Annotated in this window: 105 protein-coding genes, 2 tRNA genes and 1 riboswitch (2 of these 108 only partly in view); of the genes, 48 read left to right on the top strand and 59 right to left on the bottom strand. The window is 67.3% G+C overall.

The annotated features are described in order from the left end of the window. The 5 genes from AC1DFE_RS01375 to AC1DFE_RS01355 form a co-directional block, all read left to right on the top strand. Window positions 1-586, top strand: the 3' portion of a protein-coding gene (locus tag AC1DFE_RS01375) for a DUF4129 domain-containing protein (RefSeq protein WP_476904131.1). 122 nt of this gene lie to the left of the window's left edge; only the last 586 of its 708 coding nucleotides appear in the window; its start codon lies off the left edge, out of view; it ends in the stop codon at window positions 584-586. A 158-nt stretch (window positions 587-744) separates the two neighbouring features. Beyond that, a complete protein-coding gene (locus AC1DFE_RS01370) occupies window positions 745-1,830 on the top strand; it encodes a DUF4350 domain-containing protein (RefSeq protein ID WP_476904130.1) in 1,086 nt (361 codons plus the stop codon). Between the two features lie 56 nt (window positions 1,831-1,886). Then, the gene (locus tag AC1DFE_RS01365; RefSeq protein ID WP_476904372.1) at window positions 1,887-2,870 is read left to right on the top strand and encodes an AAA family ATPase; all 984 of its coding nucleotides are present in this window, start codon (window positions 1,887-1,889) and stop codon (window positions 2,868-2,870) included. Window positions 2,871-2,874: 4 nt separating this feature from the next. Next, window positions 2,875-4,167, top strand: coding sequence for a DUF58 domain-containing protein (locus AC1DFE_RS01360; RefSeq protein ID WP_476904129.1), 1,293 nt, complete (start codon window positions 2,875-2,877; stop codon window positions 4,165-4,167). A gap of 47 nt (window positions 4,168-4,214) precedes the next feature. Beyond that, on the top strand, window positions 4,215-4,979 hold the full coding sequence (locus tag AC1DFE_RS01355) for a DUF4166 domain-containing protein (protein ID WP_476904128.1): 765 nt from the start codon (window positions 4,215-4,217) through the stop codon (window positions 4,977-4,979). Between the two features lie 43 nt (window positions 4,980-5,022). Here AC1DFE_RS01355 and AC1DFE_RS01350 read toward each other — a convergent pair whose 3' ends face one another. Continuing rightward, on the bottom strand, window positions 5,023-6,063 hold the full coding sequence (locus tag AC1DFE_RS01350; protein WP_476904127.1) for a uroporphyrinogen decarboxylase/cobalamine-independent methonine synthase family protein: 1,041 nt from the start codon (window positions 6,061-6,063) through the stop codon (window positions 5,023-5,025). A 2-nt stretch (window positions 6,064-6,065) separates the two neighbouring features. After that, on the bottom strand, window positions 6,066-6,488 hold the full coding sequence (locus AC1DFE_RS01345) for a chorismate mutase (protein WP_476904126.1): 423 nt from the start codon (window positions 6,486-6,488) through the stop codon (window positions 6,066-6,068). Between the two features lie 96 nt (window positions 6,489-6,584). On the opposite strand from AC1DFE_RS01345, the gene AC1DFE_RS01340 reads away from it, so the two are divergent. The 3 genes from AC1DFE_RS01340 to AC1DFE_RS01330 all read left to right on the top strand — a co-directional run bounded on the left by AC1DFE_RS01340 (window position 6,585) and on the right by AC1DFE_RS01330 (window position 8,126). Beyond that, on the top strand, window positions 6,585-7,241 hold the full coding sequence (locus AC1DFE_RS01340; RefSeq protein WP_476904125.1) for an NADPH-dependent F420 reductase: 657 nt from the start codon (window positions 6,585-6,587) through the stop codon (window positions 7,239-7,241). Window positions 7,242-7,376: 135 nt separating this feature from the next. Continuing rightward, window positions 7,377-7,700, top strand: a complete 324-nt coding sequence (locus AC1DFE_RS01335; RefSeq protein ID WP_476904124.1) for a carboxymuconolactone decarboxylase family protein — start codon at window positions 7,377-7,379, stop codon at window positions 7,698-7,700. 24 nt (window positions 7,701-7,724) lie between these two features. Continuing rightward, a complete protein-coding gene (locus tag AC1DFE_RS01330) occupies window positions 7,725-8,126 on the top strand; it encodes a (R)-mandelonitrile lyase (protein ID WP_476904123.1) in 402 nt (133 codons plus the stop codon). Window positions 8,127-8,263: 137 nt separating this feature from the next. Here the strand turns inward: AC1DFE_RS01330 and AC1DFE_RS01325 are convergent, their stop codons facing one another. The 5 genes from AC1DFE_RS01325 to mnmA form a co-directional block, all read right to left on the bottom strand. Next, window positions 8,264-9,979 (bottom strand): ABC transporter ATP-binding protein, encoded by a 1,716-nt coding sequence (locus tag AC1DFE_RS01325; RefSeq protein WP_476904122.1) that lies wholly within the window; start codon window positions 9,977-9,979, stop codon window positions 8,264-8,266. Further along, window positions 9,976-10,998, bottom strand: coding sequence for an ABC transporter permease (locus AC1DFE_RS01320; RefSeq protein ID WP_476904121.1), 1,023 nt, complete (start codon window positions 10,996-10,998; stop codon window positions 9,976-9,978). Before AC1DFE_RS01320 ends, AC1DFE_RS01325 begins: the two co-directional genes overlap by 4 nt. 1 nt (window position 10,999) lies before the next feature. Continuing rightward, on the bottom strand, window positions 11,000-12,091 hold the full coding sequence (locus AC1DFE_RS01315; protein ID WP_476904120.1) for an ABC transporter permease: 1,092 nt from the start codon (window positions 12,089-12,091) through the stop codon (window positions 11,000-11,002). A gap of 130 nt (window positions 12,092-12,221) precedes the next feature. Beyond that, window positions 12,222-13,856, bottom strand: a complete 1,635-nt coding sequence (locus AC1DFE_RS01310; protein WP_476904119.1) for an ABC transporter substrate-binding protein — start codon at window positions 13,854-13,856, stop codon at window positions 12,222-12,224. Between the two features lie 259 nt (window positions 13,857-14,115). Then, the gene (gene mnmA / locus AC1DFE_RS01305; protein ID WP_476904118.1) at window positions 14,116-15,255 is read right to left on the bottom strand and encodes a tRNA 2-thiouridine(34) synthase MnmA; all 1,140 of its coding nucleotides are present in this window, start codon (window positions 15,253-15,255) and stop codon (window positions 14,116-14,118) included. A 170-nt stretch (window positions 15,256-15,425) separates the two neighbouring features. Between mnmA and AC1DFE_RS01300 the strand changes: the two genes are divergently transcribed. Continuing rightward, entirely contained in the window at window positions 15,426-16,679 is a 1,254-nt protein-coding gene (locus AC1DFE_RS01300) for an NAD(P)/FAD-dependent oxidoreductase (RefSeq protein ID WP_476904117.1), read from the top strand. On the opposite strand, the gene AC1DFE_RS01295 is transcribed toward AC1DFE_RS01300, so the two are convergent. After that, a complete protein-coding gene (locus tag AC1DFE_RS01295; protein WP_476904116.1) occupies window positions 16,667-17,887 on the bottom strand; it encodes a cysteine desulfurase family protein in 1,221 nt (406 codons plus the stop codon). The genes AC1DFE_RS01300 and AC1DFE_RS01295 overlap by 13 nt on opposite strands. A gap of 53 nt (window positions 17,888-17,940) precedes the next feature. Continuing rightward, window positions 17,941-18,630 carry a helix-turn-helix transcriptional regulator gene (locus AC1DFE_RS01290; RefSeq protein ID WP_476904115.1) on the bottom strand — a complete coding sequence of 230 codons (690 nt, stop codon included), beginning with the start codon at window positions 18,628-18,630 and terminating at the stop codon, window positions 17,941-17,943. A gap of 93 nt (window positions 18,631-18,723) precedes the next feature. Between AC1DFE_RS01290 and AC1DFE_RS01285 the strand changes: the two genes are divergently transcribed. Then, a complete protein-coding gene (locus tag AC1DFE_RS01285; protein ID WP_476904114.1) occupies window positions 18,724-19,170 on the top strand; it encodes a DoxX family membrane protein in 447 nt (148 codons plus the stop codon). On the opposite strand, the gene AC1DFE_RS01280 is transcribed toward AC1DFE_RS01285, so the two are convergent. Continuing rightward, a complete protein-coding gene (locus tag AC1DFE_RS01280; RefSeq protein WP_476904113.1) occupies window positions 19,140-19,790 on the bottom strand; it encodes a hypothetical protein in 651 nt (216 codons plus the stop codon). The two genes, AC1DFE_RS01285 and AC1DFE_RS01280, sit on opposite strands and share 31 nt — an antisense overlap. A gap of 205 nt (window positions 19,791-19,995) precedes the next feature. Between AC1DFE_RS01280 and AC1DFE_RS01275 the strand changes: the two genes are divergently transcribed. The 5 genes from AC1DFE_RS01275 to AC1DFE_RS01255 all read left to right on the top strand — a co-directional run bounded on the left by AC1DFE_RS01275 (window position 19,996) and on the right by AC1DFE_RS01255 (window position 24,005). Continuing rightward, window positions 19,996-20,940, top strand: a complete 945-nt coding sequence (locus AC1DFE_RS01275) for a J domain-containing protein (protein WP_476904112.1) — start codon at window positions 19,996-19,998, stop codon at window positions 20,938-20,940. 68 nt (window positions 20,941-21,008) lie between these two features. After that, the gene (locus AC1DFE_RS01270; protein ID WP_476904111.1) at window positions 21,009-21,476 is read left to right on the top strand and encodes a tRNA (cytidine(34)-2'-O)-methyltransferase; all 468 of its coding nucleotides are present in this window, start codon (window positions 21,009-21,011) and stop codon (window positions 21,474-21,476) included. Window positions 21,477-21,689: 213 nt separating this feature from the next. Continuing rightward, window positions 21,690-22,295 carry a sigma-70 family RNA polymerase sigma factor gene (locus AC1DFE_RS01265; protein WP_476904110.1) on the top strand — a complete coding sequence of 202 codons (606 nt, stop codon included), beginning with the start codon at window positions 21,690-21,692 and terminating at the stop codon, window positions 22,293-22,295. A gap of 2 nt (window positions 22,296-22,297) precedes the next feature. Continuing rightward, window positions 22,298-23,155, top strand: a complete 858-nt coding sequence (locus AC1DFE_RS01260; protein ID WP_476904109.1) for an anti-sigma factor — start codon at window positions 22,298-22,300, stop codon at window positions 23,153-23,155. Between the two features lie 76 nt (window positions 23,156-23,231). Further along, a complete protein-coding gene (locus AC1DFE_RS01255; RefSeq protein WP_476904108.1) occupies window positions 23,232-24,005 on the top strand; it encodes a MerR family transcriptional regulator in 774 nt (257 codons plus the stop codon). A 38-nt stretch (window positions 24,006-24,043) separates the two neighbouring features. Here the strand turns inward: AC1DFE_RS01255 and AC1DFE_RS01250 are convergent, their stop codons facing one another. From AC1DFE_RS01250 to AC1DFE_RS01235, 4 genes are all read right to left on the bottom strand, one after another. Then, entirely contained in the window at window positions 24,044-24,823 is a 780-nt protein-coding gene (locus AC1DFE_RS01250) for a PIG-L deacetylase family protein (protein WP_476904107.1), read from the bottom strand. Between the two features lie 4 nt (window positions 24,824-24,827). After that, window positions 24,828-25,781, bottom strand: coding sequence for an electron transfer flavoprotein subunit alpha/FixB family protein (locus AC1DFE_RS01245; protein WP_476904106.1), 954 nt, complete (start codon window positions 25,779-25,781; stop codon window positions 24,828-24,830). Window positions 25,782-25,795: 14 nt separating this feature from the next. Further along, window positions 25,796-26,596, bottom strand: a complete 801-nt coding sequence (locus AC1DFE_RS01240; RefSeq protein WP_476904371.1) for an electron transfer flavoprotein subunit beta/FixA family protein — start codon at window positions 26,594-26,596, stop codon at window positions 25,796-25,798. Between the two features lie 243 nt (window positions 26,597-26,839). Next, a complete protein-coding gene (locus tag AC1DFE_RS01235; RefSeq protein WP_476904105.1) occupies window positions 26,840-28,477 on the bottom strand; it encodes a S1C family serine protease in 1,638 nt (545 codons plus the stop codon). 307 nt (window positions 28,478-28,784) lie between these two features. Between AC1DFE_RS01235 and AC1DFE_RS01230 the strand changes: the two genes are divergently transcribed. The 3 genes from AC1DFE_RS01230 (at window position 28,785) to AC1DFE_RS01220 (ending at window position 33,259) form a co-directional block, all read left to right on the top strand. Further along, window positions 28,785-30,854, top strand: coding sequence for a TPM domain-containing protein (locus AC1DFE_RS01230; protein WP_476904104.1), 2,070 nt, complete (start codon window positions 28,785-28,787; stop codon window positions 30,852-30,854). A gap of 109 nt (window positions 30,855-30,963) precedes the next feature. Next, entirely contained in the window at window positions 30,964-31,758 is a 795-nt protein-coding gene (locus AC1DFE_RS01225; protein WP_476904103.1) for a PspA/IM30 family protein, read from the top strand. 76 nt (window positions 31,759-31,834) lie between these two features. Continuing rightward, window positions 31,835-33,259: a cryptochrome/photolyase family protein gene (locus AC1DFE_RS01220; RefSeq protein WP_476904102.1), complete on the top strand. Its 1,425-nt coding sequence runs from the start codon at window positions 31,835-31,837 to the stop codon at window positions 33,257-33,259. A gap of 27 nt (window positions 33,260-33,286) precedes the next feature. On the opposite strand, the gene AC1DFE_RS01215 is transcribed toward AC1DFE_RS01220, so the two are convergent. The 5 genes from AC1DFE_RS01215 to AC1DFE_RS01195 all read right to left on the bottom strand — a co-directional run bounded on the left by AC1DFE_RS01215 (window position 33,287) and on the right by AC1DFE_RS01195 (window position 39,139). After that, entirely contained in the window at window positions 33,287-34,222 is a 936-nt protein-coding gene (locus AC1DFE_RS01215) for a cytochrome b/b6 domain-containing protein (RefSeq protein WP_476904101.1), read from the bottom strand. Between the two features lie 165 nt (window positions 34,223-34,387). Further along, window positions 34,388-34,464: transfer RNA gene (locus tag AC1DFE_RS01210), tRNA-Met, on the bottom strand. Between the two features lie 136 nt (window positions 34,465-34,600). Next, window positions 34,601-34,674 (bottom strand) — tRNA-Met (locus AC1DFE_RS01205). Window positions 34,675-34,828: 154 nt separating this feature from the next. Further along, window positions 34,829-37,813, bottom strand: coding sequence for a UPF0182 family membrane protein (locus AC1DFE_RS01200; RefSeq protein ID WP_476904370.1), 2,985 nt, complete (start codon window positions 37,811-37,813; stop codon window positions 34,829-34,831). A 129-nt stretch (window positions 37,814-37,942) separates the two neighbouring features. After that, window positions 37,943-39,139, bottom strand: coding sequence for a YlbL family protein (locus tag AC1DFE_RS01195; protein WP_476904100.1), 1,197 nt, complete (start codon window positions 39,137-39,139; stop codon window positions 37,943-37,945). Between the two features lie 222 nt (window positions 39,140-39,361). Here AC1DFE_RS01195 and AC1DFE_RS01190 point away from each other — a divergent pair, with 222 nt between their 5' ends. Next, complete coding sequence (locus tag AC1DFE_RS01190) at window positions 39,362-40,795, top strand: zinc-dependent metalloprotease (protein WP_476904099.1); 1,434 nt, start codon at window positions 39,362-39,364, stop codon at window positions 40,793-40,795. A 5-nt stretch (window positions 40,796-40,800) separates the two neighbouring features. On the opposite strand, the gene AC1DFE_RS01185 is transcribed toward AC1DFE_RS01190, so the two are convergent. The 3 genes from AC1DFE_RS01185 to nudC all read right to left on the bottom strand — a co-directional run bounded on the left by AC1DFE_RS01185 (window position 40,801) and on the right by nudC (window position 44,610). Further along, the gene (locus AC1DFE_RS01185; protein ID WP_476904098.1) at window positions 40,801-41,388 is read right to left on the bottom strand and encodes a M48 metallopeptidase family protein; all 588 of its coding nucleotides are present in this window, start codon (window positions 41,386-41,388) and stop codon (window positions 40,801-40,803) included. Continuing rightward, window positions 41,388-43,520: an ATP-dependent helicase gene (locus AC1DFE_RS01180; RefSeq protein ID WP_476904097.1), complete on the bottom strand. Its 2,133-nt coding sequence runs from the start codon at window positions 43,518-43,520 to the stop codon at window positions 41,388-41,390. Before AC1DFE_RS01180 ends, AC1DFE_RS01185 begins: the two co-directional genes overlap by 1 nt. A gap of 85 nt (window positions 43,521-43,605) precedes the next feature. After that, a complete protein-coding gene (gene nudC, locus AC1DFE_RS01175) occupies window positions 43,606-44,610 on the bottom strand; it encodes an NAD(+) diphosphatase (protein WP_476904096.1) in 1,005 nt (334 codons plus the stop codon). 210 nt (window positions 44,611-44,820) lie between these two features. On the opposite strand from nudC, the gene AC1DFE_RS01170 reads away from it, so the two are divergent. Next, window positions 44,821-46,236: a macrolide 2'-phosphotransferase gene (locus tag AC1DFE_RS01170; RefSeq protein ID WP_476904095.1), complete on the top strand. Its 1,416-nt coding sequence runs from the start codon at window positions 44,821-44,823 to the stop codon at window positions 46,234-46,236. Window positions 46,237-46,319: 83 nt separating this feature from the next. On the opposite strand, the gene AC1DFE_RS01165 is transcribed toward AC1DFE_RS01170, so the two are convergent. The 3 genes from AC1DFE_RS01165 to AC1DFE_RS01155 all read right to left on the bottom strand — a co-directional run bounded on the left by AC1DFE_RS01165 (window position 46,320) and on the right by AC1DFE_RS01155 (window position 53,736). Next, window positions 46,320-49,844 (bottom strand): ATP-dependent helicase, encoded by a 3,525-nt coding sequence (locus AC1DFE_RS01165; RefSeq protein ID WP_476904094.1) that lies wholly within the window; start codon window positions 49,842-49,844, stop codon window positions 46,320-46,322. Continuing rightward, window positions 49,841-53,179 carry an ATP-dependent helicase gene (locus AC1DFE_RS01160; protein WP_476904369.1) on the bottom strand — a complete coding sequence of 1,113 codons (3,339 nt, stop codon included), beginning with the start codon at window positions 53,177-53,179 and terminating at the stop codon, window positions 49,841-49,843. Before AC1DFE_RS01160 ends, AC1DFE_RS01165 begins: the two co-directional genes overlap by 4 nt. A 140-nt stretch (window positions 53,180-53,319) precedes the next feature. Further along, complete coding sequence (locus AC1DFE_RS01155; RefSeq protein ID WP_476904093.1) at window positions 53,320-53,736, bottom strand: MGMT family protein; 417 nt, start codon at window positions 53,734-53,736, stop codon at window positions 53,320-53,322. 144 nt (window positions 53,737-53,880) lie between these two features. Between AC1DFE_RS01155 and AC1DFE_RS01150 the strand changes: the two genes are divergently transcribed. The 4 genes from AC1DFE_RS01150 to AC1DFE_RS01135 all read left to right on the top strand — a co-directional run bounded on the left by AC1DFE_RS01150 (window position 53,881) and on the right by AC1DFE_RS01135 (window position 57,347). Continuing rightward, a complete protein-coding gene (locus tag AC1DFE_RS01150) occupies window positions 53,881-54,591 on the top strand; it encodes an exonuclease domain-containing protein (protein ID WP_476904092.1) in 711 nt (236 codons plus the stop codon). 288 nt (window positions 54,592-54,879) lie between these two features. Beyond that, window positions 54,880-55,830, top strand: a complete 951-nt coding sequence (locus AC1DFE_RS01145; RefSeq protein ID WP_476904368.1) for an ABC transporter substrate-binding protein — start codon at window positions 54,880-54,882, stop codon at window positions 55,828-55,830. 18 nt (window positions 55,831-55,848) lie between these two features. After that, the gene (locus AC1DFE_RS01140) at window positions 55,849-56,613 is read left to right on the top strand and encodes an amino acid ABC transporter permease (RefSeq protein ID WP_476904091.1); all 765 of its coding nucleotides are present in this window, start codon (window positions 55,849-55,851) and stop codon (window positions 56,611-56,613) included. Further along, the gene (locus AC1DFE_RS01135) at window positions 56,610-57,347 is read left to right on the top strand and encodes an amino acid ABC transporter ATP-binding protein (RefSeq protein ID WP_476904090.1); all 738 of its coding nucleotides are present in this window, start codon (window positions 56,610-56,612) and stop codon (window positions 57,345-57,347) included. The genes AC1DFE_RS01140 and AC1DFE_RS01135 overlap by 4 nt, the downstream gene beginning before the upstream one ends. Window positions 57,348-57,457: 110 nt before the next feature. Here the strand turns inward: AC1DFE_RS01135 and hemL are convergent, their stop codons facing one another. The 8 genes from hemL to mprA all read right to left on the bottom strand — a co-directional run bounded on the left by hemL (window position 57,458) and on the right by mprA (window position 65,082). Further along, window positions 57,458-58,789, bottom strand: a complete 1,332-nt coding sequence (gene hemL, locus AC1DFE_RS01130; protein WP_476904089.1) for a glutamate-1-semialdehyde 2,1-aminomutase — start codon at window positions 58,787-58,789, stop codon at window positions 57,458-57,460. A gap of 13 nt (window positions 58,790-58,802) precedes the next feature. Then, window positions 58,803-59,933: an LLM class flavin-dependent oxidoreductase gene (locus tag AC1DFE_RS01125; RefSeq protein WP_476904088.1), complete on the bottom strand. Its 1,131-nt coding sequence runs from the start codon at window positions 59,931-59,933 to the stop codon at window positions 58,803-58,805. Next, on the bottom strand, window positions 59,933-60,913 hold the full coding sequence (gene hemB, locus AC1DFE_RS01120) for a porphobilinogen synthase (protein WP_476904087.1): 981 nt from the start codon (window positions 60,911-60,913) through the stop codon (window positions 59,933-59,935). The genes AC1DFE_RS01125 and hemB overlap by 1 nt, the downstream gene beginning before the upstream one ends. Before the next feature lie 42 nt (window positions 60,914-60,955). Then, a complete protein-coding gene (locus tag AC1DFE_RS01115) occupies window positions 60,956-61,897 on the bottom strand; it encodes a uroporphyrinogen-III synthase (protein ID WP_476904086.1) in 942 nt (313 codons plus the stop codon). A 17-nt stretch (window positions 61,898-61,914) separates the two neighbouring features. Further along, window positions 61,915-62,913 carry a hydroxymethylbilane synthase gene (gene hemC / locus AC1DFE_RS01110; protein ID WP_476904085.1) on the bottom strand — a complete coding sequence of 333 codons (999 nt, stop codon included), beginning with the start codon at window positions 62,911-62,913 and terminating at the stop codon, window positions 61,915-61,917. Then, entirely contained in the window at window positions 62,910-64,145 is a 1,236-nt protein-coding gene (locus AC1DFE_RS01105; protein ID WP_476904084.1) for a ferrochelatase, read from the bottom strand. Before AC1DFE_RS01105 ends, hemC begins: the two co-directional genes overlap by 4 nt. Further along, complete coding sequence (gene hemQ, locus AC1DFE_RS01100; protein WP_476904083.1) at window positions 64,142-64,843, bottom strand: hydrogen peroxide-dependent heme synthase; 702 nt, start codon at window positions 64,841-64,843, stop codon at window positions 64,142-64,144. The genes AC1DFE_RS01105 and hemQ overlap by 4 nt, the downstream gene beginning before the upstream one ends. A gap of 74 nt (window positions 64,844-64,917) precedes the next feature. After that, the gene (gene mprA, locus AC1DFE_RS01095; RefSeq protein WP_476904082.1) at window positions 64,918-65,082 is read right to left on the bottom strand and encodes an MprA protease, GlyGly-CTERM protein-sorting domain-containing form; all 165 of its coding nucleotides are present in this window, start codon (window positions 65,080-65,082) and stop codon (window positions 64,918-64,920) included. A gap of 121 nt (window positions 65,083-65,203) precedes the next feature. On the opposite strand from mprA, the gene AC1DFE_RS01090 reads away from it, so the two are divergent. Then, entirely contained in the window at window positions 65,204-66,067 is an 864-nt protein-coding gene (locus AC1DFE_RS01090; protein ID WP_476904081.1) for a hypothetical protein, read from the top strand. A gap of 147 nt (window positions 66,068-66,214) precedes the next feature. Here AC1DFE_RS01090 and hemG read toward each other — a convergent pair whose 3' ends face one another. Together hemG and hemE are read right to left on the bottom strand one after the other, a co-directional pair. Beyond that, the gene (hemG, locus tag AC1DFE_RS01085; RefSeq protein ID WP_476904080.1) at window positions 66,215-67,684 is read right to left on the bottom strand and encodes a protoporphyrinogen oxidase; all 1,470 of its coding nucleotides are present in this window, start codon (window positions 67,682-67,684) and stop codon (window positions 66,215-66,217) included. 5 nt (window positions 67,685-67,689) lie between these two features. After that, window positions 67,690-68,784, bottom strand: a complete 1,095-nt coding sequence (hemE, locus tag AC1DFE_RS01080) for a uroporphyrinogen decarboxylase (RefSeq protein WP_476904079.1) — start codon at window positions 68,782-68,784, stop codon at window positions 67,690-67,692. Between the two features lie 157 nt (window positions 68,785-68,941). On the opposite strand from hemE, the gene AC1DFE_RS01075 reads away from it, so the two are divergent. Both AC1DFE_RS01075 and AC1DFE_RS01070 read left to right on the top strand, forming a co-directional pair. Continuing rightward, complete coding sequence (locus AC1DFE_RS01075; protein WP_476904078.1) at window positions 68,942-70,324, top strand: glutamyl-tRNA reductase; 1,383 nt, start codon at window positions 68,942-68,944, stop codon at window positions 70,322-70,324. Window positions 70,325-70,419: 95 nt separating this feature from the next. Then, entirely contained in the window at window positions 70,420-71,109 is a 690-nt protein-coding gene (locus AC1DFE_RS01070) for a hypothetical protein (RefSeq protein ID WP_476904077.1), read from the top strand. A 100-nt stretch (window positions 71,110-71,209) separates the two neighbouring features. Here the strand turns inward: AC1DFE_RS01070 and moeB are convergent, their stop codons facing one another. Further along, window positions 71,210-72,409, bottom strand: a complete 1,200-nt coding sequence (gene moeB, locus AC1DFE_RS01065; protein ID WP_476904076.1) for a molybdopterin-synthase adenylyltransferase MoeB — start codon at window positions 72,407-72,409, stop codon at window positions 71,210-71,212. 84 nt (window positions 72,410-72,493) lie between these two features. On the opposite strand from moeB, the gene AC1DFE_RS01060 reads away from it, so the two are divergent. The 3 genes from AC1DFE_RS01060 to AC1DFE_RS01050 are packed head-to-tail and all read left to right on the top strand — an operon-like array spanning window position 72,494 to window position 73,754. After that, complete coding sequence (locus AC1DFE_RS01060) at window positions 72,494-73,162, top strand: TetR/AcrR family transcriptional regulator (RefSeq protein WP_476904075.1); 669 nt, start codon at window positions 72,494-72,496, stop codon at window positions 73,160-73,162. A gap of 56 nt (window positions 73,163-73,218) precedes the next feature. Then, complete coding sequence (locus tag AC1DFE_RS01055) at window positions 73,219-73,443, top strand: DUF3107 domain-containing protein (RefSeq protein ID WP_476904074.1); 225 nt, start codon at window positions 73,219-73,221, stop codon at window positions 73,441-73,443. An 8-nt stretch (window positions 73,444-73,451) separates the two neighbouring features. Further along, the gene (locus tag AC1DFE_RS01050) at window positions 73,452-73,754 is read left to right on the top strand and encodes a hypothetical protein (RefSeq protein ID WP_476904073.1); all 303 of its coding nucleotides are present in this window, start codon (window positions 73,452-73,454) and stop codon (window positions 73,752-73,754) included. A 52-nt stretch (window positions 73,755-73,806) separates the two neighbouring features. Here the strand turns inward: AC1DFE_RS01050 and AC1DFE_RS01045 are convergent, their stop codons facing one another. The 4 genes from AC1DFE_RS01045 to thiO form a co-directional block, all read right to left on the bottom strand. Next, window positions 73,807-74,481, bottom strand: a complete 675-nt coding sequence (locus AC1DFE_RS01045; RefSeq protein ID WP_476904072.1) for a 4a-hydroxytetrahydrobiopterin dehydratase — start codon at window positions 74,479-74,481, stop codon at window positions 73,807-73,809. A 61-nt stretch (window positions 74,482-74,542) separates the two neighbouring features. Continuing rightward, window positions 74,543-75,334, bottom strand: coding sequence for a thiazole synthase (locus tag AC1DFE_RS01040; RefSeq protein ID WP_476904071.1), 792 nt, complete (start codon window positions 75,332-75,334; stop codon window positions 74,543-74,545). Between the two features lie 5 nt (window positions 75,335-75,339). Then, window positions 75,340-75,576, bottom strand: coding sequence for a sulfur carrier protein ThiS (gene thiS / locus AC1DFE_RS01035; RefSeq protein WP_476904070.1), 237 nt, complete (start codon window positions 75,574-75,576; stop codon window positions 75,340-75,342). A 90-nt stretch (window positions 75,577-75,666) separates the two neighbouring features. Beyond that, the gene (gene thiO, locus AC1DFE_RS01030) at window positions 75,667-76,908 is read right to left on the bottom strand and encodes a glycine oxidase ThiO (RefSeq protein WP_476904069.1); all 1,242 of its coding nucleotides are present in this window, start codon (window positions 76,906-76,908) and stop codon (window positions 75,667-75,669) included. Then, a riboswitch (TPP riboswitch) is annotated at window positions 76,901-77,021 on the bottom strand. Its footprint overlaps the gene before it by 8 nt. 27 nt (window positions 77,022-77,048) lie before the next feature. Between thiO and thiE the strand changes: the two genes are divergently transcribed. After that, entirely contained in the window at window positions 77,049-77,750 is a 702-nt protein-coding gene (thiE, locus tag AC1DFE_RS01025) for a thiamine phosphate synthase (RefSeq protein ID WP_476904068.1), read from the top strand. 33 nt (window positions 77,751-77,783) lie between these two features. On the opposite strand, the gene AC1DFE_RS01020 is transcribed toward thiE, so the two are convergent. Beyond that, window positions 77,784-78,470 carry a ferritin-like fold-containing protein gene (locus AC1DFE_RS01020; protein ID WP_476904067.1) on the bottom strand — a complete coding sequence of 229 codons (687 nt, stop codon included), beginning with the start codon at window positions 78,468-78,470 and terminating at the stop codon, window positions 77,784-77,786. A 41-nt stretch (window positions 78,471-78,511) separates the two neighbouring features. Here AC1DFE_RS01020 and AC1DFE_RS01015 point away from each other — a divergent pair, with 41 nt between their 5' ends. From AC1DFE_RS01015 to AC1DFE_RS01005, 3 genes are all read left to right on the top strand, one after another. Continuing rightward, the gene (locus AC1DFE_RS01015) at window positions 78,512-80,038 is read left to right on the top strand and encodes an RNB domain-containing ribonuclease (RefSeq protein ID WP_476904066.1); all 1,527 of its coding nucleotides are present in this window, start codon (window positions 78,512-78,514) and stop codon (window positions 80,036-80,038) included. A gap of 335 nt (window positions 80,039-80,373) precedes the next feature. Continuing rightward, window positions 80,374-82,062: a DEAD/DEAH box helicase gene (locus AC1DFE_RS01010; protein ID WP_476904065.1), complete on the top strand. Its 1,689-nt coding sequence runs from the start codon at window positions 80,374-80,376 to the stop codon at window positions 82,060-82,062. A 5-nt stretch (window positions 82,063-82,067) separates the two neighbouring features. Continuing rightward, on the top strand, window positions 82,068-82,940 hold the full coding sequence (locus AC1DFE_RS01005) for a DNA-methyltransferase (RefSeq protein WP_476904064.1): 873 nt from the start codon (window positions 82,068-82,070) through the stop codon (window positions 82,938-82,940). A gap of 25 nt (window positions 82,941-82,965) precedes the next feature. On the opposite strand, the gene AC1DFE_RS01000 is transcribed toward AC1DFE_RS01005, so the two are convergent. Beyond that, on the bottom strand, window positions 82,966-83,811 hold the full coding sequence (locus tag AC1DFE_RS01000; RefSeq protein ID WP_476904063.1) for a PHP domain-containing protein: 846 nt from the start codon (window positions 83,809-83,811) through the stop codon (window positions 82,966-82,968). Between the two features lie 139 nt (window positions 83,812-83,950). Between AC1DFE_RS01000 and AC1DFE_RS00995 the strand changes: the two genes are divergently transcribed. Then, window positions 83,951-85,540, top strand: a complete 1,590-nt coding sequence (locus AC1DFE_RS00995) for an aminopeptidase P family protein (protein WP_476904062.1) — start codon at window positions 83,951-83,953, stop codon at window positions 85,538-85,540. 70 nt (window positions 85,541-85,610) lie between these two features. Here AC1DFE_RS00995 and AC1DFE_RS00990 read toward each other — a convergent pair whose 3' ends face one another. Further along, the gene (locus tag AC1DFE_RS00990) at window positions 85,611-86,639 is read right to left on the bottom strand and encodes a YflT domain-containing protein (RefSeq protein WP_476904061.1); all 1,029 of its coding nucleotides are present in this window, start codon (window positions 86,637-86,639) and stop codon (window positions 85,611-85,613) included. Window positions 86,640-86,716: 77 nt separating this feature from the next. Between AC1DFE_RS00990 and AC1DFE_RS00985 the strand changes: the two genes are divergently transcribed. From AC1DFE_RS00985 to AC1DFE_RS00975, 3 genes are read left to right on the top strand one after another with little or no spacing between them, the layout of a single operon-like run. Next, the gene (locus tag AC1DFE_RS00985) at window positions 86,717-88,000 is read left to right on the top strand and encodes a magnesium transporter MgtE N-terminal domain-containing protein (protein ID WP_003805129.1); all 1,284 of its coding nucleotides are present in this window, start codon (window positions 86,717-86,719) and stop codon (window positions 87,998-88,000) included. Next, window positions 87,984-88,703 carry a DUF1003 domain-containing protein gene (locus AC1DFE_RS00980; RefSeq protein ID WP_476904060.1) on the top strand — a complete coding sequence of 240 codons (720 nt, stop codon included), beginning with the start codon at window positions 87,984-87,986 and terminating at the stop codon, window positions 88,701-88,703. Before AC1DFE_RS00985 ends, AC1DFE_RS00980 begins: the two co-directional genes overlap by 17 nt. A gap of 10 nt (window positions 88,704-88,713) precedes the next feature. Beyond that, a complete protein-coding gene (locus AC1DFE_RS00975) occupies window positions 88,714-89,841 on the top strand; it encodes an Mrp/NBP35 family ATP-binding protein (protein ID WP_476904059.1) in 1,128 nt (375 codons plus the stop codon). Window positions 89,842-89,932: 91 nt separating this feature from the next. Here the strand turns inward: AC1DFE_RS00975 and AC1DFE_RS00970 are convergent, their stop codons facing one another. From AC1DFE_RS00970 to sigE, 3 genes are all read right to left on the bottom strand, one after another. Then, complete coding sequence (locus AC1DFE_RS00970; RefSeq protein ID WP_476904058.1) at window positions 89,933-90,331, bottom strand: twin-arginine translocase TatA/TatE family subunit; 399 nt, start codon at window positions 90,329-90,331, stop codon at window positions 89,933-89,935. Between the two features lie 90 nt (window positions 90,332-90,421). Next, window positions 90,422-91,366, bottom strand: a complete 945-nt coding sequence (locus AC1DFE_RS00965; RefSeq protein WP_476904057.1) for an anti-sigma factor — start codon at window positions 91,364-91,366, stop codon at window positions 90,422-90,424. An 8-nt stretch (window positions 91,367-91,374) separates the two neighbouring features. Further along, window positions 91,375-91,992: an RNA polymerase sigma factor SigE gene (sigE, locus tag AC1DFE_RS00960; protein ID WP_476904056.1), complete on the bottom strand. Its 618-nt coding sequence runs from the start codon at window positions 91,990-91,992 to the stop codon at window positions 91,375-91,377. A 307-nt stretch (window positions 91,993-92,299) separates the two neighbouring features. On the opposite strand from sigE, the gene AC1DFE_RS00955 reads away from it, so the two are divergent. Further along, window positions 92,300-92,932 (top strand): O-methyltransferase, encoded by a 633-nt coding sequence (locus AC1DFE_RS00955; RefSeq protein ID WP_102973821.1) that lies wholly within the window; start codon window positions 92,300-92,302, stop codon window positions 92,930-92,932. 90 nt (window positions 92,933-93,022) lie between these two features. Here AC1DFE_RS00955 and AC1DFE_RS00950 read toward each other — a convergent pair whose 3' ends face one another. From AC1DFE_RS00950 to AC1DFE_RS00935, 4 genes are all read right to left on the bottom strand, one after another. Continuing rightward, window positions 93,023-93,190, bottom strand: a complete 168-nt coding sequence (locus tag AC1DFE_RS00950) for a DUF3117 domain-containing protein (RefSeq protein WP_003805139.1) — start codon at window positions 93,188-93,190, stop codon at window positions 93,023-93,025. Between the two features lie 245 nt (window positions 93,191-93,435). Next, a complete protein-coding gene (locus tag AC1DFE_RS00945) occupies window positions 93,436-94,677 on the bottom strand; it encodes a hypothetical protein (protein WP_476904367.1) in 1,242 nt (413 codons plus the stop codon). Window positions 94,678-94,736: 59 nt separating this feature from the next. After that, entirely contained in the window at window positions 94,737-95,123 is a 387-nt protein-coding gene (locus AC1DFE_RS00940) for a DivIVA domain-containing protein (RefSeq protein ID WP_476904055.1), read from the bottom strand. 66 nt (window positions 95,124-95,189) lie between these two features. Then, complete coding sequence (locus AC1DFE_RS00935) at window positions 95,190-95,975, bottom strand: LOG family protein (protein ID WP_476904054.1); 786 nt, start codon at window positions 95,973-95,975, stop codon at window positions 95,190-95,192. Window positions 95,976-96,081: 106 nt separating this feature from the next. On the opposite strand from AC1DFE_RS00935, the gene AC1DFE_RS00930 reads away from it, so the two are divergent. The 4 genes from AC1DFE_RS00930 (at window position 96,082) to AC1DFE_RS00915 (ending at window position 99,393) form a co-directional block, all read left to right on the top strand. Further along, window positions 96,082-96,837: an amino acid ABC transporter ATP-binding protein gene (locus tag AC1DFE_RS00930; RefSeq protein ID WP_476904053.1), complete on the top strand. Its 756-nt coding sequence runs from the start codon at window positions 96,082-96,084 to the stop codon at window positions 96,835-96,837. Window positions 96,838-96,917: 80 nt separating this feature from the next. Continuing rightward, window positions 96,918-97,805, top strand: a complete 888-nt coding sequence (locus tag AC1DFE_RS00925; protein WP_476904052.1) for a glutamate ABC transporter substrate-binding protein — start codon at window positions 96,918-96,920, stop codon at window positions 97,803-97,805. A 101-nt stretch (window positions 97,806-97,906) separates the two neighbouring features. Further along, window positions 97,907-98,557 carry an amino acid ABC transporter permease gene (locus tag AC1DFE_RS00920; RefSeq protein ID WP_476904051.1) on the top strand — a complete coding sequence of 217 codons (651 nt, stop codon included), beginning with the start codon at window positions 97,907-97,909 and terminating at the stop codon, window positions 98,555-98,557. After that, window positions 98,554-99,393 (top strand): amino acid ABC transporter permease, encoded by an 840-nt coding sequence (locus AC1DFE_RS00915; protein ID WP_476904050.1) that lies wholly within the window; start codon window positions 98,554-98,556, stop codon window positions 99,391-99,393. Before AC1DFE_RS00920 ends, AC1DFE_RS00915 begins: the two co-directional genes overlap by 4 nt. A 102-nt stretch (window positions 99,394-99,495) precedes the next feature. On the opposite strand, the gene dapE is transcribed toward AC1DFE_RS00915, so the two are convergent. Then, window positions 99,496-100,620, bottom strand: coding sequence for a succinyl-diaminopimelate desuccinylase (dapE, locus tag AC1DFE_RS00910; protein WP_476904049.1), 1,125 nt, complete (start codon window positions 100,618-100,620; stop codon window positions 99,496-99,498). A gap of 138 nt (window positions 100,621-100,758) precedes the next feature. On the opposite strand from dapE, the gene dapD reads away from it, so the two are divergent. Both dapD and AC1DFE_RS00900 read left to right on the top strand, forming a co-directional pair. Continuing rightward, a complete protein-coding gene (gene dapD, locus AC1DFE_RS00905; RefSeq protein WP_476904048.1) occupies window positions 100,759-101,787 on the top strand; it encodes a 2,3,4,5-tetrahydropyridine-2,6-dicarboxylate N-succinyltransferase in 1,029 nt (342 codons plus the stop codon). A 78-nt stretch (window positions 101,788-101,865) separates the two neighbouring features. Beyond that, window positions 101,866-102,717, top strand: coding sequence for a hypothetical protein (locus tag AC1DFE_RS00900; RefSeq protein ID WP_476904047.1), 852 nt, complete (start codon window positions 101,866-101,868; stop codon window positions 102,715-102,717). Window positions 102,718-102,727: 10 nt separating this feature from the next. Here the strand turns inward: AC1DFE_RS00900 and AC1DFE_RS00895 are convergent, their stop codons facing one another. The 5 genes from AC1DFE_RS00895 to fdxA all read right to left on the bottom strand — a co-directional run bounded on the left by AC1DFE_RS00895 (window position 102,728) and on the right by fdxA (window position 107,320). Beyond that, entirely contained in the window at window positions 102,728-103,339 is a 612-nt protein-coding gene (locus AC1DFE_RS00895) for a hypothetical protein (protein WP_476904046.1), read from the bottom strand. A gap of 89 nt (window positions 103,340-103,428) precedes the next feature. Next, entirely contained in the window at window positions 103,429-104,103 is a 675-nt protein-coding gene (locus AC1DFE_RS00890) for a TetR/AcrR family transcriptional regulator (RefSeq protein WP_476904045.1), read from the bottom strand. Between the two features lie 129 nt (window positions 104,104-104,232). Then, window positions 104,233-105,534, bottom strand: coding sequence for a citrate synthase (locus AC1DFE_RS00885; protein ID WP_476904044.1), 1,302 nt, complete (start codon window positions 105,532-105,534; stop codon window positions 104,233-104,235). A 306-nt stretch (window positions 105,535-105,840) separates the two neighbouring features. Further along, window positions 105,841-106,980 (bottom strand): succinyldiaminopimelate transaminase, encoded by a 1,140-nt coding sequence (gene dapC, locus AC1DFE_RS00880; RefSeq protein WP_476904043.1) that lies wholly within the window; start codon window positions 106,978-106,980, stop codon window positions 105,841-105,843. Window positions 106,981-106,993: 13 nt separating this feature from the next. Beyond that, window positions 106,994-107,320, bottom strand: coding sequence for a ferredoxin (gene fdxA, locus AC1DFE_RS00875; RefSeq protein ID WP_026265673.1), 327 nt, complete (start codon window positions 107,318-107,320; stop codon window positions 106,994-106,996). A 152-nt stretch (window positions 107,321-107,472) separates the two neighbouring features. Here fdxA and AC1DFE_RS00870 point away from each other — a divergent pair, with 152 nt between their 5' ends. Next, window positions 107,473-107,724 carry a putative acetyltransferase gene (locus AC1DFE_RS00870; RefSeq protein ID WP_476904042.1) on the top strand — a complete coding sequence of 84 codons (252 nt, stop codon included), beginning with the start codon at window positions 107,473-107,475 and terminating at the stop codon, window positions 107,722-107,724. Between the two features lie 13 nt (window positions 107,725-107,737). Here AC1DFE_RS00870 and AC1DFE_RS00865 read toward each other — a convergent pair whose 3' ends face one another. After that, window positions 107,738-109,039: an MFS transporter gene (locus AC1DFE_RS00865; RefSeq protein ID WP_476904041.1), complete on the bottom strand. Its 1,302-nt coding sequence runs from the start codon at window positions 109,037-109,039 to the stop codon at window positions 107,738-107,740. Between the two features lie 63 nt (window positions 109,040-109,102). Between AC1DFE_RS00865 and AC1DFE_RS00860 the strand changes: the two genes are divergently transcribed. Next, window positions 109,103-109,612, top strand: coding sequence for a helix-turn-helix domain-containing protein (locus tag AC1DFE_RS00860; RefSeq protein WP_476904040.1), 510 nt, complete (start codon window positions 109,103-109,105; stop codon window positions 109,610-109,612). On the opposite strand, the gene AC1DFE_RS00855 is transcribed toward AC1DFE_RS00860, so the two are convergent. Then, a complete protein-coding gene (locus tag AC1DFE_RS00855) occupies window positions 109,609-110,019 on the bottom strand; it encodes a hypothetical protein (protein WP_476904039.1) in 411 nt (136 codons plus the stop codon). The genes AC1DFE_RS00860 and AC1DFE_RS00855 overlap by 4 nt on opposite strands. Before the next feature lie 28 nt (window positions 110,020-110,047). Then, window positions 110,048-111,976 (bottom strand): translational GTPase TypA, encoded by a 1,929-nt coding sequence (gene typA / locus AC1DFE_RS00850; RefSeq protein WP_476904038.1) that lies wholly within the window; start codon window positions 111,974-111,976, stop codon window positions 110,048-110,050. A gap of 273 nt (window positions 111,977-112,249) precedes the next feature. Here typA and AC1DFE_RS00845 point away from each other — a divergent pair, with 273 nt between their 5' ends. Further along, a protein-coding gene (locus tag AC1DFE_RS00845) for an SGNH/GDSL hydrolase family protein (RefSeq protein WP_476904037.1) crosses the window boundary here: on the top strand, window positions 112,250-112,515 show its 5' portion. Its footprint extends 586 nt past the window's final position; only the first 266 of its 852 coding nucleotides appear in the window; its start codon is at window positions 112,250-112,252; the stop codon falls past the right edge of the window.

Below are 112,515 nucleotides of genomic sequence, written 5' to 3'. Positions count from 1 at the left end.
CAAGCGCGAGTACCGGGAGGCGGCGCCCGGATGGCTGGAAACACTGTGGCAGCAGTTCCTCGACTGGCTGCAGTCTGTGACGGACGGCCTGTCCCCGGCCGGGGGACCTCCGGTGGCGCCCTTCATCGGCCTGGGCATCGCCATCCTCGTGGGCGTCGCCATCATCCTGGCACGGCCCCGGCTGAATGCCCGCCGCCGCGCACCCAGGGAGATCTTCGACGCCGATGCCGCCGCCACGGCGGCCGACTACCGGGAACGAGCAAAGGCCGCGGCTGCCCGCGGCGACTGGCCGGCCGCCGTCGTCGAACAGTTCCGCGGGCTGGTGGGTGCGGCCGAAGACAGGGCCGTTCTGGACCCCCGGCCCGGCCGGACCGCCGACGAGGCTGCCGGGCAGCTCTCTGGCGCCTTCCCGGCGGCAGGAGACAAACTCGCCGCCGCCGCCCGCCTGTTCGACGCCGTCCGCTACGGCGGCGCGGGCGCCCAGCCAACCGACTACACCGCCCTGGTGGAACTGGACTCAAGCCTGGAAAAACTAACGCCTACCTACGGAGAGGCCGCGCCGGGCGGACTGGCGGTGCCCAGATGACGCATCTCCCCCGCACGGAACCGGCCGCCACGGAGGGGATGGGCGAGGAGACTCCGACCGTCGGCGGTTTGCCCGCGGGCAGTGTGAGAGTCGCGGTCCGGCACAGAAGGACCGGCTGGATCCGCCGGCACCGTGCGGGCCTGTTGTTCGGTTTGGCCATGGCATTGGCCCTTGCGGTGATCCTGGCACTTCATCCGGCGCAGCAGGGTGACACCCGGGAGCTGTCCATCCGCAACCCCGGGCCGCAGGGTGCCAGGGCAGCAGCCCAGATCCTGGCCGGACAAGGTGTCATCGTTGAACAGACGGAGTCGTTCGAGGAAACGCTGGCAGCGGCCCGCGCAGCCGGCCGCATCGGGTCCGGATCAACCGTTCTGCTCTATGACCAGCGCGGGTTCCTTGCCCCCGAAAAGCTCCGCCGGCTGCTCACCGCAGCGGACCGGCTGGTCGTCGTGTCGCCGCGGCTGGCCACACTGACCGGCCTCGGCAGCACGATCCGGCAGGCCGGGGTGGTTCCCGGCTCGGAGCAGACCCTGCAGCCCGGGTGCGCTGTTGCCGATGCCCAGGCGTCCGGTGACATCAGCGCGGACGGAGGTTTCCTCTACACGGGCGGCACCGTGTGTTATGGCGCCGGCGGCGGTCGGGGCCTTTACGCCACGGCCGAGGACGGGAAGCTGCTGGTCATCGGCAGCACGGCCGTGATCAGCAACCAGCTCCTGGCCGCCAACGGCAACGCCGCACTCACGCTGCGGACCCTGGGCAGCCAGGGGCACCTCCTCTGGTACTTGCCGGGTCCCGCGGACCTTGGGGGCAGTCCGTCACCGAAAACCCTCGCCGAGCTGGCGCCTGCGTGGTCGGCGTTCGTGGCCCCATGGCTCATTGTGGTGGCCCTGCTCGCCGTGCTGTGGCGCGGACGCCGGCTGGGCCCGCTGGTCTTCGAACCCCTGCCGGTGGTGGTGAAGTCCGCGGAAACCGCTGAGGGAAGGGCCCGCCTCTACCACGAGGCCCACGACGTCGCCCGGGCCGCCGACACTCTGCGGGCAGGGACGCTGGTCCGCCTTGCCTCGGCACTCCGGCTGGGTGCCGGGGCGGACGCAGTGGACGTCGCGGCCGGCGCCGCCCGGCTGCTGGACAGCACCCTCCCGGAGATGCTCAGGGTCCTGCAGCACCGTCCCCGAACCGAAGCCGAGCTTGTCCGCTGGGCGCAGGACCTTGTCCGACTAGAGAAAGAGGTAAAGGCCAGATGAGCCAGCAGCCAAACGGCCACCTGCACGGAACCTACGGCGAGGCGCCTGTGGGCACCATGGCCGCCGCTCCGCACGTCCCGGATTACGCCCCGGACCCTGTCCGGCAGGCGCTGCTTGACGTCCGGCACGAGGTGGCCAAGGCAGTCGTGGGCCAGGATTCCACCGTCACCGGAATGCTGATCGCCTTGCTGTCGCGCGGACACGTGCTGCTCGAAGGCGTGCCGGGCGTGGCCAAGACGCTCCTGGTCCGAGCCCTGTCCGCAGCCCTGAGCCTGGACACCAAACGCGTGCAGTTCACGCCCGACCTCATGCCCGGCGATGTCACGGGTTCCCTCGTGTACGATGCCGCAAATTCCGAGTTCAGCTTCCGTGCGGGCCCGGTCTTCACCAACATCCTCCTGGCGGACGAAATCAACAGGACGCCGCCCAAGACCCAGGCTTCACTGCTGGAGGCCATGGAGGAACGCCAGGTGTCCGTGGACGGCGTGTCGCGCCGGCTGCCCGTGCCTTTCATCGTCGCGGCCACGCAGAACCCCGTGGAGTACGAGGGTACCTACCCGCTGCCCGAGGCCCAGCTGGACCGCTTCCTCCTCAAGCTGACCATGCCCCTGCCGGACCGGGCCGCCGAAATCGAGGTGGTCCGCAGGCACGCCGCCGGCTTCAATCCCCGCGACCTCGCCGCCGCCGGCATCCGCCCGGTGGCGGGCGCCGAGGAGCTGGAACGGGCACGGCATGCCGTGGCCGCCGTCGAGGTGGCGCCCGAGGTACTGGGCTACATCGTGGACGTGGTCAGGGCCACGCGGGCCGCCCCGTCCTTCCAGCTTGGCGTCTCGCCGCGAGGCGCCACCGCCCTGCTGAACACCTCACGGGCGTGGGCCTGGCTGTCCGGCCGTAACTTTGTCACCCCCGACGACGTCAAGGCGCTGGCCCAGCCGTGCCTTCGGCACCGGGTGGCGCTCCGGCCCGAAGCACTGATGGACGGCGTCCAGGTGGACAACGTCCTGGGCAGCATCCTGGCCTCCGTGCCTGTCCCCCGCTGATCCCGTGGCCATTTCCGGGCGGTTGGTACTCCTGGCGGCGGCCGGGCTGGCTCCGGTGCTCCTCTTTCCCGGCTGGTCCACCGTGTTTGCCGTACTCCTGGTCCTTGGCGCCTTGATCCTGCTGGATCTGCTGCTGGCAGCATCGCTCCAGCAGGTTTCCGTGCAAAGGTCAGCCCCGGCCAATGTCACGCTGGGCGGCACGGCGGACGCTGCGGTGACCGTGCATAACAGTGGCACACGCCGGCTCCGGGCAGTGCTGCGCGACGCGTGGCAGCCGTCCGCCGGTGCGGAAAACCCGGTCCATGAGACGGACGTACCGGCCGGTGAACGGCGCCGCCTGATTGTCAGGCTCCGGCCTGTCCGGAGAGGCGACCTCACGGCCCCGCACATCACCGTCCGGTCCTTCGGGCCACTCCGGCTGGCCGCCCGGCAGAGAACGGTGCAGGCACCCGGATCCGTGCGGGTATTGCCGCCCTTCAAGTCCCGCCGCCACATACCGTCAAAACTGCGCCGGCTGCGGGAGCTCGACGGCAAGGCAGCGGTGCAGATCCGCGGCGCCGGCACCGAGTTCGATTCCCTACGGGACTATGTCCGCGGCGACGACGTCCGCTCCATCGACTGGCGGGCGACGGCAAGACGGTCCGCGGTCATGGTCCGCACGTGGCGTCCCGAGCGTGACCGGCGCGTGGTGATCATGCTGGACACATCGCGGACCGCTGCTGCCCGGGTGAACGACGAACCCCGGCTGGACAGCGGCATCGAAGCCGCACTGCTGCTGGGTGTCCTTGCCGAACGCGGCGGTGACCGCGTCGATTTCTTCGCCTTCGACCGGCGAATGCGTTCCCGGGCTGGCACGACGGCGGGGGGCAACCTGCTGGGGCAGCTGGTCCAGGCGATGGCGCCGTTGCAGGCAGAGCTGATCGAGCTGGACTGGGCACAGGTGCCCGCCCAGGTCCGCGCGGTTTCGGCACACCGTTCCCTCGTGGTCCTGCTGACCTCGCTGGACAGCGGCGCCCCCGAGGAAGGGCTCATTCCGATGGCGGCGCGCCTGGCCCAGCAGCATGTGGTGGTGGTGGCGTCGGTCCGTGACCCCCTGCTTGGCGAGATGCTGCAGGACAGGACGACGGCGGCCCAGGTGTTCCGCGCCGCAGCCGCGGAACGCGCCCTGCTCGAGCGCGAAGCGGTGAGCATCCAGCTCCGCCAGCTCGGCGTCGAAGTGGTGGACGCGGAACCTCACGAGCTGCCGCCGCAGCTGGCCGACGCGTACATCCGACTCAAGGCGGCCGGACGGCTGTGAGTTCCCGCCGGAATGCCGAACCATCAGACCACAAGCCAGGAGCCGCCGTGAACGACCCGATCTACCGCCGGGCCCTGGGTGCCGGCTTTTACCGTCTGCAGCCCGAACTGCAGGAGTACTTTTCGCTTGCCCCGGGAACGGGCAGCTACGGTGTGGGCGAGGGCATTTTCGAGGTGGTGGGCTGCCGGCAGCGGTGGCTGCGGCCGGTCCTTCGGCTGACCGCCGGGGAGCAGGCCTTCTTTCCGGAGTACGGCGAGGGCGTGCCATTCCGGATCGAAAACCATGCGCATCTCGATCCCTTCGGCCGCTCCAGCCTGACGGCCCGGCGGGAGATATTCTTCCCCGGCAGGACCCGGATCTTCCAGGACACCACCAGCGCGGAAGCGGGGGGTGCCCGGGATCGGACCACAGGGGGCCACGCCCCTGGGGATAGGGCCCACGGGGCCAACGCCCGCCTCGTGGACTATGTGGGCCGGTACCGCCGGCTGGTCACGGACCTGAACCTCGAGGTGACGGCGGAGGGCAGGCTGCGGGGAGTCTCCGAAGTATCGCGGCTGTTCCTCGGTCCCCTCCGGCTGCCCCTCCCCGCCGCCCTCGACGCGAAGGCTTATGCGGAGCAGTGGTGGGACCCGACTTCGGGGGAAACCGGGCGGCACAGGATCCAGGTGAAGGTGATCCAACCACAGCTCGGCCTCGTCCTGGTGTATGCGGGGCACTTCGACTACCGGCTGGAACCCTATCCGCCCGGAGGTTCGTCCGCGGGCTTCCTTCCGGCCCATGCCAGGCCGGACCGCTGGGAGTACCGAAGCTGAGCCGGCGCGGGCTGATTGAGCCGCGCCGGCTGGTTCACTCGGTTCAGCCCAGCGCCAGCTGGTTTAGGCCGTCGGCAGCCTGGGTGAGGCGGGTGAGGACCTCCCTCGCGACGGCAGGCGCCAGCTCCTCAAGCCCGCCCGACGGCGTGATCCGCACCGTGCCGAGCGCCGCCAGCGGCAGTCCCAGCTGCTGCCAGGGCCGCCGGACGCATTCGACAACGTCGGATGCCTTCGGCACGCCGGCCCGCCCGTCAGCCTGCAGGGCTCCGGCCCAGAGCCGCTTGCCGGCCTCGACTGCCTCCGCGAGCTGCTCCCACTGCCGGGTAGTCAGGGCCCGCAGCGGAACGGCGATGGCGTCGGCCCCGGCAAACACGATCCTTTCGAACGGCGCCTCGATTTCCGGCACCGCGATGGCGACCTCCGCCGCCCCGGCCTCCCGGAGGGCATCAATCACGACGCGCCAAAGCTCCGTCACCTCCTGTCCCGCGACAGAGCGGAGGGTCCGGTAGCCGCTGGATGTGGGGATGGTGCCCGCGAGGACCGAGGCGATGTCCGGCTCGTCGACCTGCACCACGAGCCTGGCCCCGGGAACGGCGGCAGCCACCTTGGCCAAATGTGCGCCAACCCCTGCGGCGAGGGAAGCAGCGATGTCGCGGCGGGCGCCATAGTCGATCAGGGCACGCTCGCCGTTATGGAGGTGGAGCCCGGCGGCCAGGCTGAGGGGACCCCGAAGCTGGACCTTGAGCTCATGGGCCGAGCTGTCCTCCTCACCGGCGATGTCGGCCAGCACGTTGATGTCCGTGGACAGGGCCGATCTCGCGCGCACCAGGTCACGTCCGGGCCGGTCAACGATGCGCCAGCCGTGCGGCTGGACATCCACGGCCAGATCCACGAGGAGTGAGGCGGTGCGTCCTATGGCGTCGGCGCCCACGCCGCGGTCAGGCAGTTCAGCGAGGAAGGGCAGGTGCGGGCTGCCCAGCTCACCGCGGATGATGCGGGTTGCCTCCACGGGGTCCTGGCCCGGCCAGGGCCCCAGCGCGGTGGCCGTCACCTGGTGCGGAAGCTGAAGGTCTTCGTCCGGCACGGCTAGGCGGTGAGTGGTGCGGAGGGGCTGGCCGTCACGTTGGCGGTTCCACCGGCGGCGTTGTGATCCTCGGCGATCGCCTCGTGGTGCCGGATCACCTCGCCGATGATGAAGTTCAGGAACTTTTCCGCAAATGCCGGGTCCAGCTGCGCGTCCTCGGCGAGGCGGCGAAGCCGGGCGATCTGGGCAGTTTCACGTCCGGGATCCCCCGCGGGAAGCCGGTGGGCGGCCTTGAGGAAACCCACCTTCTGCGTCGCCTTGAACCGCTCCGCCAGGAGATAGACCAGGGTTGCATCGATGTTGTCGATGCTCGACCGGATCGACAGCAGCTCCGCCATCACCGCAGGATCCACATGCCCGGCCAGGGAGCTGGCGGCGGGATTGTAGGAGTCAGTGTCAGGCAGATCATGGTTTAGCTCGGTCATGGTTCCAGTCTATGGGCACCGCCGGACTCTCTGCCCGTGTTAAGGAGTCAGGCAGAGAATGTAAGTGTTCGTACGTTCCGATAAGGGAGATGGCATATGAGGATTGCAGTTCTAGGTACTGGCGTTGTGGGCAGGACCCTGGCAGGAAAACTCGTGCAGTGCGGGCACGATGTCATTTTGGGATCCCGGAGTGCCACCAACGAGGCCGCCGTGGGATGGGCGGCGGAAGCCGGGGCACGGGCCAAGGCCGCAACATTCGCCGATGCCGCGGCGGAGGGCGAGATTGTCATCAACGCGACGCCCGGCGCGGTGTCCTTAGACGTGCTGGCCGCAGCCAGCACGAAGAACCTCGCCGGCAAGGTGCTGGTCGATGTGGCCAATCCGCTGGATCATTCGGCCGGCTTCCCGCCGCCGCTCGCCATCTCCAACACCGACAGCCTGGCCGAGACCATCCAACGGGCGTTCCCGACGGCCCGGGTGGTGAAGGCCCTGAACACCATGCGTGCCGATGTCATGGTGGCGCCGGACAAGCTGGCGGGCGGGGATCACGATGTGTTCATGGCCGGGGACGATGCCGACGCCAAGGAAGTGGTGGCCGGGCTGCTGCGGGAATTGGGCTGGCAGACCGAACACATCAGGGACCTGGGGCCGCTCGAGGCGGCACGGGGCATGGAGATGTGGCTGCCGCTGTGGCTGCGGATTTTCCTCAAGCAGGGAGAGAGGGTGTTCAACATCAAGGTGGTCTCCGACTAACTGGGTCGCTGGCAAAGGGGTACTGCCGGGGCTGGTACTGGCAGGGTCTGGTTACCGGTTACGGGCCGCCGTTGAATTGGTAGAGCGGCGCCGGTCCGGACCGGCTCTTCCACTCACCATTCCAGGAGGCACCCCATGTCTGAGCACCCTGAACAGACTCCCATGCAGCGGATGATGGGCGATTTCGCGCCAACGTTCGTTTCCCTGACCGACGACGTATTGTTCGGGCAGGTGTGGTCCCGGCCGGAGCTGTCCCGGCGGGACCGCAGCCTGATTACCATCAGCAGCCTCGTCTCGGCCGGCAACATCGACCAGCTCGAGGCGCACATCCCCATGGGGATCGCCAACGGGCTGACTGAGGACGAAGTCAAGGAGGCGATCACCCATGTCGCCTTCTACGCGGGCTGGCCGCGCGCCGTATCCGCTCTCACCCTCGCCAAGCGCGTCCTTGCGGACTAAGGCCACCTACCGAAAGGAACAACCTTGAACATTGAACCAACCCGCGAGACCTTCAAGAACCCGCCGGAGCAGTTCGCCGGGGACGTATGGGTCGACATGATCGCTGTCCCCCACGTCCCTGAGCAGCGCGCGGTCGTCGCGCAGGTGCGCTTCGCCCCGGGCGCCCGCACCGCCTGGCACTCGCACGCGCGCGGCCAGTACCTGCACGTCACGGCCGGCGTGGCGCGTTTCGGCACCCGCGACGGCACCATCATCGAAGTCCACCCCGGACAGACGCTTTACACCCCTCCCGGCGAGGAGCACTGGCACGCCTCCGCGCCGGGCACCTTCATGGAACACATCGCCATCCTCGAAGGCGACGACGGCGCAGAAATCGCCAGCGCCTGGGCTGAGCACATCACCGACGACGAGTACGAAGGCCGCTAAGCCGGGCAGCCCAGCACAATGGCCCCAGCACGACCGCGGCGGTTCAACAGGGAACCGCCGCGGTCGTGCTGCTGGATGCCGAACAACCAGATGCCCGGCAATCAGATACCCAGCAGGGCTTAGATCCCCAGCAGGGCTCAGATTCCCAGCAGGGTCCGGTGGTCCTCCCGGCGTTTGGCCTGCTCAGCGGGGTCCGGGACAGGCAGCGAGGCGATCAGGCGCTTCGTGTAGTCATGCTGCGGAGCGCCCATGACCTGGTGGCCGATCCCCTGCTCGACGAGTTTGCCCTTGTACAGCACCCCGACCCAGTGCGAGAGCATGTCCACCACTGCGAGGTCGTGGCTGATGAACAGCGCCGCGAACCCGAACTCCTGCTGGATCTCCCGGAAGAGCTCCAGGACTTTCGCCTGCACCGAAACGTCCAGTGCCGACGTCGGCTCATCCGCGATGAGCAGTTTCGGGTTCAGGATCAGCGCCCGCGCCAGTGATGCGCGCTGGCGCTGCCCGCCGCTGAGCTCGTGCGGGAAACGGTCAGCGTACGACGCCGGCAGCTGGACTGACTCCAGCAGCTCACCGACGCGCTTGCGCGCCTGTGCCGGTGACGGGTTGGTGTGGATGACCAGCGGTTCGGCGACGCAGTCGCCGATGGTCAGCTGGGGGTTGAAGGACGCTGCCGGGTCCTGGAAGACGAACCCGATCTCCTTCCGGAGCGGCTTGAAGGTCCGTTCCTTGTAGTTCAGCATCTCGTAGCCCAGCACGTTAAGGCTTCCGCCGGTGGTCCGGTTGAGGCCCGCGATGGCCCGGCCGATGGTGGTCTTGCCCGAGCCTGATTCGCCGACGAGTCCAAACACCTCGCCCTCGGAAACGGTGAAGCTCACGCCGTCCACCGCCTTGAAGGCGTGGCTGCCGAGCCGTCCGGGATACTCGATGGTGAGGCCCTTCGCCTCCACCAGGACCTTGCCGCCCTGATGCGCCCGTTCGGTCAGCCCTTCCGACGCCGAATGCCGGCCCAGGTGCGGCACGGCGGCCAGCAGCTTCCGGGTGTAGTCCTGCCGCGGCTCCGCGAAAAGGGATTTTGCCGATGCCTCCTCGACGACGTCGCCCCGGTACATCACCACCACGCGGTCGGCGAGGTCTGCCACGACGCCCATGTTGTGCGTGATCAGCACAATGGACGTCCCGTATTTGTCCCTCAAATCCCGCAGGAGTTCCAGGATCTCCGCCTGCACGGTGACGTCCAGTGCGGTGGTGGGTTCGTCGGCCACGATCAGCCCGGGGTTCAGCGCGAGCGCTGCCGCGATGACCACGCGCTGCTTCTGTCCGCCGGAGAACTGATGCGGGTAGTAGTTGACGCGCGTTTCAGGGTCCGGGATGCCCACTTTCCGCAGGGCTTCGATGGCCCGGGCTTTTGCTTCCTTCGCGGTGACCCGCTTGCCGCCGTCCCGGCCTGCGTGGGCGAGGATGCCTTCGGCGATCTGCCAACCGACGGTGAACACGGGGTTCAGTGCCGTGGACGGCTCCTGGAAGACCATGGCCACGTCCCGTCCGCGGATCTGGCGCAGCTTCCCGGGGCTGACGCTGATGACGTTGTTGCCGTTGATCAGCACCGCGCCCGAGCTGATGGCAGTTTCCGGCAGCAGGCCCAGGATGGTCTTGGCCGTGACGGTCTTGCCGGAGCCGGACTCGCCGACAATGGCGAGCACCTCCCCTGCCTTCACCTCAAGGCTCACGTCCTTGACCGCGTGGACGTCCCCGGCGTCTGTGGCGAACGTGACCTTGAGGTGGTCGATGTCCAGCACGGGTCCGGTGCCGGCCGGGTGCCGGTCTGAAACCGATCCTATGTTGATGGTCATGAGCTTCTCACATCTGCTGAAGTGGCTGCCTGGGCCGCCGCGGTGGAGTCCGGTCCGCCCTTGTTCCCGGCGCGCTTGCGGCCGCGGAGGCGGGGATCGTTGAGGTCGTTGATGCTCTCCCCCACCAGCGTGAGGCCAAGGACCGTCCAGACGATGGCAAGGCCGGGGAACACGCCGGTCCACCAAATGCCGGAGGTGGTGTCTGCTAGCGCCTTGTTGAGGTCGAAGCCCCATTCGGCGGCGGACGAGGGTTCGATGCCGAATCCCAGGAAACCCAGGCCCGCGAGGGTCAGGATTGCCTCTGAGGCATTCAGGGTGAATATCAAGGGAAGGGTGCGGGTGGCATTGCGGTAGATGTGCCTGCCCATGATGCGGACGCTGGACGCGCCCACCACCTTCGCCGATTCGACGAAGGGTTCCGCCTTGAGTCTGATGGTCTCCGCCCTGATGACCCGGAAGTACTGCGGAATGAACACCACGGTGATGGAGATCGCCGCGGCGAGCACGCCGCCGAAGAGGCTGGACTCGCCGCCGCTGATGACGATGGCCATGACGATGGCCACCAGCAGGGACGGGAATGCGTAGATGGCGTCTGCCACCACCACGAGGACCCGGTCGAGCCAGCCGCCGAGGTATCCGCTCACCAGGCCGAGGATGACGCCGGCGAAGATGGACAGCACCACGGCCACTACGATCACGAGGATGGCGGTCTGGGAGCCCCAAATGACCCGGGACAGGACATCGTAGCCGCCCACGGTGGTGCCCAGCGGATGTTTTCCGCCGGGAGGCTGCTGCGTGGGGAAGCTGCCCTCGGCGTCGGAAAGCTGGGCAAATCCGTACGGGGCAAGGAGCGGCGCGAAAAGGGCGGTCAGGAGAAAGACGCCGGTCAGGACAAGGCCAACGACGAGCATGCCGCGCTGGAGTCCGACGCTCTTGTTGAAGTGGGAGATCACGGGCAGCCGCTTGAACAGCGGGGCCCTGCGGTCTACGGTGGCTTCCACTGGAGTGGTGGTGCTCATGTCAGTACCTCACACGGGGGTCGATCAGCGCGGCCACAATGTCCACGATGAAATTGGTGACGGCGACAATGACGGCAAGGAGCACCACGATGCCCTGGACCGCCACGAAGTCGCGGGCCGTCAGGTAGTTGGCCAGCTGGAAGCCAAGCCCCTTCCACTCGAAGGTCGTCTCGGTGAGGACGGCGCCGCCCAGCATCACGGCGATCTGCAGGCCCATCACGGTGATGATGGGGATCAGGGCCGGCTTGTAGGCGTGTTTGGTGACCAGCCGGAATTCGCTGACGCCCCGGGAACGGCCGGCCTCGATGTAGTCCCGGCCCAGGGTGCCGATGACGTTGGTGCGCACCAGCCGGAGGAAGATGCCTGCCGTCAGCAGGCCCAGGGCAAGGGCGGGCAGGACGGCATGCGCCATCACGTCACCCAGAGCGGCCATGTTGCCGCTTCTGAGCGCATCGAGCCAATAGATCCCTGTTGGCGCCTGGAGTCCGGTGAGGGCAAGTTCGCTGGAGGTTTTGGCCCGTCCTGCCACGGGAAGCCAGCCCAGCCACACGGCAAAGGTCAGCTTCAGCAGCATGCCGGCAAAGAACACGGGCGTGGCGTAGCAAAGGATGGCAAAGACGCGCAGCACGGCGTCGGGAAGGTGGTCACGCCGGTGCGCTGCGATCATCCCGAACGGGATGCCCACCAGCAGGGCTACGATCAGCGCATTGATGGTCAGTTCAAGGGTTGCCGAGCCGTAGGTGACCAGCATCTCGCTGACCTTGCGGTTGTCGGACAGTGTGGTTCCGAAGTTGCCCGTGACAAGCTGCCCCAGGTATTCGAAGTACTGCACGGGAAGCGGGCGGTCATAGCCGGCCGCATGGATCCGTTCCTGCAGCTGCTCCGGGGGCAGCCGGCCGCCCAGCGCGGCTGTGATGGGATCGCCGGTGATCCTCATGAGGAAAAACACCATGGTGACCAGGATGAAGATCGTCGGAAAGATCAGGAGGAACCTGATCAGAAGGTATTGGCCCAGTCCCCCGCCGGACTTCTTTTTCTTTGTCGGCAAAAGGCCGTCGGCGTCGCTTGGCGGCGCCTCAATAAGAGTTGTCATTACTGCCTGATTCTGTGTTTCCGGGTCCGTTGCGGAACCTGGAATCGGCTGTTCACTGGCCAGCAGGAAGGCGGGACGCCAGGAAGGCGTCCCGCCTCCTTGGCTGGTCAGGACCTGATGGGGTGGAGTCCTACTTGGAGATCACTCCGAGGCGGGTCTTGAACGAAGCATCGAGGGTGTTGTCCACGCCCTTGACGTCTGCCCCCGCAACCATGAGCTGCGCGCCCTGCAGCAGCGGCAGGGTGGAGAGGTCCTTGGCGACGGCGGTCTGGGCCTCGCCCAGCACCTTCTCGCGTTCGGCCTTGTCAGCAGTGGTGAGCTGCTTGGTCACGAGCTCGGTGACGGCGGAGTTCTCGTAGTGGTTCTTCAGGAAGTTGCCGGGGATGAAGAACGGCGTGAGGTAATTGTCGGCGTCGGAATAGTCCGGGAACCAGCCGAGCTGGTAGACCGGGTAGGCGTCCGCCGTCCGGGCCTTCGAGTAGGTAACCCATTCGGTGGACTGCAGGTCAACCTTGAACAGGCCCGACTTTTCCAGCTGCTCCTTGATCATGGCGTATTCGTCGCCTGAGGACTTGCCGTAGTGGTCAGGGTTGTACTGCAGCTTGATGTTAACGGTGCCGGTGATGCCGGCGTCGGCGAAGGCCTTCTTTGCCTTATCCAGGCTGGGCTTGCCGGTGCCGTCGCCGTACATTTCCTTGAGCGGTTGGATGGCGCCGTTGAAGCCGTCCGGAACAACGGAGTACGCCGGCAGGTAGGTGCCCTTGTAGACCTGGGTGGCGATGGCCTCGCGGTCCACGACGTCCGCCATCGCCTGGCGGACGGCGAGTGCCTTCTTGGCGTCGGCGTCGGCGGTCTTGGCACCGAACGGCATGGTGTCGAAGTTGAAGACGATGTAGCGCAGTTCGCCGCCGGGGCCCTTGTGCACCTTGACCTTTGAGTCCTTTTCAAGGTCCGCGGCGTCGGTGGCCGTCAGGCTACGGCCGGCGACGTCGATGTTGCCCTGCTGGACGTCCAGCTTCAGGTTGTTGGAGTCGGCGTAGTACTTGATGTTGGCGCCGTCGTTGGCGGGCTTGCCCAGGAGTCCCTGGTAGTCCGGGTTGGCCTTGAGGCTGACGAGCTCATTCTTCTTGTAGCTCTCGATGGTGTACGGCCCGGCAAACGGCTTGCCCTTGACGATCTCGTCATCGCTGAGGACCTTGTCCGCCGGGAAGACCTCTTCGTCGACGATCGGCCCGGAGTTGGAGGCCAGAACGCCCGGGAAAACCTGGTCGTTGCCGGCCTTCAGGGTGAAGACCACGGTTGAGTCGTCCTTGGCCGTCACGGATTTCAGGTTCGACAGCAGGGCAGCCGGACCGTTGGGGTCGGCGATCTTGACCACCCGGTCGATCGAGAACTTGACGTCGGAGGACGTCAGCGCGTGGCCGTTCGCGAACTTGAGGCCAGGCTTCAGCTTGACGGTGTACTCAGTGGGGGTGGTGAAGGATGCCGATTCCGCGATGTCCGGAACAGCGTCCGCGCTGCCCGGCTTGGAGTTCAGAAGGAACGGGTAGATCTGGTTCATCACCATGAACGAGCCGGCATCGTAGGAACCGGCAGGGTCCAGAGTGACAACTTTGTCCGTGGTCCCGTACGTGATGGTGCCTCCGCCGGCGCCGCCGGTGGATGTGCCGCCGCCTCCGGACGGGCCGGTGCAGGCTGTGAGTGCGAAAGCGGAAACGCCTGCCAGCGCGATAGCGCTCCGCAAGGCCCTCTGATTCATTGCCATCTGTGAACTTTCTGTTCGATGAGTACGCGCGGGGTGCCCGATCTGACTCGTTTGCGGGCAGCCCGCTGATGCCTCTGATTCAACCAGAAGGTTGCCCGGTGAAACATTGCATCGTGTGAGTTGAGACACAAAATTTACCAGAAGGAAGTGCCATCCGCTGACCGAACGGTCGGGAACCGGGAAATGGCAACAAAAACGGCCGGCGGAAAACCCGCCGGCCGCTGTCACTCCGGTAACCGGAGCAGTATCCGGGGCACGGTCAAAGTTGGGCCCGCTGCAGGGACCGCGCAGCGTCGATGGTCGCCTGGCCGAGGACCCTGCTTCCCTGGTACAGCACCACGGTCTGGCCGGGCGAAACGCCGCGCAGCGGATCCTTCAGGGCCACTACGAGGCTGTCCCGTACAATCCCCGCGTCGTCGGCAACCCGCTCCATGCGGGCACCGGCAGGTACGGGGTCGCCGTGTGCGCGGACCTGGGCGTGGCAGTCAAAGTCGGCACCGGAGCCGACCTCGTCGATGGGCAGTCCGGCCCAGGAAACCTTGATGCCGCGGATCTCGTCGATGGCCAGGAGGGCTTCGGGCCCCACGACCACCTTGTTTTCCTTGGGCCGGATCTGCAGCACGAACCGCGGCTTGCCGTCCGCCGCCGGCCGGCCCAGCTTGAGCCCGCGCCGCTGTCCGACGGTGAACGCGTTCGCCCCGGGGTGTTCGCCCACCTTGGCGCCGGTCTCATCCACGATGTCGCCCGTGGTCATGTCGATCTTTTCCGCGAGCCAGCCGGCGGTGTCGCCGTCCGGGATAAAGCAGATGTCGTGGCTGTCTGGCTTGTTGGCCACAGACAGCCCTCGCCGTTCGGCTTCGGCGCGCACCTCCGCCTTGGACGGGGTGTCCGCGAGCGGGAACATGGAATGCTTGAGCTGCTCGTGGGTGAGCACGCCCAGGACGTAGCTCTGGTCCTTGGCCCAGTCGGCGGCGCGGTGCAGCTCGCGGTTCCCGTCGGCGTCCTCAATGACCTTGGCGTAGTGGCCCGTGCACACAGCATCGAACCCGAGGGCGATCGCCTTTTCGAGCAGGGCGGCAAACTTGATGCGTTCGTTGCAGCGCATGCAGGGGTTGGGGGTGCGGCCGGCGGCGTACTCGTCGATGAAGTCCTGGACCACATCCTCCTTGAACCTCTCGGAAAAATCCCATACGTAGTAGGGAATCCCCAGCACGTCGCAGGCCCGCCAGGCGTCGCGCGAATCTTCAATGGTGCAGCAGCCCCTGCTGCCGGTGCGCAGGGTACCCGGCATCCGCGACAGCGCAAGGTGAACGCCGACGACGTCGTGCCCCGCCTCGACGGCGCGGGCGGCTGCGACGGCGGAGTCAACTCCGCCGCTCATGGCTGCTAGAACTCGCATTATGGCTTTCTGTTGGATTGGCCCCATGACGCACGGGTTGCCGAACTATTCTACTTGCCGCCGGAATCAGGGCCTAAATTTCCTTGACAGCTCCCGCAGGTCCTTCTAAAGTCACGTATACCGTTTTTAGAATGCGGGCCACTGGCCTGCCGTGCGAATCGAGTAGCGCCATGACCCCTGACAGCATCATCATCGCCGGCGCCGGGCTGGCCGGAGCGACGGCGGCCCGCACCCTGCGCGCCGAAGGGTACACCGGGACCGTCACCATCGCCGGGACCGAGCTGCACCACCCCTATCTCCGGCCGCCGCTCTCTAAGGAATACCTGCTCGGCAAAGCCGGCGAGGACGCCGTCGAGGTTGCGCCGGAGGCCTGGTATGCCGAGAACAATGTCAGCCTCCGGCTCGGCGCCCCGGTGGCGTCGGTTGATCCGGCAGCCCACACTGTCCGCTTCGCGGACGGGTCAGTCCAGGGCTACGGCGCCCTGCTGCTGGCACCCGGAGCAACACCCAGGGCGCTGCCGATAGACGGGGCGGGGCTGGATGGCGTCAGCACCTTCCGCACGCTCGATGACAGCCGCCGCCTGCGGGACCAGCTGGCGTCCGGCGGCAAGAACGTAGTGCTCATCGGTTCCGGCTGGATCGGCATGGAACTGGCGGCGGCGGCAAGCACCTACGGCAACCAGGTCACCCTGCTCGGGCTTGAGGACATCCCGCTCGCCGCCGCCATCGGCCCGGACCTAGGCAGCTTCTTCCGCTCCCTGCACGAGGACAACGGAGTCCACTTCCGGCTGCCCGCCTCGGCCAAGGAGATCACCGGACAAGATGGAAAAGTGACAGGCGTGATGACCGACGACGGCGAACTCCTGTCCGCGGACATCGTGGTCATCGCGGTGGGAGTGGTTCCGGAGACGGCGCTTGCCGCCGCCGCCGGGCTGGAAGTCCGTAACGGTATCCTCACGGACTCCTCGCTGCGCACCAGCGCCCCCGACATTTTCGCCGCCGGGGACGCCGCAAATGCCCTGCATCCGTTCACGGGCGAGCACCACCGCAGCGAACACTGGTCCAATGCCCTCAACGGCGGCAAGGTGGCAGCGAAAGCCATGCTCGGTCAGGACGTTGCCCTGGACACGATCCCCTACTTCTACACCGACCAGTTCGACGTCAGCATGGAATACTCTGGCTTTCCCTCCCTCGCCGCAAAGGCGTCTCCAGTCATCCGCGGATCACTGGAGAGCAAGGAGTTCGTGGCGCTCTGGCAGCAGGACGGGCGGGTTGTGGCAGGCATGAGCGTCAACTGGCCGAGGTCCCTCAAGCCGAGCGCCCAGAAGTCCATCAAGGCGCTCATCTCCGCCCGGGTGGAGGTGCCTGCCGAGAGGCTGGCCGACGAAACCGTTCCGCTCGACCAGCTGATTCAGAAACCCTGACGGGCAACGGTGGCAGCAGTCTGAATGGAGGATTCGTGGCCGGCCATGCCGGCCTGACGCGCCCGGGCATAGGCGGCGGGCAGGGCGGCGAGGAGTGCGTCCACGTCCGCTTCCGTCGACGGATGCCCCAGGGTGAAGCGCTGCGCGCCACGCGCCGTCTCCTCGTCCAGTCCCATGGCCAGGAGGACGTGGGACGGGCGCGGGACACCCGCAGTGCAGGCGGAGCCGGTGGACGATTCGACGCCGGCAAGGTCCAGGAGGAACAGCAGGGAGTCGCCCTCGCATCCGGAGAATGTGAAATGGGCATTGCCGGGCAGGCGCCCCTCGCCCTCCGGGCCCCGAAGCACGGCTGCCGGAACCGCGCCACGGACTCCCGCGATCAGCCGGTCGCGGAGCCGGGAAATCCTCGCCGCCTCGGCCTGGAGGTTCCTGGCAGCCGTGTCAGCTGCGGCGGCGAAGGCGGCTATGGATGCCGTGTCCAGCGTCCCGGAGCGGACGTCGCGTTCCTGCCCGCCGCCATGCTGCACCGGCGTGAGCTTCACTGCCCGCCCCAGGATGAGCGCACCGACGCCGACGGGACCGCCGATCTTGTGGCCGGAAATGGACATGGCATCCAGCCCGGAGGCCCTGAAATCCACCGCGAGCGAGCCGAAGGCCTGCACCGCGTCGGAATGGACCGGGACGCCGGCGGCGTGGGCGATCTCCACCACGCGGTGGACGGGCTGGATGCTCCCCACCTCGTTGTTGGCCCACATGACCGTCACCAGGGCAATGGACTCCGGGTCCCGCAGCAGTTCGGCCTGCAGCGCTTCGAGGTCCAGCACGCCGTCCTGGTCAACCGGCAGCCAGCAAACCTCGGCACCTTCGTGGCGTTCCAGCCACTCAACGGTGTCCAGCACGGCATGATGCTCGACGGCGGAGCACAGGATCCGTCGCCGGCGCGGGTCTTCCGCCAGCCGGGCCCAATACAGGCCCTTGACAGCCAGGTTGTCCGCTTCGGTGCCGCCCGAGGTGAAGATGACCTCCGACGGATGGGCGCCCGCCGCGGCGCCCAGGGTTTCCCGCGCATCCTCGACGGAGCGCCGCGCCCGGCGGCCTGAGCCGTGAAGGGACGAGGGGTTTCCGGTCCGGGACAGCTCGCGCGTCAGCGCAGCCAATGCTTCGGCGGCGATGGGCGTGGTGGCGGCATGGTCCAGGTAAACAGGCACGCTTAAATTCTAGACGCCGCCGGATTTCCGGAGCGGCACGGTGTCAGTTGTGGTCATGGCCGGATCCTGGCGCAGCAGCGCCCGGCCGTCCGGTCCTCCACCACTTTCTCCTCTGACACTCCGCAGGCAGCGGCAGCACCACTCAAAAATGCTCCGTTCATGGCGCACACCACGTCCGTGTGCCCGTCAGCGAGCCGGTGGAAGGGACAGTTCATCAGGACGGTTCCCCCATCGCCGTCCTTTTCAGGCATGTAGCCGATGCTGCCGAGCACTTCATCCAGAGATGCTCCCTTTCCGCCCAAGGCACGGCCCCGGGAGTAAGAGGCATCCGCCAACGCCTCGCGCACCCCTCCGCCGTCGGCTATGGAGGATTCAATGGCGGTTGCCATCAACTCTCCGGCCAGGTCGTAACTCCGTTCCGGAACCGACGCGCCAACCTCTTCCAGCGCCGGGCGGTACAGCTTCGCCGGGCGGCCCGACCCCGGGCCGGCTTTTCCGCCGAGCTTGCGAAACTCGACGGCGAGCAGCCCGTCACGGACCAGCCTGTCGAGGTGGAAGGATGCCGTACTCCGCGGCATGCCCAGGGCAGCCGCAGCATCATCCCGCCCCACAGCCGACGGCGAGCCAGCTACATATTCGAAAAGGCGCCGCCTGCTGGCGTCGCCCAGTGAGGCCAGGGCGGCCAGGCGGCCGGTCCACGGAAGAGTGGTCTTCGATTCGCGGTTCTCAGCTGGGCGGCTCATAGATCCAGCGTAACTCTAAAAACAAGATCCGTTGCTTAAGAAGGCCATGTGGTTCTAAAATCAAACTATCTACTTTTAGAAGGGAGCTTTACCATGAAAACAGCATCACTAAAGGAGTCCGCGAACCCGCACACGCTCGCGACGGACACGGTGCGGCAGGCGTTCCTGCTCCTGCGCACCGTCTTCACCGTGGCGCCCATCCTGTTCGGACTGGACAAATTCACCAACCTCCTGACCGACTGGACCGGCTATCTCGCACCGATGGTTCCGGATACGCTGCACTTGCCTGCGCAGACGGTGATGTATGCCGTGGGCGTCGTTGAGATCCTTGCCGGACTCCTGGTGGCCCTCCGGCCTCGGATAGGTTCGCTGGTGGTGGCCGCCTGGCTCCTGGGGATCATCGTGAACCTGCTCATCCTCGGCAGCTTCTACGACGTTGCCCTGCGCGACTTCGGACTGTTCGTGGGCGCGCTGGCCCTTAACCGGCTGGCCACCGCCGCAGCCGCCCGTCAGCCTGGCGGAACCACCGTGAGCCACTGAGCAATATCTGCCCGGGCGGCGGCTAGCGCCGCCGCCCGCGGGCACGACGCCGTCACGTAGACGGACGAGCCCGCGGTACCGAAAACCCGGGCGAGGACAGCGGTGGCCCTCCCCGGTTTCTGGCCTGCGGCATTGGCAGTACGTTCCAGGACCAGCACATCCAAGACCCGCCCGGATTTTCCGCGCTCACTGCCCCAGCGCAGCGATGCCGGCTTCAAGTATGCCGGAAGAATGGTGGGGTCCAGGTAGGCAAACAGCGCGGCTGTCGACTCCCTGTCATCACCCGCCACCAGGGGCCACTGGTTCTGGCGCACCCCGGCTGAAACCTGGCAGCCGTCGGATTTCTGATAGCGGCTGGCACCGCCGGCGTTACTGATCAGCTGTTTCCACTGCGGCGCTTCGGCAAGGTCCTCCGACAGCCCGACGGGAACACCGCGGGCCAGCGTGGCGCCAGCCGAGAAGGGCATGTCGCGGGCGGCCACCGCGCCGGCGTCGTGGCCTGGGGTAATGGTCGGCGTGGCCAACCCCTTGGTGGCAGGTGAACTGCTTGGAGCGGCCGGATCGGGGACACCGATGCTGCAGCCGCCGAGCAGGCCAGCGACTGCAGCAGCTGCCGCCATCGCGTATGCATGGCGGGCACCACCGCGACCCGTACGAACTCTCATTCCGAAAAGTCTAGACGTCCTAGGTTTCCACCGGGGTTTCCGCCGGCGGGAACCGGCGCACGTGCCGCGGTCGTTGTCCCAGAAGACCGTCAACACCGGCTTATATGCTTGGCACACCGGCCGCGCATGCACGCCGGCAACAACGACCTAAGGACCATGCTTGACCAAGGGCAGCAGTTCCCACTACGAAGTGCTCCGCGTGGCGGTGACCGCAACGGAGAGGGAGATCAAGGTGGCCTACCGCAAGGCTGCCCGCGCTTCGCATCCCGATCACGGAGGCGACGCCGCGACGTTCCGCCAAGTCACCCTTGCCTATGAAACGCTCATCGACCCCCAGCGTAGGGCCGCCTATGACCGTTCGTACGCGACCAGCCCGCGCAGGGGCCGCCCGGACGGCGGCGAAGCGCACTTCGACGCCCCGGCTGCCGGCAGCCACGCCTCGGCGACGATCCACAAGCCGGGAATGCCGCGTAACACGTCCGGCGATGCGCCCGTCTACGTACCGCCCTTTGACACGCCCGGCGCTGTCCCGCTCCTCCCCCCGGAGCTGGCCGGCCTGCAGGTCCACGGCACGCCGAGAAAACGTGGCATCTTCGGCGCAGAAGCCAGGATCCAGCGCGAGCTGCGCACGGTACAGCTGATCAGCAGGCAGGTCCTGCCGGCGATCCCGGCGGCACGCCTGATCAATGGCCTGCAGTCGCCGGCAGACAACAGCCACATTGACCACGCGCTTCTCTCAGGCTACCGGCTTGCGCTGATCGGCTCCATGCTGCTGCCCAAGGGGGCCTACGCATGGGATGGAAGCACACTGAACCACGGCGGCAGGTCCATTGCCCCGCCGCAGCTGGCCGAGGTGGTCCGGCGGATGCAGGATATTTTTCCCGAGCTCAACGTGACCGGGTGGACCGTTGTCCACAGTCCGGACGGCAACCTCCACGAGCCCGTTATCGACCGCCACCGCCGCTCCCGCGGCGGTTCCGACATTGTGCAGGTGGTCAATGCCGCCGGCCTTGCCCGCGGGCTCAAGGATTTCCTGTCCTCCGGTCCAGCACCCAACACGGTGAACGTCCCGGTGCTCGCCAGGCTGCTCAGGGGCATGCACTGAGCCCTGCGTTGGACACGCACTGAGTCTGGCCCGGATTGCGCCGGGTTTCCCGACGCTAGGATGGAAGCGTGTTCCGCATCCTCTTCCATACGCCTGAAATTCCCGGCAATACAGGCAACGCCATCCGACTCGCCGCCATCACCGGCGCCGAACTCCATCTCGTGGAGCCCCTTGGTTTCGACTTCTCCGATGCCAAGCTCCGCCGCGCCGGCCTGGACTATCACGACCTTGCCGTGGTCACCGTCCACCCCAGCATCGAGGCGGCCTGGGAGGCACTACAGCCAGAGCGTGTCTTCGCCTTCACCTCTGATGGCGAGGTGTCCTACACCGACATCGCCTACCGGCCGGGTGATGTCCTGATGTTCGGCCCTGAGTCGGTGGGCCTGCCGGACGACGTCAAGCGCGATCCCCACGTCACGTCCCGGGTCCGCCTGCCCATGCTGCCCTCGCTGCGGTCACTGAACCTCGCGAACGCGGCATCCATCGCCGTTTATGAGGCCTGGCGCCAGCAGGGTTTTACCGGCGCACAGCTTTGAGAGCCTTGCTGCACAGCCACCCATCCGAGGCCATCTCCGCACCGAATCACTCCTGAGCACAGCCATTGGGCGTGCAGGTCAACAGGGCGTAAGGAGCGGCAGGTGAAAGCACTTAAACCGGGTAACACGGAATTTCGTTTTGCCCGGCACGATGCTGCCCTCGCCGGAAACGGTGTGCAGCACCGGCCAGCAGTCCACCTATGCTTGAGAGTGATGGAAACTCCCAACGCGCCGAACTTTGACGCCCCCGCGCCGCCCGGCACCGCCGTCGACCTTAACCAGCAGCTGGCACAGCTGCTGGAGAGGATTGCCGACGGCGACCAGGCATCCTTCGCGGAGTTCTACCGGCTGACATCGCGGCGGGTGTTCGGCATGGCGCGCCGGGTGCTGATCGACCCGGAGCTCAGCGAGGATACCACCCAGGAGGTCTTCCTGCAGGTCTGGCAAAACGCCGCCAGGTTCGATCCGGCGAGCGGAAGCGCGCTGGCCTGGCTCATGACCATCTCGCACCGGCGCGCCGTGGACAAGGTCCGTTCCTCGCAGTCCGCGAGCGACCGTGAGGCCAAGTACGGCGCCAACAGCCAGGACATCGACCACGACTCGGTGTCGGACGAGGTGGACACCCGGCTCGAGGCCGAAGCCGTGGTCCGGTGCCTGGACACCCTGACCGAGACGCAGCAGGAATCAGTGCGGCTCGCCTACTATGGCGGCCTGACCTACCGCGAAGTGGCTGAAAAGCTGAACGCGGCCATTCCCACCATCAAGTCCCGCATCCGCGACGGACTGATCCGACTCAAGACCTGCCTGGGGGTGAGCTGACAATGACCGATACGAATGATTCCCGCGGGCGCCAGCTGCCCAGGGCATTTGCTGCCGACATTTCCACCGACCTCGCGGCCGGCCGGGCGGTTGAGCTCGCCGAGATCTACGCCCTGAACGCCGTCAGCGACGCGGAGCGGGAAGCCATAGACGCCTACGTCAGCGGTGCTCCCGAGGCGGAACGCGCATCGTTCAACGAACGTGTCCGCCAGGCCAGGGAGACCCTGGCAGTCTCCTTCACAGCCGAGGAGGAGCCGCCCGCGGACCTGTTCGCCCGGATTGTCGGGCAGATTCCCGCTGCTGCACCGGCGCCGGAGCCCGCCAAGGCAAACATTGCGTTGGATGGCACGGCGGAGCCGGCCCCCGCTGCAGACGAACTTTCCGCTGCCCGCCAGCGCCGTGAGGCACGACGCCGGCCGGCCGGACTCCGGAACTGGCTGATCGGCGTTGCGGCTGCTGCCGTGATTGCGCTCGGCGGCGTGGGGATCGGGGCGTATGTGGCAAACCAGAACGATCCCTTCAACCAGGTCATCGAGGCGCAGGACGCGCGGCAGGCGACTGTCAACGTCAACGGCGGAGGGACGGCAACGGTGTCCATCTCGCCATCGCATGACGCGCTGGTGGTGCGGATGAAGGATGTACCGCCGCCGCCCGCGGGCAAGGTCTACCAGATGTGGCTGATTCCGAAGGATGGCTCCACCCCCGTCTCGCAGGGTTTGATGGATGCGGAGGCCCTGTCGAAACCTGCCCTGGTCAAGGGCATCGGCTCCGCGGCCGCACTCGGCATCACCGTTGAGCCTGCCGGCGGATCGGCTACCCCGACTCTGCCGACCGTGGCTGCCGCCCCGCTGAACGCCTGATCCCGCGGCAGTACCTCAGGCTTGACGCCGAAATCAGGCTTGACGTTGACGCTGCGTCAACTTCTACGCTGGAAGCATGAAGCAGGAAGAACTCCGGAGCTGGTCCATCGCCGAGCTGGCGAAGCTGAGCAGGATCTCGTCCCGAACCCTTCGGCATTACGACCAGCTGGGATTACTGCCGCCTGCCTACACCGGGCACAACGGCTACCGCTACTACACGCAGCCTGAACTGCTGCGTCTTCAGCGGATCCGGCTTCTCCGCGAACTTGGCCTTGGGCTGGACACCATTGGCCAGGTTCTGGACGGCCAGGCAGACCAGGTGGATGCGCTGGGCGTGCACCAGAAATGGCTGCTGGCCGAGCGCGACCGCCTGGACCGGATGGCCAGGACCGTGGCGGCAACCATATCGGCACTGCAGCAAGGAGACGCCATGTCAGGCGAGGCAATTTTCAAGGATTTTGACACCAACCCCTACGAGGAGGAGGCCCGCCAGCGGTGGGGCGATAAGGCGGTTGAGAACAGCAAGGCGCGGCATGCCGCGCTGAGCGCTGCCGACAAACAGGCCTTTCTGGCGGAGGCCGGGGCGATCAACGAGGAGCTCGCCCGGTGCCTGGACGCCGGCCTGCCGGCGGACGACGCCAGGGTGCAGGACGCCGTCGGCCGCCACTACCGCTGGGTCTGTGTCAGCTGGACGCCGGATGCGGACAGTTACGTTGGCCTGGGCCGGATGTATGTCGAGGATCCGCGGTTCACCGCCTTCTACGACAAGAGCCGCGCAGGCCTCGCCACCTACCTGCTGGAGGGAATCAAGGCCTACGCGGCGTCGCAGCTCAACTCCGCCGGAGGGTAGAAGCACAGCCTGGAGAAACAGGCTGACAATACTCGTAGCTAGAAGCCGGCAATGGTCCCCGGGCCGTTGACCATGACCACGTGGAACGCCTCGGCGCTCCGTCCCGCAGGCAGGCCGGCGCGCTCGGCGTTTACCCGCATGCCGCGCCGCACGGTGGCTTCCATGGTCTCGGCGTCGGGATGCTGGCTGACGTGCACATGGATCGCCTGGAGCTTGCTGTCCACATGGTCCGAGACGTCCACGAAGTGGTTTTCCCGCTCGTCCGGACTGGCGTAGAGCCACAGCCATGGAAGCTTGAAGGCCTCAAGGCCGGCCTCGGCGAGGTCCGGGTATGCGAAGGGGTTTTCCACGGCCGGGTAGATGGCACGGGTCACCGCCTCCCCCACGGCCAGGTGGTCCGGATGGCTCTTCTGGATGCGGTTCCAGTTGCGTTCCGGATGCATGGAAAGAACGACGTCGGGCCGGATTTCGCGGATCAGCTTCACCACTCCGCGCATCACCTCGTGGTTCGGTTCAAGGTACCCGTCCCGCTGGTGCAGGTAGTGGATGTCCGTGACGCCAACGAGGGCAGCGGCACGTTCCTGCTCGGCCGCCCTGAGGGCGATGATTTCGGCCCGCTGCGCCGGGTCGAAGCCACCGGCGTCGCCGTCGGTCATGATGCAGTAGCTGACCTCGATGCCGGCCGCCGTCCAGGCGGCGACGGTGCCGGCGGCACCGAAATCGATGTCGTCGGGGTGGGCGGAGAAACAGAGCACCCGTTCAATCCGGTGCTGTTCCGGATTGAACGGGCTCTGCGCTGGTGCAGCGTTTAGGGTCAAGGATTCAGCCCTTGCGCTTCTTGATTTCTTCCGTCGCCTGCGGCAGCACCTGGAAGAGATCGCCCACGATGCCGAAGTCCGCGATTTCAAACACGGGCGATTCCGCGTCCTTGTTCACGGCTACGATCACCTTGGCGGTCTGCATGCCGGCCTTCTGCTGGATGGCGCCGGAAATGCCGGCGGAAATGTAGAGCTGCGGCGAGACGGTCTTGCCGGTCTGGCCGACTTGGGCGTCGTGGCTGATCCAGCCGGCGTCTGTTGCCGCGCGGGAGGCGCCCACGGCCGCACCCAGTGCGTCCGCCAGCTCCTCCACGGGGCCGAAGTCGCCGTCGAGGCCGCGTCCGCCGGCCACCACGATGCGCGCATCGGTGAGGTCGGGGCGGCCGCTGGCGACCTTCTGCTCGCGGGAGGTGATCCGGGCCGCAGCCGCGGTTGCGTCGGCAGGGGCGTCAACGGTCACGGTTTCGGGAGCACCGGGGGCCGTCGCGGGCTCGGGGTCCACGGTGTTGGCCTTGACGGACAGCACGGTGACCGCCGTGGTGGCCTTCGCCGTCGTGGTGTATGAACCAGCGAGCACCGACTTGTGGGCGGTGCCGTCGGCGTCAACCGCGACGACGTCGGTGATGACGCCGGCGCTCAGCCGGATGCCCAGTCGGGCCGCGATTTCCTTGCCCTCGGGCGAGTTCTCGAGCAGGACGGTGGTGGCACCGGACTTGTCCGCCACGGCAGCCAGGAACGCAGCCTTCGGCGCGACGAGGTAATCGTCGAGATCGGTTGCGGACGGACGGAAGACGGTGGCCGCGCCGTATGCGCCCAAGGTACCGGCGACGTCGTCGGACAATTCGCCGTTGACCGCCACGGCAGTCTCCCCCAGGGAGCGGGCGATGGTGAGGAGTTCCAGGCTGCTCTTCTTCAGAGCCTGCCCGGGGTTGTCAATGAATACCAGTACGTTTGCCATGTTGTGGAGTCCTCTTAGAGCAGCTTCTGGGCGGCCAGGAAGTCAACCAGCTTGATGCCGGCGTCGCCGTCGTCCGTGATGATGGTGCCGGCAGTGCGCGGCGGGCGTTCCTCGGCCGCCGACACCCGGGTCCAGGATCCGGCGTGGCCCACCTCGGAGGAATCGACTCCGATGTCAGCCAGGGACAGGGTGGTGATGCTCTTGCGCTTGGCCGCGATGATGCCCTTGAAATTGGGGTAGCGCGGTTCGTTGATCTGGTCGGTCACGGAAACCACGGCGGGCAGGGACGCCTCGACAGTTTCGGAGTGGGTGTCCGCGTCGCGGCGGGCCGTGACACGTCCGCCGTCGACGTCCAGGGCAGAGGCGAAGGTAACCTGCGGGAGCCCCAGGCGCTCGGCGAGCTGCGCGGGCACCAGGGAGGTCTCGCCGTCGGTGGAGGCCATGCCGGTCAGCACCAGGTCCACGGGGGTGTCCGCGCCGAGGTGGCGGACGGCAGCCGCGAGCGCAAGGGAAGTGGCGGCCGCATCCGAGCCGGCGAGTGCCGCGTCGGTGAGGTGCACGCCTTCGGTGGCACCGATCTGCAGGGACTTCTTGACGGCGTTCACGGCACCTGCGGGTCCCATGCTCAAGGCGATCACCTTGTTGCCGGCCTTGGCGCCGCCGCGGGCCTCGGCCAGCTGCAGCGCGGCTTCCAGGGCGTACTCATCCAGTTCCGACAGGATGCTTTCGTCGCGGTCCGTGGTATGGCCCTCGCCGCTGAGGTGCCGGTCGAACTGGGCGTCCGGCACATGCTTGACCAGGACGACGATCTTCAATGTCTCTTCCACTGTATTTACAGCAGCCTTCCGTGCTTGTGGATAGCCAGCCGGGTGAGGTCGTGGCCGTGGAACGCCCGGGATACGGGTAGCTCCTAGCTAACCATATTGGGCCCGACATATGACGTCCCGTTAACGCCTGTGTCAGAGGCCTTGCCGGAGGCCGGAGACGACGACGGCGGGCCGCACCCCCAAGGTGCGGCCCGCCGTCCTGCTGGGCGCAGGTTACTGCTCCGCGGCTGCCTATTGCTCTGCGGCTGCGCCGAGCGTCACGTCCAGCTGCTGCTCGCGGCCGTTGCGCAGGACCGTGACCTTTACCGAGGAGCCGGACGGCTGCTCGCGGACGGCTGCCGTCAGCTGGTTCGGGTCACTGATGGCCAGGTCGTTGAAGCGCGTCACCACATCGCCCACCTTGATCCCGGCCTTCGCGGCCGCCGAGCCCTGCTCCACCGTGGCCACGTCGGCTCCCGTGGAGAACCCGGCATCGGATGCGGACTTCGCCTGGACACTCACGCCGAGCTGGCCGTGGGTGGCCTTGCCGTTGTCGATGATTTCCTGGGCCACGCGCTTGGCATTGTTGATCGGGATGCTGAAGCCCACGCCGATGTTGCCTGTTCCGCCGGTTGCGGAGCTGCCGCCGGCCGAGGCGATCGCGACGTTGACGCCGATGACTTCACCCTTGCTGTTCACCAGGGCACCACCGGAGTTGCCCGGGTTGATGGCCGCATCCGTCTGGATGACGTTGATGGCGATCGATCCTTTGTTGGCCGAGCTCTGCCCCTGCCCCTGGCCCTGGTCCGGAGGAGCGAATTCGAAGCCCTGGCCGCCTCCCTGGGAGCTGTCCGTCCCGCCCTTTGGGGCCGCGGACGACGCCACGCTGATGGTCCTGTTCAGCGTGGAGACGATGCCGTCCGTCACCGTGCCGGTAAGGCCGAGCGGCGAGCCGATGGCCACCGCCGTGTCCCCGACGTTCAGCTTGCCGGAATCACCCAGCGCTGCCGGAGTCAGGCCGGACGGGTTGTCCACCTTGATGACCGCGAGGTCGGAGAGCGGGTCGGTCCCGACAACCTTGGCGGTCAGGACGCGGCCGTCGTTCGTGCGGATTTGGATGTCGGCGTTCGCGGTGGCGCCGTCCAGCGTGACCACGTGGGTGTTGGTCAGGATGTGGCCCTGGTCATCGAGGATGATTCCGGAGCCGGTACCGCCCTCGCCGCCGCTGGTGGCCTTGATGGTCACCACGCTCGGCGATGCCTTGACGGCCGCCGCCGTGATCTCGTTGACCGAGTCCTGGTTGTTGACGATCACCGTTCCGGGCTGGCTGCCGGAACTGACCGCCGGCGCAGTGCCGGCGTCGAACAGGTTGCCGGAACCGACGGTCGCAACGCCGCCGCCCACGAGGCCTGCCGCCAGAATGCTCGCCACGAGGGTGCCCACGCCAAACGTCGCCTTGCGCTTGGGCTGGCTGGCGCGGCTGTCCTGGTATCCGGCGGTGTGGGCGTTGTGCTGGGAGTACTGGGTAGCGGTCGGCTGCGTTGCCGGCCCCGACTGCTGCCCGTAGAAGGGGGCGCGCTGGGGGTAGACGGGGTGCGGACCGCCGGAACGCTGCTGCTGTTCGCGGTTCTCCGCGGGGCTGCCGTATGGCTGGCCCTCATGGTGCTGGCCTTCTGCCTGCGCGGGCCGGTACAGCGGCATGGTGGGGTTGCTGTTGGAGTCCAGGCGGGCAGTGGGGTTCTCGGAACCGTCTGCGCTGCGATATTCGCCGCCCTGGTGTGCAGGAGGCTGGAGACCCTCGGCGGGCTCAGGCCGAGGGGTCGGATCAACAGGGCGCCCTGAAGGATCTCGGTTCTCAGGTGCTGCGCCCGGTACTGGGTGCTCAGTCATTGGACTTCCTTTCATCCTCGTCTGTATTAACTATGGACGATACGACTGGTACTAATACGGACGTTTGCTGGGAGGTTCCTGAATGGGCTCCGTGGCGGGGTTCCTGCCAGTCTTCTGGACGGATACCAGCGTCTCCAGCGCTTTTCGCTGGTGGCATATTCCCCGCCGTGGACGGTGCCGCTGGTGCACCATAGAATCAAGAAGAATTGCCACAGCGACCTGCGGCTTTACACCCGGCGTGGGGGCGCTGCTGCATTCTGTGACGGCTGTTCGTCCCGAACCAGCCGCGGCGTGCTGAAGGGTTGCCATGCGGTCAATGTTGAAACGTGTTCTCGCCGTGATCGGCCTGACGGTAATGCTGGCGGCTCCGGCCGCGGCAGCCTGGGCCGAGGATCCGGTATCCATCCCTTCCGGCCAAAACATCGTGGACGACGCAAATGTCCTCGGCAGCCGCAAGGGCGAAGTTGAGGACTCGATCCAGAAGCTCCTCAAGGACCACAAATACAACCTGTACGTGGTCACCGTAAAGTCTTTCGGAAACCCGGCTGACCCCAAGTCATGGGGACAGGCTGTGGCCACCAATAAGGGCATGGGCAGGGCGGATGTACTGCTGGCTATCTCCACTGAGGGGCGCTATTACTTCGCTCCCAACTCGGCGAGCTCCATAGCCTCGAAGACAGGAAACATCACGCAGAACGCGATCGCGGCCAACCTCGGCGGCGGCAAGAGGGACTTCGCCCAGGCCGCCATTGACACCGCGGCCGCCATCGGCGACGCCGCAGGCGGCGGAAACGGTACTGTCCCCTCGGGTGGCGGTGCGGGTGCGGGCATCCTGGTTGGTGCCGGCGTCGTGGCCGCCGGTGGCGCGGGCACGTACCTTTACCTGCGCAACAGGCGCAAGAAGGCCGGCCAGGCCTCCAGCGCAAGCTACGGCCCGCAGGGTGCCGAACTCGATCCCCTCGCCGGCATGAGCATCGAAGAGCTGCGCCGGAAGAGCGGCTCACTGCTGATTGAAGCAGACGACGCGATCAAGTCGAGCGAGCAGGAACTGGGCTTCGCCGAGGCGCAATACGGGGAAGCAGCGGTGGGCAACTTCACCAAGGCGCTCCAGGAGGCGAAGGCGCACATGTCCGAGTCGTTCAAGCTGCAGCAGCAGCTGGACGACCACATCCCCGATACCGAAGAACAGCAGCGCAGCTGGCTTGGCGAAATCATCCGCCGGTCGGAGGCCGCCCTGGCATCGCTGCAGGAGCAGAAGGCCGACTTCGACTCGCTGCGCGAACTCGAGAAGAATTCACCGCAGGCCCTCGCGGCAGTGGACGCCGGCGCCGCGGAGGCTGATGCGAAGATTGCCCGCGCTGACCAGACCCTGGCCGAACTGCGCGGCAAGTACGCGGACAGCGCCCTCGCCCAGATCTCGGACAACATCCTGCAGGCCAAGGAGCGGCTGGCCTTCGTGCAGAATGCCAGCGCCACCGCGCGTGAAAAGCTCGCTTCCGGAGAGAGCAGCCTCGCTGCCGTAGCCGTCCGGGCTTCAGAGGAGAGCCTGCACCAGACAAACGTGCTGCTGGACGCAATCTCCAAGGTGGCCGGCAATCTGGACTCGGCCCGCCAGGGCCTGGAGTCCGCTGTTGTTGACACCTCCCAGGACCTCGCCCAGGCGAGGGCAATGATCCAGTCCGGCACCCACCCGGAGCTTGAGGGGCCCGTGGCAGGAGTCGAAGCGGCCCTCGCCCGCGTGAAGAGCGAAATCCAGAGCGGCAAGATCGACCCCATCGCCACCCTGGAGCGGGTCGAGTCGGCGCACCAGGCCCTCGACCAGGCGCTGGGCGGCATCCGGGACCAGCAGGAGCAGGCGCGCAGGGCGCAGGCTTCTCTGCAGCAGACCATCATGTCCGCCCAGGCGCAGATCAGCGCGACGTCGGATTACATCACCGCCCGCCGCGGCGGCGTAGGCACCGAGGCCCGGACCCGGCTGGCAGAGGCACAGCGCAACCTCGATTACGCTCTGTCCATCTCACGCACTGACCCCGTGACCGCATTGACCTACGCACAGCAGGCGCACGCACTGGCCGCCCAGGCGGCCCAACTGGCCCAGTCCGACGTCGACAGCTTCGGCTACGCCAACCAGGGGTACGGCCAAGGATACGGCCGCGGCGGCATGTTCGGCGGCGGCGGAGGCGGCGGCCTGGGCGGCGCAATACTTGGCGGCATCCTCATCAACTCCATCCTCAACGGCGGCAGCGGCGGCGGTTGGGGTGGCGGCCACGGCGACGGCGGCAGCTGGGGCGGGGACTCCGGCGGCTTCGGCGGGGACTTTGGCGGAGGAGACTTCGGCGGCGGCGACTTCGGCGGCGGGGACTCGGGCAGTTTCTAGCTGGCAAAACTCGGCGCCGGCCCGTGTTACCGGGCCGGCGGGCGGACGCGACACATCAACTGTTCACTGAACTCAGTGGCACATACGGAGCAGGACGAAAGGTAACACCATGGTTAAGCAGTCCATTTTTGGGCGCATGGCGCAGCTGGCGAAGGCAAACATCAACGCCTTGCTGGACCAGGCCGAGGACCCGCAGAAGATGCTGGACCAGATGGTCCGGGACTACACCAACAACATTGCCGAAGCCGAGTCCGCGGTGGCCCAGACCATCGGAAACCTGCGCATGCTCCAGGACGATTACAACGAGGACATCAAGAACGCGCAGGACTGGGGCAACAAAGCCCTGGCCGCCTCCCGCAAGGCTGATGAGTTCCGCGGAGCCGGCAACGCGGCCGACGCCCAGAAGTTCGACAACCTGGCCAAAGTGGCCCTGCAGCGCCAGATGTCTTCGGAAAATGAAGCCCGCGCCGCAGAGCCCAACATTGCTTCCCAGAGCGACGTGGTGGACCGGCTCAAGTCCGGCCTGGACCAGATGAAGAACAAGCTGAACCAGCTCACCAGCAAGCGCAACGAACTGGTGGCCCGCTCCAAGACAGCGGCCGCGCAGTCCCAGGTCCACGACGCGCTGCGCAGCATCGACTTCATGGATCCCACCAGCGAGGTGGGCCGCTTCGAAGAAAAGATCCGGCGCGAAGAGGCCAAGGTACGCGGCCAGCAGGAGCTTGCCGCTTCGAGCCTCGATGCCCAGTTCAACCAGCTCGAGGACCTCGGCGAGCAGACCGAGATCGACGCGCGGCTCGCTGCACTGAAGTCAGGCAACGCCAAGCCGGCCATCGGGGCCGGGGGCACCGCGGCGTCGGAGTCCTCCTCCACAGTGGACGAGGCAGACTTCGACAAGCTGTAGTCTTCGACGCCTAACGAGGCCGGGATCCTCCACGGATCCCGGCCTCTGGCGTCTCCGGGACGTGTAGCGTGAATCCATGGCTTCCACCATTGTCTGGCTCCGTGACGACCTGCGCCTGGACGACAACCCAGCCCTCGCCGCCGCGGCCGCACTGCCGGATCCCGTCACGGTGGTCTACATCCTCGACGAGGACTCCCCCGGCATCCGCCCGCTGGGCGCTGCGGCAAGGTGGTGGCTTCACCACTCCCTGTCCGCCCTCGCCACCGGCCTCGAAGCGTGCGGGTCACGGCTTCTGCTGCGCCGGGGCGCCGCCGCTTCGGTCATCCAGGAGCTGGCCGCTGAGACCGGCGCCGAAAAATTGTTGTGGAACCGGCGGTACGGCCAGCCGGAGCGGACCATCGACGCCGGCATCAAGGAGTGGGCCGCCGGGCAGGGCGTCGAGGCCGCCAGCTTCCAGGCAAACCTGCTGTTCGAGCCGTGGACGGTGCGCACGGGCTCAGGCGGGCCGTACAAAGTCTTCACACCATTTTGGCGTTCCTGTCTGGCCGGAACCGAACCGCGGCTGCCAGCCGATGCACCGGAGCAGTTGCCGCGGCCCGCAGCAGGAACGTCCGGCCGCCCACCGGCAGGTGACAGCCTGGACAGCTGGCGGCTCCTCCCCCGCCGGCCGGACTGGAGCGGCGGCCTCGCCAGTACCTGGACCCCGGGCGAGGACGGCGCCCACGACCGGCTGGCGGATTTCCTGGACGGCCCCGTGGAGGACTACGGCAGGGGAAGGGACCTGCCGGGCGTCGAAGGCACCAGCCGTCTCTCACCGCACCTTCGCTTCGGCGAGATCAGTCCCTTCCGCGTCTGGCATTCCCTCCGGGAACGCTTCCCCCGGCACGCACCGGCCGACGTCGGGATCTTCCGCAGCGAATTGGGCTGGCGTGAATTCTGCTGGCAGCTGCTGTACGAAAATCCGGACCTGGCAACGAAAAACTACCGCCGGGAGTTCGACAACTTTGCCTGGCAAACGCCGTCGGACGCCGAGCTGGAGGCCTGGCAACAGGGGCACACGGGCTACCCTCTGGTGGATGCCGGCATGCGGCAGCTGTGGCAGACCGGCTGGATGCACAACCGCGTCCGGATGGCCGCGGCGTCGTTCCTGGTGAAGAACATGCTTGCGGACTGGCGCGTGGGCGAGGCCTGGTTCTGGGACACCCTCGTAGACGCCGACGCGGCGAACAACCCGGCCAACTGGCAGTGGGTGGCGGGCTCGGGCGCGGACGCGTCGCCGTACTTCCGCATCTTCAATCCGGTGACGCAGAGCAAGAAGTTCGACGCCGGAGGCAGCTACCTGCGGGGCTACATCCCGGAACTGGCCGACCTGGATGACCGGGCGGTGCACGAGCCATGGAAAAACGCGGCGGCGGCTCCCGGCTACCCCGAACCGCTGGTGGGCCTGCAGGAATCACGCGAACGGGCCCTGGACACCTACCAGCGGCTCAAGGACGGGTAAGAAACGAGGCAGGTGAACCGCCGGCAGCTAGCGGTTGGTGACCTTGCCCATAAGGGACGCGATGGGGCGAAGGAACAGTGGCCGGGCCAGCAACCAGGCCGCAACCATGACGGCGACTGAGCCGGCGAAGAACCAGAAACCGACCCAGCTCACGTCGTCGCTGCCGCCGTACATGTGGTTGAGGTTCCGCAGCGCGCCCGTGGCCAGGACCAGGAACACGTGCACCACGATAAAGGCCACGAAGTAGATCATCACCGGGAAGTGGACCGCACGGGCGGCTTCGATGGGGAAAGCCTTGTTCAGCCCGGCAGCCTTTTTGGGCCACGCGGCGGACATCCGCAGGCCGGTAATGAAGGACAGCGGAGCAGCGATGAACACCGTGACGAAGTAGGTCAGCAGCTGCAGGGCGTTGTAGTTGATCCAGCCGTCTTCCGTGGGCCAGTTCAGGGAGGCGTATTGCAGGGCCGCCGAGACGGCGTTCGGGAAAACATCCCAGGACGTGGGGACGATCCGTGTCCACTGGCCTGTGGCGAAGAGCAGGATCGCAAAGACGATCCCGTTCAGGATCCACAGCGCATCCAGCGTGAGGTGGAACCAGAGTTCCAGGCTGATCTTCGTGGGGGCCGTCCTGGTCTTGATGAACCCCTTGTTGTTCCGAGTCCAGTAGCCGCCGGGGCGGGTGGTGGTGCGGACCTGCCAGCCCGAACGGATGATGAGCAGCAGGAAGAAGGCGTTCAGGAAATGCTGCCAGGCCAGCCAGGCCGGGAAGCCGACGGGGGCGCCGGCGGGAAGCTCCGATTGCCCCGGGTAGTCCGCAATGAAGGACTGAACGGCAGTCAGGCCGGTAATCCACTTTGCGAGGAGCACCACCAGCACGAGGGCCACGAGCGCCGCAGGCACCGCCCAGTACAGCCTGGCGCGCTTGCCCCTGGCGGTGCCGGACTTGTTCTTCGTTGTGGACATCGAGCTACACGTTCCTCTCGAGAATGACTGACCAGTGTGGGCACGCGGTGCACCGGCCAGGAATTCCGGGCCCTGCGAATAGAGAATACTAGGAACCCTGAGCACATGAACAAATGCTCCGGTCATGCAGGAAGCCCCGGCCACATTGTGGCCAGGGCTTCCTTCTGGTTGCGGGGACAGGATTTGAACCTGTGACCTCTGGGTTATGAGCCCAGCGAGCTACCGAACTGCTCCACCCCGCGTCGCTTGATCAACAATACCCTACTTTCGAGGCGGCTTTGACCACGGCCGATTCGACCACGCCGGGGCCGTCGACATTCGCTCCGCAGACAGCAAAAAACCCGGACCACCATCTGGTGATCCGGGTTTTTTCTCCAGTTGCGGGGACAGGATTTGAACCTGTGACCTCTGGGTTATGAGCCCAGCGAGCTACCGAACTGCTCCACCCCGCGTCGCAAGAACTACTCTACCGGCCGGTGAACAGGAGGCCAAATCCAGGCGACGTGATCTGCGTCTCGGGCAACCCAGGCTCACTCTTACGGGAAAGGCCGGCCCAGTTCCCCTTGCGGGGAACGGACCGGCCTTCGATTGGGCAGTAGCGGTAAGTCAGCTGCTGGGCGTCGGCGTCGGCGTCGCGGACGGCGACGTCGGGCTGCTGGCGGTGCCTGTGCTGCCAAGCCTTGCCTCGGCGTCAAGCGCCTTCTTCAGCGCCGCTGACAGCCTCTTCTGCTGCTCGCCGTACGCCGCGAAGTCACCCTTGGCCAGCGCGTCCTGGCCCGCCTTGATGGCCGCGTTCGCATCATCCAGGGCTGCCTTCAGCGCGGCCTTGGCATCCGTCGTGCTTGTTGACGGAGGCGTGGACGCAGTGCCGGTGGGTGTCTTGCCGTTATTTGGCGAGTCTCCGGCGCTGGCTCCGGACCGGCCTCCGAACAGCTTGTTGAGGGCCTCGTCCAGGGTGGGCTCGAAGGCGATCTTGTCACCGAAGGCCACGAGTACCCTCTGCAGCGTCGGGTAGGAGGTCTCACCCGTGGACTTGAGGTACACCGGCTGGACGTAGAGCATGCCGCCGCCGGCGGGCAGTGTCAGCAGGTTGCCGTTGAGCACATCCGATGCACCCTGCCGCAGCAGGTTCAGCGCCTGGGACACGGTGGGATCGGAGTTGAACTTGTTCTGCGCCTGCCCGGGGCCGGGCACTTGGGCTTCCGGCGGAACCTGCAGGAGCCGAAGCTGGCCGTAGCTCTCCGCCTTCACGCCCTTCTTCGAACCCGCGTCCGAATCGGCCGCGAGGAAGCCGTAGAGGACGTTGCGGGCGTTGTTGTTCACTACCTGCGGAATGTAAGAGGAGGTCAGCTGGAACGCCGGGGTCTTCTGGTCCGGCATCTGCAGGGACATGTAGAACGGCGGCTGCTTGACTTCCTGGGACACGGTGGGATCGTTCGGAACGCTCCAGGCGTCGTCGTTCTTGTAGAAGCTCACGGGGTCCGTCACGTGGTACCGGCCCAGCAGCTCACGCTGCACCTTGAACAGGTCCTCCGGGTAGCGGACGTGGCTCATGACCGCGGCGGACATCTCCGAGTAGGGCTTCAGGGTGGAAGGGAACACCTTCTGCCACGCCTTCAGGAGGGGGTCTTGGTCATCCCAGGCGTAGAGCGTGACGGAACCGTCGTAGGCGTCCACGGTGGCCTTGACCGAGTTGCGGATGTAGTTGACGGAGCTGTTGGGCAGCGCCACGTTGCGGCCGGCGGTGGTTTGCGAGTCCGTGGTGGCGTCGGAGAGCTGCTCCTGCTGCGAGTACGGGTAATACTGGCTGGTGGTGTAGCCGTCCACGATCCACTTGACCCTGCCGTCAACGACGGCGGGGTAGGCATTGCCGTCGACCGTCAGGTAGGGAGCCACCTTCTGCACGCGTTCGCGCGGGTTGCGGTCGTACAGGATCTGGGAGGCGTCGTTCACGCCGTCGGACAGCAGCAAGTCCGAGGACTGGAACTTGATCGAGTACAGGACCTTATTGAAGAAGCTGCCTACGTTCGGGCCGCCATTTCCGGTGAAGGTGTACTGCGTCTCGCCGCCTTCCTTCGACGCCGGACGGTCCTGCTCGCGGTGGGCTGCGCCTTCCGGTGCGCCCACGATCGAGTACTCCGGGGAGTCCTCGCCGAAGTAGATGCGCGGCTCGTAGGTCGTGTCGGTGCCGAGGACGCCGGTGGACGGGATGCCGGACTGCAGGAATTCCGGCTTTCCGTCGACCGTGAACTTGTTGCCCTTCGCGGCAACAACACCGTAGCCGTGGGTGTAGACGACGTGCCGGTTCAGCCAGGACTGCTGGTCGGCGGCGAGGCCGTCCGGGTTCAGCTCGCGCACGGCGATGACCGTGTCCTGCATCTTGCCGTTCACCAGGTACCGGTCGACGTTGAGCGCCTTGGGGAACTGGTAGTAAGGGCGGAACTGCTCGAGCTGCGAGAAGGCATCCGAGATCAGGTTCGGATCCAGGAGCCGGATGTTGGCCGTGGTCTGCGCGTCCGGGGCCAGGGCGCCTTGGGTGGTAGTTGTGGTGGCGTTGTAGCGCTCCACCTTCACCTGGTCCAGGCCGTAGGCTGCCCGGGTCATGCCGATGTTCCGCTCGATGTACTTCCGTTCGAGGGTCTGCTCTGACGGGCGGACCTGGAACTGCTGGATGACCCAGGGGTAGACGCCGCCGGCCAGGATGGAGGTGATGACCAGCATCGCTGTGCCGATGACCGGAAGCCGCCACTTGCCGATGACGGCGGCAACGATGAAGAGGATGGCGACGAGGGCCGCAGCCACGGCCAGGATCGCCTTCGTGGGGATCACGGCGTTAACGTCGGTGTACAGTGCGCCGGCCCAGCGGCCGCCGCTGTTCTGAAGGGCGGAGTAGCGGTCCAGCCAGAAGTTGATGCCCAGCAGGATCAGGAAGGAAGCGCCGGTGACGGCGAGGTGGATCTGTGCTGCGCGGCTGGTGAAGATGCCGCGTTCCATGATGCGGATGCTGCCGTAGAGGTAGTGCGTCAGGATGCCCGCGATGCCGGCCACGATCGCCACGCTGATCAGGAACCCGGTGACGAAGCCGAGGAACGGCAACGTCATTAGGTAGAAGCCGATGTCGAGTCCGAACTCCGGATCCTTCTGGCCAAAGGACTCCTGATTGAAGAACAGCAGAACCTTCTGCCACTGGCTGGAGGCGGCGCTGCCGGCGAAGAGCCCAAACAGCACGGGCAGCCCGATCATGACCACACGCCGCACCGGCTCCAGCTGCGCCTGGTAGCGGTTGAGGTTATCCCGGATTTCGGAGTCGGGCGCATATACGGGCCGGGCGTGGTAGGCGATGCGGATCGCGTAGAACACGGCCGCGAACATGATGAGGAAGCCGATGGCGAAAATGGCGATCCTCGACAGGTTCTCGGTCAGGAACACTTGGAAGTAGCCAAGCTGCTGGTACCACAGGACGTCCGTCCACACATTGGCGAAGAAGATGAAGCCGATAACAACCAGCGCAACGACGATGAGCGTGGGCGTCAAGGCACCGCGCCTTGTCTGGGGTTTTCCGGGCGGGGTGGGGCTGGCAGGACGGGACAACTCGTACCTCATAGCTTTGTCAGTTGCTGTTCTTTAATTTTAAGTTTTCAGTGGAGGGCACGCATAGCGCCGGCACCGGCTGTCAATTAGTGCCACGAGCGGACCTGACCCTTAGTTCCTCGATTTAGTCTAGTTGTTGGTGCAGCCCGGAAGTCCCGACGTGTCGGCGCCCTTGGCGGCCAGCTCCACGGCGGACTTTGCCTCGCCCAGGTTTTCCACTTTGACCACCTGCAGCCCGTCCGGAATATGCCCCACAACCTCGGCGCAGTTCGCTGCCGGTGCCAGGAACATGGTGGCGCCGTCGGCCCGGGCACCGTGCATCTTGACCGCGATGCCGCCGATCGGACCCACCACCCCGTCCGGGCTGATGGTGCCGGTCCCGGCTATGTGTTTTCCACCGGTGAGATCGCCAGGCGTCAGGGTGTCCATGATGCCCAGCGCGAACATCATGCCGGCGCTCGGGCCGCCCACCTTGTCCAGCGAGATTTTCACGTCGAACGGGAAAGTGAAGCGGTATTGCAGCAGTACGCCCAAGATGTAGCGTCCGGACGGGTTCTTCGCCGGCGTCACGGTTTCGGTAACCTGCTTGCCGTCCCGGCTGACGACGACGACGGCGGGCTTTCCCTTTCCGGAGGCAAGTTCGTCTTGGATTACGGCCAATGACGTGACCGGTTTGCCGTTAAGGGAGATGAAGATGTCCCTCGCCTGCAGCTTGCCCTGCGCGGCCGAAGCCTCGGACAGGTCCGCTACCTCGAGCTTCTGCACGTAGGAAATGCCGAGCCCCTTCAGGGCCGCCGCCACGGCGTTCTCCTGCGACGTGGCCATGGCCACGGCATTCTCCTGCTGCGATTCCTCCTTGGTCACACCCGTCGGGAAGATCAGTTCCTCGGGATACACAGCCTTCGAGCCGTCCAGCCAGGCCGAGAACGCCTCAAAGACGCTGACGGGACCGTTGGGGCCGCCGTCGACATAGACCGTGGTGAGGTCCAGGTTCCCCTTGGCCGGGAACGTCTCGCGCCCGGAAACGCTGATCACCGGCGTCGCATTTTCCCTGCCCAGCGTGTTGAACGTCGGCCCGGGCGATTCCACCACATACGGCACCGGCAGAACTGCAGCGGTCACCCCCAGGCCCAGCGCAAGCAGTCCCGACAGTGTCATCGCGGAGATGCGCGGATCCTTGCCCCGGGCACGCCTGGTCCGGCGGGCACTGTTCGTTCCATTAGTCCCGCCGGTTCCGTTAGTTTCGCCGGTTCCGTTGGAGCTGCCGCCGCCGGCGGCAGGCGTCGGTGATTCTTCTGCGGGCTGGCCGCCCTTGGTAATCGTCACTGAAGGACCTCTCCGCACCGCGTCGTTCAGCGCTGCACCGCGGTTGCGGCCCGGCAGACGGCCGGGGCGCAACCTACATACGTTCCGGCTTCTAACACTACGCGTCGGGAGCCGCCGTTAGCTCTTTGCCTACAGCGAACGTGCAGGCTTTCAGCAGACAGCCACTCCCGCACAGGGGTAGCGTGAAGTTGAGTAATAGTCACACCGACGATCGGCGGGATCATGACCTCCAATCCACTCAATCCATCCAACGGCGACGAGAATCCCAAGGATCCGCTGGCGGAGATGCTGCAGAACCTCATGGGCGGCAAGGGCATGGGAGACATTGACCCGGCTGAACTCGCCAAGGCCGCAGGGCTCCCGAACGATCCAAATTTGCTGGCCCAGATGTTTTCCCAGGTGCAGGCCATGATGAGTGAACCCTCGGAAGGCCCCGTCAACTGGAAGCTCGCCCACGACAACGCCCGCCGTGTGGCCGCCGGCAGCTCAGACCCCTCTGTCACGAGCGCGCAGTCACGCGAAGTGGATGACGCACTGCGCCTTGCCGAGCTCTGGCTCGACCAGGTTACGGATCTGCCGGCCACCGGCATTATCGGCAAGGCATGGTCCCGCGCCGAATGGGTGGAGGAAACACTCGGCACCTGGAAACGGCTAACGGAGCCCGTGGCCAACAGCGTAGCCAACGCGCTCTCCGCAGCCATGACGGAGCAGATGCCGGAAGAGATGAAGTCCATGATGGGCGGCGCCTCCTCCATGCTGCAGAACGTGGGCGGCGCCATCTTCGGCATGCAGCTGGGCCAGGCCATCGGCGCGCTGTCCACCGATGTGGTCAGCTCCACGGACATCGGAGTGCCCCTGGCCGATCTGGAAATGGCCCTCCTTCCCGGTAACGTGGCCAAGTTCGGCGAAGGGCTTAGCCTTCCCGAAAACGACATCCGGCTCTTCCTCGCCGTCCGCGAGGCCGCCCACGCCCGCCTGTTTGTCCAGGTTCCGTGGCTGCGCGGGCACCTGCTGGGTGCCATCGAGGCCTATGCCCGCGGCATCCACATCGACACGTCGCGGATCGAGGAGCTCGCCCGGGACCTTGATCCGAGCAACCCGGAGGGAATACAGGAGGCCCTCTCACAGGGCGTCTTCATGCCGCAGCGCACGCCTGAACAAGACCAGGCCCTGCAGAAGCTGGAGACCGCGCTGGCCCTCGTCGAGGGGTGGGTGGACGAACTCACGGCCGCCGCCACCGAAAAGGTCCTCCCCTCCGCTGCAGCGCTCCGCGAAACGGTACGCCGCCGCCGGGCCACCGGCGGTCCCGCGGAACATGCTTTCGCTTCCCTCGTGGGGCTGGAGCTGCGGCCCCGCCGCCTGCGCGAAGCCGCCACGCTGTGGGCCTCACTCAAGGCGGAGCGTGGCATCGATGGCCGCGACGCCATCTGGAAGCATCCCGATCTGCTCCCCACCGCCGAGGATCTTGATGACCCCAAGGGCTTCAGCGAACGCCGCAAGCTCGCCGAGGCCAGTGACAGCGAGGTGGACGACGCCCTCCAGAAGCTGCTGAACGGCGGCTTCGACAGCCCCGCCGAGGGCGACGGCGAAAGGAACCAGAGCGGGCACGAAGGCGAAAAGACCGACGGCGAAGACGGCGGCGCTCCGAGGAGCTAGGGGTACTAAAAGTCTGCTTCGCCAGCCGCGAGGCCGCGCGACGTGGCAAAGGACACGCCCTCCAGGAACGCCTTGGCACGCTCAGTTTCGGGGTAGGCCTCCAGCAGTTTCCAGAACGCCGCGTTGTGCCCTGCCACGAGCAGATGCGCCAGTTCATGGAGCAGGACATAGTCGATGACCCACTGCGGCATAGGGCGGAGCTTGTCTGAGAGCCGGATGGACCCGTCGGAGGGGGTGGCCGAACCCCAGCGGGAATTTTGGTTGCTGACCCAGCGGACCGACGTCGGGGCCGACCTGCCGCCGAGGTATCTGGCGGACAGTTGGGCAGCGTGCGCGGCCAGCGCCGCGTCCGAGGAAGGCCGGCGGCCCGCGCCGCTGGCCCGCTTCTCCCCCTGCGTCCGGAGCTTCTCCAGCATCCGGTGAACCCAGTCTGCCTCCTGCGCCCGGCTGAAGTGCGCGGGGATGGCGACGACGGCCGTGCCGTTCTCCCAGAACGCGGCGACTGTGCGGCGTCGGCGGGCGGAGCGGCGGACCTCCACGGGAGCCCCGTCATGGGTGGTCAACGGTGTGAGCGTGTCTTGTTTTCCGGGCATCAGAACGTGCTGCTTTCCGTCAGGACCGCGAGGATTGCTTCGCCGTACCGCTCCAGTTTGGACGGGCCAACACCGGCTAGCTTGGCCAGTTCTTCAAGGGAGGAGGGCCGGGCCTCGGCGATGGCGGTGAGGGTTGCGTCGGTGAAAACCACGAAGGCCGGAACGTCGGAAGACTGCGCCACATCCTTGCGCCATTCACGGAGGGCGTTGAACGTCTGCTCTTCATAACTGGGCGGGCACTGGCTGCAGCGGCCAACCTTCCGCTCGGCTCCGCTGGCCAGCATGCTGCCGCAAACCCGGCAGGATGCGGGGACCGCTGCCTTCCGGCGCGGCGCGGCTCCCCTCCCCCGGGCAGCAGAGCTGGCCACCGAGTCCGGGCGCAGACCGTCGAGGAAGCGGGACGGCTTCCGGTTGGCGCGGCCGCCGGGGGTCCGGGCGGTGGACCAGGAGAGGGACAGGTGCTCGCGGGCGCGCGTGATTCCGACGTAAAGCAGCCGGCGTTCCTCGTCCACCGCGGCGGGGGTGTCCGCGAAGGAGATGGGCACGAGCCCCTCACTTAGCCCCACGAGGAATACAGCGTCCCATTCGAGCCCTTTCGCCGCGTGCAGGGACGCCAGCGTGACACCCTGAACGGTAGGGGCGTGCTGGGCAACGGAGCGCTCCTGTAGCTCGTTGACAAAGTCAGCCAGGCCGAACTGCTCCCCCCGGCTTTGCGCCAGCTCGTCCGCCAGAGCCACCAGGGCTGCCAGTGATTCCCAGCGTTCCCGCAGGGCGCCGCCGCTGTGCGGGGCGGTGTCCGTGTACCCCAGCGACGCAACGATGTCGCGCACCAGCTGCCCCAGCGGCTGCGGCTCCGACTCGGCGACGGCACGGGTGGCTGCCCGGAGCTGGAGGATCGCGTCGCGGACCTCCTTCCGCGCAAAGAACCGCTCGCCGCCGCGCAGTTGGTAGCCGATCCCGGCGGATGCCAGAGCCTGCTCGTACGCCTCCGATTGTCCGTTGGTGCGGAACAGGACAGCGATTTCACTCGCCTGGACGCCGTCATCGAGGAGGGTGCGGATCTCGCCGGCGACCGTTGCGGCCTCCGCTTCGTCGTCCGTGCATTCGGTGAACTGCGGCTGCGGTCCCGGGTTCCGCTGGGCGATAAGCTTCAGCGGCGCGGCCCAGGCAGCGTCCGCCGCCGGTCCGCCGCTCCGGCGCGACGCCAGCAGGTCGTTGGCCAGCTTCACCACTTGGGGAGTTGAACGGTAATCCCGGACCAGCTTGACCACGTTCGCGTCCGGGTACTGGGCCTTAAACCCGAGGAGGTGCTTCGGGGACGCTCCGGTGAACGAGTAGATGGTCTGGCTGGCGTCACCCACGACGCACAGCTCGTTCCGGCCGCCAAGCCAGAGTTCCAGGAGGCGCTGCTGCAGCGGGGAAACGTCCTGGTATTCGTCCACCACGAAGTGCCGGTACTGTTCCCGGACCGTTGCCGCCACCTTCGGGTCTTCCTGCAAGATGCCGACGGTGATCAGGAGCACGTCCTCGAAGTCGATGACGTTGCGGTCCGTCTTGACGTCCTCGTAGGCCTGGAAAACCCGGGCCACGGCCGTGAGGTCAAAGCCTCCCGGCGCGCCCCTGTCCTGGGCGTTTTCCAGGTAGTTGGCAGGCGTGAGCATGGATACCTTGGCCCACTCGATCTCCGATGCCAGGTCCCGGATGGAGGCCCGGTCGGTGCTCAGGCGAAGCCGGCGGGCGGCCTCGGCGATCATCTGAGCCTTGTGGTCCAGCAGGTTGGGCAGCGCCCCGCCCACCGCCTGCGGCCAGAAAAACTGCAGTTGCCGCAGCGCGGCAGCGTGGAACGTCCTGGCCTGCACGTTACCGACCCCGAGGTCGCGGAGCCGGCTGCGCATCTCAGCTGCCGCGCGCGCCGTGAACGTGACCGCCAGCAGCCGCTGCGGGCTGTAGACCCCCGAGTGCACGCCGTAGGCGATCCGGTGGGTGATAGCGCGGGTCTTTCCGGTGCCGGCACCGGCGAGCACGCAGAGCGGGCCGGTCAGGGTGGTTGCCACTTCCCGCTGTTCCGCGTCGAGGCCGCCAAGGATCCGGTCCTCCAGGGAGGCGTTGCCATCAGGATTTTCTGTCGTCACTTCTTGCTGCTTGCTTTATGTGGATGGATAGGCTGCTCCGCCATGGGGGTAGAGACCTGGGTTTGCTTCCGGTCGGCGTGCGGTTTCAGGAGCCCGCAGGGCGGTCCTGGATGACGCCGCCGTACCAGTGTTCGATGAGGGACCTGGCGATCGAGAGTCTGGTGGAGATCACAATTTCGCCGCTCAGCACGGCCTCCTGGACTTCCCTCCGGCTGAACCAGCGCGCCCGGGTGACCTCGACGCCGTCGGGCTTTGCCTCGGTGTCATCCGTGACGGCTGTAAAGCCGAGCATGAGCGATGCCGGGAAGGGCCACGACTGGGAACCGAGGTACTGGCATGCCTTGACGCGTACGCCGACCTCTTCCTGGATTTCCCGGACCACCGCCTGTTCCAGGGACTCCCCCGGCTCGACGAAGCCGGCCAGCGTGGAGTAGTTCTTTGCATCCAGCGGACCGCCGCCGCCGAGGAGGACGCGGCCGTCCGGGCCGACCACCGTAACGATGATGGCCGGGTCCGTGCGGGGGTAATGCTCGGAATTGTCGGCAGGGCACCGCCGGACCCAGCCGCCGGCCTCCACCTTGGTAAGGGCGCCGCAGCGGGGACAGTGCGTGTGGGTGGCATGCCAGTTGGCAATGGCACTGGCCTCCACGAACAGTGCGGTGTGGGTGGGGTCCAGTTGCGCCGCGACGTCGCGGAAGCCCTCCCAACTGGCGGCGGTGGGCAAGCCGGCAGCAGCGGGGTCCACCTGTTCCGGCAGGATGAAGAGCAGGACGCCGGTTCCTGCGGGAAGGTCCTCGGAGCCGAGGGCCGCGCCGAGATAGACGATGTGCGCCGGGCCGGACGCCGAACCCTCGAGCCGGTCAAGCAATGGCGAAGCTTCTGCCAGGACGAGAGCGTCCCCGTGCACCAGCGCCTGCCGGCCGGCGAGGAGCATAGCCCTGGCCGTTCCCGCCGCGAGGAGGTCCGGAATGAGGCCGGGCCTCATCCGTTCAACCGATCCCCTGTTGACCATCGCGGCCCGAACCGGCAGCACGGTGTCGAAGAGATGGTTGGCCGGCAGTTCACCTGCCTGCAGCTGATTTTCCGGCATCGGGTTCTCCGCTTGACCGACCGGCACAGCGGCCTCCGCATGACTCATGTATCCACCGTACTGACTCGCAGTGACAATTTACATTTCGGCAGGGCAGCAGAACGCCCGAGACTGCGCCCCGCTTGCGTCGCCGCTTCCATATTTGGGCGGATCTCGAGACTCGCCGCGACACATCGCTATCTTCGACGCCGCTCAATCTACCGTGGAACCGTGAGAAGAGAACCAATCGAACTGGCAGCTGTGGCCACCGCGGCAGTCCCCGGACTGAGCCCGACCGCTGTGAGCTCTGCGCCGGATGACCCGGCAGACTTTGATTCGGCTCTCCTCCTTGATGCCGAGGGCAAGCGCTGGCGCGTCCGCTCGCCCCGGCATGCGGAAGCCAGCACGAGGCTCGAGACCGAGTTCCTGGTGCTGCGCGCGTTCGCGCCGGCCATCCGGGCCGAACTGCCGTTCCTCATGCCGACCGTGGCCGGCACCGTCCGGCAGCAGAACCTGACCACTTTCGTGTACTCCCATCTGCAGGGCTCCACACGCACCGTGGAGGAGCTGACGGCCGGTCCGCAGGAGCTTGCGAAGGAGCTCGGCACGGCGCTGGCGGCCATTCACGACCTGCCGCGCTCGCTGGTGAGCAACGCCGACCTGCCCAGTTACACACCGAACGAGTTCCGCCAGCGCCGGCTCAACGAACTCGACATGGCCGCGACCACCGGCAAGATTCCGGCCCTGCTTCTTCGCCGCTGGGAGCATGCCATGGAGGACGTCTCCCTGTGGCGGTTCAACCCCTGCGTGGTGCACGGTGACCTGCACGAGGACAACCTGTTGGTGGAGGACCACCGCGTCACTGCCGTCACCGGCTGGACTGACCTGCGCATCGGTGACCCCGCCGACGACCTCGCCTGGCTCGTGGCATCCAACGAGCACGACTTCGTCGAGGCCGTGGTCAAGCACTACACCGCGAAGCGCCGTGATGCGCCGGACAGCCACCTGCTCCGGCGCGCGGCCCTCTCGGCAGAATTTGCCCTGGCCCAGTACCTCGTCAAGGGCATCGCAGCTGCCGACGCCGACATGATCGCCGAGGCGGAAGGCATGCTCTCCACTTTGGCCGGCGACATTGCCGAATATGGTGGCCAGCCCATCAGCGTCGAGCCCTTGCCACCGGCCCAGCCCGGTTCCCCGCCAACCGTCCAGGCGGCGGCCTCGCCTGGCCTCGTGGCCGCCCCTGCGGCCACTGACACCTCGGAGGCCATGCCCGCAGTCCATGTCACGCCCATCCCAGTGGAGGTGACGCCTATCCCGGTTGAGGTGACACCCATCCCGGTTGAGGTGACACCCATCCCGGTTGAGGTGACACCCATCCCGGCTGCCGTTGCGTCCACCAGGGCTGACGACGGGAACACCACGGACAACGCACACCAGCCGGCAAACCAGGATCTTTCACCTGGCGCAGGGAAGGGCGCCGCCGGGGATGATGCCGCGGAGAACGCTGGCTCAGCCGGGGACGCTGAAGCGGCCCGGGCGCAAGAGGAGGCCCAGGATGAGGCACAGGCCGTGGCCCAGGATCCTCAGCGGACAGGCGCCGACACCTCAACGGTTGCCCTCACGATCGTCGACGCCAAAACGCCCTGACTCGGCAAAGCGCACTGGCTGGTGGGATTCCTGGCCAGCCACGGTTCCTAACCGGCCAGTGGTTCCTAACCGGCCTGTGCTTCCTAACCTGCCAGTGCGGCGGCCACGATCCCTTCCAGCTCGGCGCCTGACGCCAGGTCGTGGGGGCGCACTACGTGGTTGTCCGCGACGTAGAAGAAGGCAGCCCGGACGTCTTCCAGTGGCACGCCCTTGAGCCTGGCCCAAGCCAGCCGGTAGACAGCCAGCTGCACGCTTTTGGTCTTCAGCTGCCGGGCGGACGGACGGCGGCCGGTCTTCCAGTCCACGAGGTCCCAGCCGCCGTCGGCGTCGCGGAACACCGCGTCGATGCGGCCGCGGACAACGACGTCGCCGATCCGGGTCTCCACGGGAACCTCCACGTAAGCGGGGGATCTGTGCGCCCAGCGGGAGTCCTTGAAGGTGGCCACCATGTCCTCAAGGCCGTAGGCCTCGTCGATGTGGTTATCAGAGCCTGGTGCCTCGCCAAGGTCCAGCATTCCGGCCGTACCAAAGTATTCCTCCACCCATGCGTGGAAGGCGGTGCCCTTGCGTGCTGACATGCCCGGTTCCCGCGGGACAGGCCTCCGCAGCCGCTGGACCACCGCCTCGGCGTCCTCTCCCAAATCCACCAGCGTGGAGGCTGAGATGTGCCCGGGCAAATGCACGTCGCGGCTACGGGCCCGCCGGGCACGGCGTTCCAGAAGCAGGGCGGCTTCCCTGCCCCAGCCTGCCGCCTGGGGGCGGAGTTCCTGCCCCTCCGGCAACCCCGGCGCACCGGCGCCGACGGCTGCAATCTCGGTGAGCAGCCGTTGCGCGGCACGGTCCATGGCCGCCCGCCGTCCCGGCACCAGCCGGAGCCGGTTGCCGTTGCGGGGGTCCACAGGTCCTTCCAGCGGATCGTAGGGCCAGGCCGCCACTTCCAGCTCCCGGGTCAGGGGACTTTCCTGCGGCAGGGATTCTTCGTCCACAGAGGCGGGGTGAATTTCCGCAGCAGGCCCACCGGCCCCCTGCTCGGCGAGCGGCGCTTCGTTTTCTGCCAGTGCTCCCTTTTCTGCCAGCGCTGCTGCCTTTTCTGCCAGCGGCGCCAGCTCGGCCAGGAAAGGCGACATTTCCGCCATCCCGCCGCGGCCGCCGACCCAGGCCCCGCTGGAAACCCAGAGCACGTGCTTGGCGCGGGTGTAGGCGACGTACGCCAGTCTCCGTTCCTCAGCTTCGCCGTGGGCCTGGACGTCTCCCTTGAACACCTTCTCGGCGTCCAGCCACCCCTTCTGGTCCGGCTGGTCCAGGTCCCACTGCGGAAGGTCGGCACGGTCACCCCGCAGGGGCCAGGGCAGCGCCGCGGAACCGCTGCTCCACCTCGAGTCACGGCTGCTGGGGAACGCGCCCGAGTTGAGGCCCGGCACGAACACGACGTCCCATTCGAGTCCCTTGGAGGCATGCACGGTCAGCAGCTGCACAGCCTCGTGGTTGACGTCCGCGGGCGGAACGTCCAGGCCGCCCTCCTCCGATGCTGCTGCTTCGAGCCACGACAGGAAGGCCAGGACGTCCACCCGGTGGGATGTCTGCAGGAAACCGGCGGCCGCGTCCTGGAACGCATCCAGGTTCCGCCGCGCCTGGTGGATGCTGAAACCGGGCCTGGCGGCCACCTCGATGTCCAGCAGCATGGCCCGTTCCACTTCGCCCAGCAGGGTGGTCAGGTCCTCCCCCATCAGCGAACGAAGCTGCCGCAGCTCCGTGCCGAGGCGCTGCAGCCGTTCCCGGGCAGGCGGCGTCAGGCTGCGTCCGTGTGCAGACGTCCACCCGTCATTGGGGAGCCAGTCCAGTGCTTCCACCAGACTGGCGGCGTCGGTGATGTCGCCCTCGATGACGACGTCGGCGGCCTCCGGATCGTCATCGCCGGACGGATCATTCACGCTCAGCCCGCGGCCGTTATCGACCGTGCCGCGGCGCCGGGCAAGAAATGAGGACCAGTCCCGGAACGCCATCAGGTCTGCGGGGCCGATCCGCCACCGGGCACCCGCCAGGAGCCGCATCAGTGAATCGGAGCGGCCGGGATCGGCCAGGACCCGCAGCGTGGATACCAGGTCAACGATTTCGGGAGCGTCCAGCAGCCCTCCGAGGCCCACGATTTCATACGGGATCCCTGTGGCTTCGAACTCCTTGCGGAGGCATTCCATCTGAGCGCGCCGGCGGCACAGGACGGCCATGGCCGGCGGCACCCGCGGCGCCAAGGACGGACCGTCGAAGTCCGTGGCCCGGAATTTCAGGAGATCCCGGGCGATCGCCGCTGCTTCATCTTCATCCGTGGCAAAACGGCCGATCACCAACCGGCCCTGGACTGCGGCGGGACTCGGCCGCAGCGCAGGCACCTCGACGGACGCACCGGAGGAACGCTGCCCCGCGGGTCCGGCCTGCGCCGCGGCGGCGCTGAGCGGAGCCGAGATGAGGTTGGCCGCGGCGAGGATGTTTCGGCCGTTCCGCCAGGCGGTGGTCAGGTACGACACGGGAGCCGGACGCCGGGAGGCCGTTCCCGACTGCGCGTCCTCCACGCAGTCCGGGAACTCATTGACGAAGTGGAACAGCTGGCCGGCCGACGCCCCTCGGAAGCCGTAGATGGACTGGTTCGGATCACCGACCGCCGTGACGGCGTGGCCGTCCCCGAAGAGCCTGGAGAACAGCACGAGCTGGGCGTGTGACGTGTCCTGGAATTCGTCCAGCAGCACCACCTTGTAGCGTTGGCGCTCCGTCTCCGCGGCCAGGGGCACCTCGCGGGCCACGCGGGCCGCGAGCGCCACAAGGTCGCCGAAGTCCAGGGCCCCGCGTGCTCTTTTGGCGTCCGCGTACCGGCCCACGAGCTCTGCCACGCTTGCCCGTGTCCGGAGCATGGCGCCCAGCTCCCCGGCGGCCTGGGTCGGGTTCTTCTTGGCGCCGTCCACATACGGCAAAGCCTCGAACTCCGCGAGCCGCTGCATCAGCCAGGCCTGGACGCCCTCGGGGTCCTGGAGGTGCTCCGCGCACTCTCCCGCGAGCTGAATGACGGCCTTGACCAGGGTGGACTTGGCCACCCTGAAATGGGAATACTCGCCGTCGAACGCCTCGACAACCTCACTGGCCAGCTGCCAGGCTTGCGCGCCGCCCAGCAGCACCACATCGCGCTCAATCCCGAGCCGCAGACCGTAGTCGGAGACGATGCCGCTGGCAAACGAGTGGTAGGTGGAAACCTTCGGCTCCAGGGCGTCGGCGCTGAGCAGCGCCCCTGCCATGGCACCTCCGCCGTCACCGCTCGCCCTCCTCTGCAGGGCACTGAGTTTGGCGCGGATGCGGCTGGCCAGTTCGCCGGCGGCCTTTCTGGTGAACGTGACGCCGAGGACTTCCTCCGGCTTGACCCAGCCGTTCGCGACCAGCCAGACGACGCGGTCGGCCATGGTGGCCGTCTTGCCAGAGCCCGCGCCGGCGATGACCAGCCGGGGCGCGAGCGGCGAGGAGATAATGGCCGATTGTTCTGCGGTGGGCAGGTTCTTCTCACCCAGCAGGACGGTCAACTCTTCGGGACTGAATCTGGGCGCGGGCCGCTCTGCCATCCGGCTCATTCGGTAACCTGCTTTCCCCGCGAGCACAGCGGGCATACTTCCGGCAGCCTGCAGCCGTGGCCTCCAAAACCGGCTTTGGCGGGATCGTGCCGTGCCTCGAATTCATGGCCGGACATCACCACGGCAGCGTCGTTAACCATGTCCATCGCCCAGTTGTCCACGGGGTCCAGTGGATCCTGGTGTTGGATACCCGGGCTCTTGGTGGTGGTGCCCAGCTGGGCAAGCACGGCACCGCCGGGCTGCGGCCCGGTGTCGGAACCATCGGCGGCGCTAAAGCCCCCGGCCAGCACGGCGGCCTGGTAGGCGCCCAGCTGCGGGTGCCTGCCAAGCTCAGCCTTGCCCGGTTGCCGTTTGCCGGTCTTGAGGTCAACGATCACCAGCCGCCCTTCGGCGTCGATCTCCAGCCGGTCCACCTGCCCGCGCAGGACGGCTGACCGGGGGCCTTCGTCGGAGGGCACGTCCCCGCGAGGAACGGCAACGGGCTCCGGTAGCATCACCTCGAAGTCCTGCTCCACCCCCGCAAGGCGCCGGCCTTCGCTGCGCATGACCAGGATGTACTGCGCGAGTTTCCTGACCATGGCTTCAGCCCTGCGGAAGTCCAGTTTGCCTTCCCAGTTGTCCTTCATGCCCAGGGCCGGCCACCGCAGGACGAGTTCGGCGAGGTATTCGGTTCCGCTGGCATCGGGGAGATCCTGGGCGATGGCGTGCACCAGGGTGCCGAGGCTGCGGGCAAAATCCGTTGCCGCTTCGCCTCCCGCGGCCTGAATGAACCAGTCCAGTGGGGACTTCTGCACCGACTCCACCTTGGACGGCGAAACGTAGACGGTGCCGCCCGGAGGCACAACCCGGTCCACAGACGTCAAGGGGGCCAGCCCCCACCAGCTGTCCGGGTGGGCTCCGGGAACAGGGGGCTCGGCCGTGGCAAGGCGGGCCAGGACACGCACGGCTTCATCGGCCTCGGCGGCATGCTTGCCGTTCAGCTGGGCGAACTGGCGGAGTTCGGCCACGAGCGCCCGCAGCGTCAGGGGCCGTTCCACCGGGGTATAGCCGCGCCCCTCCTGGCCGGGCAGCAGCGGCGCGACGTAATCCAGGAAAGAGGAGGGCTGTTCATCCTCCGAAGACACGGCGGTGCACAGCAGCACGTCCTGCGCCCGGGAGACCGCGGTGGAAAAGCTGCGGAGTTCGTCGTAACGGATCTCCCGCAGCCGGCTCAGCGGACCCAACTGGAGCGCGTACTCCACCCCGTGTTCGACGGCGTCCGCGAACAGTGTGCTGCCGAGGAGCTCCCCGCGGAGGCGGGTGTTGGGCCACACCCCTTCCTGCAGGCCTGCGACGATGACGAACGGCCATTCCCGGCCGGCGGCGCTGGCCGGGGTCATGAGCTCCACGGCGTCGTCAACCTGGGCGCGCGCCGCCAGGGTGTCCATGGGCAGTTCCTGGTTCAGCAGGTATTCGAGGAACTGCTCCGGGCCGGACCCTGGCATCTGGTCCACGTAGCGCTCGGCCGTGTGGAACAGCGCCATCATGGCGTCCAGGTCCCGGTCCGCCCGTGCTCCGACGAGCCCGCCCGCCAGGGCTGCGCCCGTCCATGCCGCCGCGAGGCCGGTGGAGTGCCAGAGGGCCCACAGAACGGTCTCGGCATTGGCCCCGGGTTCGGCGACGGCCTTCCGGCCGGCCTGGATCATCCGCGCGACACGGCGCGCCGACCGGCCTTCCATCCCCAGCGAGCCCAGCGCGCCGGGCTCGAGGAGCGCCTCCACGAGCAGGGAATCGCTGGAGCGTCCGCCGCCGCCCAGCAGCTCCTCCCGCCGGAGCGACTGACGGAGCCTGCGCAGTTCGAGGGACGTGGCGCCGCCGATCCGCGATGTCAGCAGCGACACAGCGGATTCCGGCGTGAGGACCGCCGGGTCAAGGGCCACCGCGTAGGCGTCGAGCAGCGGACGGACAGCCACCTCATCGCGCACGGCGGACTCGGCCACCGGAATCCGCACCGGGATCCCCTGGCCGGAGAGGTAGCGCTGCAGCTGGCTCAGCTGGCCGCCGTTCCGGACAATGACGGCGATGTCCTCGAGCGGGCGGCCGTCCCGGAGATGAGCTTCGAGGATCCTTTGGGCGACGTACCGCAACTCATGCACCGCCGAAGGAAGCAGGTGGGCTTCCACGGTGCCGCCTGCGTCCGGCCCGCCTGCGTCAGCGGGAACCTCAGCGTCGCCGGGAACCTCAGCGTCACCGGGAACCTCAGCGTCACCGGCTACCTCAGCGTCACCGGGAACTTCACCAGTGCCAGCAGGCTCGGGGCGGACCGGCGCGGGCTCGATCCGGTCCAGTCGCCGGGCGAGCTGGCCACCGGCACGGAGGGAAATTCGGTTCGCGACCCCCAGCCAGGCCTCGGCAACCGCGGGCTGGTGGCGGTGGGCGTGGCGAAGCGGCTTCTCAAGGACTGCCTGCTCCCCGCCGCCCAGCAGGCCCGGGAGCTCGGCCACGAGATCCGGCCGCGCGCCACGGAACCCCTGCACCACCGTGTCCGGTGCTGACGTCACGTAGACATCCTTGCCGGCGGCGACATCGGCCAGGAGCTCGAAGACGGCGGGGTTGGCCTCCTGGACATCGTCCACAAGAATCAGCTGGAGACGGTCGCGTTCAGCCACCAGGAAGTCCGGGAAATCCTGAAAGAGCTGGCGGGCTGCGGTGATGATGCCCGCGGGGTCGAACGCCTCCGGCATGCGCAGATCGAGGACGTCGCGGTACTCGGCGTAGAGGGCGGCAGCGGCAATCCAGTCCGGCCGTCCGCAGGCGTGGCCCAGGCCGGCGAGGTCCTCCGCGGTACGTCCAGTCTCGGTAATCCGGTCGAAGAGCTGCCGGACCTCGTGCCGGAAGCCGCGTGTGGGCAGCGCCGCCATAAGGTCATCGGGCCAGGGCAGCCCGAGGCCAGGCAGGGCGTGGCCCTCCAGCAGTTCCTTGATAATGAGATCCTGCTCGGGGCCTGACAGGAGCCGCGGGGCCTTTGACAGCGGCAGGAGCCCCTCTGCCTTGGCGCGCCGGATCAGATCAAACGCATACGCAGCCCAGGTGCGGGCCGGCGTGGTGCTCAGGCTTCGGTTAAGCCTGGCGGTAAACCGGTCCCGGAGGGTGTCCGCGGCAAGCCGTCCCGGGGCGAGAATGAGGATTCGCTCGGGGTCCACTCCTTCCGCCTCCACCCGGCGGATGGCCGCTTCGATGAGCACGGTGGATTTTCCCGTGCCGGGCGCTCCGGCGACCAGGACGGGTCCGGCTCCCCGGGGCACCTCGACGGCGGCGAGCTGGTCCGCGCTGAGGACCGGTACCCGTGAGTGCACCTGGCGTGGGGGCAGCAAACGAAGACCGGCGGACGGGAACGGGGCGGCGGAGGAAGAATCCGCGTATTCCCGTTCCGAAGTGCGTGCAGATGCCTGATCGGGTTGGGTCTGATCGGGTTGGGTCTGATCGAGTGTTGCGGTCACACGGTCATTCCATCATCCGGCACTGACAATTTTCGCAGCGACGCCTCGAGCCGCTCGGCAATCGTGTCCAGGGCATCAAAATCGGCCTCGGAGGGGGCCCACCGCGCGCTGGTCAGATCCACCCGCCACCGCCCCTCGCCGGTCCTCGCGAACTCCTGATAGTCGCCGCGCAGGGGCGTGCCCTCCCGCAGGTAGTAATCGAGGGCCTCGGACTCATGGCCGTCCGGCGCCAGCCCGCTGGCCCGCAGCACCCGCCACCATGGCACGCTACTGCCGTAATGGCTCAGCACGGATCCCACCTGCCGGGGGCCGCCGGAGCCCAGAAGCTCGGCGACGTCCCCGTAAGCCACCGCCGAACCGGCCGGGATGAGGTCAACCACCGCCAAAACCGCCTCCACGTACTCCACCCGCATGGCTTCAGACTATCGGCCGCCACACACCGTCGGCCGCAGGGACAGGCACCATGTGTGTCTTCCCACACCGTGTCTTCCCACACCATGCCGGACACGCGCGGGGCAAGGGCCATTCCTGTCGGCGCCTCCGGGTAATTTGGAGCCATGAGCACTTGGAACACTCTCCCCCGCGCCGCGTTCGACCTTGAAACCACGGGCCGTAATTCCCGCGCTGCCCGGATCGTCACGGCTTCCATCACCGTGGTGGACAGCTCCGGAAACGTGGTTCGGGAGCATGAGTGGCTGGCCGATCCGGGCGTTGAGATTCCGGCGGAGGCCAGTGAGGTCCACGGGATCACCACCGAACATGCCCGCAGCCACGGGCGGCCTGCGGCCGATGTCACCAGGGAAGTCTCCGCCGTGCTCCAGGGACTCTTCGACGACGACGTTCCGGTGATCGCCTTCAACGCCAGCTACGACTTCACCGTCCTGGCCGCCGAGTCGGCCCGCTATGGCGTGCCGCAGCTGAGCCGGTTCCCCGTCCTGGACCCGTACATCATGAACAAGCAGGTGGACAGGTACCGCAAGGGCAAGAGGACTTTGACGGCGCTGTGCGAGGAGTACGGCGTGGACCTGGAAAATGCGCACACCTCGGCAGCGGACGCCCTGGCGACACTGCGTATGCTCGATGCCATGGCCGGTAAATTCCCCAAGCTCAGCATGCCGGCCGGCCAGCTGCACCAGCTGCAGGTGGACTGGGCAGTCAGCCAGGCCGCCGACTTCCAGCAGTACCTCCGCAAGACCAAGCCCGCCGCCGTCATCGAGGGTGACTGGCCGGTGCTGCCCCCGGAAGACGCCAGCCGCGGCGGCTTCTGATTGGTGCGATGCATTTCACAGCAGCGCGCCCGCCCTACCGGCGCCCTGACAGCGCCTTGCTGATTCTGTAACAGGAACTCCTGTCGCTGCTGTTGGGCCACGAGCCCGCTGAAACCCGCATTATATTCGGGAAAACCCGCCTCGACCCATTCACTACGTCACCTAACGGCCGTATTAACGGCAGGTGAGACAATTAAGTTTTGCGGGCGCGCCTCTGCGGCTCCGGATCCCGGCGCCAGACGGCTTGACTGCCCGCCCCCGTTTATCCCAATGAAAGTGATGCGCGTGATGAAAATCAAAGCCTTGAAGTGGCTGTCCACGGTTCCCGTGGCCGTAGCCATGGCCGTATCCCTGGCTGCCTGCGGTGGAGGCACCGCTGCTCCCAGTGGCTCGTCGACCGACGCCCTCGCCGGCAGCGACCAGCAGGCGCTGGACAAGTACACCACCAAGGACGTCATCGCCCTGGACAAGATCGACAAGTCCAAGCTCGGCCTGATCACCGACGGCACCCTCAAGGTCGGCACCCTTTCCGACGCGCCGCCCAACATCTTCATTGATAAGGACGGCAACTTCACCGGGTACGACAACGAACTCCTGAAGGCCATGGCGGCCAAGCTTGGCCTCAAGGTGGAGTTCGCCTCGACCAAGTTCCAGGGCCTCCTGGCCCAGGTTAAGAACAAGCAGTTCGACGTCGGCTCCTCCTCCATCTCCACCACGGACGCCCGGCGCGAGACCGTGGCCTTCACCAACGGCTACGACTTCGGCTACATGGCCATCGTGACCAAGGATGACGCGAAGGTGAAGTCCTTCGACGACCTGAAGCAGGGCGTGCGCATCGGCGTCGTCCAGGGCACGGTCCAGGACGACTTCGTCACGAATACGCTGAAGCTCGAGCCGGTCCGCTTCCCGGACTACAACACCGTCTACGCGAACGTGAAGAGCGGCCAGATCGACGCCTGGGTTGCTCCTTCGCAGCAGGCCGAGGGCCAGGTCAAGTCGGGCGACGGCACGAAGATCGCCGAGAAGAAGGTCAACACCCAGAACTTCACGGCGTACGCGGTGGCCAAGGACAACCAGCCCCTGACTGACGCGCTCAACTCGGCGCTCGACGCCGTGATCGCCGACGGCACGTGGACCAAGCTCACCACCCAGTGGTACACGGACCGTCCCACGATCAAGGAGCAGACTCCTGAGGGCTGGAAGCCGGGCAGCAAGGCCGTCCAGGTCCCCACGAAGTAACCGACTGACAGGCGCCACATGGATTATCTGAACAGGCTCGCCGAGACCTTCCTCGACTGGAAGGCCATCGCCGAAGTACTCCCGGCCATGTTTTCGGTCGGTCTGCCCAACACCCTCGTCCTGGCAGTCGTCTCGGGCATCATCGGCTGCGTGGTCGGCATGGTGCTGGCCCTGATGGGCATCTCGCGTAATCCTGTGGCGCGGTGGGCCGCCCGGGTGTACACGGACGTGTTCCGTGGACTCCCGGCGGTCCTCACCATCCTCGTCATCGGCCTCGGCTTCGGCCCGATCTTCCGCGAGCTGACAGGGGTCAACAGCCCCTACCCCATGGGTATCGCCGCGCTCTCGCTCATGTCCAGCGCCTACATCGGGGAGATCTTCCGCTCCGGCATCCAAAGCGTGGACAAGGGCCAACTCGAGGCTGCCCGCGCCCTGGGCTTCGGCTATGGCCCCTCCCTCCGCATGGTGGTGGTGCCGCAGGGCATCCGCCGTGTGCTTCCGGCGCTGGTGAACCAGTTCATCGCGCTGATCAAGGAGTCCTCGCTGGTCTTCACCTTGGGACTCCTCGCCTCCGAGCGTGAGCTGTTCCAGATCGGCCAGGACGCCGCCGCACGAAGCGGCAACCTGTCCGGCTACGTGGCGGCAGCGGTGTTCTACCTCGCCATGACCGTCCCGCTGACGCACTTCGTCAACTGGATCGACGCACGCCTGCGCACCGGCCGGCCGCAGAAGATGGAACCGGATGAGGCTGCCGCCGTCGTCGGGAAGGGAGCCCACTCATGAGCAAGTTCACCTCAGGCTCCCTCGAAGCGAAAAACGTCCATCTCGCCTTCGGCCACAACAAGGTCCTGCGCGGCATCGACCTGAGCGTCCCGGCCGGCACCACGGCGTCGGTGATCGGCCCGTCAGGCTCCGGCAAGTCGACCCTTCTGCGCGTGATGAACCGGCTGATCGAACCGGATGCCGGGGACATCCTCCTGGACGGCAAATCGGTCCTGAAGGAGAACCCCGACGAGCTCCGTCGCAGGATCGGCATGGTCTTCCAGCAGTTCAACCTGTTCCCGCACAAGAGTGTGGGCGAGAATGTGGCGTTCGCGCTGCGCAAGCTGCGGAAACTGCCCGCGGAGCAGGCGCGCGAGGAGGCCCTCAGCCAGCTCGACCTCGTCGGGCTCAAGCACAAGGCCGATGTCCGCCCTGCCACCCTTTCCGGCGGTCAGCAGCAGCGGGTGGCGATCGCACGTGCCCTCGCCATGAAGCCGGAGGTCATGTTCTTCGACGAGGCCACCTCCGCCCTCGACCCCGAGCTCGTCAAGGGGGTCCTGGCTCTCATGGCGGACCTCGCGAAGGGCGGCATGACCATGGTGGTGGTTACCCACGAAATGGGCTTCTCGCGCAACGTCTCGGACACCGTGACCTTCATGGACGGCGGTGTGGTGGTGGAGTCGGGCCCGCCGGGGCAGGTGTTTGAAAACCCGCGGACGGAGCGGCTGCAGGGCTTCCTCTCGGACGTCCTGTAGGTCAGCAATAGGTCAACTGGAACACCGAATAAGCAAAAGACTCTGGCACCCGCCGCGGCGGGTGCCAGAGTCTTTTGCTTTACAAGTGAAGTCCGACGGCGGGCGGCTGATTAGGCCTTCGCTGCGGCGGCCGCCTCCGCGGCGGCGGGCAGTGCCTCGAAGATCCGGTTCATCGCGGCGTCATCGTGCGCCGCGGACAGGAACCAGGCCTCGAAGACGGACGGCGGCAGGTAGACGCCCGAATCCAGCATGGAGTGGAAGAAGGGGGCGTAGCGGAACGACTCCTGCTTCAGCGCGTCGCTGTAGTTGTGGACGCCGTGCTCGGACGTGCCGAACGCCACCGAGAAGAGGTTGCCGGCGTGCTGGATGGAGTGGTCCACGCCGGCCGAATCCAGGGCGGCGGACAGGGCACCGGAAAGTTCCAGCGACCGCGCGTCCACGAACGAGTACACGTCCCGGGTGGCGTGGGTCAGGGTGGCAACGCCGGCCGCCATGGCCACCGGGTTACCGGACAGGGTTCCCGCCTGGTAAACGGGACCAAGCGGGGCGAGGTAGTCCATGACGTCAGCACGTCCGCCGAGTGCCGCCGCCGGCATGCCCCCGCCAATCACTTTCCCGAACGTCAGCAGGTCTGGGGTCCACTTCTCCGTGGCGTCGGCAGCGCCGCCGGTGAGCCCCCAGTAGCCCGAGTAGCCGGTGCGGAAACCGGTCAGGACCTCGTCGACGATCAGCAGGGCGCCGTGGGCTGCCGTGATTCGGGAGAGCCCGGCATTGAAGCCCTCTGCCGGCGTGACCACGCCCATGTTGGCGGGCGCGGCCTCCGTGATGACGGCGGCGATGTTGGGTCCGTGCTCGGCGAACGCGGCCTCGACAGCGCCGAGGTCGTTGTAGGGCAGCACCAGGGTCTCGGCGGCGGTGGCGGCCGTGACACCGGCCGAACCCGGCAGGGCGAGAGTGGCAACGCCGGAGCCGGCGGACGCGAGCAGCCCGTCGAGGTGCCCGTGGTAGCAGCCGGCGAACTTGATGACCAGGTTGCGGCCGGTGAAGCCCCTCGCCAGCCGGACCGCCGTCATGGTGGCTTCCGTGCCGGTGGACACCATGCGCAGCCGTTCGACGGCGGAAACGCGTTCCTTGACGATGGCCGCAAGGTTGGCCTCATCGGGCGTGGAGGCGCCGAAGGAGAGGCCGCGGTCCACGGCCGCGTGAACGGCGTCGAGGACGGCCGGGTGGGCGTGGCCCAGGAGGGCCGGGCCCCAGGAGCAGACCAGGTCCACGTACTCCTTGCCGTCGGCGTCGGTCAGGTACGGGCCCTTGGCCGCCACCATGAAGCGGGGCGTCCCGCCGACGGAGCCGAAGGCGCGGACCGGGGAGTTCACGCCGCCGGGCATCAGCTGGCGGGCGCGGTCGAAAAGTTCCTCGTTGCGAGGGGTACTGGAAGTCATGGTTCCCATTCTTTCAGTCTGCAGGAGTGTCACCGGACAGGAGCTCGGCCACTCGCGGTGCCACCACCGTGCCGAAGAGTTCGATGCAACGCATCATGGATTCGTGCGGCAGCGTGCCGTTGCCGTATTTCAGGTCAAAGCGGTCCACGCCGAGGTTCCGCTTGAGCAGCGCGATCTTCTGCGCCACAGTCTCAGGCGACCCGACGTATAACGCGCCCTCCGGACCGCACATGGCATCGAAGTCCCGCCGGTTTCCCGGACCCCAGCCGCGCTCGGCACCGATCCTGTTCCGTTGGGCAAGCCAGTGCGGAAAGAGCTCCTCACGGGCCGCCTCGTCGGTCCCGGCGATGTGGCCGGGCGAGTGGGTGGCGATTTGCTGCATGGGCCGGCCGTACTTGGCCATCGCCTCACGGTACAGGTCAACCAGCGGCGCGAAGGCGCGCGGCTGGCCCCCAATGATGGCAAAGATGATCGGGTAGCCGTACTCCGCGCAGCGCAGTACGGACTCTGGGGTGCCGCCCACGCCGATCCAGGCCGGCAGCAGGTGGTGCTCCAGCGGCGGATAGACACTCAGCCCGGCAAGGGAAGGCCGGGTTCGGCCTTCCCAGTGCACCGGCTTTTGCGCCCGCACCCTGTCAAAGAGCTCGAGCTTCTCCTCGAACAGCACCTCGTAGTCCGCCAGGTCCAGGCCGAACAGCGGAAACGACTCGACGAATGAGCCGCGGCCCAGCATCACCTCGGCGCGGCCGCCGGACAGGGCATCCACAGTCGAGAAGCGCTGGAACACGCGGATGGGGTCGTCCGAACTGAGGACGGTCACGGCCGAACCGAGCCGGATCCTGGTGGTCCTGGCCGCGGCGGCCGCCAGGAACACCTCCGGGGCGGACACTGCGAAGTCGCGGCGGTGGTGCTCCCCCACGCCGAAGGCGTGAAGTCCGACGGCGTCGGCCAGGACCGCCTGGTCCAGCAGCTCCCGCAGCACAAGGGCATGCGGCTTGGGTCCGCCGGAGCCGTCCACGCCGACGTCGCCGAACGTGTTAAGACCGAGCAGGATCTGGCCGGGACCCACGGGAGCGGTGGGTCCAACCGCAGCGGTGGGTTCCCCGGCCGGTGCTGCGGTCTGGCCCGGGGCCGGCTCCGGCATCAGGATTCCCTGAGCCAGCCGGCGATTTCGCTGGCCCAGTACGTGAGGACCATGTTGGCCCCGGCGCGACGGATGCCCAGGACCGACTCGGTGATGGCGGCCCGCCGGTCGATCCAGCCGTTGGCGGCGGCGGCCTCAATCATGGCGTACTCCCCCGAGATCTGGTAGGCGGCGACCGGCACCGGGCTCATGTCAGCGACGTCGGCCAGGATGTCGAGGTAGCTCATGGCCGGCTTGACCATCACCATGTCCGCGCCCTCGGCGAGGTCCAGTTCCACCTCCTGGATGGCCTCGCGGCGGTTGGCCGCGTCCATCTGGTAGGTCCTGCGGTCGCCCTGCAGCTGCGAGTCCACCGCTTCCCGGAATGGGCCGTAGAACGCCGACGCGTACTTCGCGGCGTAGGCCACCACGGCCGTGTTCACGTGGCCGGCGTCTTCGAGGGCCTGGCGGATCACGCCGATCTGTCCGTCCATCATTCCGGACGGCCCCAGCACGTGGGCGCCGGCGTCGGCCTGGGCCAGCGCCATCTTGGCGTAGATCTCCAGCGTGGCGTCATTGTCCACGTAGCCGTCGCTGTCCAGGACGCCACAGTGGCCGTGATCGGTGAATTCGTCCAGGCAGACGTCGCTCATCACCACAAGGCTGTCGCCCACCTCGGCCCTGACGTCGCGGATGGCCTTGTTGAGCACCCCGTCCGGGTCCAGCGATGCCGTGCCCTCGGCGTCCCGGGTTTCGGGAATGCCGAACAGCATGATGCCGCCGACGCCGAGTTCCACGGCTTCGGCAGCAGCCCGCTTGAGGGTATCGGTGGTGTGCTGCATGACGCCCGGCATGGAGGCAATCGGGTTGGGCTCCGACAGCCCTTCCCGGATGAACGCGGGCAGGATCAGGTCCGCCGGGGCCAGCCGGTACTCGGCCGTAAGCCTGCGCATGGCCGGGGTGGTGCGGAGCCGCCGGGGGCGGTGGTGCGGAAAGCTCATGTCCTGTCCTTCACTGTGTGCCTGCTGTTGATGAATGGATGCTTAGAGGGCTTCAACGGCCCGGATAACGGCGGCCACGAGCCCGTCCGGCGTGGCCTCCCGCGCTGTGGCCGCCACCACGAGTCCCCGGGCTTCCGCCTCGGCGGCGGTCGCCGGGCCAATGGCCACCAGGCGGCAGGCGCGGAGCGGCGCCAGGGTGTCAGCGATGCGCCGAACTGCGCTGGGCGAGGCGGCGACGACGGCGGCCAGGGCGCCGTCGTCGACTTCGGCTTTCGCTTCGGCGGGCGTCAGCAGCGGCAGCGAAGCGGTATCTCTGCCGTCGTTACCGCCGCTGCCGTCGTTGCCGTCGTTGCCGGTGCCGTCGCAACAGACGGTTGCGCCACCGAAAAGCTGGCCGAGGCGGCGCGCCGGGGCAGCCGGGAAATCCACCGTGGAATATGCCACCACCGTACGGACCCGGGCACCCTTCGCTGCCAGCCCCCGGGCCAACGCGGGGGCCGCGATATCGGCCTGCGGCAACAGCACGTCAGCCGCACCGCCGGGCCACTCGCTGACGATCCCGGCCGCCGAATGTTCGTGCTGCGGCGAGAAGTGCACGGAAATCCCCGCGGTCTCGAGCGCCCTCCGGCTGGCGGGGCCCACCGCGGCCACGCGGGTTCCGGCCGGAAGCCAGTGACGCAGTTCAACGGCCCGCTCCTCAGCCTTTTCCTGCAGCGCGAGGACGGTGGTGGCGCTGCTGACCACGAGCCACTCAAAGCGGCCCGCGCCCAGCGCCTCAAAGGCGTCGTCAAGGGCTGCCTGATCAGGGGCACGTTCGGCGGCCGTCAGCGGCAGCAGGAGGGGGACGGCACCGGCCAGCCGCAGTGCGGCCGCAAGGGAACCGGACCGCTCGGGGCTTCGCGTCACCAGGACGCGGCGCCCTTCCAGCGGGCGTTCTTCAGGCGGGCGTCCGCCCGCCCGGTGCTCCCTGCTTGTTGTTCCCATACGGTGACCGGCTGCGGTCAGGACGCCGTCAGGTCCGCGATGTCCGCAGCCCCCGCTGCCAGCAGGACCTCGGCCAGTTCAATTCCGAGGAGGGTGGCGCCGACCTCCGTGAGTCCGTCCGTGGCCCGCTTGTCCCGCACCGAGGCGGTGCCGTCCACGGCACAGACCACGGCTTCCAGGTGAAGCATGCTGCCCTTGCGGTACGCGTAGGCGCCAACGGGGGCGGCGCAGCCTGCCTCGAGCCGGGCCAGCAGTGCCCGTTCGGCCGTGACGGCCAGCCTGGTGTCGGCGTCGTCAAGGGCGGCCAGCGCCTGGGCGAGCACACCCTGCGACCCCTCGGTGGACGCGGCCCGGCGGGGCGCCTCGGCGGTGCGGCATTCGATGGCAAGCGATCCCTGGCCGGCGGCCGGGAGCATGATGTCCGTCTCCAGGTATTCGGTGACGGTGTCGAGGCGGCCGATCCGTTCCAGTCCGGCGGCGGCGAGAACGACGGCGTCGAGGTCACACGACTTCCCGTCCACCACAGCGTCGGTAGTGTTGCCGGGCAACCCGGGCACGCGGCCCAGGCGGGTGTCCACGTTGCCGCGGATGTCCACAATGTCCAGGTCCGGCCGGACGGCGCGCAGCTGCGCGGCCCGGCGGGGTGAGCCGGTACCGACGCGGCCGCCCTTGGGCAGGTCGGCGAGCTTGAGCCCGTTCCGGGCGCAGAGGACGTCGCGGACGTCCACCCGCGGCGGGGTCGCTGCCAGCACCAGGCCCGGGGCGGAACCGGTAGGCAGGTCCTTCAGCGAGTGGACGGCCACGTCGCACTCGTTCCGCAGCAGCGCGTCGCGCAGCGCCGCCACGAAAACGCCGGTGCCGCCCATCTGGGACAGCGATCCGGTGAGGACGTCCCCGTCGGTCCTGACGTGGACGAGTTCGACGTCGAAACCCCCGACGGCGGCCAGCCGGTCGGCCGTTTGCTGCGTCTGGGTCAGGGCGAGCTTGCTCGCCCTGGTGCCGATCCGTACTGTCACTTCGCGTCCTGCCCGGCGGCCGGATAGGGGTCATGCCCCTGGCCCACGGTGGTGTCGGCGCCGGCAATGGTTGGCTTTTCGCCGCGGAAGTTTTCGCAGCAGCCGGGACGGCACACGTCGTACCAGGGACCCAGGCCGGTGACGGCCGGGCGGTCCTCGACGTTGTTCGCCACCGTCCGCTCGCAGATGAGTTCCGCGAGCCCCTCGACAAAGCGGCGGTGCGTCCCCGGAGTCGGCACGCGCGTGGCGGCGAGACCCAGGTCCTGGCAGGTCTGCAGCGCTTCGGTGTCGAGGTCCCAGACCACCTCCATGTGGTCGCTGACGAAGCCCAACGGCACGATCACGATGCCCGCGACGCCCTGTTTGGCGAGGTCCTCGATGGCGTCGTTGATGTCCGGTTCCAGCCACGGAATATGAGGAGCGCCGGAGCGCGACTGGTAGACGAGGGACCACGGCGCGGACAGTCCGGAATCGGCTTCCACGCGCCGCATGATCTCCGCACCGTTGGCGAGGTGCTGGGCCACGTAGGCGGAATCCTCCGCGAACTCCCGCGGCTCGTCCTCGGACCGGCCCGCGGCCACGGCATCCCGGGTGGGAATGGAGTGGGTGGCGAACAGAACGTGGATGGGGGCGTCCGGCTTTCCGGCGGCCGCCAGCTGCGCGCGCACGTCAGCCACACCTTCGGCGGTGCCGGCTATGAAGGGTTCCACAAAGCCGGGGTGGTCGAAGTACTGGCGGATCTTGTCCACTTCCAGCCTGCCGTCGAGCCCGGTTTCGGTCAGCGCCATGCCGATGTCCTCGCGGTACTGGCGGCAGCTGGAGTAGCAGGAATACGCGCTCGTGGTGAGCATGAGCAGCCGGCGGTGGCCGGCGTCGTACGCGTCCTGGAGGGTCTGCGGGATGTAGGGGTCCCAGTTGCGGTTGCCCCACAGCACGGGCAGCTCGATGCCCCGCGCGGCCAGCTCGGCTTCAAGGGCTGCCTTGAGCTCGCGGTTCTGCTGGTTGATCGGGCTGATGCCGCCGTTGGCGCGGTAGTGGTGGGATACCTCTTCGAGGCGCTCATCGGGGATCCCCCGGCCCCGTGTGACGTTGCGGAGAAACGGGATCACGTCGTCCTGGCCTTCGGGGCCGCCGAAGGAGGCGAGGAGGACGCCGTCGTATTCCTTCGGGGCCATCCTGCCGGTCTCGGTGACAGGATTCACGGCGGCTTCCTGCGGATCCAGCGGACTCATGCGAGGACCTCGGCGATTTCGCCGGCGGTGATCCTCCGGCCGGTGTAGAACGGGATCTCCTCGCGGACGTGGTTGCGCGCTTCGGTGGAGCGCAGGTGGCGCATCAGGTCAACGAGGTCCACCAGCTCGGGCGCCTCCAGGCCGAGGATCCACTCCCAGTCGCCCAGCGCGAAGGAGGAAACGGTGTTGGAGATGACCTGCGGGAAGTCGCGCCCCAGCAGGCCATGGTCGCGCAGCATCTGGCCGCGCTCCTGATCCGGGAGCAGATACCACTCGTAGGAGCGGACGAACGGGTACACGCACAGCCACTCGGCCGGTGCCACGCCGCGGGAGTACGCGGGCGTATGGTTTTTGGCGAACTCCGCTTCGCGGTGGACGCCCATGGCGGACCAGACGATTTCGGTTCCCGCGAACAGCTTGCTGCGGCGGATGTCACGGATGGCCTGCTGCAGCGCCTCGGGCTTGGGTCCGTGGAGCCAGACCATGACGTCGGCGTCGGCGCGCATGGCGGATACGTCGTAGCTTCCGCGGTGGGTGACCCCTCCTTCGGTCAGGCGCGCCACCAGGGCGTCGAAATCCTCGGCAGCATCGGCGCTGCGGAGGACCTCGGCGGAGCGCTTGAAAACGGTCCAGAGGGTGAAGAACTGCTCAGCTGATTCTTCGGTTTTGGTGACAGATTCGGCAGGAGTGTGGCTCATGGTTACTATCCTGCCCCTTCCATGCGGCCTAAGTCGAAAAACTCAACTTCTACGTCGCGTAGAAGTGGCTAATTTCACAGCGACCGCCGGATCCGGATCGCGGCAAAACCCGCCGCCCCGGCAAGCGCCAGCAACCCTGCGCCCCACCACACCTGCGGCTCAATGGTCCCGTTCCGCGAAACTCCCATGACAGCAGCTTCGGCCGGTACCCGCGTGTAGAGCGAGCTGATCGTGGCCATGTTATTGGGACCCGCGAGCTGAGCCGAGCCCCAGACTCCGGCGGCAACTCCCGCGGCCGAACCTCCCCGCAGCCCCGATCCCCCGGACAGGCCCGCTATCTCTTCGAAGGTGCTGGCACCCGTGGACCGGGATTCGGTGTTGGCTGCTGAGCTTTGTGATCCGCCTCCGGCCGGCGCGGCCGGCGCAGCTGAACCGGTAGCTCCGGACGCTGAGCCGGCAGGAGACTGCTGGCCGGCAGGAACCTGCCCCGCCGGGGAGGAGCCGCCCGTTCCTGCCGACGATCCGGTCCAACTCCCCGATTGTGACGGGGTCCCGGACGGCTGCGCTTGGGACGGCGTGCCGGAGGACTGTGACGGGGAGGGGGAAGGCGAATCCGGCGAGGCCGACGGCCGGGCGGTCCGCGTGGGCTCTGGAGTTCCCGACGACGTCGGCGCCGGCGCCGGCTCCGTGCGACCCGGCTGGGTGGGCACCGGAACGGACGGCACGGGAACCGGAATGGTGGGCACCGGAACGGCCGGCACAGGAACAGACGGGACCGGAACGGCCGGCGTCGGGCTGGCGGAGATCCTGACCGAAGGGTCCGGCGTCGGAACCGGAACCAGCGGCGCAAGGGACGGCGGCAGCGACGGCGAGGGTGCCGGTTCGGCCGGACGGTCGCGTTCCTTCGAGCCGCGGGCCCTGTCGGCGGACCGTGTGCGTTCTGTGGACGGTGTTCGTTCGGTGGACCGCTCGTTGGACAGTGCGGCCGCCGCCCAGGCCTCAAGGCCGGCGGCGTCGACGGTGGCGCCCAGCCCCGTCCCGGAAGCACTGCCGGCCTGCTCCGAGTCCGCCAACAGGCCGGATGCGGGCAGCTCTGACGCAGCTGCGTTGGATGCAGGAACCCCTGCGGACAAGACCAGTACCGCTCCGAACGCTGCCGCTGCTGTGCCGCGCCGAAGTCCCCCATGGAAACCAGTCAGCGAACGAAAACCCTCGGACTTCTGATTGACCATAGTCATCGACCCTAAACACATTTTCGCGCCGGGGAAAACTTGCAGGCGGCCCGGGCAGGCGGTATCGCGGGCGGCAGGAAACCTGTCCCCGGCCAGCCCCTCGGCGGGCGGGGATACGTCCCTGCCGCGCCAGGCAGCGCTATGCCAGGAAGGCCGCGAGCTGCTTTCTCGTGTCCGCCACCACGGCCGCCAGGCCGTTGCCGGCCAGCCAGCCGCCCACCATCAGCAACCCGTCAGTGCCGGCACAGACCTGCCGGACCTCGGCAACCCGCTGCCGGTGGCCGACCGCGGCAAACGGCAGGGCTCCGGCCCAGCTGACGACGTCCCAGTCCACCAGCGCATCGCGCGTGACAGCCACGGTCAGCAGCGCTGACGCATCCTGCAAAGCCATGTCAAGCAGTTCCGTATCCGACGCCGATTCCAGCCCGGGCGCGGCAGCCGCCGAATGGGCCGGCACACCGTCGCTGCGCCCGTAGGAGAGCCGCAGCACGTGCCGCCCGCGTCCGGCTGATTCAGCCACCCAGTCCCATTTGGCCGTGGCATGGGTTAGTGCCTTCGCCTGGATTCCGGCCGTCTGCGGCGCCACCAGTATCCCCGTGCCACGCGGACGCCGGTCCAGTGCGGGGAGATCAACAACGAGTGTCACAAGCTTGACTACTGGCCCGGGGCCCGGTTCATGTTCGGCCAGGGCCGGCACCGCTGCCCGGAGGAGCCGCACGGCGGAGGGCCCGTCCAGGGCAACCACTAGTACGTCGGCTCTGTAGCCGCCCTCACCCGCCGTCACCTCCCAGCCATGCTGAGTGCGTGCGACGGCGGTGGCGGCCGTTCCCGTCCGCAACTCAACGCCACGCGCCCGGAGGTCCGCCACCAGCTCCGTCACGAGGGTGTGCATGCCGCCTTTCAGGCCCGCGACGGCGGAGCCCGCCTTGGCTGGCTGGCCTTGCGAGGGCGCGACTCGCGAGGGCGTCCCCTTGCGCTGGGCAGCCACGGCCGCGGCCAGCGACCCGTGCTTGGTGATGCCCGCGCGCAGCCCGGGGGCAACCATGTCCACATCGAGGAGGCCCGGGTCAGCCGAATGCACGCCGCCCACCACGGGTTCGACGAGCCGTTCGAGGACGCGGCGTCCCATTCTGGTCCGCACCAGCGCCGAGACGCTGGAGACCTCCGCGGTGGTTCCCACCGAGGCGGGCAGCAGCTTGTCCAGCGAGGCGCGCAGGGAGCCGCGCAGGCCGAGCGAGCGGCGCACCTCCGGGTCCCACGGATTCGCCGGGATGCCCAGCACACCGGTCTTGGGAAGTTCGCGGGGGCCGCCGGGCAACTGCACCCACGCCCCGCCGGGCCGGGGAGCAACGATGTTTCCGCCGAGCCCCAGTTCAGCCGCGAGGTCCGCCACGGCTGCCGAACGGGTGGCGAACGACTCGGCCCCGCTGTCCAGGGTCAGCCCGGCGACGTCATGCCGGCCCACACAGCCGCCCCATGCTTCGGCGGCTTCCAACACCGTGGTGCGAAGTCCCGCCCGGGCCAGCTCCCGGGCGGCCAAGAGCCCGGAGATGCCGCCGCCCACCACCAGCGCCGTGCGTCCGGCGGCCGGAGGACTCCCCGCAGCCACGCCCTCTACTCCGGAGGGACGGAGTGGATGAGTTCGACGACGCGCGTCAGCACGTCAGGGTCCGTTTCCGGCGGCACGCCGTGGCCAAGGTTCAGCACATGGGCAGGGGCGGCCGCGCCCGATGCGATGACCTCGCGGACGTGCGCCTCAAGGACCTCCCACGGGGCAGACAGCAGTGCAGGATCGATGTTGCCCTGCAGCGGGACGGTGCCGCCCAGCCGGCGGTTGGCCTCCTCGAGCGGCAACCGGTAGTCCACGCCCACGACGTCAACGCCGACGTCGCGCATGGCCACCAGAAGCTCCGAGGTGCCGGTGCCGAAGTGGACCAGCGGCGCGCCAAGGTCCCGGACGTGGTCCAGGGCGCGGGAGGATGCAGCGGCGACGAAGCGGGTGTAGTCCGCCAGGCCCAGGGAACCGGCCCACGAGTCAAACAGCTGGCCGGCGGAGGCGCCCGCCTCCAGCTGGGCGCGCAGGAAGAGGCCGGAGGCGTCCGCGGCCCAGTTGGCCAGCGCTGTCCAGGCCTCGGGGTCGGCGTGCATCATGGTGCGCGGCCCTAGGTGGTCGCGTGAGGGCCGGCCTTCCACCATGTAGGCGGCAAGCGTAAACGGCGCACCGGCGAAGCCGATCAGCGGGGTCTTGCCGAGCTGGTCCACCGTCAGCCTGACGGCTTCACGGATGGGCTCCAGCGACTCCTCCGTGAGGCGGGGCAGGGCCGCGACGTCGGCGGCGGTCCGGACGGGCTTGTCCAGGACCGGACCCACACCGGGCACGATGTCGACGCCGACGCCGGCCAGCTTCAGCGGAATGACAATGTCGGAGAAGAAGATGCCCGCGTCCACGTCGTGCCGGCGCACCGGCTGCAGCGTGATTTCGGAGGCGAGTTCGGGGCGCAGGCAGGAGTCCAGCATGGCGACGCCCTCGCGCACCTTCAGGTATTCCGGCAGGGAACGTCCCGCCTGGCGCATGAACCACACCGGACGGCGGCTTGGCTTGCCGCCACGGTACGCCGCGATGAGCGGGGAGTCGGCAGTGCGTCCGTCGCGAAGCGGATGGCCTGCGTCGAGTCCGGTGCCGGCGGGTGTAACAGCGCTAGAAGTCATGCTTTTGATTGTGCCCAAAATTGCCCCCAAAAGATAACGACAGCCTGTCATCCCGCCGCAGCTCCACCCGGCGTGGCAGGAATCACAGGCCCGGAAATCTGGCATCCGGGCAAAGGGTTGTTCTACGCGGGTGCGAAAAAGCTATGATTGTCCTGCTGTGGTTCTTTTTTCATTGGTGGCTACACACGCCGACATCGACCTCGAAACCGTTGCTCACCTAAGCAACGGTTCTTCTGGCATTGCCACGTCCGCCCTCGCCGGTTCGCCGGCGGTCAAGGGCGCGGTTGTCCTTGCCACCTGCAACCGCTACGAAATCTACGGCGAGGCACCGCACGCCGACGACGTAGAGGCCGCGCGCGCCGCCCTGGTGGGCCAGATCAGCGAATCCAGCGGACTCAGCGAGCATCTCGTGTCCCGGTCATTCAGCACCCGCACCGGCCCCGACGTCACCCAGCACCTCTTCGCCGTGAGCTCCGGGCTCGACTCCGCAGTGGTTGGCGAGCGGGAAATCGCCGGGCAGGTGCGCCGGGCCCTGATTACCGCGCAGCATGAGGGCACCGCCAGCTCCGGGCTGGTCCGCCTGTTCCAGGCCGCCTCGAAAACAGCCAAGGACGTCGGCGCCCAGACAGCGCTCGGCTCCCGCGGCCTGTCCATCGTCTCGGTGGCCCTGGACCTTGCCACTGACCTTTCCGAAGAGGCCGACTGGTCCAAGAAGAAGGTTGTGGTGTTCGGCACCGGCGCGTACGCAGGCGCCACCATGGCCCTCCTGCGGGAACGCGGCTGCCGTGACATCTCCGTGTTCTCCTCATCCGGACGCGCGGCCACCTTCGTGGCAACGCGCGGCGGGACCGCGCTCGACGGCGACACCCTGCACGCCGCCGTAGCCGCCGCCGACGTCATGATCGGCTGCAGCGGCTCGGACACAAGGGTGGAAGCCGCCGAGCTCGCCCAGGTCCGCGCCGGATCCACCCAGCCGCTGATCGCCATCGACCTGGCGCTGACCCACGATTTTGATCCCGCTGTGGGAGAGCTCGACGGCGTGGAACTGCTGACGCTGGAGTCCGTGCGCCTGGCAGCACCCCAGGAGCAGGCGGAGTCCCTCGCCCAGGCGAGCAGCATGGTTTCCGGTGCCGCCCAGGCGTTCGAGCAGGAACGCGAGGCACGGTCCGTGGACTCGGCCATTGTGGCCCTCCGCCGCCACACCATGAACGTGCTCGACGCGGAGATGGAAAAGGTGCGCGCCCGCCACGGCTGCACCGCCGCTGCCGAAGAGGTGGAGTTCGCGCTGCGCCGCATGGTGAAGCAGCTGCTCCACGTCCCCACCGTCCGCGCCCGCGAGCTGGCCTCCAATGGCCAGCAGGACGACTACGTCGCAGCCCTGGAAACCCTGTACGGCATCACTGTGGAGCAGCCCGCCGCCGCGTCCAAGGCCGAGTGCCCTGTGGACCACACTGCCCTCACCGGACCGCAGCAAAAAGCCGGTACTCCCCAGGACACCGTCACCCTGCAGGAAAATGAGGCGCGCCGGAACTCCGCCTAACCGGCGTATGTTCTGACAAATAAGGTCCGCAAGCTTTCCATAGGTTCCCCGTGCAGCATTGAAGTTGCCCGTGAACACCATATTGGGGAGCAATCATGAATTTTTCTTCACCGGCCCCTGCCGTGCCGCCTCTGAGCCGCCGGCAATTCGGACTTATCGTGGGAGGCGGGGCTCTTCTGCTGGTGGGCGGTGGGACCTATGGGATCGTGTCCCGCAGCAAACCCGGCGGCGGAGCCGGGCTCTCCACGGGCTTCGGAACTCTGTCACTTGTCGACGCCGGACGCCTGGCCAGGCTTGATGCACAGGGGCAGCCCGCTGCCACGCCGCTCGCCTCGGCCATATCGCAGGTCACGGACCGAACGCGCAACGCCGCTGCAGCCGGCCAGCCGGAAATCCAGCGCGTTTCCAGCCGCCAGGGTACTGAAGTGCACAGCCACGACGACAGCGCACCCCTCCTGGACTCCGGCTGGCCGCAACCCGCGAACTTCACCTGGGGCGACGTCGTCGTGCTCGAAGTGGCACTCACGAACAACCGGCCGGAGCCGGTCCTGTTCAGCCCGGGACAGTTGCGCCTTAAGCTGCTGCCCTCCGGCATCACCGTAGCCCCGCAGGACGCCGACCGCGGTCCGGGCACGATTGCCGCCGGCGTCACGGAGCAGGTCTGGATCAGCTACCTGGCCCCGCACGATTCGGTGGCCATGGAAATCGAGTACACAGGGCTGGAGGACAACGCCCCGCAGGCCCTTGCCCTCCCGCTGCTGACCGTGTCCCAGGTCCGGTCATGAGTTTGCCCACCGGCGAGGTTCTGCACACCCGGCAGATCCCCGTCGTCGTCCGGTGAGGGAGGCAGAACCTCAGTTGATCCCGGCGCAACCACTGCCGGGGTCAGTAGACGGGCTTCTGCGGCTCCACGTCCCTGACCCAGGCGAGGATGCCGCCGTCGAGATGGCTGACCCGCTGGTAGCCGGCCTTCCGAGCGGCTGCCAGCACCGTGGCCGAGCGCGTCCCCGCTTTGCAGTGGAACACGATGTCCTTGTCCTGCGGCAGCTCGCCCCATGCCTCGCCGGAGAGGATGCGCCCCTGCGGGATCAGGACGGAGCCGTCGATCCGGACAATGTCGTACTCCCCCGACTCACGCACATCCACGAGGTCGAAGTCCTTCAGCCCGGCCTGCCGCGAAGCCAGCATCGTGGCGAGCTGCGTTGCCGTCACAGTGTGCTCGGTGTCGGTTGTGCCGGCCGGGGCGATGCCGCAGAAGGCCTCGTAGTCGGTGAGTTCCGTGATCCGCGGGGCGTCCGGGTCCTTGGACACCCTGATCTCGCGCCAGCTGCCGCCCAGGGCGTCGTACAGCGCCACCCGGCCCAGCAGGGAACGCCCGACGCCGGTAATCAGCTTGACGGCCTCCGTCACCATGAGCGATCCCACCGCCGCGCACAGCATCCCGAACACGCCACCCTCCCCGCACGACGGGACGGAACCTGCCGGCGGCGCCTCGGGGTAGAGGTCCCGGTAGGTGGGCCCGTGCTGTTCCCAGAACACGCTGACCTGTCCGTCGAAGCGGAAGATCGATCCCCACACGTACGGCTTGCCGAGGATCGCGGCGGCGTCGTTGACCAGGTAGCGGGTGGCGAAGTTGTCCGCCCCGTCCAGGATGAGGTCGTAGCCGGCGAAAAGCTCCAGCGCGTTGGAGGCATCAAGCCTGTCGTTGTGCAGGCGGACGTCCACCAGCGGGTTCAGTTCCGCGATGGCGTCCCGGGCGGATTCGATCTTGGGCCGGCCCACGTCCCGCACACCGTGGATGATCTGCCGCTGCAGGTTGCTCAGGTCCACGGCGTCGTCGTCGATGATCCCGATGGTTCCCACCCCGGCGGCGGCGAGGTAAAGCAGGGCCGGGGAGCCAAGGCCGCCCGCGCCGATGACCAGGACGCGGGCGTTCTTCAGCCGCCGTTGGCCCACGGCGCCGATTTCCGGAATGATGAGATGCCGGGAATACCGCTCCACCTCTTCGGTCGAGAGCCCGGGCGCGGGATCGACGAGGGGGCCCGGGGGCGTGCGGACAGTATTTACGGTGGACGGAGAAGCCATACTTCAATGTATGCCTGAAGATACCGCGCGGTCATATTACCCCCGGGTAAAGTGAAGTTAACTGCAAAGGAAAGAAGGCCAACAGTGGTTCATCATGCACCGGTTGATCGAACTCAGGCCGCGCAATCCCATACCGGCCCCGGCCGGCCCGCCGGCCAGCGTTCCGCGAGGCTGCCGCGCGACGAGCGCCGTGCCCAGCTGCTGGCAGCAGCCCAGGAGGTTTTTGTCGCCAACGGCTATCACGGCGCCGCGATGGACGAGATCGCCGAAACGGCCCACGTCAGCAAACCGGTGCTCTACCAGCACTTTCCATCGAAGCGGGAACTGTACCTCGCCCTGCTGGACAGCCATCTCGAGGCCCTGACCGAGCTCATGCTGGGCGCCCTGAACTCCACTACGGACAACAAGGAGCGCGTGCAGGCCGTCATGCGCGCCTACTACCGCTTCATTGACAGCGACGACCAGGCGCACCGGCTGGTGTTCGAGTCCGACCTGATCAACGACGCCGACGTCAGCTCGCGCCTGGAGACGTTCAACAAGACGTTCGCCGACGCCATTGCCCAGGTCATCGCCGAGGACACCAAGCTGCCGCCGCTGGAGGCCCAACTACTGGGTCGGGGCCTGGCGGGTATGGCCCAGGTCAGCGCCCGCTACTGGCTCGAAACGGACGGCAACCTCGACCTCGATGTGGCCAGCGACCTGATTTACCGTTTAGCTTGGCGCGGAATCTCTCGCTTCCCCAAAGAGACCTAGACTACAACTGAAACTACCTTTGAATTTTCAACCTTGACTGGCTGGGAGGCCTCGCTGTGGAAGTAAAGATCGGCATTCAGAACGTCGGCCGTGAAATTGTGCTGGAATCGGCTCAGGATGCCGAGGCTGTGGCCAAAGTCGTGGCCGAGGCCATCGCCAAGGGCAGCGAGCTGCGCCTGAACGACGAGAAGGGCCGCCAGATCATCATCCCGGCCAACGTCCTGGGCTATGTCGAAATCGGCGCCGAGGAAGTGCGCCGGGTCGGCTTCGGCGCACTGTAGGCCGTCCTGTGCTGTCCCTCGTGATCGTGCTCCTGGTAACTGTCGCCGCAGGCTTCATCGTCTGGGCCAACGACCGCCGCCACACCAAGTACGGCATCTTCCTGCCGGCCGGTACGGCCGCGGCGGTGGGCATGCTCGCCTGGATCACCTGCATCTGGGCGGGGCTGGGCTACCAGCCGGGCCTGACGTGGCTGCCGTGGGTCCTTCCCATGGTGGCCGGGACGGCTGCGGCCGTGGCGGTGGCGGTCTTCCTGGGCCGGGCGCGCGCCAGGCAGGACACCCAGCGGCTGACGGCAGCGCTGAAGATCTAGCGGGCCCAGCTCCGGCCATGCCAGGATCCGGCAGTGTCAGGATCCGGCAGTGTCAGGATGCGGGGACGTCCGGTTCGTGGCCTTCCTCGGTGCACAGGCAGAGCCGGTTCCCCTGGGCATCAGTGACCACCACCCAGTTGGGTGCGTGGTCACTGTTCATTAACGCCCCGGTTGCCGCGGTCTTCTCCAGCGCCGGTGCCGATTCGGCTTTGGAGCGGTGAACGTCCAGGTGCAGGCGGTTGTCGTTCGGCGTCGGCGTCTCCTGGAACCACACGCCGGGTCCGCGGCCGTACGGATCCATGAGGTCCCCGAAGCGGCCTTTCCGGTAGCCGAGCGCGACGCGCCAGACCTCGGCTATCTCCGCCGCGTCCGCCGTGTCAATGCCGACTTCCACCGTCCGGTAGAGGCCGGGCTGGGCCTCGGCGTCCACGGCAGCCGCCGCAGCACTGACTGCAGCCGCTGCCCCGGTGTCCCGCGCGGTCACCTCGCCCCCGGCGTCATGGGAGCTGAAACGGATGAACACGCGGTTGTAGCGCCAGTCCAGGTCCGGATGGTGGTCCGTGTCCTCAGCCAAACGCCCGACGGCGGCGATCAGCTCAAGCGCGCCGGCCGCCGTCGGCGTCTTATAGACGGTGACAAGGCCGCCCAGCCGGTAACGCCAGTCGGGAAGTCCGGCGAGCGCCTCGTCGATCTGGGGTCGGGTGAGGATGCTGTCCCTGGCGGCCACAACTGACTCCTTGGAAGTGCCGGTTGAGCGTGCCGGACGGACGCCGCAGGGGCGGCCGGGCCTAGAGGAACTCGGCCCGGCCCTCCATGGCCGACGACGCCAGGGCATGCTCACGGCGCGGGATCCGCCCGGCCGCACGCGCCAGCCTACCGGCGATCACGGAGTGTTTGAAGGCCTCCGCCATCAGTGCGGGGTTCTGGGCCCGGGTCACGGCGGTGGCCAGCAGCACGGCGGCGCAGCCCAGCTCCATGGCCAGGGCCGCGTCCGAGGCGGTGCCGATCCCTGCGTCCAGGACCACAGGTACCGATGCCCGCGACACGATCAGCTCGATGTTGTGCGGATTGAGGATCCCCAGGCCCGTCCCGATCGGGGCTCCCAGCGGCATGACGGCCGAGGCCCCCAGGTTTTCGAGCCGGAGCGCCAGGACGGGATCGTCGTTGGTATAGGCGAAGACCTTGAAGCCCCGGTTCACCAGCTGCTCGGTGGCGTCCACGAGCTCCACGGCATCAGGCAGCAGCGTGTGCTCGTCGGCGATGACCTCGAGCTTGACCCAGTCCGTCTCCAGCGCTTCCCGGGCAAGCTCGGCCGTCATGACTGCGTCGCGTGCCGTGAAGCAGCCGGCGGTGTTGGGCAGCACCCGGATGTTGTGGTCCACCAGCAGCTGGAACAGCGAGCCCGTTTCGGCAGGCGAATAGCGCCGCATGGCGACCGTTGTGAGTTGGGTGCCGGAGGCGAGCAAAGCAGCCCCGAGACCGTCCAGGCTCGGAGCGCCTCCGGTGCCCATGATGAGCCTCGAGGTCAGCTCCACCCCGTCAATGACCAGGTTGTCCGTTTCAATCAGTGTTTCTGCCATTGTCCTCATCCTCCCTGGACTGCCGTGACAAGCTCGATCTCGTCGCCCTCGGCGAGGGCGGTGGCGTGCCACTGGCTGCGCGGCACGACGGCTGAGTTGCGGGCGACCGCCACGCCTAGCCGCTGCCCGTCGGCGGCCTGCCCGTTGGCGGCAAGGCTCCGCCCCGTGATTTGGCTGACGAGCGAGGTGACCGAGGCGCCTTCGCCTACTTCCTGTTCGATTCCGTTCAGTGTGATGTTCATGCTGGTTCCTTATTCGGGTCAAATATGACGCGGGTCAATTAGGCCGCTGCCGGGCGGTGATTCGTGGCGTAGTAATCCGTTGCGGCGTGACTAGCCGGGGGTGGGGCTGAGTGCAGGGGCAGGTCCCAGCGGGTCCGGGAGCTTGCCGGAAAACCTGCCCGGCCGGAACGCGGCCCAGCGCGGGTCCGTGACGCCGTCCATGAGCTCGCGGCAGATCGCTGCGGCCGCGGGGGTCAGCAGGACGCCGTGGCGGAAGAAGCCGGTGGCGATGATGAGGCCCGCCACGTCCCTGCCGGCACCTTGCGCTCCGGCCGGAACCCGGCCCAGCAGGGGCGCGTTGTCCGGTGTGCCCGGCCGTGCCCGCGCGGTGGCTTCGAGGAGCTCGAGCTCGGCCACCGCCGGAAGCAGAACCTGCGCGTCGCGGAGCAGCTGGTAGACACCGCCGACGCTGGTCCCCGGTACGCCGTCCTCACGCTGGGTGGCCCCGATCACCACCGTGCCGTCCCGGCGGGGCACCACATAAACCGGCACGCCCCGCACCATGCCGCGGACTGTCGCGGTGAGCAGGGGCTGCAGGTGGGCGGGGACCCGGAGCCTGAGGATGTCTCCGTACACCGGGCGCAGCGGCAGCTGCAGTCCTTCCGGCAAATCCTGCAGCTGAGCGGCAGCCAGGCCGTTGGCCACCACCGTTTCAGCCGCCCTGACGGTCCCGCCGCCGGCCAGCCGGACCCCGCGGACCCGCCCGCCGTCCCAAAGCAGGCCGGCAGCGTGCTCGCGGACCGCATATCCGTCCGCTGCGCCGGTTTCCTCGCCGTGGCCGGCCAGCTCCGCAGCAAGCGCGCGGACCAGCCTGCGCGGGTCTACCTGGTGGTCCGCCGGGATGTCCAATGCGCAGGAGATTCCGGGGCTGAGCAGCGGCTCGCGGAGGCGGGCCTCGCGGATGGTCAGCGGCTCGACCCCGAGGCCGTATGCCCGCTGCACCTCCCGCAGGTCCATCAACGCGCGGCGGTCGGCGGGATCCGCGCCCACCGCTAGGGTCGGCGTCGTGAGGTATCCGGCGTCCACACCGGCGGTGAGCGTGGCGGCAAATTCAGGCCATCGGGCGGAGGAGTCCAGCATCAGTTCCAGAAGCCCTTCCTCCTGGTAATGCAGTTCGCTGACCGGGGCCAGCATGCCGGCCGCCGCCCAGCTGGCTCCGGACCCGGGGGCCTCGTCGATGAGCACCACCGAACGGCCGGAGCGCCTTGCCTCCCACGCGATGCCGTGGCCCACCACGCCGCCGCCGATCACGGCCACATCGGCCTCAAGGGCGCCGCTGATTTGAGGGTTCATGGAAATCCTTCCCTACGCCGGTACTAACCGGATCAGGTCAAGCGGTCGGCTCTGACGCCCTCTCAGCCCTGCGCCTTTTATGACAGCAGTAACGGGCTCCCGCGGTACCTGCCCAGTTTAGAGGAACTAAGGTGGTTGCCATGACCGAGCACTCTGCCCACACCGCTGCCCGCCTGTACCTCTGCACCGACGCCCGCAAGAACCGCGGGGACTTCGCAGACTTCGTGGACGCAGCCTTCGCCGGCGGCGTGGACATCATTCAACTGCGGGACAAAGGCATCGAGGCGGCCGAGGAACTCGAGTTGCTGGAGATCGTTCACGCCGCCGCCCGCAGGCACGGGCGGCTTTGGGCGGTGAACGACCGCGCTGATATCGCGTCCATCGCCGGGGCCCCCGTGTTCCACATCGGACAGAAGGACCTGCCGCTCCGTGCCGCCCGCAAGCTGCTGCACGATTCAACGGTGATCGGGCTGTCCACCCACAACACGGAGCAGGTGGACGCCGCCATCGGCGCCGCCCACGGGCGCAGCGGCCTGGACTACTTCTGCGTGGGCCCGCTGTGGGCCACCCCCACCAAGCCCGGACGCGCCGCCGTCGGGCTCGACCTGGTGAGCTACGCAGCGGAGGCTGTCCGCGCTGCGAACGAGGAACGGGTGGGCGGCCTGCTGCTGCCCTGGTTCGCGATCGGCGGGATCGACCGCACCAATGTGGAACAGGTCCTGGCCGCCGGAGCAAGCCGGATCGTCGTCGTTCGCGCCATCACCGAGGCATCCGACCCGGCGGCCGCCGCGGCGGAACTCCTGGACGCGCTCGACGCCACGTCGCGGGCCACCGTCTCGTAGGCGGAAAAGCCGGAGCGGAAGCTATCCTGGGCGTTACCCGCTCAGGCCCAGCTTGACCATTCGCCGGGAATGGTTTTCCGCGACTCCAGCGGTGATGCCCCGCACCATTTCGCGTGCGGTGGCGTCCGTGGCACCGGGCTCCGCCTCTACGAAGAGCTCGCCAAGAAAGGCGTGCTCGTGGCCCACCCGCTGGGCCTGCGTGATCGCTTCGCCCAGAAGCCGGCGTCCCCAGAGCGCCAGCCTGGACGGGAGCCGGGGGTCGTCCGCCAGCGCTCCCCTGAGCCGCTCCCGGAGCACTCCCGTGGCCTCCTCCGACGACTGGATCTGCTCGATGACGTCCCGGGTTCCGGAATCCACGAACCCGGCGACCGCCCGGTAGAAATCGGCGGAAACGGTGTCCACCACATAGGCCTTCATCAGGGATTCGTACCAGTCCGCCGGACGGGTACGTTCGTGGAAGTGGTCAACGGCTGGCTGGAACGGAAGCATCGCGTGTTCGACCTCGACGCCCATCTCCGCCAGCTTGGCGCTCACCAGTTCGTAATGCTGGAATTCGATGACGGCGATCCTGCCGAGCACGGCCCGGTCGTGCAGCGTGGGCGAGTAGCGGGCGTCGGAGGACAGCCGCTCGAACGCGGACAGTTCACCGTATGCCATCACGCCGAACAGGTCTGCGACGAAACGGTCGTAGCGAGCGGTGCCAGCCGAGGATGTGCCCATATTCCAAGACTAACGGCGCAATTCGGGCTAACCTGATTTTCGTGTCACATCATCGGCTCTCGCCAAGCGTCCACGAGCAGACCAACGCGCTCGCGGACGCTTTGAGCGCGCTGCGCACGGAGTTGGAGCTTCCGGGGGAATTCCCCGAGGATGTGCTCAAGGAAGCCGAAGCCGCCGTGGCGGACCGGCAGTTTCCGGACCTGGACCTGACCGGAGTGGACTTCCTGACCATCGACCCGCCGTCGTCCACCGACCTTGACCAGGCCCTCTTCATCGAGCGCCGCGGCGAGGGTTACCGGATCCTCTACGCCATTGCCGACGTTCCGTCGTTCGTGAAGCCTGGCGGCGCGCTCGACGCCGAGACCCGCCGCCGGGGGCAGACCTTCTACGCCCCGGACGGCCGGATTCCGCTGCACCCGGAGGTCATCAGCGAGAATGCCGGCAGCCTGCTGGCCGGGCAGCTGTGCTCGGCGTTCGTGTGGGACTTCGAGCTGGACGCCGCCGCCGAGGTGGTGTCAGTGCTGGTGCGCCGGGCGGCGGTGCGCAGCCGCGCGAAGCTCAACTACAAGGGGGTCCAGGCGGACCTCGACGCCGGGACAGCATCTCCCCTGCTGCAGCTCCTGCGCGAGGTGGGCCGCAAGCGCGTGGACCTGGAGCGGGCCCGCGGCGGGGCCAGCCTGAACATGCCGGAGCAGGAGATCGTGCAGCTTCCGGACGGCGGCTACCGGATTGTGGCGGTGCCGCAGCTTCCGGTGGAGGACTGGAATGCGCAGATTTCGCTGATGACCGGGATGGCCGCCGCCTCGCTGATGCTCAACGGCAAAGTGGGGATTCTGCGCACCATGCCTGCCCCCGACGAACGTTCGCTCAGCCACTTCAAGCGGCAGACCGCCGCCCTGGGCAAAGCGTGGGACGGGCAGGAAAGCTACGGCGAGTACTTGCGCACCCTCGATCCCACCGACCACCGGCAGCTGGCCATCCTCCATTCGGCCGGAATGCTCTTCCGCGGGGCCGGGTACACACACTTCGACGGAACGGTCCCCCAAGACGCCGTCCAGTCGGCCATCGGCACGGCGTACGCCCACACCACCGCCCCGCTGCGCCGCCTCGTGGACCGGTTCGTCCTGGTCATCTGTGAGGCATTGAGCAACGACCGGCCGGTGCCGGCCTGGGCCCGGAAGGCGCTCCCGTCGCTGCCGGAGATCATGGCGTACTCGGACCAGCTGGCGGCGAGGATGGAACGGCTGGCCCTGGACACCGTGGAAGCAGCGCTGCTGATCAACCACATCGGGCAGGAGTTCGACGCCGTGGTGATCTCCGGGTCAAAGCCCGCGAAAAACGGGAACGGGAACGGCAACGGCGGTGGGAACGGCAACGGCAACGGGAACGGAAAGGGCCTGAACGGCAAGGGAACCAACGGCTCCGGCCCGTCCGGAGTGGTCCAGATCGCCGAACCCGCGGTGACCGCCAGGTGCGAGGGGGAAATGGAGCCCGGCACCAGGGTCCGGGTCCGCCTCATCTCCTCGGACATCAGCACCCGGGAGATCCGCCTCGAGCTCGTCAGCTGATGCCCGGTTCCAGGTGACGGGTGATTCCGTAAACCGCGGGGGCGGCGCCGCAACCGGCCCCGCGGCGGCGTGAGTCAAGGAAAACACGGGTTTGCCAGTAGACTGGGTGGTTAGTAATGGATGCCCGGTCGTTGATTTCCTCGATTTGAATTCAACAAGCCCGCCCCTACGCGATCTTGAGTCACACCCGCCGGTCCCCAGTGCCGGCAATTAGATAGCCCGCGATCGGCTTCCACTGGAATTGCTTGCGCGCCTGAGCGTGCTCCGGAACGGCCCCTGCGCCCGCCCCGTTGAGCAGGCGGCGCCAATGCCTAAATGAATAAGGAAACTCCCCTGTGAGTGAATTGCATACCCACCAGCTTCTTTCCGACGATACCGGCACCGAGACCATCGAGCCGGAAGAGACCATCATCTCGGATGAGAAGCCGCACGAAATAGCCGAAAAGTCGTTTGCCGACTTCGACGTCCGCGCCGACATCGTTGAGTCCCTGGCCGACGCCGGCATCACGCACCCCTTCCCGATCCAGGCCATGACGCTGCCCGTCGCGCTGTCCGGCCACGACATCATCGGCCAGGCCAAGACCGGCACGGGCAAGACCCTCGGCTTCGGCATTCCTGCGCTGCAGCGCGTGGTGGGCCGCGACGACGCCGGTTTCGACAAGCTGCCGGCACCCGGCGCACCGCAGGCCATGGTGATCGTTCCCACGCGTGAGCTCGCCGTGCAGGTTGCCAACGACCTGCAGACCGCGTCCCGCAAGCGCAACGCCCGGATCGCTACGATCTACGGCGGCCGCGCCTACGAGCCCCAGATCGATGCCTTGCAGAAAGGCGTCGAAGTTGTGGTCGGCACGCCCGGCCGCCTGATCGACCTCTACAAGCAGAAGCACCTGGTCCTGAAGAACGTCAAGATCGTGGTGCTGGACGAAGCTGACGAGATGCTGGACCTCGGCTTCCTGCCCGACGTCGAGACGCTGATCGCCGGCACTCCGCCCGTTCGCCAGACGCTCCTGTTCTCAGCCACCATGCCCGGCCCGGTCATCGCGATGGCCCGCCGGTACATGACCCAGCCCACCCACATCCGCGCCGCCGACCCGGATGACGAGGGCCTGACCAAGCGCGACATCCGTCAACTCATCTACCGTGCACACAGCATGGACAAGATTGAGGTAGTCTCCCGTATCCTGCAGGCCCGCGGACGCGGCCGCACCATCATCTTCACCAAGACCAAGCGCACAGCCGCGAAGGTGGCCGAGGAACTCGTGGACCGCGGGTTCGCCGCTGCCGCCATCCACGGCGACCTCGGCCAGGGTGCCCGCGAGCAGGCGCTCCGGGCCTTCCGCAACAACAAGGTGGATGTCCTGGTGGCCACCGACGTCGCAGCCCGGGGCATCGACGTCGATGACGTCACGCACGTCATCAACTATCAGTGCGTGGAGGACGAGAAGATCTACCTGCACCGCGTGGGCCGCACCGGCCGTGCCGGCAACAAGGGCACCGCGGTCACGTTCGTGGACTGGGACGACATGCCGCGCTGGGGCCTCATCAACAAGGCGCTGGGGCTGAGCGTTCCCGAGCCCGTCGAGACCTACTCCTCCTCGGCCCACCTGTACCAGGACCTGGACATCCCGGAAGGCACCAAGGGCAGGCTGCCGCGCAGCAAGCGCACCCTCGCCGGCGTCGACGCCGAGGTCCTGGAGGACCTGGGCGAGACCGGCAAGAAGAACAGCCGCTCCGGCGGCCGCGATTCCGGCCGCTCCGGCAGCAGGGAAGGCGGCAGCAGGGAAGGCAGCCGCCACGGCAGTGACGCGGGCAAGCGTTCGGGCGAGCGCCGCCGTCGTTCTCCGGAATCCGGTGCGGACGCCGGAACCGGCCCCGCCGCTTCCTCTGCTGCAGGCGCTGACGGTGAGCAGCCGGCGCGCCAGCGCCGCAACCGCACCCGCACGCGCCGCCGCAACGGGGAAGTGGTCTCCGGCAGCGAATCCGCGGCAACCGGCTCGCAGCCGGGCGGCACCGAGGCCCCATAGCCTCAATGACTGAAACTGTCTGGGCGTCGGACGGCAGCAACCTGGTGGTGCACGCGGATAACGCGGACTTCCTCCCCACGCTGCCGGACGGCGCCTTCACACTCATTTACGTGGACCCGCCCTTCAACACCGGCCGGGCCCAGCAGCGCCAGGAAACCAAGATGGTGCTGAACGCCGGCGGCGACGGCGACCGGGTGGGCTTCAAGGGCCGCTCCTACGACACGATCAAGGGCGCCCTGCACCGCTACGACGACGCCTTCAGCGACTACTGGTCCTTCCTTGAGCCACGCCTCGTGGAAGCCTGGCGGCTCCTGGCCGACGACGGCACCCTGTACCTGCACCTCGACTACCGCGAGGTGCACTACGCCAAGGTCATGCTGGACGCCATCTTCGGCCGTGAATGCTTCCTCAACGAGATCATCTGGGCCTACGACTACGGGGCCCGCGCCAAATACCGCTGGCCCACCAAGCACGACAACATCCTCGTGTACGTCAAGAACCCGGCCAAGTACCACTTCGACAGCGCCGAGGTGGACCGGGAGCCCTATATGGCCCCGGGGCTCGTTACCCCGGCGAAGCGTGAGCTGGGCAAGCTGCCCACGGACGTCTGGTGGCACACCATCGTCTCCCCCACGGGCAAGGAAAAGACCGGCTACCCCACCCAGAAACCCGAGGGCCTGGTGCGGAGGGTTGTGGCGGCGTCGAGCCGCCCTGGTGACTGGTGCCTCGATTTCTTCGCCGGCTCCGGCACCCTCGGCGCGGTGGCTGCCAAGCTGGGGCGCAGGTTCGTCTGCGTGGACCAGAACCAGCCTGCCATCGACGTCATGGCCAAGCGGCTCGGTGCGCACGCCCAGATTGCCTCCTACCCGCCCAAGTAGGGATGCACCCCAACCAATACGGGATTTAGCGCACGACGGCGGTTCCCGTGCCCAGCCCCTCGATCTGCTCGAACACGTCTGGCGCGGTCAGGTTCTCGCCCAGCCGGTTCGGCTTGCCCAGGCCGTGATAGTCCGAGGACCCCGTCACCAGGAGCCCGTGCCGGGCAGCCAGTCTCCGCAGGAACTCCCGGCCCTCCTCCGGGTTGTCCCGGTGGTTGACCTCCAAGCCGGCCAGGCCGGCGTCGATCATGTCGTGGTACGTGTTTTCACCCACCACGCGCCCGCGCGCCGAGGCCACCGGATGGGCAAAAACGGGAACCCCGCCAGCGGCCCGGACCAGTTCGACGGCGAGGGCCGGATCAGGCGCGTAGTGCTGTACAAAGTAGCGCGAATGGGACGTGAGAATCGAGGTGAAGGCCTCGGAACGGTCCGCCACCACTCCAGCCGCCACCAGGGCGTCAGCGATGTGCGGCCGTCCCAGTGTGGCCCCCGGCGCCACGTGGTGGATCACGTCGTCCCAGGTCAGGGGGTAGTCCTCCGCCAGCAGCGTGACCATGCGTTCGGCGCGGGTGAGGCGAGCCTCCTTGGCCTTCGTGATTTCCTCGAGCAGGCCCGCGTGCGTGGGGTCGTGCAGGTAGCTCAGGAGGTGGACGCTGATCCCGTGCTCCGTCCGGCACGAAATCTCCATGCCGGGCACCAGTGCCACCCCATTGTCAATCGCCGCCCGCGACGCTTCCTCCCAGCCGTCCGTAGAGTCGTGGTCCGTCAGGGCGATGACGTTCAGGCCTGCCGCCGCCGCGGCCGCCATGACCTCCGCCGGTGTTTCCGTGCCGTCGGAAATATTCGAGTGGGCGTGCAGATCTATCCTCACCAGCCCAGCCTAGTAGATGGCGCGCCGATGTGGCCGGGATGAGCGCGATTCTCCCTCCCGCGCCGATGCTGGCCCACGCCGCCAGGCTGGTGGGGCGGCCCGGCTGGTGAGTCCATGGCACTGGTGAGACTATTGGACGGTGAACGATGCAGACAACACCCACAACGGTGAAAACACAGCTTCCCAGCCCTTGGAAGAGCGCGTCAACAACCGCTCCCAGCGGCCCAGTTCCGCGGCTTTCAAGGCCTTCATGGCCAGCAACTGGGCACCCGCGCCGCAGGTGACCCCTGAACGGGACGCCGTGGCCGGCCACGCCGCGCGAAGGCGCCGGGCCATCTCCGACCAGTTCAAGGGCGAACGCCTCGTGGTTCCCGCCGGCCCCCTGAAGGTCCGCTCCAACGACTGCGACTACCGTTTCCGGCCGCACTCCGGCTTCGCCCACCTCACCGGCCTCGGCCTGGACCATGAGCCCGACGCCGTGCTCATCTTCGAACCCGTGGGGGAGGGAAAGGGCGACGACGGCGGCAGCCACCGCGCCACGCTCTACTTCCGGCCGCTGGCCGGCCGGGACACCGAACAGTTCTACGCCGACGCGCGGTCGGGCGAGTTCTGGATCGGGGCACGCCCCACGCTGGCCGAGTTTGAGGCGCGGCTCGGGATTCCGACCGCCCACATCGAGGAACTCGAGGTGGCCGTCACCAAAAACGTCGGCGCCCCCGAAATCGGCGGCATTTCCATCCGCCTGGTGCGCAAGGTGGACGACAACATCGACGCCCTCGTGGACACGGCGCGCTACAACACGGCCAAGGACCCGGACAACCTGGACCTGGGCGTGCTGGACGCCCTCGACGAGAAGCTCTCCGAGGCACTTTCCGAGCTGCGCCTGACCAAGGACGAGTGGGAAATCGAGCAGATGCAGCTCGCGGTGGCCGCCACTGTGGAAGGCTTCACCGAAGTGGTCAAGGCCTTGCCCCGCGCGCTGACGCACTACCGCGGCGAACGAGTGGTGGAAGGCGCCTTCTTCGCCCGCGCCCGGGAGGAAGGCAACGAGCTTGGTTACGACACCATCGCTGCGTCCGGAAACAACGCCACCGTGCTCCACTGGACGCGCAACACCGGCAAGGTCAACGCCGGGGAGCTTCTCCTGCTGGACGCCGGCGTGGAGGCCGATTCGCTCTACACGGCGGACATCACCCGCACTCTTCCGGCCAACGGCAAGTTCTCGGACGTGCAGCGCAAGATCTATGAAGCAGTCCTGGACGCGGCCGACGCCGGCTTCGCTGCAGCCCAGATCGGCGTGAAGTTCCGCGACATCCACACGGCCGCAACCACGGTCCTCGCGGAGCGCCTTTCCGAATGGGGCCTGCTTCCGGTCTCCGTCGAAGAGGCCATGGGCGAGGACGGCCAGCAGCACCGGCGCTGGATGCCGCACGGCACCAGCCACCACCTCGGACTCGACGTCCACGACTGCGCCCAGGCCAAACGGGAACTCTACCTCGACGGCGTGCTGCGGGAGGGCATGGTCTTCACCATCGAACCGGGCCTGTACTTCAAGCAGGAAGACCTCGCCATCCCCGAGGAGTACCGCGGCATTGGCGTGCGTATTGAGGACGACATCCTGATGACTGCCGAGGGGCCGGTGAACCTCAGCGCGGCGCTCCCCCGCACCGCGGACGACGTCGAGGCCTGGATGGCCGGCATCTACCAGGAGACGGACGCCCAGGGATAATCGTCCGGAAGCACCGCATAAAAGGGACGGCCACCGGATCATCCGGTGGCCGTCCCTTGTGGCGTGTGCGCTACTGCTGCTGCCCGTCCCGGCCCTGGTCGGCCTGGCCCGGCTCCACCCGCACGCCGTACTGCGGGCGGCCGTCCGGCAGGTCCGGGTAGCGGACGGACGACGGCGGGCGCTGGCCGGTCGCGGGTCCGCCCTCTGCGCCCTGGTCCTGCTGAGCGGCGCCCTGCTGCTGATTGGCGCCGTACTGCTGGTTTGCTCCGTACTGCTGGTTTGCGCCGTGTTCCTGGTTAGCACCGTATTCGTGGTTAGCACCGTACTGCTGGTTAGCACCGTACTGCTGGTTGGGGTCCTGTGGCTGGCCGGCCTGGGCGTGCTGGCCGGCACCGTGCTGGGCGCCGGCGTCCTGGCTGCGCTGGCCGTACGGGTCGTTCCACCCTGCTGGCCGCTGCGGCGCCTGCCCCTGGGCCTGGTCCGGGCCTTGGTGCCGGCCCGGCTGCTGGTAAGGCTGGTTCTGGTAGTCGTGCTGCTGCTGATACTCGTGCTGGGTGGGCGACGCCTGGCGCGCACCCGCAGAGGCGTCCGACGGCGTCATCGGGAGCTGCTGGAGCAGCCGGCGCGCCTCGTGGGCCGCTTCGAAGGCCACGATGACGTCGTAGTTGGTGGCGACCACCTGGCTGGTGGACGTGAAGTCGCGCTTGCCTCGCTGCATGGCGTAGGTGACGATGCCAAAGAGCATGAAGAAGGCCGCGCCCATCAGCACAGAACTGATGATGGAGAACGTCCCCCCGGCAGGAGTGAAGAAGGACAGCATGACGCCGACGAACAGGCCGAACCACATGCCGCTCAGGGCACCGGAGAGCGCCACCCGCGGGTAGCTGAGGCGCCCCGTCACCCGCTCCACCATCTTGAGGTCGTTACCCACGATGGACACCAGGTGCACCGGGAACTGCTGGTCGGCGAGGTAGTCAACGGCCTTCTGGGCGTCCAGGTAGGACGTGTACGAACCGACGGTATCCCCGGTGGGGACCGTCTTCGATTCGTCCGAGCCGTTGGGGCCGCCGGCCCTGGGAGCACCAAAAATGTTTGACATGTCTCCATTCTTGCCCATAAGCATGGGTGAAAGCTGAAAATTCAGCTAAAAGAGAGCAGACTCGGTAGCCTGTAGAGGTGAGCACGAATCCTACCCGCGTCTTTGTTGCGCGCCTCCTGGGACTGGACGTCTTCGACCCCCTGGGCGACCGTCTGGGGCGGTTGCGTGACGTCGTCGTGCTCTCCCGCGGAACCCGGGGAGCCCCGCACGTGGTGGGCATCGTCGTCGAAGTCCCCGGCAAGAAGCGCGTCTTCGTCCCCATGACCCGCATCACCTCCATCGACCAGACGCAGGTTATCTGCACCGGGCTGGTCAACCTCCGGCGCTTCGAACAGCGCGGCGCCGAAACCCTGGTGGTGGCCGAAATGTTCGACCGCCGGGTCACCCTCACCGATGGCAGCGGCGACGCCACCATCGAGGACATTGCCATGGACCAGCACCGCTCGGGCGACTGGTTCGTGAGCAAGCTGTTCGTCCGGCGCGGACATTCCCTGGCTCCCCTGAGCAGGCTGCGCCGCAACGAGACCATGATCATCGACTGGGCCGACGCACACCAGGGGGCCAAGACAGAACCGCAGGCCGCCACCCAGTTCGTGGCCAACCACGAGGACCTCAAGCCCGCGGACTTCGCCGAGGCACTGCAGGAAATGAGCGACAAGCGGCGCTTCGAGGTGGCCAGCGAGCTGCAGGACGAACGGCTCGCTGACGTCCTGCAGGAGCTTCCCGAGGACGACCAGGTGGAAATCCTCTCCGCCCTCGACGTCCAACGCGCCGCCGATGTCCTGGAGGAGATGGACCCCGACGACGCCGCCGACCTCCTCGGCGAACTCCCGTCCGCCCAGGCGGAGGAGCTCCTCCAGCTGATGGAGCCCGAAGGCGCCGAGGACGTCCGCCGCCTCCTCGAATACGACGAGGACACCGCCGGCGGCCTCATGACCCCCGTGCCCGTGATCCTGCCGCCCGAAGCCACGGTGGCAGAGGCCCTCGCCCACGTCCGTCGCGAGGAACTCTCCCCTGCCCTGGCCTCGTCCATCTTCATCGCCCGTCCCCCGCTGGAAACCCCCACCGGCCGGTTCCTCGGCGTGGTGCATATCCAGCAGCTGCTGCGCTTCCCGCCGTTCGAGTCGTTGGGCAACCTCGTGGACAAGAACCTGGAGCCGCTCTCTGACCTGGCCCATATCAGCGAAGTGGCGCGAACGCTCGCCACGTACAACCTGAACTCGCTGCCGGTGGTCAACCAGGCCGGCCGGCTGGTGGGAGCCGTGACCGTGGACGACGTCCTGGACCATCTGCTGCCGGATGACTGGCGGGCAAACGACGGCGAGGCCCCGGTCAGGAAGCTTGGTGGCCGCATTGGCTGAGAACACGGCAAAGGCAACCCGCCCTGGCGGAAAGCAGCCCGCACAAGGAAGCCTGGACACGCCGCTGAGCGGCCGCCAGCGGATGCTCCCCAAGTTTTCGCCGAACCCCGACGCGTTCGGCCACGCCACGGAAGGCTTCGCCCGCTTCATGGGCACGCCGCAGTTCCTGCTCTACATGACCGTGTTCTGTGTGTTCTGGCTGGCTTGGAATACCTTCGCGCCCGCGGCCTGGCAGTTCGACAAGGTTGAGCTCGGGTTCACCCTCCTGACACTGATGCTGTCCCTGCAGGCCTCCTACGCGGCCCCGCTGCTGCTGCTCGCGCAGAACCGCCAGGACGACCGCGATCGCGTGTCCCTTCAGCAGGACCGCCAGCGCGCGGAGCGCAACCTGTCGGACACCGAATACCTCACCCGGGAACTGGCCTCGCTGCGGATCGCACTCCGTGAAGTGGCCACCCGCGACTACGTCCGGGCGGAACTGCGCAGCCTGCTGGAGGACTTGCTGGAGGCCCAGGAGGAGCTCCGCACGCACGAGCCTTCCGGGCCCGGAAGCCACGAATCGCCGCACGAACTGGTCCGGGAAAAGCTGAAGGAGAAGCGGGAGAAGCAGCGCAATCCCCGCACCCAGCAGATCCCCAAGGTCAAGTCTGAAAAAACGCGGCAGGGCCGGGCAGCCCACCGACCCACCTCTCCCGAAAGCTGAGCACCACAGCATGAGCAGCACCCTCCTTCAGGCAGTCAACGCTGCCCTGACAACCGTCATCGACCCGGAACTCCGGCGCCCCATCACCGAACTGGGCATGGTAGACTCCGTGGAAATCTCCGGCGACGGGACCGTCCGCCTGGCGGTGCTGCTCACCATTGCCGGCTGCCCCCTGCGCGAGACCATCACCAGGGACTCCGAGGCCGCCCTGCTGGGCGTTCCGGGGGTTAGCGCCGTCGAGGTGGATCTGAAGGTCATGACCCAGGCGCAGCGCGACGCACTGAAGGAGCAACTGCGCGGCCCCGGCGGCCAGCGCGGCATCCCCTTCAACCAGCCGGGGTCCCTCACGAAGGTGTATGCGGTGGCGAGCGGCAAGGGCGGGGTGGGGAAGTCCTCGGTGACCGTCAACCTCGCCTGTTCCCTCGCGGCCCAGGGGCTGCGGGTGGGCATCGTGGACGCGGACGTGTACGGCTTTTCCGTGCCGGCGCTGATGGGGATGACCCAGGCCCCCACCCGCGTGGACGACATGATCCTTCCGCCCGTGGCCTACGGCGTGAAGGTCATTTCCATCGGCATGTTCGTCACCGGCAACCAGCCCGTGGCCTGGCGCGGGCCCATGCTGCACCGGGCGCTCGAGCAGTTCCTCACCGACGTCTACTTCGGCGACCTTGATGCGCTGTTCCTGGACCTGCCGCCCGGCACCGGAGACATCGCCATCTCGGTGGCGCAGCTCCTTCCCAAGGCCGAGATCCTGGTGGTCACCACTCCCCAGGCGGCCGCGGCCGACGTCGCAGAGCGTGCCGGCGCCATCGCCACCCAGACCGGTCAGACGGTGGCCGGGGTCATCGAGAACATGTCGTTCCTGGAAATGCCCGACGGCGGGCGGATGGACCTGTTCGGCAGCGGCGGCGGGGAGGTGCTCGCCGAACGGCTCAGCGCTTCGACGGGCACGGACGTGCCGCTGCTGGGCCAGATTCCGCTGGACATTCTCCTGCGCGAAGGCGGCGACTCAGGCAAGCCCATCGTCCTGGGCGGCCCTGACACGCCGGCCGCGGCGGCGCTGTCCGGCATCGCCGGGAAACTTGCGGCCAAGCCGCGGGGACTGGCCGGGATGAGGCTGGACGTCCAGCCCCGCTGATTGTCCAGGGCCTGTGGTTAAGCCCGCCGGTGGTTGAACCTGTACGAAACCCGCCGGACTGAGCCAGTGGGAAACCCGGGCTAGGTGCGGGCTAGGTGGCTTCGGAATCGAAGGGCGCCCGCTCGCCCACGCCCAGGCTTTCGATGATGCGGGCCGGCCGCTCCTCGGCGGGGGAAGCGGCGGCTGATGCGGCCGCGGCTACCGCCACCGGGCCACCGGCACTGACCGGCTTGGTGTCGTCGTCGAGGAGCGCTTCTTTGATGATGCGCCGCGGATCGTACTGGCGGGGATCGTATTTCTTCCAGTCGACGTCATCGATGTCGATGCCGACTTCTTCCTTGATCTGTTCCCGCGCACCAGAGGCCATCCGGCGCACTTCACGGACCAGGTTTGAGAGTTTCTGGGTGTATTCGGGCAGCCTCTGGGGGCCGATCACCAGAATGCCGATGAGCAGCAGAAGCAGAAACTCCGGGCCGTTGATTCCAAACACTTTAGGAAGATTACCCTCTCCGGGGAGGCACTGACGATTTCGACCCCGCCAGCGCCCGCTGGCGGCTGGGTGCAGGGTCCGGGAAGCGTCTCAATGCCCCCACTCGCGGGCTATTTTCCGGAGTCCGCGTTCGACGCGTTCGATGACATTTTCCTGTGCCGATCCCTGTGCTGCTGGGCCGGCTCCCTGGGCCGTCCCGGCGGCAAGACCCGGGGCCGGCGCKCTTCCGGCATCCGCAAGCATCGCTACGGCGTCGTCGGCAGAGCTGGCGGGCAGGTCCGACACGTAGGTGAAGGTGCTCTGCGGCGTCTGGTAGATCGCGCTCCACGGCGGCCCCGCCTTAACCCAGACCCGGCCGTTCGGCGTCGCGCCCGGGACCGCAGCGGACACGAAACCGTCGCTGCCGGCCGGGTGGCCGGTGAGCGGGTTGACCGGCCATGGCGCGGCCGGTGAACCCTGGTGCTGTTCCAGGATCCGCGCCGTGTGCTGCCCGTCGGTAAGGCGAAGTTCAACGGTGGGCCGGCCGGCAAGCACCGTCGTACTGGCGGAAACGAGGTGGAAGCCCATGGCGCGCAGTTCGGGACAGGTCCAGCCGGAGGACCGCAGCGCGGCGAGGCGGCTGTCTGTTCCGGCGGAATGCCCGGACTGGCCGTAAAGGGAAGCAGTGCCCGCGGCGGCGTACTGCCTGGGTTCGCCCGCAACCGTGTAGGCTCCGGCGGCGACGGCTCCGGCCGCCACCACGGCCACTCCGCCGGCCAGTCCGGCCAGCATTACCCGGCTGGGCCGGTAAACGGGGGCGGGAGCCATCGCCAACTGCTGGGTGCGGAGCAGGAGCCGGGCCGTCAGCTCGTCGCTGGCGGCGGGGACTGCGGCAGCGCGGAGGCGCTCAATGTACTGGCGCTGCCGGTGCAGCGCGCTGGCACATTCGGGGCACGCGCGGATGTGGTCCGCCGTCTGCGGGTGCCGTCCGCCGGCAGCCGGCAGGAACGCTGTCCTCTTCCTGAGCCCCTCCAGCAAGCGATGTAGCTGACGCATGTCGCCGATCAGAGAGCGCCGGCAATGCGGGGCATCTTCAGGCGCGGCTTGCGCGCCTGAAGCGGGCGCGGGTCCCGGTGGGCGAGCTTTTCGCGCAGCATGGTCCGGCCGCGGTGGATGCGTGAACGCACCGTGCCCAGCTTCACACCCAGGGCCTCGGCGACTTCGTCATAGGACAGCCCCTCAAGGTCGCACAGGACCACAGCGGCGCGGAAGTCCGGCGGCAGTTCCTCCAGGGCGGCCTGGACATCGAGGTCCAGGTTGTTGAGTTCGAAGCTTTGCTCGGGGCCAGGCTCGTGGCCGGGCAGCCGTGATTCGGCATCCTCGGCCAGCGCGTCAAAGCGGATGCGGCTCTTTCGGCGCGCCTGGTCCAGGAACAGGTTGGTGGTGATGCGGTGCAGCCAGCCGTCCAGGGTTCCCGGTTTGAAGTTCTCGAGGGAACGGAAGACGCGGACAAACACCTCCTGGGTGAGGTCCTCGGCGTCGTACTTGTTACCGGTGAGCCGGTAGGCGAGCCTGTACACCTTGGCGGAATGGTTGGTGACCACTTCCTCCCATGTGGGCATGGCCCACTCGGCAGCTTGCTCTTCTTTTGCAGGGACAGGTGCCGCAACGGATGCTGACATCGTCCACTCCCCTCGTGGATGTAATAACGCCTGACGTGCTTTACATCATTGGTTCGGCGCCGATCACCACTTGGATGAGCGGACTATTATCATGTCAAAGTTCGCTGGGAATTTCCTGATGGCGGAGCCCCTCTTTGCTGAAAGCGCAACTCCGGGCCGGCCTGCGTTACGGCAGTTTCTTTCTTAGCCACCGGCAGTTCGACAGTATCCGCCATCACAGGCGCCCCCGCTGTCACTTGCCGCTCGGGCGCCGTCCAACCAAGTACGCTGTAAGAACATGCCCCCTGCCGCCCAGAAAGCGAAATCCATGAGCGCCGATAAGTCCACGAGCTGGTCCTATGCAGAAGATCTGCCTGCCGAGGATGAGGTCCTGCTGCGCGCCCGTGAGCGTTCGTTCGAGCTGGGCGTGACGCCTATCGGCCGTGGCGTTGGCGCGGTGCTCACAGTGCTGGCGGCGGCATCCAAAGCCCAGACCGCCGTCGAGATCGGTACCGGCGCGGGAGTCTCGGGTGTGTGCCTGCTCCGCGGCCTCGGCCCGCAGGCCGTGCTCACCACCATCGACGTTGACGTCGAGCACCTGAAGGCGGCCCGGGAGGCGTTCCAGGAGTCCGGCAGCCCGGCCAACCGCACCCGCACCATTTCCGGCCGCGCCGGTGATGTCCTGCCGAGGCTCACCGACGCCGCCTATGACCTCGTCTTCATCGACGGGGACAAACCCAATTTTCCCCGCTACGTAGAGCAGGCCGTGCGTCTGCTCAAGACCGGCGGCCTGCTGATCGTCAATGACGCCCTGGACAAGGACAGGGTCTCTAACCCGGCCGCCCGGGATGCAACTACCGTTGTGCTGCGCCAGGTGGGCAGGGCCGTGCGCGACGACGACCGGCTGGCTTCCGCCATGCTCCCCACCGGCGACGGGCTGCTGGTAGCGGTAAAGAAATAGGCCGGACAAAAGCCAGGAAAAGGGCAGCGCCAAAAAGGGCGCAGAAGAGGCAGGGCCCGCAGCCTTCCGGCTGCGGGCCCTGCCTGCAAATTATTCGGTGACGCCGACGAGGCAGTCTTTGAGGTTGGCCGCCTCTGTGGCATTGAGTTCAACCACGAGCCGGCCCCCGCCTTCGAGCGGCACACGCATGATCAGGCTGCGGCCCTCCTTGGTTACTTCCATAGGGCCGTCGCCGGTGCGTGGTTTCATAGCCGCCATGAGGAATATCCCCTCCAGTAGTCCCAGGACCGAGCAGCCCGGCCGGGCTGAGTCCGCGTGGTCAAAATAAGCCGCTGTGGCGGTCCTTTCGGCAGCCGCCATGGCTGAACAAGCCGAATACTTTTTGTCCCTGCTTAGTACCTATTATCCTGTAATTACCCGTCTGTAGCTAATCGATGGACAATTCGGCCACGTGGGCATTTGTGCGCCATTCTGCAGGCTGATCTGGGGAAACCCGGGGCTCGTTACGGCGGATAATCCCCTCCGCCCGGCAGCTCGGCCCATGCCCACAGCCACACGACCCACACGATCTGCAGCAGGATGAACATCGTGATGACGGCGCCGCGGTAGGCCCTCGACCGGGAAACGAGCGCGGCAGCCAGGGCCAGTGGAAACAGGGGCAGCAGCATGCGGAAGGTGCTGGTCTGCGGGTGCAGGAACACCGCGAGGTACCCCATGTAGCACAGGCACCAGAGCCGGAGTTCCATCCCCAGCCGGCGAACCGGCGGGGAGGCCATAAACAGCGCGAACAGCGCCACGAAGACGAACGGCGCGACGAGACCCAGCACGGGCCCGAACAGCAGGACGCCGGCGTCGAACCAGGGCTTGAATGGCACCAGGTCGTCCCCGCGCCATACCGTCTCGGTCTTGGTGTACGCGGCGATGTCGCCGGTGGCCGCCCACGCGATGGCCGGCCAGGCGAGGGCGCCTGCACCACTGACGGCCGTGAGCCCACCGAGGGACCACAGCTCGTTCCGGCTGTGGATCGGGCGCCCCCGGGCCGCCAGTCCGTGGTTCCGTGCCTCGAACCAGGCCTCCCCCGCGCGGTACAGGAACAGGATCCCGAGGGTCGCCGCAAACGGAACACCCGTGGGCCGGGAAAGGCACATGGCCAGAACCACGGGAACGGCCCACAGGTAGTGCCGCCGGACCACCAGCAGCAGCGCAGCAGCCAACAGCAGGAGGTTCAGCGATTCCGCGTAGGGCACCTGGAGGACAGGCGAGACGGGAAAAGCGGAGAAGAACGCGACGCCCCAAAGGGCCGGCCAGTGGGATGCCCTGGTGCGGAACAGCAGGTAGACCACCAGCGAGGCCGCCAGGCCGGCGAGCATCGCGATCAGGGTGAGGGCGGCGGCGGGGGTGATACCGGTGGCAGAGGACAGCATCCGGCCGAGCGTTGGAAACAGCGGATAGAAGGCCCAGGTGTTCTCCTGGACGTTCCCGGCAGCATCCACCGGCAGTTCCGACGGGTAACCGCCGGTCATGACGGACTCGTACCAGCGCGCGTCCCAGATGTTGATGAAGTTCCAGTAGTCCGGCTTGGCCGGGAACCAGGGGTTGAATCCCTGATGCAGGGCTGCGGACATGAAGACGCAGGCGCTGACCAGCCGGGCCGTCACGTAGACCCCGGCCACCTGGGCCCACCACGGCCAGCGGACGAGGCGGCTGCCGAGCCGGGCCGCCGCGGACCGGAACGCAGCGTCCAGCCGGGTCCCGTGTTTTGACGACGGGGATTCGGCGGTTGCGGGCGGCGGCACCGGTGAGCTCACGTCCGGTCCTCGGCAACGGGCTGTTCGGCGGCAGTCAATTGTCCGGCAAGGGCGCTCAGCTGATCCCGCAGGCGTTCTATCTCAGCGTTCCTGGCCGCCAACTGGTCGCGCAGGTCGTCCAGCACCTGGTCCACCTGGTCCATCCGGTAGCCTCGCAGCCCCAGCGCAAACCGCACATGGTCGACGTCGGCCGGTGTTGCGTGGTCGGGAAGCAGCACCGGCGGCAGGGAGGCCACGGGTTCATCGAAGCCGTCGTTGAAGCCGTCTCTTGCGAGGGGCACGCCGCCGCGTTTCCTCGGCAGCATGCCCGCCCCGAGGTCGGTCCCGATGAGGGCGGTGGCTCCAATCAGGACGATGGCGAGGAAAACGAGGAAGAAACTCACATCACCAATCGTGCCAGACGCAGCCCCGCGCGCCGCCGCTCCTGATCCCCTGCTGCCCGTGCCGCTCTACTCGGGCCGCTGGTCGCCGTTGGTGGACGGGGTCCGGACGTGGCCGTGGAGGACAAGGTTCACGGCCTCCTCCGGGCTGTCCACCACCTGGATGAGGTCTAGGTCCTTCTCCGAGACCATTCCTTCTGCCACCAGGGTCCCCTTGATCCAATCGATCATCGGCCCCCAGAACGACGCCCCCAGCAGGACGATCGGGAACGAGGTCACCTTCTGCGTCTGTACGAGGACCATGGCCTCGAAGAGCTCGTCAAGGGTGCCGAGGCCGCCGGGAAGGACGATGAAGCCCTGGGCGTACTTCACGAACATGGTCTTCCGCGCGAAGAAGTAGCGGAAGTTGATGCCGAGGTCCACCCACTGGTTCAGGCCCTGCTCGAACGGGAGCTCGATGCCGAGGCCGACGGAAACACCGTTGCCTTCCACGGCTCCCCTGTTGGCGGCCTCCATCGAGCCGGGTCCGCCGCCGGTGATGACGGCAACGCCGGCTTCTGCCAGTTGGCGGCCCACTTCGACGCCCATGTCGTAGAAGACGCTGCCGGGCTTGGTGCGGGCCGAGCCGAAGACGCTGACCGCCTGGCCCAGGTCAGAGAGCGCGCCGAAACCTTCCACGAACTCGCTCTGGATCCGCATGACCCGCCAGGGGTCCGTGTGGATGAAGTGGCCGGGACCCTTGGTGTCGAGCAGTCGCTGGTCCGACATCTCCACCGCAGCCTGCTTGCGGCGCAGCTCGAGAGGCCCTTTCCGGCGGGGCTGTACTGATTTTGAGGGATCTGCGTTGATGCTCATCCCCCAAGGCTAACCTGCTGACCTGCAGGTATCTCTTGAATTACGATCAACGGGAAGTTGGAGTGATTGCGGTCATAACCGGGCAATGTTCGCTAGATTCGTTCTTATGACTACTCAACTGCCAGGCGACGCACTCGTCTCCCTGAATGCCGTTAACAAGCATTACGGTCAGCTGCACGTTCTGAAGGACATCAATCTCCAGGTCCGCAAGGGCGAGGTGGTTGTGGTCATCGGCCCCTCAGGCTCCGGCAAGTCCACCCTGTGCCGCGCCATCAACCGGCTTGAAACCATCGACGGCGGCGATATCGCCATCGACGGCAAGCGGCTGCCTGAGGAAGGCAAGGAGCTCGCCCGGCTCCGCGCCGACGTCGGCATGGTGTTCCAGTCCTTCAACCTGTTCGCACACAAAACCATCCTGGAGAACGTGACGCTTGGCCCCATCAAGGTCAAGGGCATCTCCAAGGCTGAGGCGGACAAGGAGGCCATGGCCCTGCTCGAGCGCGTGGGTGTGGGCCACCAGGCGCCCAAGTTGCCGGCGCAGCTCTCCGGCGGCCAGCAGCAGCGTGTGGCCATCGCCCGTGCGCTCGCCATGAAGCCCAAGGTCATGCTGTTCGACGAGCCCACGTCCGCGCTCGATCCGGAGATGATCAACGAGGTCCTGGATGTCATGATCCAGTTGGCCAAGGAGGGCATGACCATGATCGTGGTCACCCACGAGATGGGCTTCGCCCGCAAAGCCGCAGACCGTGTGGTGTTCATGGCGGACGGACAAATCGTGGAGGACGCCACGCCCGAGGAATTCTTCACCAATCCCCAGAGCAGTCGCGCCAAGGACTTCCTGTCCAAGCTGCTCACGCACTGACAGCCGGCAGACCCCGCCGGTTTCCATCACCGAGTTCGCACCCAGGCCGTCACGGGCGGCCGCCCAATGAAAGGAATGTCATGAAGGCATTTTTGACCCGAAGGAAATCCCTTCTGGCAGCAGCATCCGCGGCCATCGCTCTTACACTGAGCGCTTGCGGCGGCGGCGGCACCGGGACCGGTTCCAACCCCACTCCGGTCGAGAAGCCCAGCTTCGCTGCAGGTACCACCATGGAAAAGCTCGCCTCGGCCGGCAAGGTGACCATCGGCACCAAGTTCGACCAGCCGCTCTTCGGCCAGAAGGGCCTGGACGGCAAGCCTGTCGGTTTCGACGTCGAAATCGGCAAGCTGCTCGCCGCCAAACTGGGCATCCCCGCCGACAAGATCGACTGGGTTGAGACCGTCTCCGCCAACCGCGAACAGTTCATCAAGCAGGGCAAGGTGGACATTATCGTGGCTACCTACACGATCAACGACAAGCGCAAGACCGAGGTCGACTTCGCGGGCCCCTACTACGAGGCCGGCCAGGCCCTGATGGTCAACAAGGACAACACCACCATCACCAAGCCTGAAGACGTCAAGGGCAAGAAGGTCTGCTCCGTGACGGGCTCCACCCCGGCATCGACCATCGTGGAGAAGTACGGTGCGGTCCTGGTTCCGGCGGCCACCTACTCCGCGTGCCTGGAACCGCTGCGCAACAAGCAGGTCGACGCCGTGACCACGGACAACGTCATCCTGGCAGGCTTCGTCAACAAGGAACCGGACGCGTTCAAGCTGGCATCCGAGGAGACCTTCACCAAGGAGCCCTACGGCATTGGCCTGAAGAAGGGCGACACCGAGTTCCGCAACTGGATCAATGACCAGCTGGAGGCCTTCGCCAAGGACGGCTCCTACAAGAAGGCCTGGGAGGACACCGCAGGCGCGGTCATCAAGACGGCACCGGAACTTCCGGCCATCGACCGCTACTAGGACGATCGTGGCGGTTATCGGGGGCTGTGCATTCCATGGCCTGCCGGTAACCGCCGCTTCCATTTTCCGCACATTCCCCTGAACGCAGCTAAAAGGATCCTATGGACGTCATCATTGAAAGCCTTCCCCAATACTGGGACGGCTTTCTCAGAACCCTGTTCCTGGCCGCCGTTTCCGGCATCATCGCCTTGATCGTGGGCACCCTCCTGGCCGCCGCCCGGGTCTCTCCCGTTGCTGCGCTCCGCGGCTTCAGCATGGCCTACGTGGAGGTGGTGCGTAACACCCCGCTGACCATCGCGTTCTTTTTCGCAGCGGTGGTCCTGCCCCGGCTGGGCGTGACGTTCCAGCAGTTCGAAGTCGCGGCGATCATCGCCCTGAGCGCCTACACCGCCGCGTTTATTGCTGAGGCGGTCCGCTCGGGCGTTAACAGCGTTCCCGTCGGCCAGGCCGAGGCAGCCCGCAGCATCGGCATGAAGTTCAGCCAGGTCCTGTCGCTGATCATCCTGCCGCAGGCCCTGCGCACCGTGATTCCGCCCCTGATCAACATCCTCATCGCCCTCGTCAAGAACTCCTCCGTGGCCGGCGCCTTCTACGTGCTGGAGCTCTTCGGCTACGGCAAGCAGCTCGCCAACGACCACGGCGACGCCGTCATGTGGGTCCTCGTGGGCGTTGCCTTCTTCTATCTCCTGATCACCGTGCCGCTGGGCTACCTCGCCCACCAGGTCGAACGAAAGGTGGCGATCGCCCGATGAGCTCGGTCCTCTACGACGTACCCGGCCCCAAGGCCCGCCGCATCTCGCTGATCGGCTCCTTGATCGGCGTCGTGCTGATCGCCGGCCTGCTGGCCTGGGCCCTGATGACCCTGGCCCAGCAGGGCATCTTCCAGGCGCAGCGCTGGGCGATCTTCGGCCAGGCGGACGTCTGGACGCTGATCGGCAACGGCATCGGCGCCACCTTGAGCGCAGCCGCGATCTCGGCGGTCATCGCGTTTCCGCTGGGACTGCTGCTGTGCCTGATGCGCATTTCAGACGTCGCGGGGATCCGGGTTCCCACCAGGATCGTGCTTGAGTTCCTGCGCGGCATGCCCGTGGTGCTGATGATGCTGTTCGTGCTGCTGGTCTTCGCCACCAGCTCGTTCGTCGCCGTGGTGGCCGGCCTGGTCCTGTACAACGCCGCCATCTTCGCGGAGATCATCCGGGCTGGCATCCAGTCCCTCCCCCGCGGCCAGCGCGAAGCGGGTTTGGCGATCGGCCTGACCAGTTATCAGTCCCGGCTGAGCATCGAACTTCCGCAGGCGGTCCGCCGCATGCTGCCGTCCCTCGTGGCGCAGCTGGTGGTCCTGCTGAAGGACACGTCGCTGGGGTACATCGTGGCCTACGGCGAGTTGCTGCGCGCGGTGCAGGTGATGGCGGACTTCCTGGGCCCGCAGTTCCTGTTCCCGGTGTTCTTCGTGGCCGCGGCCATCTACATCGCCATCAACCTCGCGGTGTCCCGGCTGGCCATCTGGATCGAGCGGCACGGGTCCAAGAAGGCCGCCGGCGGCGTGGCGAAGGCCCCCACCGCCGGTGTTTCCACTTTGGTTAAGTAGCCAACCAGAAGTACAAGAAAGGGTCCGCAGCCAACAGGCTGCGGACCCTTTCTGCGTTTTTGCGCTGCCAGTGCCCAGGACAGCGGGATCAGAACAACGGGATCAGGACAGCCACGTCTGCAGGGCCTGCAGGCAGGTCCGGATGGCTTCAGCTTCCACGTGTTCGTTGTCCTTGTGCGCCAGTAGCGCATCCCCGGGCCCGAAGTTCACGGCCGGAATGCCCAGTTCGCTGAAACGGGCGACGTCGGTCCAGCCGTATTTGGGCTTGGGCTCGCCGCCCACGGCGGCCACAAAGGACGCGGCGGCAGGGTGGTTCAGCCCGGGCCGCGCGCCGGCGGCGCTGTCCGTGCGGACCAGGTCGAACCCTGCCAGCAATTCACGCACGTGCCCTTCTGCCTGGTCGGGGGTCTTGTCCGGGGCAAAGCGGTAGTTGATCTCCACGACGCAGCGGTCCGGGATGACGTTGCCGGCGGTGCCACCGTGGATCTTCACCGCATTCAGGCTCTCGCGGTAGTCCAGGCCGTCCACGGTCACGGTCTGCGGGCTGTAGGCCGCGAGCCGTTCCAGGATCGGGGCTGCTGCGTGGATGGCGTTGCGGCCCATCCAGGCCCGTGCGGAGTGGGCCGCCTCGCCGGAGGTGGTGGCGTGGAATCGCATGGTGCCGTTGCACCCACCTTCCACAAGGCCGTCGGTCGGCTCGAGGAGGATGGCAAAGTCGCCGCCGAGGAGCCCGCCGTGGTTCCGCACCAGCCGGCCCAGCCCGCTCTTGACGGCCTCCACCTCCTCATGGTCGTAAAACACGAAGGTGACGTCCTTGCTCGGTTCCGCGCCGCCGTCGAACATGGACGCCGCCAGAGCGAGCTGGACCGCAACGCCGCCCTTCATGTCCGTGGCCCCGCGGCCGTACAGGACGCCGTCGCCCGGGACCCCCGACGGCCAGGTGGACGGGACCGTCCCGAGTGAGCCGTCCGTGACCGGCAGCGGCACGGTGTCCAGGTGGCCGGCCAGAATGACCCGCTCGCTCCGGCCGAGGTTGGTCCGGGCGATGATGGAGTCGCCGTCACGCACCAGCTCCAGGCCGGGCAGCTGGCGGAGGGCCGCCTCCACGGCGTCGGCAAGCTGGCGCTCGTTGCCGGAGACACTGTCGATGTCGATCAGTGCAGAGGTCAGCAGTGCCACGTCCTGGCGCAGGTCAAGGGTTACGGGGGCTGTTTCGGCAATCACCATCCCACTGTATCCCGCACCCGCGCATCCCAACCCGGTGGCAGCTCAGGCCGTTCCCGGCGCCGGAAACCCCCTCAAATGCGACTCAGCTGGCACGCCGCCGGTTTCGGTGCGTGCACCTCGTCTCGATAGACTTGGCCCATGACTGAAACCGCTTCTTCCGCCGTGCCCGCTGCCCAGACACTGCCCGACGAATCCCGTTCGGCCTATGGATTCGGTGTAGCCACCATCGCCACGCGGAACGGCGAAGCCACGGTCCTGGATACCTGGTTCCCCGCCCCCGCCCTCGGGGCGGCCGCCGAAAGCCTCCGTGCCGTGGAAAACGCCGATGAAACCCTGACGGACATCGCGGCGGCCGGCACGGACGCCGACCGCGGCACCGAGCAGAAGGTGGTGTTTGTCCAGATCAACCTGGACGAAGCCCCGGCGGACACCGCCGACGCCTATCTGCGCCTGCACCTCCTCTCGCACCGTCTGGTCCAGCCCAACAGCATCAACCTGGACGGCATTTTCGGCAAGCTCCCGAACGTCGTCTGGACCAACTTCGGCCCCTGTGCCGTGGACGGGTTCGAACTGACCCGCGCCAAGCTGCGCAAGCGTGGTGCGGTCACCGTCTACGGCGTGGACAAGTTCCCGCGCATGGTGGACTACGTCGTCCCCGCGGGCGTCCGCATTGGCGACGCCGACCGCGTGCGCCTGGGTGCCCACCTCGCCGAAGGCACCACGGTCATGCACGAGGGCTTCGTGAACTTCAACGCCGGCACGCTGGGGACTTCCATGGTTGAGGGCCGCATCTCCGCCGGTGTGGTGGCCGGAGACGGCACCGACGTCGGCGGCGGCGCCTCGATCATGGGCACCCTCTCCGGCGGCGGCAAGGAGAAGGTCTCCCTGGGCCAGCGCGTCCTGCTCGGCGCCAACTCCGGCGTGGGCATCAGCATCGGGGACGATTCCGTGGTGGAGGCCGGGCTGTACGTCACGGCAGGCACCCGCGTCCGGCTTGCCGGACCCAAGGACGCCGACGGCGAGGACACCAGCAAGATCGTCAAGGCCGTGGAACTGTCCGGCGTGCCTAACCTGCTGTTCCGCCGGAACTCCACCACCGGTGAAGTTGAGGTCCTCCCCCGCAAGGGCCAGACCGTGGAACTGAACGACGCCCTGCACGCCAACTGACCGCGCCGCAACTGACCGTGAGGACATAGCCGGCACGCCACTTATCCGGGCGTGCCGGCGGATTGCTGGAGTAACCACGTGACACGCAGACGCAGGCTGCGCGGGGCTGCCATCGCCGGCCTCTCCCTCGTCCTGGTCGCGGGCGGCATCTACACCGCGGCCACTTTGCTGCAGCGCTCCGAACAGCTGATTACGGAGCAATGCACCGCCACCGTCGGCTCACAACGGGCGGACCTGGCCACCGACCAGGCTGCGAACGCGGCGCTGATCACGGCCGTCTCGGTGCGCCGCGGGCTGCCGCCGCGGGCAGCCAGCATTGCCCTGGCCACCGCCATGCAGGAGTCCAAGCTCCGGAACATTGGCCACGGCGATCTTGCCGGTCCGGATTCCCGGGGGCTTTTCCAGCAGCGCCCGTCCCAGGGCTGGGGCACGCAGGAACAAATCATGGACCCTATCTACGCCACGAACGCGTTCTACGATGCACTGGTGAAGGTGCCCGGCTATGCCACGCTGGACATCACCGACGCCGCCCAGCGGGTCCAGCGTTCCGCCTACCCGGCGGCCTACGCTGAGCACGAGGCGATGGGGCGGTCCTTCGCCTCGGCCCTGACCGGCGAGACCCCGGCCGCCCTGGACTGCACCCTCCGCGCGCCGGACACCGCCGGCGACCCTGCGGCCCTGCTCAAGGAACTGGATGCCGCCTACGGAAGCATGCCCACGGCGGCTTCCGGCCAAACGCTGGAGGTCGAGGTCAGCGACAGCTATGCCTGGTCCGTGGCGCACTGGGCGGTGGCGAACGCCAAGCAGTTTTCGGTGGAACGCGTGGACGTGGACGGAAAGCGGTGGGACAGGAAAGACCGCAACGGGTGGCAGAACGCGCCGGGCTCCGGCGGCCGGGTGGTCATCACCCTGGCCAAGGCCGGGTCCTGAACCCGGCGTCCTACACGAGGATCTCCACTACCGGCTGGACGTAGCTGCGGAACATCTCGGGCTGGGACAGCAGCTCGTGGCTCATGATGATCTTGTCCGGCTCCAGGTACCACGCCCGCTGCTCATCCAGCGGCAGCTCGATGATCGTCAGTGCAAAGTCCCGCGAGTCCCGGCCCACCTCCAGGAGCCGGTCTTCCACGATGTCTTCAAGCAGGTGCGCGGAGCCTCCGGCCACGCGTTCGGCCTCCAGCTCGGCGTACTCCGCCCGCCGCTCCCTTGCCCAGGTCAAGGCTGCCCCGAAGTGCGCCTGCAGGACTTTGCGCAGCGCGGGCGAGTTAGCGAAGGACCGGAACCCCGGGGGCGACAGCTCCGGTGACATCTGCGGGTGGGCCTTCAGCAGCTGTTCCCACCAGGCTTCCCACTCCGTTTTCAGGGCGCCGATGCCACCCACTTCGGCGGTGAGGTGGGCATGGTCCACCTGGCGGACCTTCGGTGCGGCATGCGACAGCGCCGGAAAGCCCGCGCCGTCGAGCCCTGCAACATCACGTATGTAGAGGGCAATGAGCATGGGCCCCGACGTGTCCATAGTGATTCGCCATCCTGGACCGCCTGTGTGCTGCATGCGCATGCCTCCTTGGCATCTCGATTTCCACCCCGTTGTGCCGGCCACCCGCTCTCCGGCTTTCAGTCTATTCCCCCAGCCCGGGGAGGTTAATGGCTGGCGCCGACCCTCCTGCGGAGGCCCTCGACGTGGGATTGGAGCACGTCGCGGCACATTTCCGGCGACATCCAGCCAGGCTGCAGCAGGGCGTGCATGGCCAGCCCGTCGAGGGTCGCCAGCAGGTGTTCGGCCGCAGTCACGAGCTGGGATCCGGCATCGTTCCCCACGGCGCGGTCCCGGCCCACGGCGTGGTCCCGGTCCGCGACGTCGTCCCCGCGGAGGAGCCGGGTAATGACCTGGCCGACGACGGCGGCCACTGCCCGGTGGCTCCTGTCCGCCTCTGCGGACAGGAAGGGCCGGATCCGCGCCGCGTTCTTGAACGCCAGCCAGGCACATGCGTCCAGGGCGCGCTCTTCGTCCAGCGGCAGGAATTCGCCCAGCAGTGTTAATACCGCGCGGCTTTCCTGGGCTTCATCGGTTGCCAGCTCAAGCGCGGACAGTGCGGCTTCCAGGCGGGCCAGCACGCGGTCCGAGACGGCGGCAAAGGAGTAGGCCAGCAGGTCCTCGCTGCCGGCGAAGTAGTGCCGCACGGAGCCCACGGCGAGGCCTGCCTCATCCGCCACTTCACGGAGGGACGCTCGCTCCAGGCCGTCCGTGGCAATGATTCTGCACACGGCGCCAACGATTTCCTGCCGGCGCTGCCCGGCGTCCACGATTTTCGGCACTCTTGTTTTTAGCACGGGTGTGCTCCGAAACCGCGGCGGCGCGGCGGTCCGGGCTTGAGTCGGTTCGTGGTTAAAGCGCGACGGCGGCCGCCCMCCGGAAAGGTGGGCGGCCGCCGTCGCACTTGGGATTTAGCGGGCGGGGTACTGCCGCTCGGGCTCTCCTGTGTAGAGCTGCCGCGGACGGCCGATCTTGGTGTTGGGATCGTTGATCATTTCGCGCCACTGGGCAATCCAGCCCGGCAGGCGGCCGATGGCGAACAGCACCGTGAACATCTTCTCCGGGAAGCCCATGGCCTTGTAGATCAAGCCGGTGTAGAAGTCCACGTTCGGGTACAGCTTGCGCTGGATGAAGTAGTCATCGCCGAGGGCCTTCTCCTCCAGCCGCATGGCGATGTCCAGGAGCTCGTCGTGGCCGCCGAGCTTGCTGAGGACCTCGTGCGCGGTGGCCTTGATGATCTTGGCGCGGGGATCGTAGTTCTTGTAGACCCGGTGGCCGAAGCCCATCAGCCGGACGCCGTCTTCCTTGTTCTTGACCTTCTCCATGTAGTCCTCGGGCTTGACGCCGTCGGCCTGGATCTGGCGGAGCATCTTCAGGACCGCCTCGTTGGCACCGCCGTGGGCCGGGCCGAACAGGGCGTTGATGCCTGCAGACACGGACGCGAAGAGGTTGGCGTTGGAGGAGCCCACCAGGCGCACCGTGGAGGTGGAGCAGTTCTGCTCGTGGTCCGCGTGCAGGATGAGGAGCAGATCCAGGGCCTTGACCACTACCGGGTCCAGCTCGTACTGCTCTGCCGGCAGGCCGAAGCTCAGGCGGAGGAAGTTCTCCACGAGGTTCATGGAGTTGTCAGGGTACAGCATCGGCTGCCCGATGGACTTCTTGTGCGCGTAGGCCGCGATAACGGGCAGCTTCGCCATCAGGCGGATGGTGGAGACCTCCACCTGCTCGTCATTGAACGGGTCCAGCGAGTCCTGGTAGAACGTGGACAGCGCGGACACGGCCGAGGACAGCACGGGCATCGGGTGCGCGTCGCGGGGGAACCCTCCGAAGAAGCCCTTAAGCTCCTCGTGCAGCAGGGTGTGGCGGCGGATGTTCTGGTCGAAGTCGTCCAGCTCGGCCGGCGTCGGGAGGTTGCCGTAGATCAGCAGGTACGAGACCTCCAGGAAGCTGGAGTGCTGGGCAAGCTGCTCGATCGGGTAACCGCGGTACCGCAGGATGCCTGCGTCGCCGTCAATGTAGGTGATGGCCGACGTGGTGGCGGCCGTGTTCATGAAGCCGGGGTCAAAGGCAACGGCGCCGGTCTGCTTCAGTAGCTTGGAAACGTCGTAGCCTTCGTTTCCCTCAACAACCTTGATGCGCGGGAGTTCGAGCTCGCCGCCTGCGTGGCGCAGGATCGCACTGGTGGTCTCAGTTGCGCTGGTGGTCTCAGTCATGGAGTCCCCTTCATGAGGCCTCGTGGCCTCTCTAGAAAGCTTGATCCAACATCAGGTGAGCCGCGCGGGATCCCGCACGGCGGGACGTCCAACGGCCGTGCTGCCTTCTTGTAGAAAGCCACCATTGATAGTCAGTTAAAAACTACCGCCACTTGCGGGCTGCCACTAATCCGGGAGCGCCGAATTATCCCAAAAACGGGCCAGTTGTGGCGCGAGTCACACGATTGTTACGGGCCACGGAGCGTCAAAGTCACCCCTCACTCAGGACCCCGGGGGCGGAACCCGGCCAGACCGCCGGGAAACCGGCTAGGCCAGGCGCGCCACCGCGGCGTCGATCCGTTCGTCGGCCCCGGTGAGGGCCACCCGCACGTAGCCGTGACCCGCGTCGCCGTAGAACAGGCCCGGACCCACCACGATCCCCCGCTCCGCGAGGCGGGCAACAGTGTCCCAGGTGGCTTCACCGGCCGTGCACCACAGGTACAGGCCGGCGGCGGACTCATGCAGCGTCAGCCCGAAGGCCTCGAGCGCCGGCAGAAGCCGCTCGCGACGTCCGCGGTACAGGTCCTTCTGCGCAACAACGTGTGCGTCATCGCCGAGGGCCACGCGCATGGCTTCCTGCACCGGGTACGGCACAATCATGCCCGCGTGCTTGCGGCTGTTGACCAGGTTGGCCATCAGGGCCGCGTCCCCGGCGACGAAGGCCGCCCGGTAGCCGGCAAGGTTGGACTGCTTGCTCAGCGAATACACGGCAAGGAGCCCGTCGTGGGAGCCACCGGCGACGCGCGGATCCAGGATGCTCGGAACCGCCTGTCCACCGCGCTGCAGGTCCCACTCGCCCCAGCCCAGCTCGGCATAGCACTCGTCGGATGCGACCAGCGCGCCGATTTCGCGGGCCTGGTCAACGATCTTCTTCAGGGAGGCGGCATCCCGGACGCTGCCGGTGGGGTTGCCAGGTGAGTTGACCCAGACCAGGCGGACCTTGGCCCGGGTCGCTGCGTCCAGTTCGTCCAGATCATCTGCCGCCACCGCGGTGGCACCGGCGAACGTGGCCCCGATGTCATAGGTGGGGTAGGCAACCGTGGGCCGGACGACGACGTCGCCGGTCTTGAGGCCCAGCAGGAAAGGCAGCCAAGCCACGAGTTCCTTGGAGCCCACGGTCGGCATAACGGCACGGGGATCGAGCCCCTCCACGCCGCGGCGGCGGGCGAACCAGCCGGCGATGGCCTCCCGGAGCGCAGGCGTGCCGTGGACCGTGGGGTAACCGGGTGCATCTGCGGCCGCCTTCAGGGCGTCCTGGATGACCGGCGGCGTGGGGTCCACGGGGGTGCCGATGGACAGGTTGACTGCCCCGCCGGGGTGTTCAGCCGCTTTGGCGAGGTACGGCGCCATCGCTTCCCACGGGTAGTCGGGCAGGCTTAGGCCGAAACTGCGCACAGCTGTAGTCACGAAGGGGTCCGCCTCAGTGGTCCTGGTTCTGCGGCGGGAGCGCTGCAATCATCGGGTGGTCCTTGCCGGTGTTGCCCACCTTGGCGGCGCCTCCCGGGGAACCGAGGTCGTCAAAGAACTCGACGTTCGCCTTGTAGTAGTCGGCCCATTCCTCGGGGGTGTCATCCTCGTAGTAGATGGCTTCCACCGGGCAGACGGGCTCGCAGGCACCGCAGTCGACGCACTCATCGGGATGGATATAGAGGGAGCGTTCACCTTCGTAGATGCAATCGACGGGGCACTCCTCAATGCATGCCTTGTCCTTAACATCTACACACGGCTGCGCGATTACGTACGTCACGTCCCTTGCCTCTCCACGTTGATTCCCGGCGACTGGCCGGTTGCTGCATCCGGCTGCATGCCGGGCTGTCCACTTCAGAGCCTATTATCTCCCAGGCCCGTCCCGCGAACGAAGCGGCGCGTCATACTCCGGACGCGTCATACGATGAACCGGTGAGCCTGACAACACCAACGCCCCGGCAGTTCCTGGCCGCAGCCCCGCCAGGAACGCGCGTGGTGGTGCGTTACAGGATCGACGGCGGCTTGACGGATGCGCTGGGAGACCTCCTGGAGTGCGGCGAAAGTGAGTGCACCGTGCGGACCCGCAGTACCGTCGTCGCCATTGCCCTTGACCGGGTGGTGGCCGCCAAGCAGGTGCCGCCGGCACCTCCGCGGCGGGGTCCACGGCGGGCGCCGGCGGCCTGAGCATCAGGCCGGCTCAGTCCTTGGCTGCACGGCCGGTAACTTCCATCACCTCCCCCGGAAGCGTGCGCATCCTTCGCAGTGGAGAGAACACGACCGGGGCGGTGGCCAGGAAACTGCCGGCGGCTCCGATCAGCATGGTGGGCACCAGCCCAAGGTTTTCACCAAGAAATCCCGACGCGAGGGCAGCCAGCGGCATCACGCCCCACACCGCAAACCGGATGGACGCGTTCATGCGGCCGAGCAGCCGGGGCGGACAAACGCGCTGGCGCATGCTGAGCTGCACGATGTTGTACACGAGGACGCTGAAGCCAAACCCGAATTCCGAGACCAGCAGCAGGGCCAGCGAGGCTGCGGACTCGGAGACAATTCCGGAGAGCGGCACCAGGAGCAGGAATACCGAGCTGAACACGGCGCACACGGGAATCACTGTGCCCTCGCCGATCCGGGCGGCGAGCCTCGGCGCCGCGACTGCTCCCAGCAGCCCGCCTGCGGCGCCCACGGCCATGATGAGGCCCATGCCCTGCGGCCCGAGCCCGAGGTTGCGCAGCACCAGCAGCGGCATCAGCGTGAAGATCAGCATGCCTGAAAAGTTCATTCCCCCGGTGCAGGCCGCGATGCGGCTGATGAGGGGGTGCCTGACGACGAACTGCAGGCCTTCCCGGATTTCCGCAGCCAGTGGCCGGCGTCCGGCAGCCGGCGTCCGTACCTCCGCATCACGTGTCCGGGCCAGAAACAGGGCCGATAGCAGGTAGCCCGCGGATTCCCCCACGAACAGCACGGGAGCGGAGACGAGCGCCAGAAGCCAGCCACCCGCAGCAGGGCCGCCGATGCGCGCTATCTGCGCAGTGGCCTCCAGCTTGGAGTTGGCCTCCCGCACCAGCCGGGAATCCACGAGGACCGGAACATAGCTCTGGTAGGCGACGTCGAAGAACACCGTGGCCGTTCCGGCGGCCGCCGCGATGAGGTAGAGGTGCCAGATCTGCAGGTTGCCGCTCCACCACAGGACTGGCACCACGGCCATGGCGGCCATCCGTACCAGCTCGGCCGTGATCATGGTTTTCCGCTTCAGCCAGCGGTCCACCCAGGCCCCGGCCGGCAGCCCGACGGCCAGGAACGCCGCCAGGCCAGCCGCGTTGAGCACGCCCACCTGGACCTCTGAGGCGGACAGCATCGTGACCGCCAGTACGGGGAAGGCCAGCTGGCCCAGCTGCGCCCCGAACTGGCCCAGGGCCTGGCCGGCCCAGAAGGTGGAAAAATTGCGGTCCCGCCACAGCGATGCTTCTTTCGGCTTCGCGGCAGTGGATTCGGCAGTCACGGCTTCAGTTTCAGCCACTGATTGGCATATGTCAATCAGTCATTGCTCGTTAGACTTGCGTCTATGAATTCCCCGCCGGAGAGCGACGAGGCAGACCTGGTGGCCAAGGGCCGCGCGCTGAGTTCGCCGCTGCGGCTGAGGATTCTCCGGCTGTGCCTTCACCAGTCGCGGACCAACAAGGAGATCGCCGACCTGCTCGGCCTGAATCCCGCCTCCAGCCTCCACCACGTCAGGACCCTGGTGCGCACGGGGTTTCTGCTGGCCGAGGAGCGCCGGAAGGGGCGGCGCGGAGCCGCGGAGGTGCCGTACATCGCCAGCCGCAAGTCCTGGAGCACTCCGGTGGACAATGTCGCGCCGATTCTCATCGAAACGTTCCTGCAGGAGACCCGCGACCTTGCGCCCGAGGACATCGAGGTGTGGCGGCTCGGCGTGAAGTTCAACGCCGCCCGGCGGGAGGAAATGCTGGGCAAGCTCCGGGCCGTCGTCGAGGAGTACATGGCGCTTCCCGCGGACGACGACGGCGAGGCCACCTCACTCATGATTGCCCACCACCGGGACCCAACCGCTGATTAGCCGCCCGGCCGCTGCCTCCCGGCGCTGGCACCGCCAGGCGTCTGGCTGTACCGCCGGCACCAGGCCAGCATCGCGACCGTGACCACCACGATCCCGTAGACCCAGATGCCTCCGGCCAGGTCGCCGGCGATCAACCGCTTGCCTGGCTCCATCCCGGACCACCAGCCGGCCAGCGCATAACAGAGCCCGCCGCACACCGCCGTCGGAATCAGCGTCCGGAACGCCGCCCCGAGGAACAGCTGAAGTGACGCCAGCAACAGCAGCGCCGCGACTGCACCCAGCGGCAGCGCGGCGCCGGCGGCAGCAAATTCCTGGCGGTGCAGTGCGGTTCCGGCCATGGCTGCAAAAAGAGCTGCCGGCACAGCGGCGGCCAGGCCGCCTGCCATGCCGGCAGCTCTCTTGTTCACAGTTCCAGTTCCCTGCGGGAGGGCGCCGTTATGCCTTGGCGCGGGCGCGGTTGGCCTTGGCGCGCTCGTTGGTGTCAAGGATGACCTTGCGGATGCGGATGGAGTCCGGGGTAACCTCGACGCACTCGTCCTCGCGGGCGAATTCGAGGGACTCTTCGAGGGTCAGGTCGCGCGGCGGCGTCAGGTTCTCGAAGGTGTCCGAGGAAGCTGCACGCATGTTGGTGAGCTTCTTTTCCTTGGTGATGTTCACGTCCATGTCGTCGGCGCGCGAGTTCTCGCCCACGATCATGCCTTCGTAAACCTCGGAGGTGGGCTTGACGAAGAAGGAGCCGCGCTCCTGCAGGTTGATCATGGCGAAGGGGGTCACCACACCGGCGCGGTCGGCCACCATGGAACCGTTGGTGCGGTACTCGATCGGGCCCGCCCATGGCTCGTAGCCTTCGGAGATGGAGGCTGCGATGCCGGCGCCCCGGGTGTCCGTGAGGAACTTGGTGCGGAAACCGATCAGGCCACGGGCCGGAACGATGAATTCCATGCGGCACCAGCCGGTGCCGTGGTTGGCCATGTTGGTCATGCGGCCCTTACGGGCAGCCATGAGCTGGGTGACGGCGCCGAGGTATTCTTCCGGCACGTCGATGGTCATGTGCTCCATCGGCTCGTGGATCTTGCCGTCGACGGTCCTGGTAACAACCTGCGGCTTGCCCACGGTCAGCTCGAAGCCTTCGCGGCGCATCTGCTCCACGAGGATGGCCAGCGCGAGCTCGCCGCGGCCCTGGACTTCCCAGGCGTCGGGACGCTCGGTGGGGAGAACCTTGATGGAGACGTTACCGATCAGTTCCTTGTCCAGGCGGTCCTTCACCTGGCGGGCCGTGACCTTGGCGCCCTTGACCTTGCCGGCCAGCGGGGAGGTGTTGATACCGATGGTCATCGAGATCGCGGGATCGTCAACGGTGATCAGGGGCAGCGGCTGGGGGTTCTCGACGTCGGTCAGGGTCTCACCAATGGTGATCTCCTCGATGCCGGCGACGGCAACGATCTCGCCCGGGCCGGCGGACTCGGCCGGAACGCGCTCGAGCGCCTTGGTGGCGAGGAGTTCGGTGATCTTGACGGTCTTGAGCTCACCGTTGGCACGGGCCCAGGCAACCTGCTGGCCCTTGCGGAGGGTGCCGTTGTAGATGCGCAGCAGGGCGAGACGGCCCAGGAACGGGGAGGCGTCCAGGTTGGTGACGTGTGCCTGCAGGACACCTTCCGGGTTGTAGGTCGGAGCCGGGATGTGCTCGATGATCGCGCTGAAGAGCGGCTCGAGGTCCTCATTCTCCGGGGCGGTGCCGTCAGCCGGCTGCTCCCGGGAGGCCCGGCCTACCTTGGCGGCGGCGTAAACCACCGGGACGTTGAGGATTTTGTCCAGGTCAAGGTCGGGAACCTCGTCCGCGAGGTCGGACGCCAGGCCCAGGAGCAGGTCCATGGACTCGTGGACAACCTCTTCGATGCGGGCGTCGGGGCGGTCAGTCTTGTTGACCAGGAGGATCACCGGCAGGTGTGCGGCGAGGGCCTTGCGGAGGACGAAGCGGGTCTGGGGCAGCGGGCCTTCGGACGCATCCACGAGGAGAACGACGCCGTCCACCATGGACAGCCCGCGCTCCACTTCGCCGCCGAAGTCGGCGTGGCCGGGGGTGTCGATGACGTTAATGGTGATGGTTTCACCGTTGGAGGACGGTCCGTTGTAGGCCACCGTGGTGTTCTTGGCCAGGATGGTGATGCCCTTTTCGCGCTCCAGGTCACCGGAGTCCATGACACGGTCTTCAAGGTGGTTGTGCTCGGCAAAGGAGTTGGTCTGCTTGAGCATGGCGTCCACAAGGGTGGTCTTGCCGTGGTCAACGTGGGCCACAATCGCGACGTTGCGCAGGTCACTGCGCACTGCAGTTGCTACCGCGGTGTTGGTGGTGGTTTCAGACATGCGTTATTGCTCGATTCAGTGGTGAAGTCAGCTGTTGTATCGCGACATTTCCAACCGGAACGCACGACGGATCAGACCCTTAACACAGGGCACCTACTGCCAGTCTAAACGCTGAGCCTATTATTGGCCTAAAACGGGAGCCCGCGCCCGAGCCCGCCCCCGTTACCAAATCGTGAATCCGCCGGGGCGTCATGTGGACAATTTCACTGGCTTTTCCGAAAGTGATCCACCACTATTGCATAGACCACTTTCGAACAGGCCAGGAGTCCACGGATGTTACAAGGCTCGACGCGGGCCCTCCTGATTGGCCCGGTCATCGCCGCCTGCGTGTTTTTGGCCGGGTGCGGCGCAGCAATGGAACCGGCGCCAGGTGCCGGATCGGCCACGCCGGCGGCCCCGCGCGCCGCCGCTCCGGTGGCCGCACCGGGTGAGGCCGTGGCCGCCGGTTCGGCGGTTATCAGCGATCTGGGGGCCGCCGTCGACCCGGCGAACCTCCCGGCCGGAGCGCTGTACCGCAATCCGGCCAACGGCCGGGACGA

Source organism: Arthrobacter sp. 05T423, assembly GCF_056396245.1.
The sequence above is the reverse complement of the archived record's forward strand: the minus strand, read 5'-3'. Positions and strand labels throughout refer to the sequence as shown.

What these genes read in the sequence shown, in the direction of transcription:
- sigE (WP_476904056.1), bottom strand. Translation starts at nt 91,992, where the DNA reads ATGTCAGCATCCGTTGCGGCACCTGTCCCTGCAAAAGAAGAGCAAGCT.
- AC1DFE_RS00915 (WP_476904050.1), top strand. Translation starts at nt 98,554, where the DNA reads ATGAGCTCGGTCCTCTACGACGTACCCGGCCCCAAGGCCCGCCGCATC.
- hemE (WP_476904079.1), bottom strand. Translation starts at nt 68,784, where the DNA reads ATGACTTCTAGCGCTGTTACACCCGCCGGCACCGGACTCGACGCAGGC.
- AC1DFE_RS01300 (WP_476904117.1), top strand. Translation starts at nt 15,426, where the DNA reads ATGACCCCTGACAGCATCATCATCGCCGGCGCCGGGCTGGCCGGAGCG.
- AC1DFE_RS01140 (WP_476904091.1), top strand. Translation starts at nt 55,849, where the DNA reads ATGGATTATCTGAACAGGCTCGCCGAGACCTTCCTCGACTGGAAGGCC.
- AC1DFE_RS00955 (WP_102973821.1), top strand. Translation starts at nt 92,300, where the DNA reads ATGAGCGCCGATAAGTCCACGAGCTGGTCCTATGCAGAAGATCTGCCT.
- AC1DFE_RS01280 (WP_476904113.1), bottom strand. Translation starts at nt 19,790, where the DNA reads ATGGCGGCAGCTGCTGCAGTCGCTGGCCTGCTCGGCGGCTGCAGCATC.
- AC1DFE_RS01125 (WP_476904088.1), bottom strand. Translation starts at nt 59,933, where the DNA reads ATGCCGGAGCCGGCCCCGGGCCAGACCGCAGCACCGGCCGGGGAACCC.
- AC1DFE_RS00895 (WP_476904046.1), bottom strand. Translation starts at nt 103,339, where the DNA reads ATGCAGCACACAGGCGGTCCAGGATGGCGAATCACTATGGACACGTCG.
- dapE (WP_476904049.1), bottom strand. Translation starts at nt 100,620, where the DNA reads ATGGTGATTGCCGAAACAGCCCCCGTAACCCTTGACCTGCGCCAGGAC.
- thiS (WP_476904070.1), bottom strand. Translation starts at nt 75,576, where the DNA reads ATGAACATCACACTGAACGGAATCGAACAGGAAGTAGGCGAAGGCGCC.
- dapD (WP_476904048.1), top strand. Translation starts at nt 100,759, where the DNA reads ATGACTGAAACCGCTTCTTCCGCCGTGCCCGCTGCCCAGACACTGCCC.
- AC1DFE_RS01320 (WP_476904121.1), bottom strand. Translation starts at nt 10,998, where the DNA reads ATGAGCACCACCACTCCAGTGGAAGCCACCGTAGACCGCAGGGCCCCG.
- AC1DFE_RS00860 (WP_476904040.1), top strand. Translation starts at nt 109,103, where the DNA reads ATGAATTCCCCGCCGGAGAGCGACGAGGCAGACCTGGTGGCCAAGGGC.
- AC1DFE_RS01370 (WP_476904130.1), top strand. Translation starts at nt 745, where the DNA reads ATGGCATTGGCCCTTGCGGTGATCCTGGCACTTCATCCGGCGCAGCAG.
- AC1DFE_RS00925 (WP_476904052.1), top strand. Translation starts at nt 96,918, where the DNA reads ATGAAGGCATTTTTGACCCGAAGGAAATCCCTTCTGGCAGCAGCATCC.
- AC1DFE_RS01020 (WP_476904067.1), bottom strand. Translation starts at nt 78,470, where the DNA reads ATGGGCACATCCTCGGCTGGCACCGCTCGCTACGACCGTTTCGTCGCA.
- AC1DFE_RS00975 (WP_476904059.1), top strand. Translation starts at nt 88,714, where the DNA reads ATGAGCAGCACCCTCCTTCAGGCAGTCAACGCTGCCCTGACAACCGTC.
- AC1DFE_RS01190 (WP_476904099.1), top strand. Translation starts at nt 39,362, where the DNA reads ATGACCTCCAATCCACTCAATCCATCCAACGGCGACGAGAATCCCAAG.
- AC1DFE_RS01365 (WP_476904372.1), top strand. Translation starts at nt 1,887, where the DNA reads ATGGCCGCCGCTCCGCACGTCCCGGATTACGCCCCGGACCCTGTCCGG.
- AC1DFE_RS01230 (WP_476904104.1), top strand. Translation starts at nt 28,785, where the DNA reads ATGCGGTCAATGTTGAAACGTGTTCTCGCCGTGATCGGCCTGACGGTA.
- AC1DFE_RS00935 (WP_476904054.1), bottom strand. Translation starts at nt 95,975, where the DNA reads ATGAGCATCAACGCAGATCCCTCAAAATCAGTACAGCCCCGCCGGAAA.
- AC1DFE_RS01165 (WP_476904094.1), bottom strand. Translation starts at nt 49,844, where the DNA reads ATGAGCCGGATGGCAGAGCGGCCCGCGCCCAGATTCAGTCCCGAAGAG.
- AC1DFE_RS00950 (WP_003805139.1), bottom strand. Translation starts at nt 93,190, where the DNA reads ATGGCGGCTATGAAACCACGCACCGGCGACGGCCCTATGGAAGTAACC.
- AC1DFE_RS01260 (WP_476904109.1), top strand. Translation starts at nt 22,298, where the DNA reads ATGACCGATACGAATGATTCCCGCGGGCGCCAGCTGCCCAGGGCATTT.
- AC1DFE_RS01135 (WP_476904090.1), top strand. Translation starts at nt 56,610, where the DNA reads ATGAGCAAGTTCACCTCAGGCTCCCTCGAAGCGAAAAACGTCCATCTC.
- AC1DFE_RS01070 (WP_476904077.1), top strand. Translation starts at nt 70,420, where the DNA reads ATGAATTTTTCTTCACCGGCCCCTGCCGTGCCGCCTCTGAGCCGCCGG.
- mprA (WP_476904082.1), bottom strand. Translation starts at nt 65,082, where the DNA reads ATGGCCACGATCAGCTCGCTCTACACGCGGGTACCGGCCGAAGCTGCT.
- mnmA (WP_476904118.1), bottom strand. Translation starts at nt 15,255, where the DNA reads ATGCGAGTTCTAGCAGCCATGAGCGGCGGAGTTGACTCCGCCGTCGCA.
- AC1DFE_RS01335 (WP_476904124.1), top strand. Translation starts at nt 7,377, where the DNA reads ATGTCTGAGCACCCTGAACAGACTCCCATGCAGCGGATGATGGGCGAT.
- typA (WP_476904038.1), bottom strand. Translation starts at nt 111,976, where the DNA reads ATGTCTGAAACCACCACCAACACCGCGGTAGCAACTGCAGTGCGCAGT.
- AC1DFE_RS00920 (WP_476904051.1), top strand. Translation starts at nt 97,907, where the DNA reads ATGGACGTCATCATTGAAAGCCTTCCCCAATACTGGGACGGCTTTCTC.
- moeB (WP_476904076.1), bottom strand. Translation starts at nt 72,409, where the DNA reads ATGGCTTCTCCGTCCACCGTAAATACTGTCCGCACGCCCCCGGGCCCC.
- AC1DFE_RS01105 (WP_476904084.1), bottom strand. Translation starts at nt 64,145, where the DNA reads ATGAGTCCGCTGGATCCGCAGGAAGCCGCCGTGAATCCTGTCACCGAG.
- AC1DFE_RS01245 (WP_476904106.1), bottom strand. Translation starts at nt 25,781, where the DNA reads ATGGCAAACGTACTGGTATTCATTGACAACCCCGGGCAGGCTCTGAAG.
- nudC (WP_476904096.1), bottom strand. Translation starts at nt 44,610, where the DNA reads ATGCCGGAAAATCAGCTGCAGGCAGGTGAACTGCCGGCCAACCATCTC.
- AC1DFE_RS01340 (WP_476904125.1), top strand. Translation starts at nt 6,585, where the DNA reads ATGAGGATTGCAGTTCTAGGTACTGGCGTTGTGGGCAGGACCCTGGCA.
- thiO (WP_476904069.1), bottom strand. Translation starts at nt 76,908, where the DNA reads ATGAACCCTCAAATCAGCGGCGCCCTTGAGGCCGATGTGGCCGTGATC.
- AC1DFE_RS01225 (WP_476904103.1), top strand. Translation starts at nt 30,964, where the DNA reads ATGGTTAAGCAGTCCATTTTTGGGCGCATGGCGCAGCTGGCGAAGGCA.
- AC1DFE_RS01005 (WP_476904064.1), top strand. Translation starts at nt 82,068, where the DNA reads ATGACTGAAACTGTCTGGGCGTCGGACGGCAGCAACCTGGTGGTGCAC.
- AC1DFE_RS01285 (WP_476904114.1), top strand. Translation starts at nt 18,724, where the DNA reads ATGAAAACAGCATCACTAAAGGAGTCCGCGAACCCGCACACGCTCGCG.
- AC1DFE_RS01345 (WP_476904126.1), bottom strand. Translation starts at nt 6,488, where the DNA reads ATGACCGAGCTAAACCATGATCTGCCTGACACTGACTCCTACAATCCC.
- AC1DFE_RS00930 (WP_476904053.1), top strand. Translation starts at nt 96,082, where the DNA reads ATGACTACTCAACTGCCAGGCGACGCACTCGTCTCCCTGAATGCCGTT.
- AC1DFE_RS01255 (WP_476904108.1), top strand. Translation starts at nt 23,232, where the DNA reads ATGAAGCAGGAAGAACTCCGGAGCTGGTCCATCGCCGAGCTGGCGAAG.
- AC1DFE_RS01235 (WP_476904105.1), bottom strand. Translation starts at nt 28,477, where the DNA reads ATGACTGAGCACCCAGTACCGGGCGCAGCACCTGAGAACCGAGATCCT.
- AC1DFE_RS01220 (WP_476904102.1), top strand. Translation starts at nt 31,835, where the DNA reads ATGGCTTCCACCATTGTCTGGCTCCGTGACGACCTGCGCCTGGACGAC.
- AC1DFE_RS01265 (WP_476904110.1), top strand. Translation starts at nt 21,690, where the DNA reads ATGGAAACTCCCAACGCGCCGAACTTTGACGCCCCCGCGCCGCCCGGC.
- AC1DFE_RS00885 (WP_476904044.1), bottom strand. Translation starts at nt 105,534, where the DNA reads ATGACTGAGACCACCAGCGCAACTGAGACCACCAGTGCGATCCTGCGC.
- AC1DFE_RS01145 (WP_476904368.1), top strand. Translation starts at nt 54,880, where the DNA reads ATGAAAATCAAAGCCTTGAAGTGGCTGTCCACGGTTCCCGTGGCCGTA.
- AC1DFE_RS01185 (WP_476904098.1), bottom strand. Translation starts at nt 41,388, where the DNA reads ATGCCCGGAAAACAAGACACGCTCACACCGTTGACCACCCATGACGGG.
- AC1DFE_RS01290 (WP_476904115.1), bottom strand. Translation starts at nt 18,630, where the DNA reads ATGAGCCGCCCAGCTGAGAACCGCGAATCGAAGACCACTCTTCCGTGG.
- AC1DFE_RS01325 (WP_476904122.1), bottom strand. Translation starts at nt 9,979, where the DNA reads ATGACCATCAACATAGGATCGGTTTCAGACCGGCACCCGGCCGGCACC.
- AC1DFE_RS01310 (WP_476904119.1), bottom strand. Translation starts at nt 13,856, where the DNA reads ATGGCAATGAATCAGAGGGCCTTGCGGAGCGCTATCGCGCTGGCAGGC.
- AC1DFE_RS01115 (WP_476904086.1), bottom strand. Translation starts at nt 61,897, where the DNA reads ATGGGAACAACAAGCAGGGAGCACCGGGCGGGCGGACGCCCGCCTGAA.
- hemB (WP_476904087.1), bottom strand. Translation starts at nt 60,913, where the DNA reads ATGAGCTTTCCGCACCACCGCCCCCGGCGGCTCCGCACCACCCCGGCC.
- AC1DFE_RS01215 (WP_476904101.1), bottom strand. Translation starts at nt 34,222, where the DNA reads ATGTCCACAACGAAGAACAAGTCCGGCACCGCCAGGGGCAAGCGCGCC.
- AC1DFE_RS00990 (WP_476904061.1), bottom strand. Translation starts at nt 86,639, where the DNA reads ATGTCAAACATTTTTGGTGCTCCCAGGGCCGGCGGCCCCAACGGCTCG.
- AC1DFE_RS01040 (WP_476904071.1), bottom strand. Translation starts at nt 75,334, where the DNA reads ATGGCAGAAACACTGATTGAAACGGACAACCTGGTCATTGACGGGGTG.
- hemQ (WP_476904083.1), bottom strand. Translation starts at nt 64,843, where the DNA reads ATGAGCCACACTCCTGCCGAATCTGTCACCAAAACCGAAGAATCAGCT.
- thiE (WP_476904068.1), top strand. Translation starts at nt 77,049, where the DNA reads ATGACCGAGCACTCTGCCCACACCGCTGCCCGCCTGTACCTCTGCACC.
- AC1DFE_RS01150 (WP_476904092.1), top strand. Translation starts at nt 53,881, where the DNA reads ATGAGCACTTGGAACACTCTCCCCCGCGCCGCGTTCGACCTTGAAACC.
- AC1DFE_RS01155 (WP_476904093.1), bottom strand. Translation starts at nt 53,736, where the DNA reads ATGCGGGTGGAGTACGTGGAGGCGGTTTTGGCGGTGGTTGACCTCATC.
- AC1DFE_RS01315 (WP_476904120.1), bottom strand. Translation starts at nt 12,091, where the DNA reads ATGACAACTCTTATTGAGGCGCCGCCAAGCGACGCCGACGGCCTTTTG.
- hemL (WP_476904089.1), bottom strand. Translation starts at nt 58,789, where the DNA reads ATGACTTCCAGTACCCCTCGCAACGAGGAACTTTTCGACCGCGCCCGC.